Genomic DNA, 112,014 nt, shown 5'->3' with positions numbered 1-112,014 from the left:
GTAGAAGAAGATCTGGGGCAGGCACCAGAACGCAAAGGCTACGGCCAGCGCCTTCTGCTGCGGCGAGTATCCCTGCGTGGTGAGTTCGATGACCCAGGGCGCGGCCAGCGTCACCAGGGCAGTCAGCCCCAGCAGGAGCAGGACAGCCAGCGTCAGCAGCCGGCTGATGTAGTCCGCTCCCCTGTCCGGAGCCTTGCTCGCCTTGATGATCTGCGGCACCAGCACCGCGTTGAACACGCCGCCAGCTACCAGGAGGAAGATCAGGTTGGGCAGGTTGTTGGCGTTGATGAACGTGTCGTTGACCGTGGATCCGAGACCCAGGGCCGTGCCGAGCATCCAGGTTTTGCCGAAGCCGAGGAAGCGCGATACCAGCGTCCCGGCGGCCATGATGGCGCTGGAGCGGGTTTCGCTCGCGCCGGTGGCAACACTTGGTTCGGTGGGGACGCCGGGTTCGCCGGGAGCACCTGGTTCGGGGGCAGTTGGCGGCCCGGCGTGGGTTGGCTCATCAGCCGGAGCCGCGGGCCCGGCGGCAGGCCCGGTGGAACCGGCGCGGCCTGGGCTGTTGGAGGGGGGATTGGAAGCTGACATCGAGTTCATCGTCTCACCCGGGCGCTGTTTGTTCGGCACCGGCCCGGTCCGCTCGAAGGCCTGGGCCGGCACTGGCCTGCAGCAACAGGCTCAGAGGTGGTCCGGCAGGACGTCCCGCGCAAGGTCCGCGATGCGGCGTTCATTGGGAAAGGAGAGCTTTCGTGCGAGTTCCCGGATGGGCACCCAGGCCACGTCCACGGCTTCATGGTCGGGATCGTTTTCAATGGTGAGCTCCCCGCCTGTGGCACGCAGCAGGTAATGGTGAACTGTCTTGTGGACCCGGTGCCCGCTGACGGTGAACCAGTAGTCGATGCTGCCCAGCGGGGCGAGGATGTCGCCTTCGATGCCGGTTTCCTCGGCAATTTCGCGGACCGCAGCCTGCTCGTTGTTTTCCTCACCCTCAGGATGGCCCTTCGGCAGGCACCACTCCAGCCGTCCGCCCCTGTTAAGGCGCGCGATGATCGCAACCCTGAGTTCGGCGTCGGACGTGTCCACCACCACGCCGCCGGCCGAGATTTCCTCCACTGTGGGAAGCGAGGCCGGTGCCGAGTGCAGGGCAGGAGCGACGTGGGCACCGATTGCCGACGGCAACGGTGCGCTTGTCCTCCTGCCGGGAGCGCTCGGTACGGGATGGGCCATGCAGTCCACTCTAACGACTCTTGCCCGTTCTTGATGACCGGAACATGACATCAAGATGGACTGCACATGACTCGCTTTGAGTGCCCCTGAGGGAATAGGCGTGATCTTGACCAGATTTTGGCCTGCTAAGCCGCTGGTTTCTGACAAGCTTAAGTAACTATGGCGCACCCACATCAAAAGACTGATTCCCACACCGTCGATTTCCAAGTGGACCCGGTGGTCCTGGAGCTCGGGCAGCGCTTTGTTGATGCCGGCCACGAACTGTCCCTTGTGGGCGGTCCGGTGCGGGACCTGTTCCTGGGGCGCGCCTCGCTGGACCTGGACTTCACCACGGACGCCACCCCGGACCAGACCGTTGCGCTGATCAAGAAGTGGGCGGACAACTTCTGGGAAATTGGCCGGGCTTTCGGGACCATCGGCATGCGCAAGGCCGGCTTCCAGATCGAGATCACCACGTACCGGGCTGAGGCTTACGATCCTGAGTCACGCAAGCCGGTAGTGGCTTTTGGCACTTCGCTCACTGACGACCTGCTGCGCCGCGATTTCACCATCAACGCGATGGCCCTGCGCCTGCCGTCCCTTGAACTCGTTGACCCGTTCGGCGGTGTCCGGGATCTCCACGCCTCGGTGCTCACCACCCCGGGCTCCCCCGAGGACTCCTTCTCCGACGACCCCCTGCGCATGATGCGCGCCGCCCGGTTCGCCTCCCAGCTGGGCATCTCGGTGCACCCCGACGTCCGCCTGGCCATGAGCGGCATGGCGGAGCGCATCACCATCATTTCCTCCGAACGCGTCCGCGACGAGCTGGTCAAACTCATCTGCGGGGCGCGCCCGAGGACCGGCGTGGACCTGCTGGTGGACACCGGGCTGGCCGAGTTCGTGCTGCCAGAGGTTTCCGCGCTGCGCCTCGAATCGGATGAGCACCACCGCCACAAGGACGTCTACCAGCACTCGCTGCAGGTGCTGGAGCAGGCGGCAGCCCTGGAAACAGACGCCGACGGCGCGGTGCCGGGCCCGGACTTCGTGCTGCGGTTCGCAGCGTTAATGCACGACGTCGGCAAGCCGGCTACGCGCCGTTTCGAACCGGGCGGCGCGGTCAGCTTCCGCCACCACGACATGGTGGGATCCAAACTCACATCGAAGCGGATGAAAACCCTGCGCTTCGACAACGACACCATCAAGGCCGTTGCCCGGCTGGTGGAACTGCACATGCGCTTCTACGGATACGGCGATGCCGGCTGGAGCGATTCTGCTGTCCGGCGCTACGTCACCGACGCCGGGCCTCTCCTGGAACGGCTGCACCGGCTGACCCGATCGGACGTCACTACCCGCAACCAGCGCAAGGCTGAACGGCTCGCCTTTGCGTACGACGACCTGGAAGACAGAATCGCCACCCTGCGCGAGCAGGAGTCCCTGGACGCGGTCCGCCCCGATCTGGACGGCGCACGGATCATGGCCCTCCTTGAGCTCAAACCTGGTCCCGTGGTGGGCCGTGCCTATAAGTTCCTCCTAGAGGAGCGGATGGAGCATGGCCCGCTGCAGCAGGAGGACGCCGAAGCCAGGCTGCTTGCCTGGTGGGCGCAGCAGCCCGAAGCGGCACCCTCCGTTCCGGACTCACCAGAGCCAGCCGCCGCCGTCGAACTTTCCACGAATGAGGAGTCCAAATGACAGTCCCGAACACTGCTCCCCGCCCCCAGCTCTGGATCCTGCGCCACGGCGAGACCGAATGGTCCAAGAGTGGGCAATACACCGGCCTCACGGACCTGCCCCTGACCGTCGAAGGCGAGCAGCAGGCCGTGGAAGCCCGGAAGATCCTGGACCAGGTGGACTTTGACCTCGTCCTGACCTCACCGCTGCGCCGTGCCCGGCGGACTGCGGAACTTGCCGGCTTCCCTGACGCGCAGCACGAACCGCTGGCCGTGGAATGGAACTATGGCGATTACGAGGGCATCAGCTCGGACCTGATCCGGAAGGACAACCCCGACTACCTGATCTGGACCCACGGCGTGCCCAACGGCGAATCCCTGGATGAAGTGGCGGCCCGCGCGGACAAGATCGTGGCCCGCGTGCTGGAATCCGGACTCGATAACGTGCTGATCGTGGCCCATGGACACTTCTCCCGGATCCTGACCGCCCGCTGGCTTGAATTGGCTCCCACCGAAGGCCGCCACTTCGTTCTGGGCACGGCAAAAGTCTGCACCCTTGGATGGGACAAAAAGACGCCCGCTATTGTGCGCTGGGGACTGTAATAGCTGGTTTATAGAATTTCTTTAGAATCTTTTCGAATTAAGTGGCGGACCGTTGCGTTTGTAGGGTATTTTTATTCCTAACCCCAGAGCGACTCCGCCGGGGTCACGGCGCGCGTTGCCAGGCCAGTCTGCTGGTGCAACGGCTAACAGAAAAGGAGGTTGGGAGAAATGATTACTTTGACTAGCGGATGGAAGATGACCATCACCGCCACCCCGGCCTTCGCTGCTTCTGCGCGCCATTTTCGTGGAGTGTTTGCCTCCTAGCCCCGCCTGATTCCGCCACTACAGCGGTATCTTCGGAGCAGGGCACAACTTTCACGCACCTCTTGGCCAGCGTTCGCGCAGCCTTACTGCCGGTCCACGCGATGACACAGTAGCCCCCTGACTCGGAACACGTTCCTGCCTGGGCCTGCACCGCCGCCGGGTCTGCATCATTGCCATTTGGACCGTATTCGCATTTGCGAACCACTCATAAAGTCCGGGCATTCCTATGCCTAATTACCGCCGATAGTTTTCCGACATTAATTGGCGCTATTTGCCATGCCTATTTTACTTGGAAAGGAGGTGACTGCCTTGATAAAGAAGATCAAGAAGGCACTGTTCCTGCTGCGCTTGCCCGTCCATGCGGGACGACGCGAATTCAACGGTGAACTGTTGGACCAGCGCCGGGAAGAGGCTTTTGTCCTGATACACCAGCAGATGACCGGACTGCGCTGAAGCCCGGGGGCCAGAGCAAAATCGCAGGGCCTGCCCGGGCACCGTCCCGGTAAGCTCAGGGACATGCAGGAGACGAAGCCGCCGGTGCGCCCACAGCGTGCCCGCCTGGTAGTTCCCAGCCGCAGTGACCTGCTGCTGAAGAACTTCACGGAACTGATTGGCGGGCCGATGGGTGCCCGGTCGGCGCCCGGCATCGTCTCCCCCGGCATGTTTACCGTGGAACGGGTCCTGATCGCCCTGACCGTCCTGGCCGCGCTGGGTGCACTGGCGGTCAAGGGCTACTGCCGTGCAAACGGCTGGCAGGCCCCGGACCAGTTCTATTCCACGTGCTATTCGGATTTCCCCGACTTCCTGCGAAACCGTGGCCTGGGAGAGGACCCATTCGCCTTCCTCAGCCAGGGCAACCTTTTTGAATACCCGGTCCTGATGGGTTTCATTGCCGGTGCCACGGCCTGGCTCACCCCCGGCAACGGTGTCACGGATGGCCGCATCCTGGGGTACTTCGACGTCAACGCCACATTGATAGCCGCCGTCTGGATTGTTACTGTCCTCGCCACTGCGCGGATGGCACAACGGCGACCCTGGGACGCGGCCATGGTTGCCCTCGCACCTGGCATTGTCCTGGCAGGGACCATCAACTGGGACCTCTGGGCGGTGGGACTGCTTGCCCTGGGAATGTTGTTTTTCGCGCGGGAGCGGTTGGCGCTTGCCGGCGTCATGATCGGCCTCGCCGCCGCAGCCAAGCCCTATGCCGCCTTGGTTCTTGTTGCCGTCCTCCTCCTCGCCCTCCGCACTGGGCGGCTCCGGGCATTCGTTGTCACCGCGGGAGCGGCCGCGGCGGCCTGGGCGACCGTCAACGCTCCCGTGGTAGTAGCCAATCCCGCTGGCTGGGGGCACTCCCTCGGATCCGCCCAGTCCCGCGAGGCCGGGTACGGATCCGCGTGGTTTGCCTATAACCTCGTTGCCCGGCGCCTTCGCTGGCCCGTCCTGGATCCGACGGTCATCAACGTGCTGGCCCTTGCCTTCTTCCTGCTGGCATGCGCGGCCGTGGCCTATATTGCCCTGACGGCCCACACGCGGCCGCGCCTGGCGCAGCTGGCGTTCCTGCTCGTTGCCGCCTTCATCCTGACCAACAAGGTCTACTCCCCGCAGTTTGTGCTCTGGCTGATTCCGCTGGTGGCGCTGGCCAGGCCGCGGTGGCGCGATTTCCTGGTGTGGCAGGGTGTTGAAGGCCTCTACTGGGCTGCAGTCTGGATGTACCTGGCCCAGGTGACCAGTCAGGGCCCTACGCAGCACAATATTGATATGCCCTACTACGTTCTGGCGGTGGCAGCACATATGCTCGTGACGGCATATTTAATGATTCGGGTGATTTGGGACATTTATGATCCCAATTACGACCCCGTTCGCAGGCACCATCTTGATGACCCGCACGGGGGGCCTTTCAACGGATTGCCCGACTGGCTGCGCTTCAGTACCCCCAACCGTTCACAGGCGGTCCTCCCTTGGCGGGCGAAGCACCATGCCTGATGTCGCCGTCGTAGGATCCGGGCCCAACGGACTCGCCGCAGCTGCGGTGATGGCCCGGGCCGGGCTGTCCGTGGAAGTCCACGAGGCCGCCGGGACCATCGGCGGGGGCACGCGCACCGCAGAACTGATGCAGCCGGGGCACCTGCATGACATTTGCTCGGCCGTGCATCCCATGGCCCTGGCCTCGCCCTTCTTTCGCGACTTCGAACTGGCGCGCAGGGTTGACCTGGTGGTTCCGGAGCTCGGGTTTGGTTCACCGCTCGACGGCGGACGGGCTGCACTCGGTTATCACTCGCTGGAGCGCACAGTCGAGGCACTCGGCCGGGATGGTGCGGCTTACGGCAGACTCCTTGGCCCTCTTGTCAGCCGCATTGACGGGGTCATGGACCTCACCCAGCACCAGTTATTGCGGATCCCCCGGGCGCCAGTCGCGGCCGCACTCTTTGGACTGCGGACATTCGAGCAGGGAACTCCGCTGTGGAACACGCGGTTCCGTGAGGAACTGGCGCCTGCCCTGCTCAGCGGCGTGGCAGCGCACGCTGTTTCGTACTTGCCCTCACTCGCGGCAGCCGGAGCCGGCCTGATGCTGACAGCCCTGGCCCATGCGCAAGGATGGCCGATCCCCCAAGGTGGTTCGGTGGCCATCGCAGAGGCCCTGGCAGATGACATTCGGGCCCACGGCGGTGTCATCCGCACGGGGGAGCCGATCGATAGCCTCCAGCAACTCGGCGGAGCGCGTGCAACGCTGCTGGACGTCGCTCCGCGCGGACTGCTGGACATCGCAGGCGATCAGGTGCCCGCAAAGTACCGCCGGTCCCTTGAGACATACCGCTATGGGAATGGTTCCTGCAAAGTGGATTTCATCCTGTCCGGCCCTGTTCCGTGGGCAGCACCTGAACTGGCGGACGCCGGAACCGTGCATGTGGGCGGCACTCGGAGGGAGCTGGCCCGGGCCGAAAACGAGGTCTCCGCAGGGAAGCATCCTGACCGCCCCTATGTGCTGGTGGCGCAGCCCTCGCGGTTCGACAGTGGCAGGGCGCCGGCAGGGCGCCACATCCTGTGGGCCTATTGCCATGTCCCCGCCGGATCAACGCGGGACATGGGTGAGGCCGTGACAGCGCAGCTCGAACGTTTCGCACCAGGGTTCCGGGATGTGGTGGTGCAGACCCACGTGACCACCGCAGCGGAACTGGCCAGCTACAACCGAAACTACATCGGTGGCGACTTCAGCGCGGGCATCATGGACGTTCGCGGACTCCTCCAGCGGCCCGTTGTTTCCCCCATTCCGTGGCGGACGCCAGTTCGCGGCGTATACCTGTGCTCGTCCTCCACACCGCCAGGTCCCGGCGTGACAGGCATGCCCGGTTTCTTCGCCGCCAAGCAGGCTTTGAAGGACATGTTCGGCCTGCGGGTCCCAGCGCTGGGATTGTGAGTCCGCGTGACGCAGCCGGGTGGTTGGCCGGGCCGCAGCACTTGCCCCACTGGGGGATAATAACGCCGTGGGGAACTCAAAGAAACTTTCACTTGCCGTAGCTGGTCTCATTCTCGGTGCCTCCTTGGTGGCCTGCGACGACGGCAGGGGGGGAGCCGAGAGCGCGGCCAAGCAGTTTGCCGCCGCGGTGTCCGCCCTCGACGTCGGCCCTGTTGCCTTTGACGGCAAGGACTCCGCCGTGGCCAAGCAGCAGGTCCAGGACGTGTTCAAGGCCCTCGACCCGGACAAGCCCACTGTGGAGGCCGGGGACCTGACACTGGATGGCAAAACTGCCACCGTTCCCCTCAACTACACCTGGAAAATCGGCTCCGGTGAATGGAAGTACACCACGTACGCCGAGTTCACGAAGTCCGGGGACAAATGGCTCACCGCGTGGAACCCGTCGTCGCTCGTCCCGGACCTCGCAGAAGGCGAGATCCTCACCAAGGGCACCCAGTCGCCCCCGCGGGCAGACATCCTTGGCGCCGGCGACGCGAAGCTGGTCACGTACCGCCCCGTGGTGAAAGTCGGCATCGACAAGCCGCTCCTCGGCTCAGCTGACGCGGCCGCGTCAGCCACCAAGCTGGCAGAACTGGTGGGCGTGGATGCCGCGGCCTACGCGCAGCAAGTCTCGGCGTCGGGTGCCCAGGCATTTGTCGCTGCCATCACCCTGCGTGAAGAAGGCCGCACCATTACCGACGAACAAATCTCGGCGATTCCCGGCGGCCGTGCCATCAAGGAAAGCCAGCCCCTGGCTCCCAGCCGAACCTTCGCCCGGGCCGTCCTTGGTTCCGTCGGCGAGGCCAGTGCAGAACAGATCGAAGCCTCGGCCGGGGCGCTGAGCGCCGGCGACGTGACGGGCGTCGGCGGGCTGCAGCAGCAGTATGACGCCCAGCTCCGCGGAACCGACGCCGTGGTGATCCGTGCGCACCGGGCAGACCTCACCCGCGAACAGATCAGCGCCGCCGGGACTGATCCGCGCCGCGTGGTCTTCGAGACCGCACCCACACCTGGCACGCCACTAAAGACCACCCTCGACCCGAACCTCCAGTCCCTGGCAGAGAGCACTCTGGCCGGCGTGGGGCCCGCCTCGGCCATCGTGGCGCTCCGGCCCTCCACCGGCGCAGTACTCGCAGCCGCTTCGGGGCCGGGCAGCAATGGCTACAACACCGCGATGCTGGGCCAGTACGCACCCGGATCCATCTTCAAGATGATCGACTCACTGGCGATGTTCCGCAATGGCCTGACCCCCGATTCGAAGGTGGAGTGCACTCCCACCCTTGAGGTGGACGGCCGGACCTTCAAGAACTCGGAGGGCTACCCGGAAACTTCCCTCGGGTCGGTGTCCCTCCGCGACGCATTCGCCCACTCGTGCAACACAGCGTTCATCGCGGCCCGGGACAAAGTCACCCAAGCCCAGCTTGAGGCCGCCGCGGTGGCCATGGGTGTGGCCGTCGAAGCCCCGTCGCTGGGTGCCGTGGCCTTCCTCGGTTCCGTCCCCGGTGAGGCTGCCGGCACGGAACACGCGGCGTCGATGATCGGCCAGGGCAAGGTGCTGATGTCCCCGCTGGCGGCGGCAATGATGGCAGGGTCCGTGGCCAAGGGCTCCCCCGTCTCACCGCAGCTGGTCCTTAACCCCGACGGCGGCGCCTCGGGAGGCACCCCCGGTGAGCCGACGGCGGAAGCTGCACCGCCGTCGTCGACCGTTACGCCCGAAGCACCTTCCCAGGCATCCAAGAAGCCGATCACGGCCGAGGAAGCCGCGGCACTGTCCGACATGATGCGCGCTGTGGTCACGTCCGGCCACGCGGGTTTCCTGGCCAGCGTGCCCGGAGCACCCGTGGGCGCTAAGACGGGAACGGCCGAGTTCGGCAAGGAGGACCCCCCAAAGACGCACGCGTGGATTGTGGCGGTCCACGGTGATTTGGCTGTTGCCGTGTTCGTCGAGGACGGCGGGCTAGGTGCCACCACGTCGGGGCCGCTGCTCAAACAGTTCCTGACCGCCGCCGGCTGACCCCGAGAATGTCAGCTCAGATTTGTTCGCGGCGTGCCATCAGATGACGATGCGGTAGATGTGGTGTGTGAATTCGAAGGCGAAGTCGTCCGTAAACGAACTTCCGGACACTTCTAGAGTCCTGCCTTCATTCATCACCTCTATGCTGGTCCCTTTAATGGATCCCGGGAGAGTGAACGTCCGCTTGCCTGGCTCGGTACTCAACGCGACTTCTGCGAAGACGTAGGCTGATCCGTCCTTGACTTTGAGCATGGTGTCCAAGCCAGGGCCAAAATTCCAGGCATAGGACTGGGTGTTGATCACCGGCGCCAGAGACTTGATGCGAGAAGTAGTCTCCCGGATCTGCTTTTTTCTTTCTTCGCTGCAGTCCACCAGCGAGTAGGCGCCGTTTACGCCGTCGTTATTGTGCTGGAAGAACATGATGCCGCGTGCTTCATGGATGATGGCCGACCAGCAAGCCCCTTCGATCTCCTCGGGATTGATGCTCCGGGCGCCGGCGTCCGAGAGGTACGGCATGGCCGTTTCCACAAACATCCAGTTCGGTTTGCCGCCCGGCGGCGCCTGGAACGAGCGCATCCTTTCCACCAGCCATCCGTACGTGGCGGAGCGCATCGTAGCCGTGCCCGCAGGCCAGTGGGAAGACTGCTGGATTGCAGATCCGGAATTCGGAGAGGTGTAAGCGTAATTGTCCGCGCTGGCCACATCCACAACAGACATAAAATCGCCCATAGTCCCCTTGGCCCAAAACGTATCCAGAACACCTTTGGAATAGTTGGCGTTGATGAACCTTCCGTCCTTCCTCGCGCGGAGGGCTGAGACCTGTTGCTGCATGTTGGCGAGGTTTTCTTTCGTGTCAGCCCCTCCGCACCCCAGACCAATGTCGCATTCATCAAAGGCGAAGAGACCCACCACGTTGGGATCGTCGCCAATCTCGGCCGCGGAAAACTCATCCTGGACGACGCAGAACATTCCCTTGGAGGTTGCCACGCTGAGTTGATCGTTATGCTCAACGGCCTGGAAAGTATTGATGCCGATGGACTTCAGCTGCTCCGCATGCGCGGGGCGGCCGAAAAATACTGCTAACGGAAAGAATGTCGGGTCGGTCCAGCCGGCGGCCGCGGCCTTGGGGAACGAGCGCCAGTATTCAGGACCGCCTTCCCACCCGATGCGGGGCAGATCCTGCAGACTTACTTGGGCCAGCGGCCCGGGCGAAGGGCCAGAAGCGGACCCGTCAGGTTGGTCGGGGGCCGAAGTAAGCGCTCCCGCAGTTCCCGCCGCAACTGCGGCAGCACCGATGCCGATGAAGAAGTTCCTCCTGCCAACGGCACTATCGGGCATGTCGAGGGGTTCCATATTCATTCCTTCCTCTCCGCGGTCCGTTAATGATGGCTGGAGGCAAGTAACCGGTCTATAGGGGTTTCCACAAACTTGCAGGCGTGGCCAACTCAGAGTCCGTGGCCGAAGTCGGGAGATTCGTGACGAGTCCCTTTCCGCCCAAAACTCGAGCCGGGCGGGCGTGGGAAGATTGATCGTGTGGCTCATATTGACGTTTCCGGCATCGACTACTTCCTTTCCGACGGCACCCAACTCCTCAACGGCGTGACTTTCAAGGTCCCGGACGGCACCAAAACTGCTCTGATCGGACCTAACGGCACGGGCAAAACCACGCTGTTCCGGATCATCTCCGGCGACCTGATTCCGGACGAAGGGGTCATTGGACGCTCCGGAAACATGGGCATCATGCGCCAGTTCGTCGGCCAGGTCCGGGACGACTCCACGGTCCGGGACCTGCTGGTATCCGCCGCGCCGCCTGCCCTGGCCGCCGCTGCCCGTGAGGTGGACGAGGCCGAGCTCGCCATGCTGGAGCACGACGACGAGCCCTCCCAGATGCGCTACGCCCAGGCCATCGTGGACTGGGGAGATGCCGGCGGCTACGACGCGGAGACCGTCTGGGACGAAGTCTGCATGGCCGCGCTGGGACTGCCCTTTGACCGCGCCCAGCACCGCCCGGCGTCGAGACTTTCCGGCGGTGAGCAGAAACGCCTGGTCCTCGAGGCACTGTTCGCCGGCCCCGACGAACTCCTGCTGCTGGACGAGCCGGACAACTACCTCGATGTGCCGGGCAAGCGCTGGCTTGAAGACAAGCTGAACGAGTCCAAAAAGACAGTCTTCTTCATCAGCCACGACCGCGAGTTGCTCAACAATGCCGCCGGACGGATCGTGACCCTCGAACCGGGGATCAACGGCGCAGGCGCGTGGGTTCACGGCGGCGGCTTTGGCTCCTACGTTGACGCCCGCGCCGACCGGAATGCCCGCTTCGAGGAGTTGCGCAAACGCTGGGACGAGGAGCACGTGAAGCTCAAGGAACTCGTCAACATGTACAAGAACAAGGCTGCTTTCCGCTCCGACATGGCCAACCGGTACCACGCAGCGCAGACCCGGCTCGCCAAATTTTTGGAGGTGGGTCCGCCCGAGGCGCTGCCCATCGAGCAGAACGTGAAGATGCGGCTCAAGGGCGGCCGGACCGCCAAGCGCGCCATCGTGGCGGAGAAGCTTGAACTCACGGGCCTGATGAAGCCGTTTTCCACTGAGGTCTGGTTCGGCGACCGCGTGGGCGTGCTGGGCTCCAACGGGTCAGGCAAGAGCCACTTCCTGCGGCTGCTTGCCACCGGCGGGACGGACCCGGAGCGGGAGCACCTGCCCGTGTCCGACGTTGAAATCGCCGAAGTCCCGCACGAGGGAACGGTAAAACTCGGCGCCCGCATCCGGCCCGGTTTCTTCGCCCAGACCCACGTCAGGCCGGATCTGCTGGGCAAGACCCTGTTGGAAATCCTGCACCGCGGCGACGAACACCGCTCCGGGCTGGGCCGAGAGGCTGCCGCCGGAGCGCTGGACGGTTACGGCCTGGCCGGACAGTCAGAGCAGAAGTACGAGTCGCTCTCCGGTGGTCAGCAGGCGCGGTTCCAGATCCTGCTGCTGCAGCTCTCCGGTGCCACGCTCCTGCTGCTGGACGAACCCACCGACAACCTGGACCTGCACTCTGCCGAGGCGCTGGAGAAGGCCATCGACCACTTCGAGGGCACCGTCCTCGCCGTGACCCACGACCGCTGGTTCGCCCGCACCTTCGACCGCTTCCTGGTCTTCGGCTCAGACGGCAAAGTCTACGAATCCGCCGAGCCTGTCTGGGACGAAAAGCGCGTGGCGCGCGCCCGCTAACCCCCGACGCTCTCTCACTTGACGCGGGTTTTCCCCGGACGCTATCTCACTTTCGTAAAGAAAGTGAGAGAGCGTCGGTCCGTTGAGCACATTAAGTGAGAGAGCGTTGGGTGGGGGTGGTGCGTTGGGGTCGCCGTCGGTTGCTAGCATTCGAGCATGAAGACTGACATCTCAAGAACCGCGGCCGGACCCACCCTCAAGGCAGCGGCTGCCGCGACTTTTGTGGTCTTCGGCGTCAACGGCTTTGTTTTTGCCAGCTGGGCAGCCCGGATTCCGGCAGTCACGGAAACGCTGCACCTCACCTCCGGCCAGATGGGCACGCTCCTCCTGTGCACGGCCATCGGTTCTTTGCTGGCGCTTCCGACGGCGGGGCTTGTGGTGGGAAGGATCGGCACGGCTAACGCCGTGCGCGCCGCCGGGGTGGTGGCCGCGCTGGCCGGCGTCGGGATTGCACTCTCCCTGTCGGCCGAATCGGTGGTGGGTACAGCCATTTCCCTGTTCTTCTTCGGCATCGGCATCGGACTGTGGGACGTATCCCAGAACATTGAGGGGGCCGACGTTGAGCACAAACTCCGGCGGACCATCATGCCCCAGTTCCATGCCGCCTTCAGCGGCGGGGCCTTCATTGGCGCGCTGATCGGCGCAGGGCTCTCGACCATCGGCGTCGGGCTGCCTGAGCACCTGTTAGTGATCGCAGCGGTTGTGGTGGTGGTGGCACTGGTAACGCCCCGCTATTTCCTCCCCCACGAGGCGGAGGCGGCTCCCCTCGATGGTGAGCCCAGGGCTGAGAAGGGCCCATCCGCCTGGCGGGACAGCCGGACCCTGCTGGTAGGCGTGGTGGTCCTCGGGGCGACCCTCACCGAAGGCGCAGGAAACGACTGGATCGCCAAGGCCACGGTGGACGGCCTGGGTACGTCAGAATCCACCGGTGCCCTGATGTTTGCCCTGTTTGTCTTGGCCATGACGGCCATGCGGTTTTTCGGCGGCCGGGTGATTGACGCCTATGGCCGCGTCGCAGTGCTCCGTGCCAGCATGGGCGCCGCAGCTGCCGGCCTTGGCCTCTTTGTGCTCGCCGGAAACGTGTGGCTGGCCGGCATTGGTGCGGCCTTGTGGGGCGTCGGCGCGGCGCTGGCCTTCCCGATGGGAATGTCTGCCGCCGCCGACGATCCGAAGCATGCCGCCGCGAGGGTGTCAGTTGTCTCCACTTTGGGTTATGTCTCATTCCTGGCCGGGCCGCCCCTGCTGGGGTACCTGGGCGACCTCACGGGAATCCACCTTGCCCTCCTCGCCATCCTCGCGCCGATCGTGGTGGCCTTGGTCCTCGCCGGAGCGGCAAAGCCGCTGGCTGGGGGGCAGGGGCTGGATGCCGGGCATGCGCAGGCTTCCAGTAAGCCGCTGGATTCGAACTAAGCCCACCCAGAGAGAGGGGCTGGGTCCCCACATTCAGTCCGCCCCAGGATTAGGGTAGGGAGATGCACACCAAGTGGCGCCCGGGACCGGGGTGGATCAGCCGCCTTGACCGGCATCTGGTCCGGAGGGTTTCGTCGTTCCCCGGGGGGACACATGATACGTTCTTCCGCCGCCTCTCTGCTTCCGCCGATAATGGCAAGCTCTGGATTGGAGCCGCCGCGATTATGGCGCTGTTTCCGGGGAAAACGCGCCGCGCGGCCGTACACGGGCTGATCGCCCAGGCCGTGGCATCGGCGATGACCAACGCTGTCTTCAAGACCCTGTTGCCCCGCACCCGGCCCATGCCGGAGCACCTGCCGGTGTTCCGCTTTGTCCATCCGCAGCCCACCAGCTCCTCCATGCCGTCGGGGCACTCTGCCTCCGCCATTGCCTTCGCTGTTGGCACCGGGCTGGTACGGCCCGCCCTTGGCGCAGCACTGGCCCCGGCGGCGCTGGGCGTTGCCTATTCACGGGTCCACACAGGGGCGCACTGGCCCTCGGATGTGTTTTTCGGTTCGGCCATCGGTGCGGGTGCCGCGCTGGTCACCCGCAAGTGGTGGCCGGTCCGTCCGCCGTTTCCCGAGGTAACGCGCGCCGCAACGGATGCTCCGGGACTGCCGGGGGGCACCGGCCTCAGCATCGTGGTGAATACCCTGGGCGGCTCCTACAAGGAGGAAACCGCTGCGGCCCTGCAAGATGTATTCCCGCACGCGTATATAAAGTCGGTTGATCCCGATGAAAGCTTGGATGCTGCCATTCAGGCCACCGCCAGGCGCCCGGGCACCCTGGCCCTCGGTGTCTGGGGTGGCGACGGAACCGTCGGCACAGCAGCCGCGGCCGCCGTCGAACACTCCCTTCCCCTGCTGGTACTCCCCGGCGGCACACTGAACCACTTCGCCCGCGATACGGGGACCGGCAGCCTGAAAGAGGCAGTCGCGGCGGCGACGAACGGTGAGGCCGCGCAGGCGGACGTGGGGATCGTGACAGTCGAACGCGGGCTGGCGGGGAACCCGGAGACGGCCGAACTCATCATGGTCAACACCGCCAGCGTGGGGCTTTACCCCAACCTGGTGCGGCGCCGGGAACAGTTGCAGCCTGCGCTTGGGAAACCATTGGCCGGCGTGGTGGCCATGTTCCGGACCTTCGCGGTGGGAACGCCTACTACCCTGATGGTGGACGGGGTGCGGCACAAGGTGTGGATCGCGTACGTGGGGCGCGGCCGCTACTATCCCCGGGACCACGCGCCGCTCTTCCGGCCTGTCCTGGACGACGGCGTCCTGGACGTCCGCATGATCACCGCGGACGAATCCTTCGCCCGGCTGCGGCTCTTGTGGTCGGTGCTGACGGGCACAGTGGCAACCTCCCGGATCACCCACCTGAGGGAAGCCACAGAGGTCCTCATCGAATCGGCGGGTCCGCCCATGGCGCTGGCAGTTGATGGTGAGGCGCTGGCAGGTGTTCGCAGGGCCCGGTTCCGGGTTGAGCCGCGGGCCCTGACGTACTACTCGCCCCGGCCGTGAGCCCGCCACCTTCGAACGTGTACAGCCCCTGGTCATCCGTCCGGATTACCCTGATTCGACCCTGAATCATCCCTGAGACAGGCGAATTGCGGGATTCCCGTCGGTAGCGTGGACAGTGCACACCAAACTTCCCGCAGCCGGTAGGCTGCCGTTCTAAGGAACACGTCCATGATTGAGGCACAAGGCCTGACAAAGGTGTACGGCGAGAAGACCGCCGTCGCCGGAGTCAACTTCACCGTAGAGGCCGGCCGGGTCACCGGATTCCTCGGTCCCAACGGCGCCGGCAAATCCACCACCATGCGCATGATCATGGGCCTGGACCGGCCGACGTCGGGCACCGTCACCGTTAACGGTGCACCGTTCGACCGGCACGCCGCCCCGCTGCGGGACGTCGGCGCCCTGCTGGATGCCAAGGCCGTCCACACCAGCCGCTCCGCCTACAACCACCTCCGGGCCATGGCGGCCACGCACAGCATTCCGAAGAAGCGCGTCCACGAAGTCATCGAAATGACGGGCCTGGGCGAAGTGGCCAAAAAAAAGGTGGGCGGCTTTTCGCTTGGCATGGGACAGCGGCTGGGCATTGCCGCCGCGCTGCTCGGCAACCCGCAGACCATCATCCTGGACGAGCCGGTCAACGGCCTGGACCCCGAGGGAGTTGTCTGGGTCCGTAACCTGGTCAAATACCTGGCGTCCGAGGGACGCACGGTGTTCCTCTCCAGCCACCTCATGAGCGAGATGGCACTCACCGCGGACCACCTGATTGTGATCGGCCGCGGCAGGATCATCGCCGATGCTCCCATCAAGGACATCATTAACGGTAAGGGCAGCGCGCGAACCCGGGTCCGCACCGACCAGCCGGATCAGCTGATGCGGCTGCTGGCCGGGGACGGCGTCTCCGTGGAGCTGCAGGATAACGAGCTGCTCGAGGTCAGCGGCCTTGATCCGCGCCAGATCGCCCGCGCCGCCCTCGAGAGCCACACCATGATCTACGAACTCACCCCGCTGCAGGCGAGCCTCGAAGAGGCCTACATGGAGCTGACTAAGGACGAGGTCGAATACCACTCGCTGATCACCGCAGGCGCCGCCGAGGCTCCCGCCCAGTCCGGAGGCAACTAAGCCATGAGCTCAACCACCCTCGAACCCAACCCGTCCCGCCGCGGCGCGCACGCTGCCCCCGCCGGGCCCCTCTCCGGTGATGCCACCAGCACCGGCCCAGGACCGTCGTTCCCCCGTGTGCTCAACTCGGAGTTCATCAAGTTCCGCACGCTCCTTTCCACCCTGATCCTCCTTGCCTGCACGGTGTTGGTGGTGGTGGGCTTCGGCGCGCTGTCCGCCTGGGGCACGGGTTCCTTCGCTGAGCAGGCGCTCAAGGACCCCGAGGCGGCCGCTGCGTTTGCCGCGCAGGGCGGCAACCTTGCCATTGGTGTGCCCACGTCCGGCATTGCCTTCGCGCAGCTCATCCTGGGCTCCCTCGGCGTGCTGCTGATGAGCTCGGAGTTCACCACTGGAATGGCCCGCTCCACGTTCGCAGCAGTACCCAGGCGCACGCCGGCTTTCGTGGCCAAGCTGCTGGTGGTGATGGTGACGGCGTTTGTTGTTACTGCCGTCTCTGTGTTCATCGCGGGCCTCGTGTCGGTGCCGATCCTGGACAACTACAACCTGGATCTGGACCTGGCCAGCTCGCAGTCGGTGAAGATGCTGCTGGTCAACAGCATCTATGTGGCGGCCGTCGCCGCCATTGGCATGGCGCTGGGCTCCCTGCTCAGGAATTCGGCGGGTGGCATCATGGGCCTGGTGGGCCTGTTCTTCGTGGCTCCCATCGCCTTTCAGCTGATCCCGGGCGATTTCTTCGTCCAGACCCGCAAATACCTGCCGGGTAACACTGTGGAGCCGATGACGGCTGTGAACCACTTGCCGGACACCCTTGAGGTCTGGCAGGCCGCACTGGTTCTCGGTGCCTGGGTGGTTATCCCGGTGGTGCTCGCCGCCGTCGTCCTCAAGAAACGCGACGTCTGAGCTGAGGCTAGGCTCAAGGCATGAATGAAGCGGCACTGGTGAAGGACGCGTCGGCCGGACTGGCCCACGCGTCCTTCGCCGAAATCACGGCCAAGCGCCGCGGCCGGCTCAGGCGGTATCTTTACCAGCGTCCCCGCCTCATGGACGCGGTGGTAGTTGCGAGTTTCACGGTGTTGGTTGCCCCCACCATGGTGGATGCCATCCTGCAGGGCGCCTGGTTGGCGGCGGTGCTCCTGGCCGCCGTGGCAGGTGCGCTGTTCCTTCGACGCTCCTATCCCGTGGCGCTGGCCGCGTTCGTCGCGGTGATGGAAGTGGCCGTCACCCTCCTCCACCCGTGGGGCTCGAACGTCTCGGCCGGGCTGTGGTTCTCGCTGTACGCCGTGGCGGTTGCGCACACGCGCCGGTTCGCCCTGACGGCGATGGCCGCGGCCACTGCACCGCTGGCCCTGCTGTATCTTCTGGCCGCCGTGAGTCCCATGGAGAGCTCCTTCGTCCACGCTGAAGCGGGCAATTCCGGGGACTTCCACCTCCTGACCAGCATCACCACCGGTGCCACCATCGCCCTGTCCAACGTCATCGCCACCGGGATCGGCATCTCGGTGCGGCAGCGCCGTGAACACGAGCAGGAGATTGCGGCGTGGGCGTCGCGGGCGGCCAGCCTGGCTTCCGTCAACGAGCGGAACCGGATCGCCCGCGAGATGCACGACGTCGTGGCGCACTCCCTGACGGTCATGGTCAGTCTTTCGGACGGCGCCGCCGTCGTGGTCCGGAAAAGTCCCGACCGCGCCGCCGAGGTGCTTGGCGAACTGTCGCGGACCGGCCGGACCGCGCTGGCGGACATGCGGCGCGTCCTGGGAGTCCTGCGGGACGACGCCGGCACGGCGCCGCGGCAGCCGCTTGCCTCGGGCGACAGCCTGGCCAAACTCCTGGAAGGTTTCCGCACCGCGGGCCTGCCGGTGCACTACTCGCACACCGGCCCGGCGCTGCCCAGCGACGCCGCGTTCCAGCTGACCGTGTACCGGATTGTGCAGGAATCACTGACGAATGTGCTCCGGTACGGGCGGTCGTTGGGTCGGGTGGATGTCAGCATTGTCCGGGCCGGTTCCACGGTCATCATCGAAGTGCTAGACGACGGCGCGGGAGTGGCGGGCCACGACGCGCCCGATTTCGGCGGGCCGGGTTCCGGAGGTGCCGGCACCGGCCAGGGACTGGCGGGAATGGCGGAGCGCGCACGCATTTACGCCGGGTCAGTGGAGGCCGGGCGAAGCGGCCGGGGCTGGCTGGTCCGGGCAGTCCTAAGCTGGCCCGGCGATGACCTTCCCGATCCTGACCACGTCCCACAACTGCAAGGCAGAGCATGACTCAGACACAACCAATCACCGTCCTGTTGGTGGATGACCAGCCGCTCTTGAGAATGGGGTTCCGCCTGATCCTGGAGGGCGAGGAAGACCTCCGCATTGTGGGCGAAGCCTCCGACGGCGCCGAAGCGGTGCGGCAGGTCAGGGAACTGAAGCCCGACGTCGTGCTGATGGACGTCCGGATGCCCGTGCTGGACGGCATCGAGGCCACCCGTGCCGTCACCGCCGCCGGTGCCACGGCGCGGGTCATCATCCTGACCACCTTCGACGTGGACGAATACGCGTTCGCCGGCCTCCAGGCGGGGGCGTCCGCGTTCCTGCTCAAGGACGTGGCGCCGTCGGAACTCATCCACGCCGTTCGGGTGGTGGCCAGCGGCGACGCCGTGGTGGCCCCGCGCGTCACCCAGCGGCTGCTCGAAACATACGTCCGCGGCGCCGCCCGCCCGGCCTCCTCGACCCAGCGCGACCCGCTGCTTGAGGACCTGACGCCGCGCGAAACCGAGATGCTCGAAGCCATGGCTGAGGGACTATCGAACGCCGAGATCGCGCACCGGTACTTCCTGTCCGAAGCCACCGTGAAGACCCACGTCCGCCGCATCCTCACCAAACTTCACCTGCGCGACCGCGTCCAAGCCGTGGTCTATGCGTACGAAACCGGCCTGGTGGTTCCCAGCAACCCTGATTACTGACGCTGGCGCGGTGGCTAACCGATGCACAGCTTCAGCACAGGAACGCCCTAGCCGAGCGATAGGGGCGGCGGGTTGGATGGAGCCATGAGCAATCACGTTCCCCATCCGGACCACGACCGCGGCCTCGAGTTCGATCTCTCCACCCTCATGAGCCGCCGTTCACTTGGCATCTTCCTCGGCGCGGGCGGCGCGGCAGCGGCCCTGGCCGCGTGCACCCCTGGTGGATCGGGAAGCGGCGGGTCGGGCAGCACAGCCAGCACGTCGACGTCGGCCGCCACTGAAAGTGCCGCTTCATCCGGTGCAGCCAGCACGACGGCGTCGCCCTCCGCCAGCCCGACGCTCACCCGGGCGATCGCCGAGTGCGGGCTGACGATCCCGGAGGAAACGGCGGGTCCGTTCCCCGGCGACGGTTCGAACGGCCCCAACGTCCTGGCAGCCTCGGGCGTGGTGCGGCAGGACATCACCTCGAGTTTCGGGACCGGCAGCGCGAAGGCAGGCGGTGTGCCGCTGACCTTCATCCTCACCCTGCTGGACAACGCCAACGGCTGCGTTCCCCTGGCGGGCGCAGCCGTTTACGCCTGGCACTGCGACCGGGAGGGCAGGTATTCGCTCTACGATTCCGGCCTGGCCAACGAGAACTACCTCCGCGGCGTCCAGGAAGCAGACGCGAACGGCCAGGTCACGTTCAACTCGATTTTCCCCGGCGCTTACTCCGGACGCTGGCCGCACATCCACTTCGAGGTGTTCGAATCCATGAGCAACGCCACGGCTGCCGGACAGGTGCTGGCGATCTCCCAGATCGCACTGACCAAGGCGGCCTGCGAAGACGTCTACACCACGGCCGGCTACGAGGACAGTGTGGCGAACATGAATCGGACCACCCTGCAGAACGACAACGTCTTCCGGGACGACGGCGGCATCTACCAGCTGGCCACCATGACAGGCTCCGCCGCCACGGGTTACACCGCGGGCCTGAACGGCACCTTGTAGCGTGCGGGGCGCAGGGTTCGCCCGCGGGCGCGGCGTTAGACTCGGAACCATGCCTTCACCTTCTGCCGCCGCAGACCACATCCAGGACCTCGGCGCTTATCTCAGCGCATCGCCGTCGAGCTTCCACGCCGTCCACGAGGCCGCACGCCGCCTGGACGAGGCAGGGTTCACCGGCCTGGACGAGCGGGAGCCCTGGTCCGGCGGAGCGGGCTCGTTTTACCTGATCCGCGACGGTGCCCTGATCGCTTGGGTTGTGCCCGGCGGCACGGGACCCACCACCGGGTTCAACATCCTGGGCGCGCATACGGATTCGCCGTCCTTCAAACTGAAACCGAAGCCCACCACCGGCGCGTTCGGGTGGCTGCAGGCAGGCGTGGAAGTCTATGGCGGGCCGCTTCTGAATTCCTGGCTGGACCGTGAGCTCCAGCTGGCAGGCAGGCTGGTCATGGTGGACGGTACCCAGCACCTCACAGCCACCGGCCCGCTGCTACGCTTCCCGCAGCTCGCCATTCACCTGGACCGCGCGGTGAACGACGGCCTGACGTTGGACAAGCAGCGGCACATGAATCCCGTCTGGGGGCTGGGGAATCCCGCAGATTTCGATCTGCTGGCTGTCCTGGCGTCCCATGTTCCCGGCTCCTCTGTTGATGCGGCCGGAATCGGCGGGTACGACGTCGTCATAGCGGACACGCAGGCTCCTGCGGTTTTCGGGGCCAATAGTGAGTTCTTCGCGTCAGGGCGGCTGGACAATCTTTCGGCGACGCATGCCGGGCTGGCGGCGCTGATCGCGCACGCTGCTTCTTCCTCGGACGGTGGCGGGACCGGCGCGGGTGCGCCGATCGCGGTGCTGGCTGCCTTCGACCACGAGGAAATAGGTTCCAATTCCCGTTCCGGGGCCTGCGGGCCCATCCTTGAGGACGTCCTGGTGCGGATCTCCGACGGACTCGGCGCCACGGTGAGCCAACGGCGGCAGGCGCTGGCGGCGTCGTTCTGTGTCTCAGCGGATGCCGGCCACGCCGTGCACCCCAACTATCCCGAACGGCACGATCCGGCCAACCATCCGGTGCTGAACGGCGGCCCACTGCTGAAGATCAACGCCAACCAGCGCTACGCCACGGACGCCAGCGGGGCGGCTTTCTGGGCCCGGCTTTGCATCGCGGCCCAGGTGCCGTACCAGGAATTTGTGTCCAACAACGTGATGCCCTGCGGCTCCACCATCGGGCCGCTGACCGCCACGCGCCTGGGTATCCGGACCGTCGACGTCGGTGTGCCGTTGCTTTCGATGCACTCCGCGCGCGAGCTCTGCGGCGTGGAGGACCCGCACCGGCTGGCCGTTGTCACGGAGCTGTTCTTCCGGACGGCGGCTTAGCTTCGGGCTGATTCGTCGCACCACAAAGGTGCTGCGGATACCCACATAGAGGCCTCATTCGCCTATTAGCGTGGTTGGTCCACGCCTACGGTTGAGAAAACGGAAGCCCTCCGGGTTTGCGGTCCATGGTTCCGGACCGCAGATGGGTGGGACTGTATAGTCCCGCCACCGAAAGGACGGCCGAAACAACAGATTGACGCGACAGGCAGGATGCCAGCTGGTATCCGGGCCGGAGCGGGGAGTGCAGACCCCACAGCCGGCCAGTGCACGGTCGCGCCGTGACCATGGAGCCAAAATGACGTCTGCACCTGGAGCTTTCCCCCGCCGGATCCTTAAACTGGGCCTGCCGGCCTTGGTTACTGATCGCATGGCAGTCAAAACAGGTCACCGGGAGTCCAGTTACTCCTCAAGGCAGGACCTGCCGGAAAGTGGCGCCACCAGGCTCATCACTTCTGTATCGATCGGCGGGGTGCCGGTGGACCTGACCAGTTTTGAGAACGCCACCGCAGCGATCATCGGCAGGGCAGTCAGAGGGGGCCCGGCACCCCTAGGAGTGTTGTCCGCAAATCTGGACCACGTCAAGCACTTCGGGGCGAACGGTCCTTGGGGGCAAACCTTGGAAAACCAGGATTCCATGGAATGGCTTTCCCTGCTCGATGGCGCCCCGCTGGTTACCCAGGCCAACAGAATCACCGGACGCTCGTGGCCGCGGCTTGCCGGTAGTGATCTCATTGAATCAGTCCTGGACCGATCGGAAACAGAGGGCTTACGGATAGGGTTCCTGGGCGGGGCAGGCGAAACCCATTCCCTGGTTCGGGAGAAATTTGCCCAGGAACGGCCAAACCTGCAGGTGGCGGGATGGTGGGCTCCTTCGCGTGAAGCTCTGAAAAACGCCACTACTTGCCTGAGTTTGTGTGAACAAATTGCAAGTGCGAACGTAGACATCCTCGTTGTGTGCCTCGGTAAACCCCGTCAGGAGCTTTGGATCGCAGAGTACGGCGCGCAAACCGGGGCTAATGTCTTGTTGGCCTTTGGAGCTGTGGTGGATTTCTTGGCCGGGCGTGTGCGCAGGGCCCCCACGTACGCGCGTGATGCTGGGCTGGAGTGGGCCTGGCGACTTGCGCTAGAACCCCGGCGCCTTGGTAAGCGGTATTTGCTCGACGGGCCACCAGCGTATCTCTCGGTTCGCAGGCACAGCTCTACCAGCCGGCCTCCGGTGGGGATCTTGAATGGCCCTCCCACCATGAGTAAGTCTGCGCGTGCCGTAGTGACACCGGGCAAGTTCGCGTCCCTGACTGAACACGCCGACGTCGCTGTCCTCATTGTCACGTACAACAACGAACGGGACATTGGAAGACTGCTCCACTCGCTAAGGCAGGAGACGGCTGACCAGTCCATCAAGGTGGTGATCGCCGACAACTCCTCCTCATCACAGACATTGGAGGCCCTGGCCCCGGAAGAGGATGTGCATTCTTTTGCCACTGGCGGAAACAGGGGGTATTCGGGAGGTCTCAACGCGGCGCTTCAACGCGCTGGAACGGCCGACTCGTACCTGATCCTGAATCCGGATCTCTGGCTCGCACGTGGATCCATTGGGGCTCTGAGGGACCGGATGCGCTGCAGCGCAGCAGGCATAGTCGTCCCCAGGTTGCTCAATGAGGACGGGACAAACTATCCCTCGCTTCGGCGGGAGCCTAGCTTGTTCCGGTCGTTGGGGGACGCACTCCTGGGAAGCAGGCTGGCCGCCCGGCCGGGCTGGCTATCCGAGATGGATTTCGACGAGGAGAGCTATGTCCATCCTCATCCGGTGGACTGGGCTACAGGAGCGGCGGTCCTTATTTCGTCGGAAACGGCAGCTTCGGTAGGAAGCTGGGACGAGAGCTTCTTCCTCTATTCGGAGGAGACAGACTTCTTTCGCCGTGCGCGGCTCAAAGGTGTCACCGCCTGGTTCGAACCCAAGGCGCAAATGACACATCGAGGAGGCGGTTCCGGAATTTCCCCTGAGCTCGGTGCGCTAATGGCGGTGAACCGCATCAGATATGCCCGGAAGCACGGAAATGCCACCCATGCGGCACTTGTTCATTGCACGGTAGCGACGGCTGAACTGCTGCGGGTTCCGAAGCGCGGCAGCTGGCTGGCCTTTCGTGCGGTAGTGGGTCTCCGGCGCTGGGAGGATCTGCCCAAGGCTGTAAGCTACCGGCCCCGCAGCGATGCCGCGGGGCTCCATGGCGGCTCCGTGATAATTCCAGCCCACAATGAGGCTGCTGTCATCGGACGGACCTTGGCCTCCCTAAGACCGACCCTGCGCGGCGGCGCAGTGGAAGTCATCGTTGCCTGCAATGCCTGTACGGATGACACCGAGGCCATTGCCGCATCGGTTCCGGGCGTACGAGTGATCACCGTTCCCCAGGCATCCAAGGTGGCTGCCCTTAACGCGGGAGACCGTGTGGCTACGAGGTGGCCTCGGATCTACCTGGATGCCGACATTGCTGTTTCCGGTGAATCGCTGCAGCGAACGTTCGAAGAGCTGGGGCAGGAGTCGGGCCCGCTGGCTGCCCGCCCTGCATTCCAATACGACACTCAGGGGGCACAATGGCTCGTGCGCGCCTACTACCGGGCCCGGAGCAGGATCCCTGGCACTTCTTTGGCCTTATGGGGAGCTGGAGTCTACGGGCTAAGTGAGCGCGGCCATGCCAAACTCCAAGAATTTCCCCCGCTGACGGCCGACGATTACTACATTGACAGGCTGTATAGGCCAGGCGAAAAACGCATCGTTCAGTGCGATCCGGTTCTCATAACGACTCCACGCACCGTGCCGGCCCTCTTGAACACCCTCAAACGGGTTTATCGCGGCAATTCGGAGCAAGACGGAGTACTGGAATCTACGGCCGCGAACACGTTTCATCAACTGTTCCGTTCGGTTCGGGGGCCCTCTTCAGCACTTGACGCTGCCGTCTACGCTGCTTTTGCACTCGGTGGCAGGTGGAGCTTCGACCGGGTGAACGAAGGACGTTGGGAACGGGACGATACGTCCCGAGCGCTGCGTTCTGATGCTCCGGACGTGGGCGTTAAGTGAATAAGCCCCTAGGCGTCCACGCGGTGTCAAACTCCCGCCGGAGAGGGAAGCTATCTTCCGCGGAAATCACAGGCGTGCCAGAAATGACGCGCGGTACGCCCGGGAGGCAAAGCGACGAGGACGCGGTGTTAACGACACCCGGTCGAGTTCCCATTCTGTTGAGACTGACCGCATTAACCACTTTTGCGGTTCCTTCTACCATGGTTCTCGAACCGATGGGGGCTGCCGGAACGGTACCCCTGATGCTGGCCACCGGCTTGTTTGTTCTTTGGGCGGCTTCAATCCTGCTTGGCCTGCACGATCCCATCCCTAAGCGCCATCCGGGCCGGATCGGTCTCGCCTTGCTGCTCTTGGCAACCAGCGTTTCGTATGTTGCGCTCTACTCCGGCTGGACAGGGCCCAGTTCGATTGCTGCCCGAGCCTCGGCAGACCGTTGGGTCATCCTCCTTCTGGGGAGTACGGCGGTAATTTTCGTGGCCACAGAAAAGATAAAAAGCCTCGGCGACGCCATGATTTTGGTACGCGCACTATTGGCAGGTGGAGTATTTTGCTGCCTTGTAGCAGCGGTCCAGTTCTTTCTGCAGATTAACCCCGCAGAATGGCTCAGAAATGTCATGCCAGGATTCACATACAACGGCGGTGACACCGTATTCCAGATTCGTGGTGCACTTCTCCGGGTTGCCGGGACCACGTTCACCCCGATTGAACTTGCAGTAGTTTGCTCTATGCTGCTCCCCCTTTCAATCTGGCGGGGAATCTACGACACAACCGGACGGAAGTGGCAGCACTGGGCAGGGACCCTACTCCTTGTCTTTGCGATCGCAGCGACTATTTCCCGCTCCGGTGTCTTGGGGGTTGCTGTGGCGATGGCTGTCTTTATTCCCTTTATGCCGCTGCGGGCACGAAAGTGGACCTTCGTTTTTCTTCCGGTAATAATTGCAAGCTTGTTCCTAACCATCCCTGGACTGTTGAGCACCATCTTTGATGCCCTGATGCCCGACCAAGGCGATCCGTCAATCACCACACGCACCAACAATTATCCGCGCGTTGCCGCCATGTTCGAAGCAAGGCCCATTCTCGGCGCAGGACCGGGCAATTACACACCCCCGAATGCGCTGCTAATTCTGGACAATCAGTACCTCAACTCCACCGTGACCATGGGGATAGTTGGCCTCGTGGGGACCGTTGCCTATCTAGCAATTCCTGGGATCGCGGCTTTTCTTGCAGCGCGAGCGGCCAAGGCCCCTGCGCTAGGGTGCCTTGCGGCAGCAACCGCCGCCGGTGGACTTGTGGCCGCTGTCTGCTCATTAACGTTCGACTCTCTGTCCTTCCCTGTTTTCGCGCTGACGTATCCGCTCATCGTGGGACTGGGCGGCGCCGTTTGGATCATGACCAAAAATGAAAGTTCAATCGAAGTCAAAGGAGGGTTCTAATGGATCCGCTGACTGTCATCCGTACCATCTGGCACCATAAGACCTATGTCTTTCCAGTAATACTTGTAACGCTTATTGCAGCTGCTTATGTTTTTCAGTTCGGTCCCCGCTACTTCGAGTCGAGCATGAATTACGCGCTGGTGAATCCTAAGTTACCTACCGACAAGGAGTTGCAGGTCAATCCCGAGCTGGCCGGCCTAAACAGGGACAACCCTTTTCTTCGGGCATCCGATCCCGCGCTGATAACCGAGGTCCTCATCGCGCGTCTGAATGGAAGCCAAACTTCCCAATTCCTGAAAGCGTCGGGCTTGAGTACTGACTACACGATTACAGAGGGAATCAACGGCAACGGCTTCGTGGTTTCGATAACCGGCCACGGCGAGTCCGAATCATTTTCGCTTGAGACGACGCGTGCGCTGGGTACCCGGTTAGAAGCTGATCTAAAGGCGATACAGCAGGTGAATGGCGCGGACGAGCGCTTCTTGTTCACCACCCTAATGGTCAATCCGCCCGATAAAGCTACTGAGCAGTTCTCGAGCCGGCTCCGTTCAGTCATCATGGTGATTTTGGGAGGAGCAGTGCTTATGTTCGGGGCCGTGTCCCTTGGTAGGTCCATGGAATCGGTCCGGCTGCGACGCCGATCCAGGGCGGCTGCAGTGGCCGTGGAGGAGGCGGGAGCTGATGATGCAGGCACAGCTTCAGTGACGGCGCCCCCTGAATCCGGGATAACGACGAACGCGTCAAGGATGGCGAATGTACCGCTGCGAAGCTCACCTGTCTCTGCCCATCGTTCACGGCGCGATGCAACACGTGAAACGCCGGAACGGGTAAGCCTTTAGGTACGCCGCGCATATCTGAGCAGGAAGGCTAATTTTGTAGGCCTGATTGTCAAGAGGCATCGGTGAACGGCTCCTGGCTTTGATTTGGGGCCGATTCACCGTGTGACGCCCCCGTGCACGACAGTCACGTCAGTGGTGAACGCTCCTTGTCAGGCCGTGTTCCGTTGTTCTCCTTGCTGGGGCCGGGCGGCCAGGGACCAACACCAGGCGTTCCCGGACCGGCTGGCGATATCGGACTATTCCGGATGGGCCAGACCACGCAACAAGATACCTGGAGCGAAGGGGGACTTCTGCTTGTTCCTGTTCAGCTCTCAGGAGGCCGGAGTCCCGCCAACACCCTGCGCCGCACGGATAATTCCGTGCCCGACTTCGCCGAAATCATGACGGCCAGATCTTCCACGCCAGTGTTCGCCACTAGCTCCTGTAGTTCCTTTTCGCCGAGTGGGAACTCGTCATAGTGATTCAGGCAGCGCATGTCACTTGTGCAGTGGATCTCATGGGTTGCACCGAGTATTTCCTTGGCGTAGACCCCGTAGAGAATCATTTCAGAGAAATGTAGCTCCCGGCCCACCGCGGTGGCCCAGCCGAGTCCTGTTACTGACTCGATCCGGGCCAACATCTCCCGGACAACCGCAGGACTCCAAGCACACGGGCAACATACATAGTCCGGAAGGAGGGTGGCCTCTGCGGCCGGTAGTCCGAGCAGCCGCCTGGCGGCCGTGTGCCACAGTCGGTGGCGGGGTAATGTCTCGTCCACGGCGTCAGGCACCTCGAATAGCTCCAAAACACCCTTGGGTGAGTATGAACCCTCATCGATCGGCCGGATCAGGACAATGTCGGAGTCAACCAGGAGCACTACATCGGTTTCCATAGCGGCTGCAGCCGCGAGCTTCACGATTTGCTGTGCAATCCAACCGCGCACGGGCGGCACTGGGCGGCGGAGGTTCACCCAAGCATTAACCCCTGGGATGCTGACCATGGTGCGGGGCAGGTAATCCCTGACATCCTCGATGAACGTCCGCGGTCCGGCCAGCCGCCGGAAGGCTTCAACGTCGGCCGCCGGCACAATAATGTGGTGTTCCACATCGACGCCTGTATAGCGCATAACGGAATTGTGGAGGTCGGCACACAACTCGAAATCCGGTGCATAGCTCGGGGTAATAAGGGCAATGGACTGTGGCTGGGAAGGGATCATGTCAGCATTTCCTCTGATGTCAGGCGGCCGGTGCTGGGGTTGCGCAAAGTTTGAGAAAATCGCAGGCTCTGGCCTCCCACGTGTGTCGTTTGGAGAACTCCCTGCGGGCGGCGTTTGCACGCTCATCATGACGTTCCGCCAGCACCTGCGTTACGTTGCGAGCAAAGTCGGCGGAGGTAACCCCTACCTTCACATGAGGGGTGTTCAACCAACGTGCTGCGGGCATATCGGATGACACAACGCCTACTCCGGCGGATAAGTACTCAAGGGTTTTCAGGGGAAAGCTCGCGCGATTAAACGCGGTGTCAGTGTACGGAGTCATGCCCACACCGAAGGTGGCAATTCTGTTGGCCACTTCGTCAGGTGGGAGGAGTCCGTGCCACGTCACATTGGGGGAGGAAAGGAACGTGTCCATGCGTACTCGAAATGCGGGATCCCGTTCGGCCCGAGGCCCGATCACAGCAATCTGAGTGCCCGTATTCCGCACAGCCTCAAGGACGTCCAGGTCAAGGCGTTCGTTCAGTTGCCCCACCAGTCCTGCGATGGCTTGCCGAGGGCTTGGTATGCCAGCAACAGGCGTGGGGCCCCCATTGGGGATAACGCTGAACACCGGGCAGGGTAGGCCTTGGGCGGCCACAGCCGATCCGAAGCCCGCCAGGTAACTCAGCCGATTTCCAATTTGCTCCGACACCGTGGCAACGCTGTGGGCTCGACGCAGGTTGGATACGAGCACACTTTGGACTGCCGCCCTGGAGAAGCCCATGAGATCTGAACCGTCAATCCAATCGTCGGTTGCATACAGGATTCTTCGTCCCGGCACGCCGCGAGGAAATCTGGCTAACGGAAAGGCGACGACTACCGCGGTCGGCGCTGTGCCGATGTTTTTCAAGGCCTGTTCAACGGCCCGTTCCAACAAGTGCGCTGTGACGTGTCGGATGCCTGGCCGCGTCACTCCGGGTAACGCGGGAACTCGGACACGGAGCACATTGGCGGACACGCGCTCAGGGAGGCGTCTGCTCGCGGTGACCAACTGCTTCAATGCCCGGAGATCCATTGCAGGAAGGGGCGGATCAACCCACAGAACGTGATGATCCGGGGGCAACGCCTCTACTAGCCGTTTATCTGTGCCAGACACCGAGTCCCAGTTGGTGCCGGCGATCCAGACGATGGTCTTCTCATGCATTCGATGCTCCGAAGGACGAATCTTCCATGGTCCGCTGACCAGTGAGAGGGCGGGCGTTGAAATCATCCGAGGCCTCCCGCCCCGTAAGGCGAGAAATGAGCCGCCGGCTCTCATGGCTCAGGAACCGACCTGTGGCAACGAAGTTGTCAACGAACTCGTTCTGAGGCAGGGGTGCGGTCGCCAATGCGTCGGCGTAAATCGCCAACTGTGCGGCTGCAGCCCCGTGTAAGGAGAATCTGTCACGGACCACGCGGAGGCCGAAGGCGCCGAGCTCCTCCCGTAGCCGCGTTGCTGGCAGCAGTTCCTGGAGAAGCCGGGCAAGTTCCCGAGCGCCGGCGCTCGGATCATTCCCGACGCCATACCAGCCCTGCCAAAGAAAGGTAGACAGCGACGAGGGTGTCAGCAGTGACCAGAAGCCGCACTCACCCTGGACAACCAAAGGTTTGGCGAATGACATTGCCCGAAGAGCTGAGCCGCCCATCCCTAAGCAAACGTCAGCGATGTCATACGCCGGACGCGGATCGCTGAGTTCGCCCGTCAGGATGATGGTCTGGCGACCCGTACGCGCGTTAAGCTCCCCCGCGCGCCTCGAAACTTCATCACGGGCGGGGCCATCCCCGGCGATGAGCAAAGAAATCTTGAAGGTGGACGAAAGACTACCCACGGCCTCCATCGCTGTGAGAATTCCTTCGAGTTTCAGCTGATGGGCGAGACGGGACACTATGGTCACGAGGTAGGTATCCTGCCCAAGACCCCAGCTGCGCCTGAACTCAGACTGCCCGAGCTGCAGGCCAGGCCGGTTTGCTTCGGTGTCCACTGGAGGTTCCAGCACCGAAACGCGCGCGCGTCCAAGAGCTCCCTCTGCCTCGGCAATCAACTGCGTGCCTACGGCGATGGGAAGATGCTTGGGTATAAATGGCGCCACACTCATGGACATCACAGTGGAAACTGCGACAGTCGATTTCAGTCTCCTGGCCGCCAGGTAACACTCCAAGGCCGGGGGCCATTCATAACCGTGAAGGACATCAAGGCCCCGGTGTTCAGCCATGGCGGCCAGGGCGCGAACCGCTGCTGCCGCTGGGCGCCGTCTAAGTTCGGGGGCCGGCACGAATTCCAACCCTAATTCGGTGGCGGTCGCCACGAGCGGGCCAGGCCGTCCGAATATGATCATTTCATGGCCCATGCGCTGCAATTCAGCGGCAACCTCGATGGCGTTTATTTGGCTTCCGCCGATGCCCAAGTCGTGGGGGTAGACCAGAACCTTCATCGCGTACTCACCTTCACACAAGTTCCTTGGATTCCGACGATCTGGCCAGGCCGACCGCTCGCAGGACCTGGACGTCGCCGCGGCGGGCGTACGTCAACAACGCTGTGATGCCGAGGGTGAGAGTGCCGGAGACGGGGAGGCACCAGAACGAGTCCTGCATGCCGTTGGCTATGCCATAGGAAAGCAGGCCCGTGGCGATGGCGGCGACCGCCGGCCACCGGATTGCTGTGAGAATCCTCCGAAGGCTAACGCCGGAACCGGACAGGATCCGGGCGTAGAGCGGGAGGATAACGCACCCGCTCACCACTGTCTGAGCTGCTGCGAGACCGGGCAAACCGTTCCAGGCTGCCCCCGCCGCCAGCGCCGGAATCAACGCCAGTAGGCAGCCGGCCTGGACCATCAGTACTGTGCCGGACTTGCCTTGTACCACCAGGTAGTCATAGGAGAGATCGCAAAAGACCTTGCACATTCCGGCGATGACGAGCCAGGACAAGGCAGCCGCGGCGGGCAGCCAGGCCTGCCCGTAGACCCAGCCCACCAGCGGGACCGCACTTCCGGCCAGCCAGAAGATAGGCGGCAACGCTACAGCGGTGAGCACGGCCACCATGGACACCATGACGTCGTTCATCCCGGCCTTGTCATGCTGCAGCGCTGAGAATGCGGCTGGAGCGACACGTCTTAGTGGCTGTGCCAAAAGACTGACCGGCCAACTTGAAAGATTGAAGGCAAGCACATAAAGCCCCAGCGCGGTGGATCCCAAAATGGTTCCAGCCGTGAGTTGATCGGCGTAACCGATCGCGAAAAAGATGATGCTCGTACCCGCCAGCGGCAATCCGAACCGAAGCAGGGGACCTAACAGGGATCGATCCACTCCAAGCCGGTACGGCAGGGGCGATGCGGCCAGGAACATTGCTCCCGATATGAGGCTGCCTGCGACCCGTCCAACAGCGAGGGCCATTGCCCCCATCCCGGCCAAGGCCAGAATCACGGACAGTGTTGCTCCAACCCAGACGTTGACCTGGTCAATACCTAGCCGCGTCTTCTCCCGGAACTCCCGTTGAAGGAGGGCTGCAGGTGAGGCCACCACTCCATTGATGAAGACACTCAATATGAGCACCCGCACCACGTCGGTCGCCTCAGTGTCACCCATGGCGGCCGTGAAAACGGGAGCGGCGAAGAAGGCGGCGGCGCAGAACACTGCGCTGCCAATAATGGAAATCGTGTTGACCGTCGGTACTATTTTCGCGGGATCCACGGGCCACCTGACGATGGCAAGGGACACTCCCAGTTCATTGAAGCTCAGGACCGCCATCAGCGCCACAAGTGCGATGGCAAAGGTCCCGAACGACTCTGGCCCCAGCACGCGGGCGAGCAGGATACCGATGCCCAATGTTCCAAGCCGTGACATTGCCGTGTTCAGCAGGCTCCAACCAAAGGCATTAGATGCCCCGACGGCGGCCCTTGACTTCGTCATGATTTCTCCAGGGCGTCCCGCAGCGTCCCAACAACCCGTTCCTGCTGCGCCTCCGTGATATGCGGAAACAGGGGAAGGGAAAGGATGCGTCCGGCAGCCGATTCGGCCACTGGGAACGAGCCTTCACGCATTCCCGAGCCGGCGTAGGCGCCGCTGAGGTGTACCGGCACCGGGTAGTGGACCCCGGCTTGTATTCCCGCGGATTGAAGGGCGGCGAGCACGGCATCCCGGTCAGGAACACGTACAACGTACAGGTGCCAGACATCCACATTGCCGGGAGCTTCCTGTGGAACCTGAACGCCCGGCACGTCAGCGAGCAGCTGACTGTACTGTTCAGCTGCCGCCCGCCGCATCAGGTTCCATGCTTGGAGTTTCGCGAGTTTCGCACGAAGCACCACCGCCTGGACGGCGTCCAGGCGTGAGTTAAACCCGACGACGTCGTGCTCGTACTTGCGCAAGCTCCCGTGGGAGCTGAGCGTCCGCACCCGGGCCGCCACGCCGTCGTCGTCCGTCAGCACCGCACCGGCGTCGCCGGCGGCTCCCAAGTTCTTCCCCGGGTAGAAACTCGTACCGGCAGCAACTCCAAGAGTGCCGGCGGCGCGGCCGAACCGTGTGGCCCCCTGCGACTGTGCGGCGTCTTCGACGATCACGGCTCCGCAGGCCGCCGCAATAGGAGTGAGCCGCTCCACGAAGGCCGTCTGGCCGAAAAGATGCACCGGCACAATGGCCCGCGTACGTGGCGTGACGGCGGCGGCTACGGCCTCGGGGTCAATCAGCAAATACTCAGGATCGACGTCAACCGGCACCGGGACCGCTCCAATTCGGCTCGCCGCCTCCGCCGTGGCGATGAAAGTGTTCGCTGGAAGGATGACCTCGTCGCCGGCCGCAACGCCGGACGCCCGCAGCGCCAGCTCCAGCGCATCGGTACCATTGGCCACGCCCACACAGTGGCGGGCGCCCAGGAATTCGGCATATGCCGTCTCAAACTCTGCCACGGCCGGCCCACCGATGAAGGCCGCTTGGCGGAAGACCTCCGCGAGCTCTTCCATTACCTCCGTGTTCACGTCGGCCTGCTGCGCCACCAAGTCCACCAGGGGGATGGCAGTTTCAGCCCGGACCGGCTGTGCCGGGTTCATTGTCCACTCCCGATGCAGAAGGCTTCCCGGTCGATTGCATGGGCCGGGACACCCACCCAGGTCTCGCCGTCGGGCACGTTGCTGAGCACCGCAGCGCCCATCCCCACTGTGGCGTAGGCGCCCACCGACGTCCGTTCCCGGACGCTGGAATTCATCCCGAGGTATGCCGCCCGGCCAATCCGGACGCCGCCGCCCAGGGACGCTCCGGCGGCGAAAGTCGCGAAGTCCGCCACGTCGTCGTCGTGCGTGAACGTCACCGACGGCATGGCCACCACGTGCGAGCCGAGGGTGACAGAGGCTGTCAGCGTGACGTTGCGCAACAGGATGCTGCCCCTGCCGATCCGGCACCCCTCCGGGTACTGCACGGTCGGGTCGATCGCGGTGGCGTACCTCGCCTCGTGCAGCCCCATGACGCTGAGCCTGTCCACCACCATTTCCCGCGACTTTCCGGAGCCCAGGCAGACCAGGATGAAGGCGTGCGTGTACTTGTACGCGTCGTCGATGGTTCCGAGCACGGGCGCCCCGTCGACGGTGACGCCTGCCATTTCCTTGTCGTCATCAAGCAGGCCTACGACGTCGTATTGACCGCTGCTGCGCACCATGGCCAAAACTTCACGGGCCAGGCCACTGGCTGCGATCAGAATCAGTTCACTCACGTTCCCACTCCCTTTGCGGCAGCCTGGATCGTGTTGATGATGCGGTTCATGCTGACGGCGTCCAGCTCGTGGAATACGGGCAGGATGAGGGTCCGGTCCGTCATTCGCTCAGTCTGCCGCAGCCCCGCATTGCCGTTGTCGCGCCCGCGGTACGCGGGTTGGCGGTGGGCGGCCATTATGCCACGTCTGGCCGAAATGCCTGCATCCGCGAGCCGGGACAACAGGCCATCACGGCTGGTTGCAAAAGCGGGCAGCACCTCAACCCAGCAGGACTGGAAATTAGTGGTGCCATAGGGGGGATCAGACACGAACCGCAGGCCCTTGACCCCTGCCAGCCCGGCAACGTACGCGGCCGCTATTTCCCGCCGCCGCTCCACTATCCGTGCAAGCCGGCGCAGCTGTACCATCCCGACAGCAGCCTGCAGGTCGGTCATCCGGTAGTTGAAGCCGATTTCGAGATAGACCTCCGGCGGCGCCAGCAGTGAACCGTGCCGGTCAGTCGCGGAGACACTCATTGAATGTTCCCGAAGTGTCCGGGCACGCGCAGCCCAGTCAGCGCGCTGCGTGGTGAGCATCCCGCCTTCCCCGGTGGTGAGGATTTTGCGGGGATGGAATGACCAGACGGTCACGTCTGCCCCGGTGCCCACCGGCCGGCCCTTATATTGGGACCCCACGGCGCAGGCGGCGTCCTCGATAATCGTAATTTCGTGCCGGTCGCAGAGTTCGCGGATGGGATCCAGGTCTACCGGCACGCCGCCCTGGTCAACGACGATGACGGCGCGTGTGTCCAGCGTCAGGGCCGCGTGGATGGTCTCTGCAGTCACGTTGCCAGTGGCAGGGTCGACATCGCAGAAGACGGGACGGGCCCCCACGTACGTCACGGCGTTGGCAGTGGCAATGAACGACAGCGACGGCACCACCACGTCATCTCCGGGACCGATGCCGGCAACCACCAGGGCGAGATGCAGGGCTGTGGTGCAGCTGGAGGTCGCGACGGCGTGATGGACTTCCTGCGAGGCACCGAAGGCCGCCTCAAATTCCTTGACCTTGGGCCCCTGGGCCACCCAGCCGGAGGCCACCACCTCCGCCAGTGCCTGAGCTTCTTCGTCACCGAGCCACGGCTTCATGACGTTGATCCGGGCAACGGTTGCTTCTGAAGTCATCGGACACCAACTTTCCTGCTCGCGGCAATTTCTTCCCGCAGTGGCTTCCACCAGCTGACGAGTTCGCGAAGTCCTTCTTCGAGTTCCACCTCTGCTTTGAATCCCAGGTCCTGCCGCGCGGCCGTTGTGTCGGCAAGCCTCCGGACCACGCCGTTGACCAGGCGGTCCGGGCCGTGTTCCACTTTCAGGTCCGAGCCCATGACCCGCAGCAGCGCCTGCGCCATTTCCAGCAGGCTGGTCTCGGTTCCGCTGGCGACGTTGTAGACCCCCTGGGTTGCGTCGCTGGCGGCAGCCTGCACGTTGGCCCGGGCCACGTCAGCGGTGAAGACGAAGTCCATGGTCTGCAGGCCGTCCCCGAAGATCAGCGGAGGTTTGCCGTCCATGATCCTTTCCATCCACCGGACCAGGACCTCGGTGTAGAGGCCATGGACATCCATGCGCGGTCCGTAGACGTTGAAATAACGCAGCATCACGTAGTCCAGGCCCGTCATGGCGTGGAAGCTCCGGGCCATACCTTCGTTGAACGACTTGGCGGCGCCATAAAAGGTGTCGTTATTGGCATGGTGGTGACGTTCAGTGGTGGGAAATTCCTCCGCCATGCCATAGACCGAGGCGCTGGAGGCTGCGATGAGCTTCTCCACCTTGTGCTCCGCGGCGGCCTCCAGGATGTTGAATGTCCCGTCCACCATCACTTCGAGGGCGAGTCGAGGTTCCTCGGCGCATTGCGTGATCCGGATGGCTGCCTGATGGAACACCAGGTCCTTACCTTTGGTGAGGTCGTGAACCAGATCGCGGTTGCCGATGTCTCCGTGGATCAGTTCAACCTGGCCGCTTTCCAGCGCCCGCTCAAGGTTGCCAAGCCGGCCGCGGACAAGATTGTCCAGCACGTCAATCCGGTTCACCCCGGCGTCCAGGAGGGCATCCACCAGCGTTGAACCGATAGTTCCTGCCCCCCCGGTCACCAGGACGTTGGCCCCCCGGAGCTCGCTCACAGCGTGCTCCCCAGCTGCACACCGGCGCCGGCCAGCTCGTACCCTGCCACGGGCGCGGACTGTCCGTCCATGCTCAGGCTGTGCGTCACTGCTTCCAGTACGGACAGGACCCGCAGGCCGGACGCACCACCCGTACGGGCCTCCCGCTTGTTCCGGATACAAGAGGCCAGTTCCTCCACCACTTGGCCCAGGGCCTCCCTCTCGGGAAGCGCCGGCGACCAGGTGTCACCGAGGCGGTAGGAGATTGCCGATGCCTTTTTTTCCCCCGCCGATTTAGCCTGCCGGTCAAGGCTGACACCCCGGTCGTAAACGCTGAGTCGCTGCTGCGGGTTCAGGTCGTCCCACACGAGGGTCCGCAACGATCCGCCGATCACCATTTGCCGGATTTTGGTCGGGCTCAGCCAGTTCACGTTGACGTGGGCTGTGGCGTCGTTGGGAAGCTTGAAATTCAGGTGCCCCACGCAATCGCGTCCCGTACCCAGTGGATCCGCGCCAAACGCGGAAACTTCGGCAGGGTTCAGGCCGCCGGGAAGCACAAAGTCCAGTATCGCCAGATCGTGCGGCGCCAGGTCCCAGAACACATCCACATCGGGTTGGACGAGTCCGAGATTGATTCTGATGGAGTCAACGAACAGGATTTCGCCCAAGGAGCCTTCCTGTACCAGTTCCTGCATCTTGAGAACTGCCGGCGTGTAACAGTATGTGTGGTCCGCCATCAGCACCAAGCCATTCGCCTCGGCCTCCGCAACCATCTCCAGCCCGTGGGCACGGCTGTCCGCGAGCGGCTTTTCCACCAGCACATGCTTGCCGGCGCGCAGCGCCGTCATGACGGTCCCGTAATGGGTGCGGGCTGGCGTGGCGATCGCTACGGCGTCCACGTCAAGGGTGTCCAGGAGTTCGTCAAGGGATTCGACGACGGGAATGTCACCCAGCGACGCGGCCAGCTTTGCTGCCCGTGCGATGTCCAGATCGCAGATCGCCACCAGATCCCAATCGGGGCTGGCCTGCAGGTTGCGGGCGAGATTCGGCCCCCAATATCCAGCTCCGACGACGGCGATCTTCAGTTTCGGCGTCGGCTGCCTATGGGTGGGGACGTGGAACGGATTGGAGAAGGTTCGCATGTCACTTCCTTTCCAGGGAGAGGTTTTTAATAGGCGCCGGAGGGCTTGATGACTGCGCGGAAAGTCCGCCACAAGATGAGCAGGTCGCCGGCGATGGACCAGTTCTCGACGTAATAGAGGTCCAGCCGCACTGCCTCTTCCCAAGCAAGATCTGAGCGGCCGTTGATCTGCCAGAGGCCGGTGATGCCCGGCTTAATGAGCAGTCGCCGGTGCGTGTGGTGTTCGTAGCCGCTGACTTCGCGGTCCAGTGGCGGGCGCGGTCCCACCATGCTCATGTTGCCGAGAACAACATTCCAGAGCTGGGGGAGCTCATCGAGCGAGTACTTGCGCATCCAGCGGCCGCAGCGCGTGACCCGGGGGTCATCACGGAGCTTGAACAGCAGGCCGGCGCCTTCATTGCGTTGGTCCAGTGCCGCCAGGCGGGCTTCGGCGTCCACCACCATTGACCGGAACTTGAACATTCCGAACGGATGGCCGTCCTTGCCCACCCTGTCCTGGCGGAAAAGTACCGGCCCGGGGCTGTCCACCCGGACGATTATGGCCAGCACCAGAAGCAGTGGCGACAGCGCCAGGAGGGCACCGAGCGCCATCGCCACATCCACCGCCCGCTTGAGCACATGCTTTGCACCCGAGTACTGCGGAATGTCCACGTGCATCAGGGGCAGGCCTTCCACCGGCCGCCAATGGATGCGGGGACCCGCAACGTTTGTCAGCGTGGCCGCAAGGACCATTTCCGCGCCGCATTCCTCCAGCTTCCAGCCGAGCTCACGGATGAATCTGTTGCCGCCTGGCAGCGGGCCAGCCACGATAACCGAATCCGCGTCCGACAGACGCACTGTCCGGGCGATGTCATCAGTGGAGGAAAGGACAGGAATTTGCCAGCCGTCGACGCGCAGCTTTCCCCCGCGCCGGGCACCGGGAAGGCAGACTCCCAGAATCTTGTAGACCGGACCTGACTTCTTGGCCACCTGTTGCACCACGTAGCGGACGTCCTCCGGTTCACCCACGACGACGGCCCTGGAGAGGTGGCGGCCGCGGGCTTTTTCCTGGGTCAGCCGGCGTCGGAACGCCCAGCGGTTTCCGGTCAGGGCTATCAGCCCAAGCGGCAGGGAGACCGTAAGGAAGGCAGTTCCGCCATGAACGGAAAAGAGGACGGCGGCGATAGCCATCAGCCCGAAGATCCGCAGGCTCGCCGAGGCGACCCGCTTGTACTCGTCAGCCCCGACGCCGAGGACTTTAGAGTCCCGCGTCCGGTAGATCTCCAGCGCCATGAGCCACAGCAACATGACGGTGGCGGCAGTAAGGAAGCCGCCCTTGGCACTTTCAATCCCAGGAACAAATCCCACGCTGGACAGGAGGTCGCCGACCCACACGGCGCCCGCAACCACGAGCGTGTCGGTTGCCCGGAGGAGGTTGATGTGCGTGGAGATCCACGCGGCGCCCGCTTTGCGGCCAGGCGATACCGGGACGGCAATTGGCGGCAGCAGAAGCCGGGTTCCTGCGGTTTCTGCCGCCGCCAACCGCGCTGTTGCATTCCGCTGTGCAGCAGCGGAGGCAACGGGCCAGTCAAAACCTGCTCGCCGGGTCGGGGCGACTGGAATTTCCACCATGATGACCCCTTCCCGAAGTGTGCGTTGTTTGCTCTGACCGTGATGCAAAATTAGCCCGGGACCGGCGGTTGTTCCCGGGAAAAGCGGGGGGTATGTGGGTGCAGGAAGGTAACACTGCGGAAACTGCGGGTACCTGCACAGGGGGCAGAAAAACCTAGACGACGGGCAAGACGTATGGTTCCCGGGAGGCGGCCTCTTTGGCAGCGGCCAGAGCCGTCAGCTGCGCCCGCGACTCCACTCCGAGCTTGCGGTAGATGGCCGTAAGGCGCACCTCCACGGTCCGGATGGAGACGAACAGTGTGGCAGCGATTTCCTTGTTGCGCATGCCGCGGGCCACCATCTGCGCCAGGGCACGTTCGTGGTCGGCGAGCATCAGCAAGGCCGGGTTGCGAGGCGCGCGCGCCGGCTCCGCCCGTTCGTCAAGCAGGAGCGAATCAACGTGCTGCGTCCAGGCGTCGGCCCCGGCTTCGTCGAACATCACCTTTGCGCGCAACAGCCCGTCCCTGGCATCCCGCAGCCGGCCCAGGGCGCCCAGCCGCTCCGCGTAGCACAGCAATGTCCGGGCACGTTCCAGCAGCGAATCGTGGCCATTCCGGCTCTCCAGCGCCTGGTTAAACAGTTGAAGCGACTGCTCGCCGTCCGCGAGCATCGCGCGGCTGCGGGCTACAGCCATCAGCAACCAAGGGGACCTCAGCCCGACAGCGCGGCTCTCAAGCCGGTAGAGGGCCTGGGTGGCTTCGCGGTGCCGCCCCAGCCGGATCAGAACCTCCACGAGATCCGCTTCGCAGCGGAGCAGTGTGGGATTGGCGAACCTCGTGCCAATCTCTGCGGCGCGGGACAGTTGGGCGCAGGACTCAGCCAGGTTGCCGCGCATCAGCGCGAAGTGACCTTGGCAGGCAGCCAGCTGGGCAGTGATGGCAGGGTGGCTGTCCGCCCCGGAGAAATGGTGGGCATCAGCAACATAGAGCTGTGCCAGTGCCTCATCACCCAGCGAGTGTGCCCGCCACACCCGGAAGATGTGCCGCATCCCGCGATGGTATTTGGTCTCGGGCTCGGTGAGTTCAAGGTCCTCGATGAGGCGGATGGCCATTCGAACGTTCCCCGCCCGGATCTCGTTGTCCACAGCGAGGTATGCTGCCGTCTCGCGCCAGTTGATGTTGCTGGCTCCCACAGAACTTCGCACCATAGCGAAAGCTTCCCGGGCAAGTTCGTGGTGCTCGGCATAGGTCAGAGCGCGGCCCTGCACCAACAGGCTGGCCACTGTGCCGCCGCCGTCGTGCGTGCGGCCGTGACGCTCCGTGTTTCCCCTGATTGCCTCGATCAGGAGTTTGGCGCGGTCGGCCACTGCGAGGCAGTCCGTGGAGGCGGCCTCCCGGAACCCTTCGGCGTGGTGGAGCAGACTGACAGCGTCGTCCAGCTCCCACCGCTCGGCGTAATGGAGCGAACTGACGGACAGCAGAGTGGCCGCGTAAGCGGGGTCATGCTGGCCGAACTCCTTGACCAGGCGCAGCACCATGCTCGATCGCACAGCGGCGCCCTGAATGAACTGGATTCCAAAGGCGAGCCCCGTCAGCCGAAGAATAAGGGCCGGGTTGCGGGTCACCCTTCGCGCCCAGTCCAGGTATCGCTTGGCGTAGACGAATTCCCCCCTGTTGAACAGCAGCTCGGCCACGGTGGTGAGCCGCGCCGCCGTCTCGGCTTCCCAGGGATTGATCGTCAGCGCGCGCTCGATGTACTCCACGGCGAAGGCCACTTCACCGGCACGGATCAGGTCGACTGCGAACCGGAGGAGTCCGAAAGGAGTTTGGCGTTCCAGCGCGCTGAAGCTCAGGTGCCACCTGCGGGCGTACGGGTCGCTCTCGCCGGCAGCCTCCGCCAGGGCACGGTGCGCGGCGGTGCGGACCGACGGCGTCATGGCGGCGAAAACATACCCTCGCAGGAGCTGGTCCTGAATGCGCAGGTGCGGACCGGACCTGTGCACCATGCCGTTCGCCAACAGTTCGTCCATGCCGGTCCACAGCTCGCTGTGCACCTTTTCCAGGGTGGCAATGTCGCTTCGGCAGGACAGCGACATCAGGTCAAGGGCTTGCCGGGCAGCCGGAGTGAGTGCCCCCACCGTCGCGGCGAACTCCGATTCAAAGCTTCCTTTGCAGGGCAGGGGAATGGGGAGCGCATACTTCCCTTCGGCGTGGCGTTCCAATAGGCACGTGTAAAGCTCGACGGCGGCCAGCGGGTTTCCCTGGGTTGCCGCGGCTACAGCGTGGACCGCCGTCGTCGCAGTCTGCCGCGCAGGAATCGACTCCAGCATCCGGACAGTGTCGTTGTAGTTCAGGGCCTTCAGATGCAGGGCAGGGAGGCTGCCGAACGGGCTGTCCGGCGCCTCATCCCGGACACTGGCGAAGAGCGCTATGTCTGTTCCGGCCAGGCGCCGGGCGAGGAACCCGATGACAGCCTGGCTGCTGGGGTCCAGCTGGTCGGCATCGTCGATGACGACGATGGTGCGTGCGGAGGAGCGCTGATGAAGCCCATTGAGAAGCATCGTGGCCACGGTGGCGACGTCCATGGCGCCGGCCGAGTGCCGCAGCAGTTCGTCGGCGAACCGGCCTAGGACCGGATCGTCGATTCCGTTTAGCAGCGCAGTGAGGCCGGAGAGGGGCCAATCGGACTCGGATGCGCTCGCCCGCAGGAAAACGGTCCGGTGTTCCGAAAGTCGCGGAATCTCGGCCAGCAGCGCCGACTTACCCGTTCCCCGACGCCCTACAACCGTGAGGGCTGATTCCTTCGGACCCCGGATCACCGCGAGGATCCGGTCCAGCTCCTTGTTTCGGCCAATTAACGACATGAAGTCCCCAATCATTAAGAAGGAGACCTGCAGCTACTCTGCACTTCACTTGCGACAAAGCCCGTCCAGCCAGCTGCTTGACTGTGCGGGCCCAACTTCACGGTTACCCAGCCGATGGATGCAACTTAGCCCGCGAAGACTCGGACGCACCACAGTATTCGTCGGGATAATCGAACTAGGTACTCTACCTAGGCCTACTCATATGGCCTGCAGCCCGCACCCCACGGTGCAGGGTTTTCCACATAGCGGCACTCCGGCTTACGCTCCGGGTTCAGGGGCGCCTAGCCTTGAGTCAAGCCCTTGAGTCAAGTGCGAAATCGCCTATCCGTTCCAAATGCACTAAGATATTGAAGTCTGTGCTGTGCCCTGCCTCCGTTCCGTTGGCCGGGCCCGCACGGCATCGCAAATGAACCTCCTGTTACGGAAATGCCGTAACCGCTTAGCCCAAAGGAGGTGGGTTCACATATGCGTCCTTACGAATTGATGGTAATCATCGACCCCGAGGTCGAAGAGCGTACCGTTGAGCCGTCGCTTCAGAAGTTCCTGAACGTCATCACCAACGATGGTGGAACCATCGAAAAGGTTGACATCTGGGGCCGTCGTCGACTGGCTTACGAAATCAAGAAGAAGTCCGAAGGAATCTACGCCGTGGTGAACTTCACCGCCAAGCCGGAAACCGCCAAGGAACTTGACCGCCAGCTGTCTCTTAACGAGACCATCATGCGCACCAAGATCACCCGCCCCGAAGAGCAGAAGGTCGTTGCTGAGTAATTTCAGCTCCGATTTTCATTCTTCACCCCGCAGGATCGAATTCTTCACCCAGGATCGAACAAGGAGGCAGTAGATGGCAGGCGAAACCACCATTACGGTCATCGGTAATCTCACCAATGACCCGGAATTGCGGTTCACACCGTCAGGTTCGGCAGTAGCGAACTTCACCATCGCTTCCACCCCACGCACCTTTGACCGCCAGTCCAATGAGTGGAAGGACGGGGAAACCCTGTTCCTCCGCGCTGCGGTGTGGCGTGAAGCGGCTGAGAACGTCGCCGAGTCCCTGACCAAGGGCATGCGCGTGATCGTTTCCGGCCGTTTGAAGAGCCGTTCCTACGAAACAAAAGAAGGCGAAAAGCGCACCGTTATTGAGCTCGAAGTCGATGAAATCGGCCCGAGCCTGCGCTACGCCAACGCCAAGGTCAACCGCACCCAGCGCTCCGGCGGTCAGGGTGGTCAGGGTGGCTTCGGCGGCGGCAACAGCGGCGGTGGCTTCGGAGGGGGCAACTCTGGTGGAAACCAGGGCGGCAACTCCGGCGGCTTCGGTGGCGGCAACCAGCAGGCTGCACAGGAGGATCCCTGGGCAACGCCCGGTGTATCCAACGCAGGCGGCGGCTGGGGCAACGGCCCCGATTCCGAACCTCCCTTCTAAACCAATCATTTAGGCCCGACGCCGGGACCGCCGAAAGTGCCACAAGGCACCTGACGCGACTGCCGCCGTCGGACCACCACCATCCCGTGGATCAACATCCACGGGCTCCATAGAATAGGAGCTCCACGATGGCTAAGGCTGAACTCCGTAAGCCCAAACCAAAGTCCAACCCCTTGAAGGCTGCTGACATCACTGTCATCGACTACAAGGACGTAGCATTGCTGCGCAAGTTCATCTCCGACCGCGGAAAGATCCGCGCCCGTCGCGTCACTGGCGTCACGGTGCAGGAACAGCGCAAAATCGCCCAGGCAATCAAGAACGCCCGCGAAGTTGCACTGCTGCCCTACTCCGGCGCTGGCCGCGGCTAAGGAAGGGACTGACTAACATGGCAAAGCTCATTCTGACCCACGAAGTAACCGGTCTCGGTGCCGCTGGCGACGTTGTCGAGGTCAAGGACGGTTACGCACGTAACTACCTGCTGCCCCGCAACTTCGCCCTGACCTGGTCGAAGGGTGGCGAGAAGCAGGTTGAGTCCATCAAGGCTGCCCGCGCGGCCCGCGAGCACGCTTCCTTGGAAGATGCTCAGAAGCAGGCCGCTGCACTCTCCTCCAAGCCGGTCAAGCTCGTCGTCAAGGCTGGCGAGACCGGACGCCTGTTCGGCACCGTCAAGCAGGCCGACGTCGCCGACGCTGTTGAGGCCGCTGGCCTTGGCAAGATCGACAAGCGCAAGGTTGAACTGCCGGCACACATCAAGTCGGTTGGTTCCTACCAGGCCAACGTCCGCCTCCACGCTGACGTTGCCGCTGTGATTGAACTCAACGTAGTAGCAGGCAAGTAGTCATTACGGCTATGCGGTCCTGAACTGCACGAAAACCCCCGTTGCCGTCACTGGCAGCGGGGGTTTTCTGTGTCTTCGACCCCGTGTTGCCTTGTCAGGGACCGGGATGTCAGGGGCTGTGGAGGACTGTGGTCACGTGTCCGTAGCCGGCCCTGATCAGTTCGGCCAGCACCCCCTCGTCCACGTCCTCGAGCTTGTTCACGTAAAGGCAGCCCGCGCCGGTCTTGTGTTTTCCGAGCCGGGCTAGCAGTTCAGCGGCCTCCGGCCCGTAGGTCAGCCCGTAAAGCGAGAGGCTGGACTTCCGGGGCGAGAAGCCCACGGCGGCTGCATCGCCTTCCCTGCCGCTCCCGTATTTGTAGTGGTACTGCCCGAAACCCACGATGGTCGGTCCCCACATTTCGGCCTCTTCGCCGGTGATCTCCTTCATCATTTCGAGCAGCCGCAGGCCGTCCCGGTGCCGGACCGGATGTTCCACTGCTGCAAGGAATTCGTCCACTGACGCGCCGGTTACCTGGGTCTTGTTCTCAGCCATGACGGAAGTCTGGCAGAGCCCGTTCACTTGTCAGGCACGCCGCTCCGGGTGATAGCCTGCGGCGGTGAGCCAGAACCGTTCCCCCGCGCCCCGCCGTCGTCCGTTCACCCAAATGGACGTTTTCACGGACGAACCGTACCGGGGCAATCCGCTCGCGGTGGTTGTTGAGGCCGCGGACCTCTCCACAGAGCAGATGCAGCAGTTCGCCAACTGGACCAATCTCTCAGAGACCGCATTCCTGCTGCCGCCCACACATCCCGAAGCCGACTACCGGGTCCGCATCTTCACCGCCCACGAGGAGTTCCCTTTTGCCGGGCATCCCACCCTGGGATCCGCGCAGGCATGGCTGGACGCCGGCGGCATACCAAAGCAGGACGGCGTGCTGGTCCAGGAATGCGGGGCAGGCCTGGTCCGCGTGAAGCGCGACGCCGGTCGTTTGGCGTTCGCTGCGCCGCCGCTGACGCGCTCCGGCCCGGTGGCCGAGACGGACATGGCACAAATCGCGGAGGGCCTCCGCCTGCCCCGCCGCGAGCTGCTGGACGGCGCCTGGTTGGTCAACGGCCCCGAATGGACTGGTGTGCTCCTGGCGTCCGCCGGGCAGGTGCTGGGAATCAGGCCGGACTTCGCGGCACTGGGTGACCTGAAAGTTGGGGTGATCGGACCCCACGCCGCGGACGCGGAGGCGGACTTCGAAGTGCGCACCTTCATCCCCGGTGACGCTGCAGCCGAGGACCCCGTCACGGGCAGCTTCAACGCCGGCGCCGCGCAATGGCTGATCGGCAGTGGCCGCGCACCGTCGTCGTACGTGGCCGCGCAGGGTACGGCACTGGGCCGGACAGGTCGGATCCATGTGGACGCTGAGGGCGGCGACATCTGGGTGGGCGGGAGTTCCGCCGCGCGCATCAGTGGAACGGTACTGCTCTAGCCAGGGCGGAATAAACGGGGGACCCCTCCAGTTACCTTGATACATGCAAACACATGTAGCGTTGTTTTGTACCGAACCTGAGGAGTCCATGGTGGAAACCCGCCGCATCACTGTACTGTCCGCCGGCCTGGGCGTGCCGTCCTCGAGCCGGCTGCTCGCTGACCAGCTCGCTGCCGCCGCAGAGCACGAGCTAACGGATGCGGGCTACCAGGTGACGGTGGACGTCGTTGAGCTCCGCGACTTCGCGGTGGACATCGCGAACAACTTCGTCACCGGCTACGCGGCTCCCCGCCTTGCCGACGTCATCGCCGGCGTGGAGGCCTCGGATGGCATCATCGCGGTGAGCCCTGTGTTCAGCGCGTCCTACAGCGGCCTGTTCAAATCCTTTATCGACGTCCTGGACCCCAAATCCCTGGAGGGTAAGGCAGTTCTGCCGGGCGCTACCGGCGGCACCGACAGGCACCAGATGGTTCTGGAGTACGCCATGCGGCCACTGTTCAGCTACCTTCGGACCCGAATGACCGCCACGGCAGTATTCGCCGGCCCCCAGGATTGGGGAAACACCGACGACGGCGCCTCGCCCCTCTCCGACCGGGTGCAGCGGGCGGCGTCGGAGTTCGCCGCACTCCTGAAGGGTGCGCAGCCGGGCAGGAAGCCGGCGGTGGCGGAAACCCTGCCGTTTGAGCAGCTGCTGGCGGGCATCTCGGGCGGAAGGTAGCAGCCGCGCCTCCGCGCGATTGGTCTCCGTGGCCGAATTCACGGCAGCCACGAGAAGGAAAGTGGCGGCCTGTCCGGCGTCTAATCGTCCAGGAGGGCGATGAATTCGCGGGCCTGCTTCAGGGAAATGTCGGAGTGCTTGGTGAGCGCCGTTGCCGCGCCCTCGATGTCGCCGCTGCGGGCCAGCGTGCGGATCCGCCCGTAGATTTCATCGTTGAGCATGTTGCTGCTGACCTCCCGTGTGACGTCGCCCTTGCTGGCAATGGCGCGGTAGCGGTACGGGAATCGCTGGGGTGTGTCGTCGTCGGCCTCGAGGTCCGCAGCCTGGGGCTGCGGACCTCGGTAGGGCTGGGGATGCGCGGCCAGGGCCCCTACGGCGTCCCGGGAGGCCCGCAGGCCATCCCCTGTGGACTCGTAGTAGAACTTGATGGCCGCCATCGCCTGCCCCTGTGCAATCAGCGCATACAGCCTCTGGTGCTGCTCTTCGTTAAGCTTGGCGGCGGCCTGCCGGGCCAACTCGGACGCGTCCGGTGCCGGGACGGTACCGGGCTCCCTGGCGGACGCCTGCCTCTTGCCGATTGCGCGGGCTGCCAGTGCAACGCCGGCGGCCACAACCGCAAGGATAATAACGGGGATCACGAGCGATTCCATTTCTAAAGCCGATCTATGTACTTCTTGGCGGTGGCCAGGTCGGTGTGGGTTGCTTGGCGCAGGAGCTTGATGGCCTGGATCTTGTGCCCATCGCGAACCATCGTCTGGAGCTGCATGGCAAGCTGCGGATCGAACAGGCCGCCAGGCAGCGAATGGCCGTGGGCTGCGGCGCCTGCCCCGGAGTGGGACAGCAGTGCGGCGCGGGCGTGATCCTCTTGCTGCGACTGCTGCTGTTCGTTCTGGCTGGGGCGCGTATTCGCTTCGAGCCGGGCGCGCACGGCAGTTGCCAACCGCACTTGCTCGGCGTAGTGGGCAGCCGAACGCCTGGCGAGGTCCTGCTGATACTTCTCGGCATCGGAGGTCCCGGCGTCGCGCGGCCTCAGCGCCGTTGTGAGCGTCCATAGGACTGCCACCAGGATTCCGGCCGGCAGTAACACCATCAGTATGTCGCCCATGCTTAGAGCTTATGCCAGATGGCCGTTATCCACAGCACATTCCTACGGCTGCATACAGCGGATCTACCCTGCGGTCAAAAATTTGGGCGAACTGTAAGTTTCATCACCAAGGCGACATCAATCCCCGCTCGCTGACCCACAGAACCGTCCAATTTTCAACCTCGCCGGGGTCCAAGCTGTGGATGAAGGTTTCGCAAAAGAATATTTAGTCCACATGCGCTGATCAATGTTTGTGCAGGTCAGGGAGGCAATGCGCGATAAAGATTTTTTGTTTCCACAGGCTCATGCACAGGCTGTGCACAAGCTATGCCCCGTAGTGCACAGGTTATCCACAGGCTGCGACGACGGCTGGCTTGGAGGCTGGAGCGGGGGCGGCTACCGTTGCGGGATACCTGTATTTGGGAGCGATGGAAAGCGTCGCCGGCAGGTGGCGCCACTGATCCGGGCTTTCCTTTTCGGGGGCTGAGCACTCTGTGGATAACCTGTGGATTGTGGGGATAACTCCCGCGCGCCCGGCCGCCGAGTCCACCTGGAGCGGGGCGGCCTACGTTGTCAGTGGCCGCTGGTAGACCTGAATGTAAGCCGTCCTGTTGAGCTTCAACAGGACGGCCCACGGCAGGATAAATGGCTTACGTGCCGCTGATCGCGGCACACAACGGAGGACGGCAGCTTTGTCAGTAACGCACCTGGACTCGATCGAGGGTACCCGCGGATCGGAAACGAGCCGCAAGCCTCCCCAGGACATCCCGGCAGAACAGTCCGTGCTTGGCGGCATGATGCTGTCCAAGGATGCCATTGCTGACGTAGTGGAAATCCTCCGCGGCCAGGACTTCTACAGGCCCGCGCACGAGACCATTTATGAAGCGATCATCGATCTTTACGGCCGGGGCGAGCCTGCCGACGCCGTGACTGTCTCGGACGAACTGACCAAGCGCGCAGAGATCAACCGAATCGGCGGACCCGCCTACCTGCACGAGCTCATTCAGACTGTCCCTACGGCCGCCAACGCCGGATACTACGCCGAGATTGTGGCCGAGCGCGCCGTCCTTCGCAGGCTGGTCAATGCGGGCACTAAGATCGTCCAACTGGGCTACGGTTCGGACGGCGAGGTGGAGGACCTGGTCAACCAGGCGCAGGCCGAGGTCTACGCCGTCGCTGAACGCCGCACCGCCGAGGACTACGTTGTCCTCAAGGACGTCATGGAATCCACGGTTGACGAGATCGAGGCCTCCGGACACCGCGGCGAAGGAATGACCGGTGTGCCCACGGGATTCTACGAGCTGGATGAGCTCACCCACGGCCTGCACCCGGGCCAGATGATCGTCATCGCCGCCCGCCCCGCGGTCGGTAAGTCCACGTTCGCCCTGGACTTCGCCCGGTCGGCAGCCATCAAGAACAACCTGGCCACGGTGATGTTCTCGCTCGAAATGGGCCGGAACGAGATCGCCATGCGTCTCCTGTCCGCCGAAGCGACCATCGGCCTCCAAGACCTGCGCAAGGGCACCATCAAGGACGAGCAGTGGTCCAAGATCGCCACCACCATGGGCCGGATGAACGATGCCCCGCTGTTCATTGATGACAGCCCCAACATGTCGCTGATGGAAATCAGGGCAAAATGCCGCCGCCTCAAGCAGCAGCACGACCTCAAACTGGTGATCCTGGACTACCTTCAGCTCATGAGCTCGGGCAAGAAAGTGGAATCACGCCAGCAGGAAGTCTCTGAGTTCTCCCGTGCGCTCAAACTCCTGGCCAAGGAGCTCCAGGTGCCGGTCATTGCCTTGTCACAGCTCAACCGTGGTTCCGAGCAGCGCCAGGACAAGCGGCCCATGGTCTCGGACCTCCGTGAATCAGGCTCCATCGAGCAGGACGCCGACATGGTGATCCTGCTGCACCGCGAAGACGTCTATGACAAGGAGTCACCCCGCGCCGGCGAGGCTGACATCCTGATCGCCAAGCACCGTAACGGTCCCACCAAGGATATTGTGGTTGCCTTCCAGGGCCACTATTCCCGCTTCGCCAACATGGCGGCGGATGCTGGCGGCGGAGGCGGCTTCTAGGCCTGGTTCTGCCCGGAACCGGCGCCTTGGCCCTGCTGCTGCTGCAGCAGGTGGTTGGGCAGCCGGTTTCCCGGCGCCGTCCCGCGGATCTCCAGCAGTTCACGCGCATGGGCGTGCAGGCGTTTGTCCTCGTCCGTCACCGGCACCCACGGTGGAACGGGCACTGAGTTGCCGTCGGCGTCGCGCGCCACCATCACGGTGAGGCAATAGGTGGTGAGGTTGAGTTCGCCGCCCTTGGGATCTCCCGAGCGGACGTGTACGGCGATGTGCATACCTTTCGTCCCCGTGTAGACCAGCCTGGCTTCGACTTCCACCACGTGCCCGATCAGCAGCGGCCGGTAGAAGCGGACGCCGCCGGAGAACACCGCTACCGTGTCCTTCCCGCAATAGCGCGAGGCGCAGACGTAGGCGGCTTCATCGATCCACTTCATCACGATGCCGCCGTGGACCTTGCCTCCCCAGTTCACATCCGTGGGGGCTGCCATGAACCGCAGCGTCACACGTTCCGCGGTTCCGGCGTCGGTGTATTCCTGGGCGTTCATGGCTTCAACGATCTGTTCGCGGATCCTGACCCGCGCCAAGGCGTGGTCGCGCTCTTCAATTTCCGCTGGTGTCACCGGTTCGAACTGCTTGACGGGGATGGGCTTGCCGTCGTCGCCCACCGCCACGAAGATCACCATGCACTGGCTGCGCATTGTGGCTCGGCCACCCTTGGGATCGCCCGATGAAACCACCGTGCGGATGTGCATGGAGGAACGGCCGGTGTACACGATGGTGGCTTCCACCTCCACCATGTCGCCGCTGTTCACTGGGTCCGCAAAATGAATGTTCCCCACGTAGGCCGTGACGCAGTATGACTTGGCCCAACCCACCGCGGCGGCGTAGGCGGCCTTGTCCACCCATTCGAGGACGGTGCCGGCATCAACTGAACCGCTGTGGCCCACGTCAGTGGGGGCTGCCAGGAAGCGCAGGGTGACGGAATTTGCCGCGGTCTCAGTCATGCTGCCCACATTAGAGCGTGCGCCCCCTCCGCCCCACTTGTGACGCATCCATCCCAGCCGGAACGCTCTCTCACTTAATGGGCTTAAATACGACACGCTCTCTCACTTTCCTGAAGAAAGTGAGAGAGCGTGTCGGGAAAACCCACATTAAGTGAGAGAGCGTCGGGGGGTGGGGGGAGTGCGGGAATGGAGATGCTGGTGGGGGAATGCGGGGGGAATGCTTGGGGTGTTTTAGGCGAGGACTGCCAGTTTGTTGTTCATGCGGCCGAACAGTGCGCGGTCCACTGAAATGCGGCCGGCGCCGGTGAGGGCCAGGGCCAAGGCGGCGGCACCCAGGAGCAGTACGAGTTCGTACCCGCCCTTGTCGGCGTAAACGCCTGCGGCGGCGTGCACCAGGATGAGCGCGCCGACCATGTCCAGTGCGAGCAGGGCCGCAACAACGCGGGTGAGTACGCCCAGGATGAGGGCGATGCCACCGGCCAGTTCGAGGCCTGCGACCAAGGGTGCGGTCAGGTTGGCTGCGGGAACGCCCATCTGTGCAAAGGCGGCTTGGGTTCCGGCGATGGTCCACTCGTTGAACTTCTGGAAGCCGTGGGCGGCGAAGAGGAAGCCAAGGGCGACGCGCAGGATGGTCAGGGCGGTGGTGGTCAGGCGTGACTGGTTCATGATTCGAGTGTCCCGTACGATTGGTTGAAGTGTCAACCAATTTGGGGATTTTGTGTTCTTTGTCATGACTCGGGGCGTCACGGAAGCCCAGCGCCAATACCAGGCCCGCCGTTAAGCTGGCAGTGTGCCGAACCAATCCTCCGTTGCTGCCGTGGTGCGCCCCGCCAGCCCCGCCCGGGAGATTCTGCGGCTTGCGGTCCCCGCGTTTGGTGCGCTGATCGCCGAGCCGCTCTTCCTGCTCGCCGATTCGGCCATCGTGGGACATTTGGGTGTTGCCCAGTTGGCTGGAGTGGGGCTTGCCTCCGCGGTGCTGCACACCGCCGTCGGCCTGATGATCTTCCTCGCCTACTCCACTACCCCTGCCGTGGCCCGGGCAATGGGCCACGGCCAGTTGGCCAAGGCCCTGGCAGCGGGGCGCGACGGCGTCTGGCTGGCTTTGCTGCTGGGTATTGTCTTGGCGGTGGCTGGGTTTTGGGCCGCCGAACCGCTGGTAACGCTGATGGGGGCGGACGGCGACGTTCGGACCTTCGCCGTGGACTACCTGCGCTGGTCCATGCCCGGCCTGGTGGCGATGTTGCTGATCTTTGCCGGGACGGGCGTCCTCCGTGGGCTTCAGGACACCAGGACTCCGTTGGTGGTGGCCACGGCCGGGTTTGCCCTGAACATCCTGCTGAATCTGTGGCTGGTCTACGGCCTCGGCTGGTCGGTAGCCGGCTCGGCGATCGGCACCAGTGCGGCGCAGTGGGCCATGGCTGCCGTTTACCTGGTGATGGTCCAGCGGAATGCGGCCAGGCATGGGGTCAGTCTGATGCCCGACTGGCGCGGCATCCGGGCAATGACCCGCGTTGGGTCCTGGCTGATGCTCCGCACGCTGAGCCTGCGCGTCGCCATCCTGGCCACGGTCTTTGTAGTCACGGGCCAGGGTGCCGTCAACCTCGCGGCACACCAGCTGGCCATGACCATTTTCTCCTTCCTCGCTTTTGCCCTCGATGCCCTCGCGATCGCCGCGCAGGCCCTGATCGGCAAGGAACTGGGCGCTTCAAACCCGGCGAACGCGCGCCGGCTGACACACACGATGATTCGCTGGGGCACCGGATTCGGCGTTATAACCGGGGCGCTGCTGGCCGTCGCTGCACCGTGGGCAGGAGCGCTGTTCACCTCTGACGCCGGCGTCCAGTCCGCCCTGATGTACGCCTTGTGGATCCTTGCGGCCGGTCAGCCCATCGCCGGCTACGTTTTTGTCCTGGACGGCGTCCTGATCGGAGCGGGCGACGCCAAGTACCTGGCGCTGGCGGGGGTTGCGAACCTCGCCGTCTATGCCCCGATGCTGGTGGCCGTGGCTGTAGCCGGCGGATCCGCGCAGGCAAGGCTCGCATGGTTGTGGGCGGCTTTTGCCGTCGGCTACATGGCCGCCCGGGCCGTGACGCTGGGCCTTCGCGCGCGGTCGGACCGCTGGATGGTGCTGGGTTCGCCATAGGACCCGCGCCCACTAAACTGGACCGGTGAACCAACCACTGATCCGTGCAGACACAGCCGCAGACACCGCCCAGCAGGCTGACCTGTGGAAGCCGGTACTGCTCCGTGCCCTGGCCGCGCTGGTTTTCGGTGCGCTGACCGTTTTCTGGCCGTCACCCTCGGTCCAGGTCATGGGCTGGGCGGGCGGGCTGTACCTGCTGGCCACCGGCCTGCTGATGCTCTGGGGGATCCCGAAGACGGGCTACACGCGGGACCGGATGCCCGGCAAGGTCCTCTCCGCCGCAGGGGCTGCCCTGACCGGGGCGGGCGCTGCATTGGTACTGCTGCACGGAGACAGGGTCTTCGGCGTGGTCGCGGCCCTGGGGCTCGGCGTGGCCGGAGCTGTCGAGCTCTATTGCGGTATCCGCTACCGCACGCGGCACGTGCTCGCCCGCGACTGGATCGCCTCCGGCATCATCGGTCTCGGCACTGCATCGGCTCTCCCCTTCTTCATCAGCCTGGGCGCCCACGCCCTGCTGGGTGTCGCCGGTGGCGGTGCCATCATCTCGGGCGTGTTGTGGGTCCTGTCCGGACTGACTCTGAGGCACGATGCCCGAGGCGCCTCCCCGAAGCCGTAAACTAGAAGCAGTCCGTTCTACCCGGCGTAGAAATTATGCCGGGCGGGGACACTCAATACATTCGAAACCAGCAGGCCGATCCGGCGTGGCTGTAGGAGGAAATATCGTGGCAGACCAGCAACCAGGCAAACCGCGCAAGCTGCGGACCTCGGTGAAGGGGCCGCTGATGTTTTCCGCGTTCTGGGCCGTCCTCGCCTTCGTGTCGGTGTTGATTTTTGCGTCCGGCGGAAGCGCCAAGTCCCCGCGGTTCGATCTTGCCTTCACCGGCGCGGGCATCGCTTTCATTGTCACGTTGGTGATAGCGGCCATGCTGTCCATGAGCTACAAGGAAAACGCCGAACACCTGGGCAAGGGCTCCGGCGTCAACCTCAGCTCGGCCAAGAAGCCTTCGCACGGGTTCGGCGGCAACAGTCAGGGACAGGCGGGCACCTCTTCGGAAACGCCCGACGCCGATGGGCCGGGTACCAGCCGCTCCTAGCCTCCCAAAACTCCCGCCGCCACACTTAACCCGCCGCGGTGCGGCCCGCTGTCGCCTGCCTTGACCGGTAGGCCGCAACGTGGGCCCGATTGGCGCAGTTCCCCGTGTCGCAGTACCTCTTGGACCGATTGCGACTCAGGTCCAGCACTACGGCATCGCAGTCGTCTGCCGCACAGACCAGCAGGCGGTCCATCTCCTTGCTGCGGATGACGTCCACCAGCGCCATGGCGGCCTCCGTCCCCATCCTGTCGGCCAAGGGGGCCTCTCCGGTAGTTGCGTGCAGATGCCAGTCCCAGCCGTCGTGCTTGATCAGCTGGGGCAGCGCGTTGGCCTCGCGCAGCATCCGGTTGACGCCAGCCACCGCCGTGTCCTCGTCCGCAGTCCACAGCGCAGTCAGCCGACCGCGCAGCTCATGTACGCTCGCCACTTCCGCGCCATTGCGGGTGCGGGAGCCGCTGAACCGCTCCGCGTCAAGGAAGTGGTCAAGGTCGGCCACCGTGGCCAAGGATTCGCGTCCGTTCGCCGCCGTGTTGATCAGGTTGACCACCGTGCGCAGGGCAACTTCGGTGTCAGGGGCAAAGACCATCTTGACTCCTTACTGAATCCGGGCGTAATGTCAGGACCATAACCCCACTTTACTCCTGACAGGAGGCGCCGGTGTCTGCCGCCCTCAACCCCGCAACTGCACGTGGATTTCTTGGCTCCGGCCTCGGGATCGCGTTGTTTTCCTCGGCCGTCTTCGGATTGTCCGGCTCATTTGCCAAAGCCCTGCTGGAGTCCGGCTGGTCACCCGGGGCAGCCGTAACCGCCCGCCTGACGGGCGCCGCGGTGATCCTGGCCATTCCGGCGGTCCTTGCCTTGCGGGGACGGTGGCACCAGCTCAGGAACAACTGGGTCACCATCGCCCTTTTCGGCCTGATCGGAGTGGCCGCCTGCCAACTCTTCTACTTCAACGCCGTGGCACGCCTCTCTGTGGGGGTGGCGCTGCTGCTTGAGTACCTCGCCCCGGTCCTCATTGTGCTGTGGCTCTGGGCAGCCAGCCGCAAGCGGCCGCGGGCCTCCACTATCGGCGGAACCGTGCTGTCCCTCGCAGGCCTGGTGCTGGTGCTTGACCTCACCGGTGCAGTCAAGATCGACGTCGTTGGGGTCCTTTGGGGGCTGGCCGCAGCGGTGTGCCTGGCCATCTACTTCTTCATCACGGCGAAGGAGAACGATTCGCTGCCGCCCATCGTCTTGGCATCCGCCGGACTGTTGGTGGGTGCGGCCGTGATGTGGCTGGCCGCGGCCACGGGTCTGCTTCCCATGGCGTTCAGTACTGCGGATACCAGGCTCGGCCCCTGGATTGCGCCATGGTGGGCTGCCTTGGCCGGGCTGGTCATATTGGCGACTGTTCTTGCCTACGTTTCCGGCATCATGGCTGCCCGCGCGCTGGGCTCCAAGGTGGCGTCCTTCGTCTCGCTGACCGAGGTGCTGTTCGCCGTGGTCTGGGCCTGGCTGCTTCTGGGTGAGCTGCCCGGCACCATTCAGCTTCTGGGCGGCGTGTTTATTGTTGCCGGCGTAGTCCTGGTGCGGCTGGATGAGCTTCGCTCCGGTGCTTCGGTTCCCGTCGGCGTGGCCGCGCCGCTGGAGCACGCTAACGACGTCGAGCCGGTTCCCTGAGTGCCGCGGTATTGACGGAGTGCCTCTTCGTCAACTGTGGTGCGGTGCCGCTAGCGGCCACGCCATTAACGCCCGAGGGCCCGGACAATATGTCCGGGCCCTCGGTCAATCAAGGCTGGCCTAGCGTGAAGCCTGGTCCTGCTCGCTGGCGTTCCGCGTAGCCTTCTGACCGGCATCCTTCAGCGCCTGAATGACCTGGTTCAGGGCACTGGTGTGGGTGCCGGACCATTCGCTGCGGAAGTGCTTCGCGTCCGGGCCCTCCCAGACTGTGCTGTCCAGCAGGCGGGTGAGGTTGCTCCGCTGCTGCTCGATCTCCGAAGCACCGGCCTGCAGCTTCGTGCCAAGAGTCCTGAGCTGCTCTACATCTGCGCCCCAAATAGCCATCAGTTTCTCCTCATAAGTAGTTGGATCCGATCCAGATCGGCATCCCCAGCGGCCCCCGGCTCATCCGGAAGATCCATTGCCCCAAACCTATCCCGGCCCCGGGAACCCGTCGATGGGCACCGCTGCCCATGCACCACTGCCCCTGAGCGTGGACCTTCGGACAATACGGGACAAGGGGTCGATTCCAGGCGCTCCAGAGCCTAGCATGGCCGTATGTGCCGGAACATCCGAACCCTCCACAACTACGAACCGCACGCCACCTCCGAGGAAGTGCACGCCGCCGCCCTGCAGTACGTACGCAAGATCAGCGGGAGCACCAAGCCATCCAAATCCAATGAGGATGCCTTCGAAGCCGCAGTGCACGAGATCGCGCACATCACGCAGCACCTGCTCGATTCGCTGGTGACGCATGCGCCCGCCAAGGACCGCGACGAGGAGGCGGCCAAGGCCCGGGCCCGGGCCGCCGTCCGCTTCGGCACGGCCTAAGCGGACCTTGTTCCGCACGGCCTGAGCGGACCTTGTTCGGCCCGGCGCAGCCTATTTGCCGAAGCTGCGCAACCGGAGCGAGTTGGTCACCACCAGGACCGAACTCGCGGCCATCGCAGCACCCGCTAACATCGGGTTCAGGAGACCCAGGGCTGCCACCGGAATGCCGATGGCGTTGTAGAAGAACGCCCAGAACAGGTTGGTTTTGATGGTGGCCAGAGTCCGCCGGGAGAGTTCGATCGCCTGGGCCACCTGGCCAAGGTCATCGCCCATAACGGTGAGATCCGCTGCTTCAATGGCCACGTCCGTGCCTGAGCCCATGGCGATGCCGAGATCGGCCTGTGCCAGCGCGGCGGCGTCGTTCACACCGTCGCCGGCCATGGCCACGGTGGCACCGCCAGCCTGCAGCTTCTTTACCGCCTCGACTTTTCCGGCCGGCAGCACGCCGGCGTAAACATCTTTGGCGGGAATCCCGACGGCGGCGGCCACCTGTGCGGCCACTGCAGCGTTGTCCCCGGTCAGCAGGATTGGCCGCAGTCCCAGCTTCTTCAGCCGTTCGATGGCTGCCGCCGACCCCGGCTTAATGGTGTCCCGCAGGCTGATGATGCCGGCGGGTATGCTGTCCACCGCAACCCAGATGGCCGTGGCACCGCCCGCTTCCGCGGCGGCCAGCGTTTCCTTCTGAAGTTGGGAGATCGTGACGTTATTCTCCACCAGCCAGCCGGTGCGGCCGGCAAGGATGGCGCGCCCTTCCACGGTTCCGGAGACTCCGCCACCCGGTGCGGAACGGAAGTGTTCGACGGCGGGAAGCCTCCCGCCGTCGTGCTTGGCTTGCTCCTGTTGGGCGGCAGCAGCGATGGCGTTGGCGATGGGGTGTTCCGAGGCGGCCTCGACTGCACCGGCGAGCCGCAGCACGTCACTGCGTTGGTGGCCGTCGAATGCCAGGGCGTGGTCCACGGCGAGTTTTCCGCTGGTGACAGTGCCGGTTTTGTCGAGCAGGATGGTGTCCACTGTTCGCGTGTCCTCGAGGACCTGCGGGCCCTTGATCAGGATGCCCAGCTGGGCTCCGCGTCCGGTTCCGGTAAGCAGGCCCACCGGCGTGGCGAGCCCGAGTGCGCAGGGGCAGGCAATCACCAGGACCGTGACGGCGGCGGTGAACGCGGCCCGAAGCTCGCCAGGTTCAATCGCCGGGCCGCTGAAGAGGAGCCACAGCCCGAAGGTGAGCACTGCGATGACCAGCACCACAGGAACAAAAACGCCGCTGATCCGGTCAGCCAGCCGCGCAATGGGGGCCTTGCCGGTCTGCGCCAGGGACACCAGCCGCGCCATCTGGGCAAGCGTGGTTTCCGAACCCACCCTGCTAGCCCGGACCAGCAGGCGGCCAGAGGTGTTGATGGTGGCGCCGGTGACTCTGCTTTCCGGCCCCACCTCCACGGGGACGGACTCGCCGGTCAGCAGGGAAGCGTCGACGGCGGAGCTTCCTTCGATCACCACACCGTCGGTGGCGATTTTATCGCCGGGACGGACAACCACGATGTCTCCCACGCGGAGCTGATCAGCGGGGAGCTTATGCTCGGAGCCGTTGCGCAGGACGGTGGCGTCCTTGGCGCCGAGGTTCAGCAGTGCCTTGAGCGCGTCGCCTGCCTTCTGTTTGGCGTTGGCTTCGAGGAACCGGCCCAGGAGCAGGAAGGCAGTCACCACCGCGGCGACTTCGAAGTACAGGCCACCGGGCTCCATTCCCTCCATGCCCGGATGTTCGGTCATGCGAGGGTTCAGCGCCAGCTGCCAGACGCTGAAGAGGTACGCGGCTGCAACGCCGATGGAGACGAGGGTGTCCATGGTCGATGCAAGGTGGCGGGCATTGACGGCGGCGGCGCGGTGGAAGGGCCAGGCCGCCCAGCTGACCACCGGCAGGGCAAGCAGGCCGGCCACCCAGCCCCAGTTCGGGAACTGCAGGGCCGGGACCATCGAGATCAGGAACACCGGAACCGTCAGGACAGCAGCGAGGATCAGCCGCGCTCTCAGCTCGTCGGCCGTCCCGCCGTGGGCCAGGTGATTTTCATGGTCGTGCAGGTCTTGAGTGCGGGCGGGAGGTGTGCGGAGGGTGGCCTTGTAGCCTGTGGCGTTTACTGTGTCCACAATTTGCTGGTCCGTGATGCCGGCCGGAACGGTGACGTGGGCGGACTCCAGGGGGAGATTCACGGAGGCTTCCACGCCGTCGAGCTTGCCGAGCTTCCGTTCCACGCGGTTCACGCACGACGCACACGTCATGCCCTCGATGTCCAGTTCAACAACGCGGCTGCCCGCCTGGTTCAGTAAGTGCTCAGTGCTCACGGTTTGGTCCGCCGATCCGGGTGGTTACGCGTCGTTTGCGACAACCAGGTAGCCGGCCTCGGCCACGGCTTCGCCGATCTCGGCCGGTGACAGCTCCTGGCTGGAGGTGATGGTGACGGTGGAGATGCCCCCGGCGTTGAGGTCGACGTCGACCCCTTCAACTCCGGCGAGGGACTCAATTTCTTCACTGACGGAGGAAATGCAGTGACCGCAGGTCATGCCGGACACGCTGACGGTGGTGGAGACGGTGCTCATGGTTGCTCCTTTATAGGGTGGGCGGGTTGGCTATAGGGTCGGCGCGCTGTCCGGGCCCTGGTTGGTTGGCTGGTTAGGGGCGGTGGTGTCAGCGCAGAAGGCGGCCAATGGCTTCCGCCGCTTCTTTGACCTTGACGTCAATCGCTTCCGCCCGCAGGTCAGGGTCTGGCTCGGCGGCAGCTCCCACCACGCAGTGCCCGATGTGTTCTTCCACGAGCCCGAGACTCACGGCGTGGAGCGCCTTGGTGACGGCGGAAACCTGGGTGAGGATGTCGATGCAGTATTTGTCCTCGTCCACCATCCGGGCGATGCCGCGGACCTGGCCCTCTATGCGTTTGAGCCTTCGCAGATACGCGTCTTTGTTGGCGGTGTAGCCATGCAGCGGCGCGGGCTCGGGGTCCGCATGCCCTTGGTCGGGCGCCTGTGGTGATTCCATAAACACAACCTATACCCCAAGGGGGTATCTGCACAAGTACCCCCTGGGGGTATGCGGACACACGCTTTGGACCACAAAAAAGCTCCGGAGTGCGTTATTGGGGGATACGCACTCCGGAGCAGTCTTTTGGGCAGATCTGCCCGGCCCCATGGCCGGATCTCTCTGCTTGTATCAGCTTACTAGCCGGTAGGGCTATCCGCCACCACCTCGAATAACTACTTTCGCTTTATTATTTCGGGCGCCGCAACGGGCACCTTCGGGCGCGTCCAAGGAGCTATTCACGGTCCTCGTGAGCCGGCCTCCGGTAGGGAACCACCAGCACGGGCCTGCTCTGGTGATGGGTCAGCCAGAGGCCCACCGAACCGTTGAGCATCTCGGAGATCCGGTGGGACAGGCCGCGTTCGGATGTGCCTACGATGATCATGGGGACGTTGCTTTCCGCAGCGAGTCGGGCGAGGGCGCGGGCCGGGTCGCCCGCAAGGGTGCGCAAGGTCCAGTCCACGCGGACACCGTTTGTGCCGGCATTGGCCACCGTTCGTTCAATGGCGGCTTTGATGCCTGTGGTCACAGCCTGGATGTCCTCGTCGTCCTGTCCGGGGTGGAGCGACAGACGGTGCGCCGAACGGCCGGGATCCCATTCCACCAAGTAGCTGGCTTCGTCCACGTACGCGCACAGCAAAGGTGCCGACAGCCTTGCCGCAAGCTTTGCTGCCGTTGTCAGCACTTCCGGATGCTGATTTGGCATGACCCCCACCAGGAGCGGGGGCGGGCCACTGAACCGTTCAGGAGTCATACCCCATTTTGGGCCCGGCGGCGGTCCTTGAACAGGCCCCGCCTTGCCTTGCAGGACTGCTCGGCGGGCGCATCAGCATTGCGGCAGCAACGGCTGGATGCCGCCCAGCTTCCGGTACTTTGCCAGCCGTTGCGGCAGCAGCCTGTTGATCCCGGCGTTGGCGAGGGTGGCGAGCTCGTATTCGATGGCCTGTCCCATTCGCGTGCAGAAGGCTTTCGGCTCGAGGGACGCGTCGGGGCGTTCGTCCACGATGTGTTCGACGAGCCCGTGGGCGTGGAGGGAGGCGACGTTGACGCCCTGGGCTTCGGACATGGACGGTGCGTAGTCCGTGTTCCGGTGAACGATGGCGCTGGCGCCCTCGGGGGGCAGCGGTGAAAGCCAGGCATGCTGGGCGGCGATGGTGCGGTCTGCGGGCAGGAGCGCCAATGCCCCTCCGCCGGCCCCCTGGCCCATCAGTACTGACAGGGTTGGCGAGTTCAGCCCGATGAGGTCATGCAGGGAGCGGGCGATTTCGCCCGCGAGCCCTCCTTCCTCGGCCTCCTTGGAGAGGGCCGCGCCGCTGGTGTCGATGACCGTGAGTAGCGGCAGCCCGAGTTCCTCGGCCAGCCTCATGCCACGGCGGGCCTCGCGAAGGGAGGCCGGCCCCATCGCAGTTTGCTGTGATGGCCGGGGCCGGGTGTGGCCGATGACCACGCAGGATTCCTGGCCGAAGCGGGCCAGGGCCAGCTGAAGGCCGGGGTCTTTCTCGCCCTGCCCGGTGCCGTTGAGGGGCAGCACATCCCTGGCGCCGTAGGCGAGCAACTGGCGCAGGTCCGGCCGTTTCGGGTTCCGCGAAAGCCCGATGGATTCCCAGGCGCCGGCGTCGGATGGTTTGACCGAAAGAGTCCTCGGTGGTTCGGGTCGCGGGTGCGGGCCGGTGACCAGGATGCTGAGTGCGCGGTCAACGACGTCGGACAGTTGCGACGGCGGGACCACGGCGTCAATGAGGCCTTTGTCGAAGAGGTTTTCGGCGATCTGGACGTTCCCGGGGAAGGGTGTGCCGTTGATTGCCTCGTAGACGCGGGGGCCGAGAAAACCCAGCAGCGCGCCGGGTTCGGCCACGGTGATGTGGCCGAGGGACCCCCAGGACGCCATGACGCCGCCGGTGGTGGGGTGCCGGAGGTAGACAAGATAGGGCAGCCCGGCCTGTCGGTGGGCGCGGACGGCGGCGCTGATTTTCACCATGGACAGGAAGGCGATGGTTCCTTCCTGCATGCGGGTGCCGCCCGACGCCGGGCCTGCCAATAGCGGCAGACCTTCAGCCGTGGCGCGTTCAACGGCGGTAACGATCCGTTCGGCCGCGGCGAGGCCAATGGACCCGGCGAGGAACCGGAACTCGCTGACGATGACAGCCACCCGGCGGCCGCGGATGTGGCCTTCGCCGGTGAGGACGGATTCGTCCACACCTGTTTTCGCCCGCGCGGCCGCCAACTCCTCCCGGTACTCAGGACCGGGGTCAGGGTCCACAACGGGGGCATCCCAGCTCCGGTACGTGCCCGGATCGATCACTGCGGTGATGAGTTCGCTGGCGTCCAAATGCTTGGCTTTCTGCTCTGTCAGCATGTTCAGCTCCTCCCCTGTCCCGTTCCGGCGGCGACGGTGCCCGCCGCTGGTCCCGGTGCGCCCGCCGGCACGAGCCCGAGCCACTGCCGGATCTGTTCCCCGTCCTGGTTCAGCAGCGGCGGTGCGGTGTGGGTTGTCAGCGTGGTTTCCGCGGTGTCGGCAGCGCTGAAGAACCTCAGCGGCGGGCCGGGCAGGCTCACGGTGCCGAGGATCTTATGGTCAACGTCGATCACGAGCCCCTGTGAGTGGACCTGGTCCCAGGCGTAGACCTCATCCAGGGTGCGGACCTTGCCGGCGGGGATGCCGGCGTCGTTGAGCTTGGCGAGCAGCGGCTCGGCCGCGAACCCGGCGAAGGCCTGCTCCACGACTTCGATGACTTTGGCGCGGTTGCGGACCCGGTCCGCGTTTGTGGCGAATCCCGGCTGTCCGGCGTCGATTCCGAACGTGGACGCGAACGAGCGCCAGAGCTTCTCGCTCCCCACGCTGATCTGCACCTGGCCCTCCCGGCAGCGGAAGAGGCCGTAGGGGGCGATGGAGGGGTGGTGGTTGCCCTGCGCCTGGGGGGTCTCGCCGGCCACCGTTGTCCTGGTCCCCTGGAAGGCATGCACTCCAATGAGCGCCGCGAGCAGTGACGTGCGGACGATTTGTCCCTGCCCGGTGCGTTCGCGCTGCAGCAATGCGGCGAGAGTGCCGAACGCCCCGTACATCCCGGACAGCAGATCGGCGATGGGGACCCCCACCCGCTGGGGGTCGTCCGGTCCGGACCCCGTCAGGGACATTAGTCCGGCTTCACCCTGGAGGATCTGGTCGTAGCCGCTGCGGCTGGATTCCGGGCCGTCGTGCCCGAAGCCGGTGATGGACAGGATGACCAGCGCCGGGTTGAGCGCATGCATTTCCGCCGTGGAGAAGCCGAGCCGGTCCAGGACGCCGGGACGGAAGTTTTCGATGACGACGTCGGCGCGTTCCAGCAGTTCGCGCAGGACTGTCCGGCCGTCGTCGTCCTTCAGGTCCAAGGCGATGGATTCCTTGTTGCGGTTGCAGGACAGGAAGTATGTTGCCTGCGGATCGTCTTCGGGACCGACAAACGGCGGACCCCAGCCCCGGGTATCGTCCCCGGTGCCGGGATTCTCGACCTTAATGACCCGGGCGCCCAGATCGGCCAGCATCATGCCGGCGTGCGGACCGGCGAGAGCCCGGCTCAGGTCAACCACGAGGTACCCCGACAGCGGGCCGTCGGTCTGGGTAGTCGGTTCGGTGCTCATAGCTGTAGTCCTCTGTTAGCGGTGTGGGCCGGGCTGAAGGTGACGGGCTACATCCAGCCCGGAACCACCATGACCAGCCAGGCGATCGCGGGTCCTACGGCGACGACGATGCCGCTGTAGGCCAGGATCTGTTTGTAGAACTTGTCCTTGTCCACGTCCTCGGGCGCGTTGGCGAGTACCAGGGCGCCGTTGGTGGAGAACGGGGACACGTCCACGATCGTGGAGGCGACGGCAAGGGCGGCGATAACTCCGACGGCCCCGATCTCTCCACTGGCCAGGAACGGCACGGCCAGCGGAATGAGGGCGGCCAGGATGGCGGTGGAGGAAGCGAACGCGGAAACCACGGCGCCGATGTAGCAGATCAACAGGGCGGCCAGAAGCGGCATGCCCAGCTGGGTCACGCCTGCCGACACGAACTTGATGGTGCCCGCCTCCTCCAGCACGCCCACGAAGGTGAGCATGCCGCAGATGAGCAGGACGGTGGACCAGCTGATCTTGTTCACGGCGCCCTTTTGGGCTGCGGGGGAGACGAGGGCCAGGACGATGGCGATGGTGATGGAGACGAAGCCAACGTCCACCTTGAAGCCCAGCGAGATGACGGCAAGGGCTATCAGGCCGAGGATGGTGATCAGCTGAGGGATGGACGCGCGGGCGCCGTTGTCAGAAACCCCTGTCCCGGCCGCTGCAGGTGTGCTGCTGCCCGAGGTGCCCTTGGAGGAGACACCAGCGGAGGAGATATCGGAGCCGGAGCCCTGCAAGGTGACCCCTGCGGCGCGGGCGCCAACGCTGACCGCCATGCGTGATTCAGCGACCTGTTCCGCCACCCGGCCTGCTTTGGTGGAGCGGAACCTGTTGCTGCCCAGGACCAGGGACAGGACCACTGCGATGGCGAGGTTGAAGAAGAAGCTGGCCAGGAAGATTGCCATGGGGCTGGCTTCCAGATCAGTTTTGGCAATGATGCCGTTGACCGTTACGCCGTAGACCGCGATGGGTGAAAAGCCGCCGGCCTGCGCTCCGTGGATGACCATCATGCCCATCATGAGCGGATTGATTTTGTGTTTGGCCGCAAAGCTCAGGGCGATGGGGGCGATAATCGCGACGGCGGCGGGAGACAGTGCCCCGACTGCGGTGATGACTGCGGTGATGGCGAACATGACCCAGGGGATGAGCGCCACCTTGTTGCCGACGAGCCGGACAGCGCCCCGCACCAGGAGGTCAATGGTGCCGTTGTTCTGCGCGATGGCGAAGAGGTAGGTAACGCCGACGATGGTCAGGAACAGGCCGCCGGGAAAGTTGGCGAGGATGTCGTTGGTGGACATGCCGAGCACCACCGACCCCAGCAGGAACGCACCCACAAAGGCCAGGGCGCCCATATTCAGCGGCAGCACCGTGGCCAGCAGGAACATCGCCGCCAGGATGATGATGGAAAGGACGGGAGCGGACATCTTTGTGCCTCCGGATCGGAATGGATGTGAAGTGGCTCACTGGCCTAGCCTCCTAGACACTGGGTGTCTTTGTCAATAGTCCCTCCGGTAGTCTGGGTAGGTAAACCCGAAAGGACGCCCATGGCAAAGCAAGCAGCGACGCAACAGATTTCCCGTGTCTCGCGGCCCCGGCTCTATGAGCAGCTCGTGGAGCAGCTCCTGGAATACATCGAGGCTGCCCAGCTTGCACCCGGGGACACATTGCCTGCCGAGCGTGAACTCGCCGAGCGTTTAGGCGTCTCGCGTGCGACGCTCGCCCAGGCTCTGGTGGCGCTGGAAGTACTCGGCGTGATTGACGTCCAGCACGGGACCGGTGCGGTGCTCGTTTACCGTCCAAATGTTCCGTCTGTCATCAGGGGGCTGCGTGAGCACAGCAGCCGCCTTCCCGAGATCGTGGAGGCCCGGAGCACACTTGAGGTGAAGCTGGCCGAGTTGGCCGCGCTCAGGCGCAGCGCCGAGGACATGAAAGCCATCGACAAAGCGCTGGAGACAATGGCTGAAGAGGTTGCCTCGGGGGCACGCGGCGCGCACGGCGACGAGCTGTTTCATCAGGCCGTGACTGCAGCCGCGCACTCCGCCGTCCTGGCGCAGCTGATGTCATTCATCGCCGGAATGGTCCTGGAAACCCGCCTCGAGTCCCTTGGGCAGCCGGGCCGTCCTGAGCAGTCCCTGGCATCCCACCGCAAGATTGCCGATGCCATCAGGGTCCAGGATTCCGCTGCTGCGGCTGCGGCAATGCTGGAGCACATCGACTTGGTCTCCGACGTGGCCCTGCTGAAGAACGGCTGAGTGTTCGCCCGTCAATGAGTGGCTATGCGACTGCGGGTGACGCCGAGACCACCACGTTCTTTCCCCAGGGGTCTTCGGTGTAACAGCTGATGAGCACAACACGGTTGGGCACCATTTCCCAGATGGGGCTGTCTTTGAGGGCGGCCTTGAGATAGGTGGTGACAGTGTCCACGCGGTAGCGGATGGTGCCGGTTGCCGTGACGACGCTGAACTCGTCGCCTTCCTTCGCGCGTGAGCTGAGGTGGTTGAACGGGGCGTCCCGGTCTTCCCAACTGTGCCCGATGATGTAGGTGGTGTTCCCCGAGCCATTGCCCGGAACTCCGAAGGGCGACAGCCAGTACCCGTCCATGGTGGACGGGGGCACCACTGTGCGGCTGGCCGCCGCCGCGGCATCAGGTTCGAGCGGGTGGACCGCGGTATCAATCGCCGCCGCCGGGTAGAGGATGCGAAGCGGCGCCGAGGCTTCCGGGAGGGCTGGTATGGGGGCGGCCGCAGCTGGCGTGGTACCGGAAGCGGGTGCCGCGGTGCCGGCTTGTTTCGTGGACGACGGCGGGGCAACCGATGGTGCCGCAATTTCGGCAGCGCGGACGCCTGCACCCCCGTGGTTGCCGGTGTCCAGATGGCTGAGTATGGGGCCGCCAAAGGTCAGGGACAGGAAACCCAGGACACCGCACAGGAGGATGGCCAGGTCCCCCCGGTTCAATCCGCGGACCCGGTTCCACTTGGAAGTGCGCAAAAGGCGTCCGCGGGCGTTGTGCCGGCCGGGCTGCTTCGGCATGATGGTCCTTCCGTGGAGGGTGGTCACGTGACGGTGGTTAGGCGCGCTTGGTGAGGTGCGCGTGCTCCGATGCAGTCGATTGGGAAAACGGCGAGGGCGTCCCGCCGGGTCTGGCGGGACGCCCTCTGTGCAGTCCTCGGACGCTCGGGCCGCGTCAGCCCGCCGTCGGCGATTCTGTCCGGGACTTTCGCCGGACCGAAACCACGGCGCCCGCACCAAGCAGTACGCCCAGTCCGGCCAGCCACGTGGTGCTGCCCTCAGTTCCACCTACGGCCGTCTGCGCGTTGAAGCCCTGATTGGTGCCGCGGCTGACAGCCGCCGCCGGTACCTCGGCTGCTGTTGCGCTCAGAGGCGCTGCCGCCTGGCCGGCAGGTGCCTGCACAACCGGTGTCTGCGCCGCCGGCGTCTGTACCGCCGGCGTCTCTCCTGAGGGAGTCTGCGTTACCGGCTGTTCCACAGTGGCGGGTGGGTCCGCAGGGGGATTGGCAGGGGGATCGACGGGAGGATCAGCGGGCGGGTCCACGGGCGGATCAACCGGCGGGTCCACAGGTGGATCGACGGGCGGATCAACCGGCGGTATGACCGTTCCGCCGCATTGCGTGTAACCCACGGCAACATCCCAGTGCAGTCCGCCGGGAACTAACTCGCTGGGTTCGATGATGTCGTGGCTGTGACCGAGGTGTCCATTCAGCGCCGCCGCGTTGTAGTTGACGTTGATCATCTTTCCGTCATGACAAATGTCGACTTTGTCGGCAGCGGCTTGGGCCGGAGCCGTAACGCTGAGCAATGCCAGCCCTGCGACCCCCAAAATCGGTAAGGCTCGTCGTTTCATGGTGTTTCTCCCAGGTTGTGTGAAACGGACCATGGCGAGGGGAGTAGCAGACGCTCTGTGCCCCAGCACGGTCAGCTTTGCTTGAGACTTCAGGCTACGGTCGCGGGCGGGTGCGGGTCCTGAGTAGCGGGTACTCGACTTTGTACCCGGTTGACCTGCGGCGATACCTGTTCCTACGCGGAAGTGATAGGGCCCTGCCGGAACGGAGCACTCGTGACGCCCACACCCAGGGCACCCTTGAACGGCGACTTGCCCGCGTCTAACGTTGAGTCATACGAAAGGTGCGTGACGGGGCATGGAAATTTACATGTGGTGGCTGGACGTAGACCTGGACACCAAGGAGTGGCTGCGGGAGAACCTCCGCGCGGAGGAGCTCCCACTGCAGGTAGTGCAGGGCATCGCCGAAGCGGGCGGGCCGCATCCGGAGACTCCACTTGCGGTCCTGGCAGAGGCGGACTGGGATTTCATCGAGACGCAGTCGGAATTTGTCGACTGAGCCGTCGCCGCGGCAGTCCAGGTCACTCCACATAGCCGAAAAAACCGTTGCGGCCTCCCGGCCGGGGTGGTTGCATGGGGTGCATGGCAACCTCAGCGAGTTTTGTTCTGGCGATCGGCACCAAAAAAGGCCTCTGGCTGGCTACGAGCCAGGACCGGCAGCAATGGTCCTTCTCCGGCCCGCACTTCCTGATGAGCGAAATACCCAGCATCGGCATCGACACCAGGGACGGCAGGACCCGGATCATGGTGGGCGTCAGATCCGAGCATTGGGGTCCCACGGTGGCGCACTCCGATGACCTGGGCGCCACGTGGTCTGAGCCCGAAAAGGGCGCCATCACCTTTCCCGAAGACACGGGCGCGGCGGTGGAACGGATCTGGCAGATCTACCCGGACGCAGACTCGCGGCCCGGCGTGGTCTGGGCAGGGGCCGAGCCCATTTCGGTGTGGAAGTCCACGGACGGCGGCGAGCACTTCGAGCTCAACCGCGGGCTTTGGGACCATCCTCACCGCAGCGAATGGGGCGCCGGCTACGGCGGCGCAGCAGCCCACTCCATCGTGGTCAACTCCGCGGGGGACAATGTCCACATCGCCATGAGCACAGGGGGCGTGTACCGTTCGCTCGACGGCGGCACCTCCTGGGAGCCCCGAAACAAGGGGATTTCGGCCTACTTTATGCCCGATCCCAACCCCGAGTTTGGGCAGTGCGTGCACAAGATTGCGGCCGATGCAGGCGTCGAAGGCCGTCTGTACGCCCAGAACCATCACGGCGTTTACCGAACCGACGATAACGGGGAAAACTGGAACTCCATCGCCAAAGGACTTCCGGCCGACTTCGGTTTTGTGATGTTGACGCACCCCCGCCGGGAAGGGACCGCCTGGGTAGTGCCGTTGAAGGCCGACGGCGAGCGGATCCCGCCGGAGGGCAAGCTTGCGGTCCACCGCACGGACGACGCCGGCGCCACCTGGAAACGCCTGGATTCCGGGCTGCCCACCAGCGAATACAACAGCGTGCTGCGCGACGCCGCGGCGGTTGATTCCGCTGAACCGGCCGGCGTCTACTTCGGCACGCGCGGAGGCACGGTCTACGCCAGCGCGGACGAAGGCGAAACGTTCACCGAGGTGGCATCACACCTGCCGGACGTCCTGTGCGTCCGGGCAGCCATCATCTCTGATGCGGCGCTGCCGGTTCCGGAAACGGCAGCGGCCCACGGTGCCTGAGATCAGTGTGGTGCTCCCCAGCGTGCTGCAGTCGCTGGCAGGCGGGCAGTCCATCCTGACTGCGCCCGCCGAAGGGCCGTTGACCGTGGGGAAGCTGCTCGAAACGGTGACTGGGGACTATCCGGTGCTCGCCCGGCGCCTGCGGGACGAAACCGGGGCACTTCGCCGCTACGTGAATATTTACGTGAACGGCGACGAAGTGCGCAGGCTCCAAGGTCTGGAAACCGAGGTGGCCGCTGGTCAGGAGGTTCTGGTCATCCAGTCAGTGGCCGGCGGCTAGCCTCAGGCGACCCGCCACACGCTGCATTCGTCCGCATTGATGGCTTTCCGCAGTCCGGTGTGGTGGTCCATGATCCACACGACGCCGATGCCCGGCGCGGTTTCCTGGACTCTGCCGCGCCGGATGATCACGTCGTCGTAGTTCGGGCCCACCGACAGGCGGGCTTCGATTTCGTCGCCGCGGTGGAGCTGGTCCAGGGCACGGACCCGGGTCACATGGGCTTTGGCTTCCTTCAACATGGTGGCCTCCTGGCTGGAGCTGGTGCCTGCACTTGCCGGCACTTCCAGTGTGGCTGCGCATTGTTGCGGAAGGGTTTCCTGATGGTTATGGCCCTGTTAGTTCTCTGCGCCGGTACGGTTTCGGTGCCGCGGCAGGATGATCGGCCGGATTGCGGCCAATGGGACGGAGCGGGCGCATAGGGTGGTGGCATGGAAATCGCCGGCGGGATCTGGACGGTCATGATGGGCGCGGCGGCAGTGGCCCCGCTGGCCACCTTTGGCGTTGTCCTGGTGGCCTACCTCACCTACCGGCAGAAATCGCGCGCAGACAAGCGCGACCAGTGGTGGAAGCGTGCCCAGTGGGGTATCGACTCGGCCCTGGACGAGGCCAATCCACCTCGACGGCTGGCCGGGATCAAAGTCCTCGTCCAGCTCATTGGCAGCGATCTGGCCACGCCGGAAGACGCTGACCTGATGAGCTCACTTGCCGTGGGCATCCAGGACCAGGAGCTGGCCCGGCACGAGCTTGCGCACTCACTGCCGGAGGGCGTGATTCCAGGGGCGCGCCCCGGGAACCGGGGTACGCGGCACGAGGTGCGGCTTGGGTCCAGGGGCAGGACGGCGGTGGTGGACTCGGCGGCGGCGGCGGCCATACTCCGCGAGTCCGAGCTTCTCCTCGCCGCTGACGTGCGGCGATCTCACTCCTAGGCCTACCGCCGGCGCGGCCGCCGGGCAAGAATGTTGCCTATGAAACTTCCGGTCATGCCTCCTGTCCCGCCCATGCTCGCCAAGGCCGTCAGCGGCGTCCCGGACGGCGAACTGAGCTACGAACCCAAATGGGACGGCTTCCGGTCCATCATTTTCCGTGACGGCGACGACCTGGAAATCGGCAGCCGCAACGAGAAACCCATGACCCGCTACTTTCCCGAACTCGTGGTTGCCCTGAAGGAGAACCTGCCGCCACGGTGCGTGGTGGACGGGGAGATCATCCTCGTGGGGTCCTCCGGTCAACGGCTGGACTTCGACGCTCTGCAACAGCGCATCCATCCCGCCGCCAGCCGGGTGAAAATGCTGTCCGAGCAGACTCCTGCCAAATTCGTGGCCTTCGACCTGCTTGCCCTGGGGGATGAGGACTACACCGGACGGCCCTTCGCGGAGCGTCGGGCCGCACTCGAAAAGGCGCTCGCCGGCACCAAGGCTCCCGTCCACGTCACCCCCGCGACCCAGGACAAGGCCACCGCCGAACACTGGTTCGAGCAGTTCGAGGGCGCAGGCCTGGACGGTATCGTGGCCAAACCCCTGGGGGGCACTTATCAGCCGGACAAGCGGGTGATGTTCAAGATCAAGCACGAACGCACCGCCGACTGTGTGGTGGCCGGTTACCGGGTTCACAAGAGCGGCCCGGACGCCATTGGCTCGCTGCTGCTCGGCCTCTACAGGGACGACGGCGGCCTGGCCAGTGTGGGGGTGATCGGCGCCTTCCCGATGAAGCGCCGGCAGGAACTCTTCGAACAGCTCCAGCCGCTGGTCACGGATTTCGACGACCATCCGTGGGCCTGGGCCAAGCAGGAGGAAGGGGAACGGACGCCCCGCAAGGCTGAAGGGAGCCGCTGGAGCGCGGGCAAGGACCTGTCCTTTGTGCCCCTGAAGCCCGAACTGGTGGTGGAGGTCAGGTACGACCACATGGAAGGTGAGCGCTTCCGGCACACCGCCCAGTTCAACCGCTGGCGGCCGGACCGGGACCCGGAATCCTGCACGTACGCCCAACTGGAGGAACCAGTTAACTTCGACCTCGCCTCGGTGCTGGAGACCGAACGGCCGTAGGCACCCAGGCAGCCACCCGCCGTCGTGCTTTTGCTGCCGGAACAGCCCATTTTCACGAGGAAAAGCCCGCCACTCAGGGAATGGCGGGCTTTCCGGGTGCAAAACTGGGCTGGAGCGGGCAGCCCCTACTTCAGGCCGAGCTGCTTGGTGGGGACCTTGAAGGTTTCCTTGGCCGTCAGGGCGGAGATCGCCGCGATACCGCAGATCACGGCGGTGAAGATGCTGATCTGGACCCAGCCGCCGGGCTTGATGCCGCCCATCGCGGCCACGATGGCCGGAGCAAAGCCTGCCATCAGGAAGCCCAGCTGGGTGCCGATCGCCAGGCCGGAGAAGCGGACCTTGGTGCTGAACATCTCGGCGTAGAAGGACGGCCAGACCGCGTTGGAGGCCGCGTAGCCGAAGGAGAAGAAGCCGATGGCGGCGACAAACATCAGCGGGACGCTGCCGGATTCCAGGCTCAGGAGGAACAGCGGAGTGAGAATGGCGCTGGCCACGGCTCCGTAGACGAACACCGGCTTGCGGCCGATCTTGTCGGCGAGCAGGCCGAAGAGCGGCTGGGTGCCGAGTGCTACCAGGTTGGCTCCGACGACCAGCCACAGGGTGGTGGTGCCGTCAACGCCGGCCACCGTCTTGGCGTAGCTGATGGCAAGGGTGCCGAACACGGTGGAGACTGCTGCGATGAACGCACAGGCGATAACGCGGAGGACGTCGCGCCAGTGTCCCTTGAGGAGATCGGCAACGGGAAGTTTGGAAATCTGGGCCGTCTTCTGGGCTTCCTCGAAGGCGGGCGGTTCGTGCAGGGTGCGCCGGATAAAGAACGCAACCATCACCACGACGGCGCTCAGCCAGAACGGGATGCGCCAGCCGATGCCGTACTTGATCTCGTCCGGGAGGGCCAGCACGGGAATGAAGACGAGCGCTGCGAGGATCTGGCCGCCCTGGGTGCCGGTGAGGGTCCAGGAGGTGAAGAAGGAGCGGCGGTTGTCCGGGGCGTGTTCGAGCGTCATCGAGGAGGCGCCGGCCTGCTCGCCCGCAGCGGAGAGGCCCTGGCAGAGGCGTGCCAGCACCAGCAGGGCCGGAGCCCACCATCCCACGGTGTTGAAGTCGGGGAGGCAGCCGATGACGAACGTGGAGGCGCCCATCAGCAGCAGGGTGAACATGAGGACCTTCCGCCGGCCCACGCGGTCGCCGAAGTGACCGAGGATCACGGCGCCAATTGGACGGGCCACATAGGCAAAGCCGAAGGTGGCGAAGGACATGATGGCCGCGTTGGCCCCGGCGTCCGGGAAAAAGACCGTGGGAAAGATCAGGGCTGCCGCGGAACCGAAGATGAAGAAGTCATAGTATTCGACGGCGCTGCCCAGGAAGCTGGCGAGGGCTGCTTTCTTTGGCGTCCCGGCCGGGGCAACGGTGCCCGGCCCCGCGGACGGAAGTGTCTGGCTCATGGAGTTCCTTTGATGTGACGACATTGTCGCGGATGGATCTGGAGAAGCGCAGCCGCACTGCCTGTGGTGGCGGAGCGCGGTGCGGCTGGTGTCCGTGGAAAGACCCGGACCAGTAGCCACATGGTGGGAGCTACTTGTGCGATATAGCAATGATGGCTGTGAGCACTGTCACTTGTCAAGAAAATAATCACCATCTAGAAATAGCTCTCACAATGTGGCAACATCGAGTTATGAGTGTGAACCAAGCCACAGCCGACGATGACGTCTCCGCCGCACCCGATCTACGCCCGGACCCGGACCCGAAGCCGGATCTACGCCCGGACCTGGACCCGGGGCCCGGCCCGGCCGAAGCAAAGGCGCCCAAGGGTGACCGCACCGACATGGTGGGCAAGGCCCTGGGCCTGCTGGTCCTCCTGGGGGATGAGCCCCGCGGTGCCAGCGCCGCTGAGATCTCGCGCCGCGCCGAGCTCCCTTTCAGTACCACCTACCGCCTGCTCGGTTCCCTGACCCGGGACGGCTTTGTGGACTACGAGCCGGACGGCCGCCGCTACCACCTGGGCCTGCGCATCTTTCAGCTTGGCCAGCGGGTTTCGCAGCACCACGGCTTCGCGGGTGCGGCCATGCCGGTCCTTCGCCGCGTGACCGAGCAGACGGGCGAGGCCACCATCCTCAGCGTCCGCGACGGCCACCATCACCTGACGGTCAACAAGGTGGACGGTCCGCAGATGTTCCGGGTCACCAGCGACCCCGGGCATCTGGGCGCCCTGCACGCCACCGCGGTGGGCAAGGTCCTCGTGGCGTTTGCCGAGGATGCGGAGCGGGAAGCCCTGATCGAGGAACTGGAACTGGAACCGCTCACCGGACGCACCGTCACCGACCGTGCCGCCTTCCGCGCGGAAATGGAGCAGGTCCGCCGGCAGGGATATGCGGTGATGGACGAGGAAAACGAGGACGGGATGCGCGCGGTGGCTGTGCCGCTGCTCAACTCCCAGGGCCACGCCTTCGCATCGCTCGCCACCGCTGTCCCCGTGTTCCGCCTCAGCATGGAAGCCCTCCTGGCGCACGTACCCCTGCTTCGGGATGCCGCCGCCGAACTCGCCGCGCGGCTGCCGCAGCGGTAAAGCAGCACCCGTGTTCGCATGTAGAACAAGCGTGCGATAAGTGAACATCTACTGTACTGTAATCCCTATCACCTGGCCCGCCGCGTCCGCCCTGAGCGCCGCCGCCCGTCACGTGCCGTATCAAAGGAGCTGCCCGGATGAGCAATCGAACTGAGTCCTACCTTGTGGGACTGGTCGGCGACGGCGTCACGCCGTCACTCACTCCACCCATGCACGAACGCGAAGGCGATGTCCAGGGCCTGCGCTACCTGTACCGCCCCATCGACCTGTTGGAACTCGGACTGCCAGGCGAGGCCGTCGGGGAACTGCTCAAGAGCGCCCGCAGCCTCGGTTTCAACGGACTGAACATCACCCATCCCTGCAAGCAGCTGGTCCTCCAGCACCTTGACGAAGTCTCGCCGGATGCCCGCAGGCTCGGCGCCGTCAACACCGTGGTGATCGAAGGGGGCCGTTTCATCGGCCACAACACCGACTTCTCCGGGTTCGCCGCCGCCCTGGCGTCCGGCCTTCCGGGCGCGCAGCTGGACCGCGTGGTCCAGCTCGGCGCAGGAGGCGCCGGCTCGGCCGTCGCCTACGCCCTGCTCACCGCCGGCGTGAAGGCGCTGGATCTGGTGGACACCGACGCCGCCCGCTGCGCGGCACGTGCCGCCGAGCTGTCCGGCTTCTTCCCGGACCGCACCATCACACCGCGTACGACGGCGGAGCTGCCGCAGCTGATGCCGCTGGCCGACGGTCTGGTGCACTGCACGCCTGTTGGCATGGCCGCCCATCCTGGCGTCCCGCTGGACCTGGACCTGCTCGAATCCCGGCACTGGGTAGCGGACATCGTCTACCGGCCCATCGAGACCGAGCTTGTCCTGGGTGCCCGTGCCAAGGGCTGCGAGGTCCTGGACGGCGGGCGGATGGCCGTGGGCCAGGCGGCGGACTCCTTCCGGATCTTCACGGGACTGGAAGCCAACGCGGACCGCATGCGCGGCCACTTCCTCGAGCTCGTGGCCCAGGAAGAGGTGGCCGCCTGATGCGCACCGGAATCGCCACGGTTTGCCTCTCCGGCACGCTGAAGGAAAAGATGCAGGCCTGCGCCATTGCGGGCTTCGACGGCATTGAGATCTTTGAACAGGACCTGGTCACCTCGCCGCTAACGCCCGAGGACGTCCGCAAGATGGCGGCCGATCTTGGCCTTACGCTGGACCTCTACCAGCCGTTCCGTGACTTCGACAGCGTGTCCGAGGACCTGCTCGCCGCCAATCTGCGCCGCGCCGAAGGAAAATTCAAGCTCATGGCGCGGCTGGGCATGGACACCATCCTGGTCTGCTCCAACGTGGCCACCGCCAGCATCGACAGCGACGACCTCCGGGCTGAGCAGCTCGGCCGGCTGGCTGCACTGGCAGGGGATCACGGCGTCAAGGTCGCCTACGAGGCATTGGCCTGGGGCAAGTACGTCAGCGACTACGAGCACGCCCACCGGCTGGTTGAGGCCGTGGACCATCCCAACCTGGGCACTTGCCTGGACTCCTTCCACATCCTGTCCCGCAACTGGGACACGGCCCCCATCGAAGCCTTCAACGCGGAAAAGATTTTCTTCGTCCAGGTAGCGGATGCACCCAAACTGTCCATGGACGTCCTGTCCTGGAGCCGGCACTACCGGGTATTCCCCGGCGAAGGACAGTTTGAGCTGGCCAAGTTCATGGGCCACGTGGTCCGTGCCGGGTACAGCGGGCCGGTGTCATTGGAAATCTTCAACGATGTCTTCCGGCAGTCGGACGTGGAGCGCACCGCCGTGGACGGCATGCGCTCGCTCATCTGGCTGGAGGAACAGAGCGCCAAATGGCTCGACGCCAACGCGCCGGTGCTGGCGGGCGCCGCAGGCACAGTTGCTGGTGGTCCTACGGCCCCGTTCCGCCGTCGTTATCCCATGGAACTTGCCACCCTTCCCCAGGTGGCCGAACCGGCCGGCTACAACTTTGCCGAGGTCAAGGCCGCCGACACCAAGGGCCTGGAAACGGTCCTGGGCCAGCTCGGCTTCGAATTCAATGGCCGGCACCGCACCAAGGACGTGCAGCTGTGGACCATGGGCCACGCCCGGGTCATCGTCAACGAGGCGTCCGGTTCAGCGGACAACACGGCGGACGCATCGCCTGCCATCGCCGCTCTGGGGTTCGACGTCGATTCCCCCGTGATTGCCTCCGCCCGGGCCCAGCAGCTCAAGGCCCCCGCGGTTCCGCGCAAAAGCCAGGCCAACGAGGAAGTGTTCCAGGGCTTTGCGGCGCCGGACTCCACCGAGATCTTCCTATGCCAGGGCAATCCGGACGGCACCGCGGCCTGGACCAGCGAGTTCGGCGAGGGGCTCGAAGTTCCCGCCGCAGGTGCCACCGCGGTGATCGATCACGTCAATCTCGCCCAGCCCTGGCAGCACTTTGACGAGGCCGTCCTGTTCTACACAAGCGCTTTGGCCCTGGAACCGCAACCGTTCGCCGAGGTGCCCAGCCCCACCGGTCTGGTCCGTTCGCAAGTTATGGCCACCGGCGACCGCGCCGTGCGGCTGGTGCTGAACCTGGCACCCCTGATCCAGCAGGACGGCGCCTCCGGACCCGATGCGTCCGGAACGGCCGCCCGGAGAACCTACCAGGAACACATCGCGTTCGCCGTGGGCGACCTGGTGGCCACAGCCAGGGACTGCAAGGCCCGCGGCCTCGAGTTCCTGCAGATCCCGGCCAACTACTACGAGGACCTGGACGCCCGCTTCGTCCTCGATCCCGACTTCCTGGCCACGCTGCAGGAGCTGAACCTCCTGTACGACCGCGACGCCGACGGCGAGTTCCTGCATTTCTACACCGCCACCGTGGGTAGCGTGTTCTTCGAAATGGTGGAACGCCGCGGCACCTATGACGGCTACGGGGCGCCCAACGCCCCCGTCCGCCACGCAGTCCAGTACGACCTCCTGCACAGACTGAATCCCGTACCCACCAAGTAACACCAACACCCTATGAAAGGAGGCTGCTGTGCCTGAAGGAATCAACCTTGAAACCTACAACGCGGATCCGCTCACCGAGGACGTGTCCGATGACGCCACAGAGGCCGCACCGAAGCAGTACGCACCCCTGGATGCCGCCGCAGAGTCGCAGGCGGACCTGAGCGCCGAGATGAAGGCGCTTGGGGATGCCTACGCCCAGGCCCTCAAGAACGGCGGCAAGGCTGAAATCCAGCCCCGGCTGGACTACGCACCGTACCGCAGCAGCGTCCTGCGCCACCCCACCAAGGACCTGCACCACGCGGACCCTGAGACCATCGAGCTGTACTCTCCGGCATTCGGGCACATGGACGTGCACGCGCTGGAAGCGGACCTCACCATCCAGCACAACGGTGAACCGCTGGGCGAACGGATCGTCGTGTCCGGACGCGTCCTCGATGGTGACGGCCGCCCTGTAGCCGGCCAGCTCGTGGAGATCTGGCAGGCGAACTCCGCCGGCCGCTACATCCACAAGCGCGACCAGCACCCGGCACCCCTGGATCCCAACTTCACCGGTGTGGGCCGCTGCATCACCGGGGCCGACGGCTCCTACAGCTTCACGACCATCAAGCCCGGCGCCTACCCGTGGAAGAACCACCTCAACGCCTGGCGCCCGGCCCACATCCACTTCTCCCTGTTCGGGCAGGAGTTCACGCAGCGGATCGTCACCCAGATGTACTTCCCCGGTGATCAGCTCTTCCCGCTGGACCCGATCTACCAGTCCATCGTGGACCAGGACGCCCGGGACCGGCTTGTGGCGACCTACGATCACGAGCAGACCAAACCTGAGTGGGCCCTCGCCTACAACTGGGACATCGTCCTGACGGGGTCGAAGCGGACCTGGACAGAGAACGAGGCCCTCGGCGCAGAAGGAGACGACCATGAGTAACCCCAGCCCCACCAAGCTGACTCCCACCCCCGGCCAGACCGTGGGACCGTTCTACGGTTACGCCCTGCCCTACACCAAGGACCGCGAACTGCTGGCTCCCGGCTCCCCGGGCTCCATCCGGCTCCAGGGCACCGTGTACGACGGCGCCGGGCACCCGATCCCGGACGCGATCCTGGAGATCTGGCAGGCGGATTCCGCGGGCAACGTCCCGCAGCACACCGGATCGCTGGTGCGCGACGGCTACACCTTTACCGGCTTCGGCCGCAGCGCCGTGGGCAACACCGGCGTCTTCACCTTCACCACCGTCAACCCCGGCCCCACCGAGGAGGGCGCTGCCCCGTTCATCTCCGTCGCAGTTTTTGCCCGCGGCCTGATGAACCGGCTCTTCACCCGGATCTACCTGCCGGAAAACGAAGAAGCGCTGGCCAAGGACGCCCTGCTGAGCTCCCTTGATCCGGAACGCCGGAAGACCCTGATTGCCCGCCGCGACGCCGACGGCGGACTCACCTGGGACCTCCGCCTGCAGGGTGAGGGCGAAACAGTCTTCCTGGACTTCCAGTGACTGATGCCGCCCTGGGTTCCGGAAGCACGGCCGACGGCGACGTCGGTCTGCTGAGTCCCGTCTCGGCGTCGCCCCTGGTGGCGGCGCTGACCGGCGACCGTGCGGTGCTCGCGGCGATCCTCGCCGTCGAGTCCGGCTGGGCCGCGGTGCTGGACAAGGCGGGGCTGGCACCTGCCGGGTCCGCCGCCGTCGTGGCTTACGCCGCAGAAGCGGGCCGCTACGACGCAGCAGACATCGCCCGCCGGGCCCAGGGCGGTGGCAACCCCGTCATCCCGTTGCTGGCTGACCTGCGCAAGCAGGTGTCGGCGCTGGATGCGTCCGGCATCGGTGCCGGGAAAGCCGTCCATACCTCGCTAACCAGCCAGGACGTACTCGACACGGCCCTGATGCTGATGGCGCGGAACACTGTGGAGGCGCTGGTTGCCGACCTGAAAAGCACAACGACGGCGCTCGCCGCCCTGGCGGAAAAGCATGCGGACACGCTGGGCGTGGGCAGGAGCCTCACCCAGCATTCGCTCCCGTTTACCTTCGGGCTGCGGGCGGCTCAGTGGTTCCAGGGTGTGGCCGCCGCGGGACGCCAACTGGGCACCGTCCAGTTCCCGGTGCAGTTCGGCGGGGCTGCTGGCACCCTCGCGGCCGGAACCGTGCTGACCGCGGGCACGTCCGCTACCCCCTTCACGCTGGCCGATGCCCTGGCCAAACAGCTGGGCCTTGCCACTGCGCCCGCACCGTGGCACACCAACCGGCTGGCTGTCACGGCCCTCGGCAACGCGCTGGCCGCCGTGCTTGGCGCCGCCGGCAAGATCGCCACGGACGTCCTCTTTATGAGCCGGCCGGAAGTAGCCGAACTCGCCGAACCGCGCGCTGCGGGCCGCGGAGTATCCTCCGCCATGCCGCAGAAACAGAACCCGGTGCTGTCCGTCCTGATCCGCAGCGCCGCCCTCCAGGCACCGCAGCTTCTGGCCCAACTGCACCTGTCCGCCGCCAACTTCAACGACGAACGCCCCGATGCCGCCTGGCACATCGAATGGCCGGCACTACGCCAGCTACTTCGGCTGGCCCTGGGGGCGGCCGGCCACCTCCGCGAACTGGCCGAGGGCCTCCAGGTTTTCCCCGAGGCCCTGCGCCGCAACCTCGAACTCGCCGGACCGCTGCTCCTGGCCGAAGGCGTGGGCGCCGCCGTCGCCCCGCTCCTGCCGGAGAAGGATGGCCGCTCGGGCAAGGAGCAGTTGCAGGACGCAGTGGACCGGACCCTTGCCACCCGCGCCGGGGAGCAGGGAGCCACCTACCGGCGGCTGCTCCGCGGGGCAATCCCCGCCGGCACGCTGACCGATCTGCGCCTCGACGAACTCCTTGACCCCGCGAGCTACCTCGGCCAGGCAGCCGAAATCTCCCGTCGGATCCTGGCCGCGTACCCCGATTTTTCCTCTTCAGTAACCCCCGACCAGAACGGAGCCAACCGTGGCTAAACCGACCCTGAAGGCAGTGCTGCTTTCGCCCCAACGAGCCCTCGGCGAACGCCCGCTCCTGGTAGTTGGCCCCTCCCTGGGCACCTCCTCGGCTGTTCTCTGGGGCGGGACAGCGGCGCAGCTGGCCAACGACTACGACGTCGTGGCCTGGGACCTGCCCGGCCACGGCGTCTCGCCCAAGGCCACCGAGACCTTCGATGTCTCCGACCTGGCGGATTCGGTGGTGGACCTGGTGGACTCGATCGCCCCCGGTGAGTCCTTCCACTACGCCGGTGTTTCGCTGGGCGGGGCCACCGGCCTGCAGCTGGGAATCAAGCACGGCGAACGCCTCAAGAGCCTCTCCGTCCAGTGCTCCGGCGCCAAGATCGGCACGCCCGAAGGCTGGCTGGAGCGCGCCGAACTGGTTCGCGCCCAGGGCACCCCCGTGGTCATCCAGGGCTCGGCGGAACGGTGGTTCGCGCCTGGCTTCATGGACAGCCAACCGGATCTGAGCAGCAAGCTCCTGCACTCCCTCCGCGACGCAGACCGCTTCAGCTACGCCTTCTGCTGCGAAGCCCTCGCGGGGTTCGACGTGCGCGCCGAACTCGGCAGCATCAGGGTCCCCACGCAGGCTGTTGCGGGTGTGGCGGATACTGTTGTGCCGCCGTCGTTCGCGGAAGAAATCGTTGCCGGCATCACCGCCGGTGGAGGCACCGCGAATGCCGTGTCCCTGGAAGGCGTGGCCCACCTGGCTCCCGCCGAGGCACCCGCCCACGTTGCCGAACTGCTGCGGAGCCTTATCACCTGGAGCGAAGCGCGCGGGGGCGCGAAATGAGCGGCGCGGAACGGCACGGCGTGGTCCAGCCGGACGCCAGCAGCCAGGAGATTTACGACGGCGGCATGGTGGTCCGCCGCGAAGTGCTGGGCGCCGCGCACGTGGACCGGGCCAACGCCAACAAGGATGAGTTCACCGAGGACTTCCAGGACATGATCACGCGGATCGCGTGGGGTGGCATCTGGACCCGGCCCGGGATCTCCCGCCAGATGCGCTCCGCCGTGACCATCACCGCGATGGTGGCGCACGGGCACTGGGAAGAGCTGGCCATGCACATCCGCGCGGCCCTCACCAACGGCCTGAGCAGGGACGAAATCAAGGAAATCCTGCTCCAGACAGCCATCTACTGCGGTGTCCCGTCCGCCAACACGGCCTTCAAGACCGCGCAGCAAGTCTTCCGCGAGTTGGACGCCGCGCCCACCAACGAAACCCCCGCCCTGCCCAACTAGGTAGCACTAACTGTCGTTTTGAGCCCTCATAACGACACTTACTGCTACCTAGTTGGGATCCCACAGAATCAAGAGGAGAAGTTTTGAATCAGGCTTTTGTGTACGACGCCGTGCGCACCCCGTTCGGTAAGTTCGGCTCCGGCCTCGCCGCCGTCCGCCCGGATGACCTTGCCGCCCACGTGATCAAAGAATCCGTCAAGCGCGCCCCGGGGCTGGACCCCGAGCGGATCGACGAAGTGGTGTTCGGTAACGCCAACGGCGCCGGCGAGGAGAACCGCAACATCGCCCGCATGGGCACCCTCCTCGCGGGCCTGCCGGTCTCCATCCCCGGCACGTCGGTGAACCGGCTGTGCGGGTCCTCCCTGGACGCGGCGATCATCGCCTCGCGCCAGATCAACGTCGGCGACGCCGAGCTGATGCTGGTCGGCGGGGCCGAGTCGATGTCCCGGGCGCCCTGGGTGCTGCCGAAGACCGATAAGCCCTACCCGGCCGGGGACCTGACCCTGGCCTCCACCACGCTGGGCTGGCGCCTGGTGAACAAGGCCATGCCCAAGGAGTGGACCATTTCCCTGGGCGAGGCCACCGAACGGCTCCGCGAGAAGTACGGCGTGACCCGTGAGCAGCAGGACGAGTTCGCCGCGAACTCGCACAACCTCTCCGCCGCCGCCTGGGATGAGGGCTTCTACGACAACCTGGTCACCCCGGTCCCCGGCACGGACCTGGTCCGCGACGAAGGCATCCGTGCCGGCTCTTCGGCGGAAAAGCTCGCCGGCCTTAAGGCCGTGTTCCGGACCGAGAACGGCACCGTCACCGCCGGAAACGCGTCCCCGTTGTCCGACGGCGCCTCCGCGGCCTGGATCGGGTCCGAGAGCGCCGCCGGGCTGCTCGGGCTCGAGCCGCTGGCCCGCATCGCCGGCCGCGGCGCGCACGGCAACGATCCCCAGTTCTTCGGCTACGCCCCCGTGGAGGCCGCGAACAAGGCCCTCGCGAAGGCCGGCATCGGCTGGGACCAGGTGGGCGCCGTCGAACTTAACGAAGCGTTCGCCGCACAGTCCCTGGCCTGCATCAACGCCTGGGGCATCGACCCCGCCATCGTGAACGCCCATGGCGGCGCGATCGCCATGGGCCACCCCCTCGGCGCGTCCGGCACCCGGATCCTGGGCACCCTCGCCCGGTCCCTGCAGGCCTCCGGTGAGCGCTGGGGCGTCGCCGCGATCTGCATCGGCGTGGGCCAGGGCCTCGCCGTCGTCCTCGAAAACGTCACCGCCGGTACCGGCACAGGAAAGGCCTAACCATGCTGAATTTTGTTGATTCCGTCAACGAGGCCGTGTCCGGCATCAAGGACGGCTCCACCGTGATGATCGGCGGGTTCGGCAACGCCGGGCAGCCGTTCGAACTGATCGACGCGCTGATGGACTGCGGCGCCAAGGACCTGACCGTGGTGAACAACAACGCCGGCCAAGGCGATCAGGGCCTGGCGCTGCTGATCAAGGAAGGCCGGGTGAAGAAGATGATCTGTTCCTTCCCGCGGCAGTCCGATTCCTGGCACTTCGACGCCAAGTTCCACGCCGGCGAGATCGAACTGGAACTCGTCCCGCAGGGCAACCTCGCCGAACGCATCCGCGCCGCCGGCGCCGGCATCGGCGGGTTCTTCACGCCCACCGGCTACGGCACCATGCTCGCCGAGGGCAAGGAAACCCGCATCATCGACGGCCGCGGCCAGGTGTTCGAAACACCCATCCACGCCGACGTCGCACTGATCAAGGCGCTGAAGGCCGACGGCGTGGGGAACCTCGTGTACCGCAAGACCGCCCGGAACTTCGGTCCCATCATGGCGGCCGCCGCCAAGCACACGGTGGTCCAGGTGTCCGAGATCGTCCCCACCGGCGGACTCGACCCGGAAAACGTGGTCACTCCCGGAATCTACGTCAACAGCATCGTGAAGGTGGCCTGAGCATGAGCACCGCAACTTCCCTCCAGACGTCCGACAAGCCCCTGGGCCGCGACGCCCTCGCCGAACTCGTGGCCCGGGACATCAAGCCCGGCTCGTTCGTGAACCTCGGCATCGGCCAGCCAACCCTGGTATCGAACTACCTCAAGCCCGAGCAGAACATCACGCTCCACACGGAGAACGGCATGCTCGGCATGGGCCCTGCGGCCGAGGGCGACCAGATCGACGGCGACCTCATCAACGCCGGCAAGATCCCGGTTACCGAACTGCCCGGCGCGTCCTATTTTCACCACGCCGATTCGTTCGCGATCATGCGCGGCGGCCACCTGGACATCTGTGTCCTCGGCGCGTTCCAGGTCTCGGCCACCGGCGACCTCGCCAACTGGCACACCGGAGCCCCGGACGCGATTCCCGCCGTCGGGGGTGCCATGGATCTGGCCACCGGCGCCAAGGACGTCTTTGTGATGATGACGCTCCTGACCCGCGAGGGAGCGTCGAAGATCGTGGACGCGTGCACCTACCCCCTCACCGGCGTCGGCTGCGTCACCCGCGTCTACACGGACAAAGCAGTGTTCCTCACGGGTCCCGACGGCGTCACCGTCCGCGAAACGTTCGGCTGCACCCTCGAGGAACTCCAGGAACTCGTACCCGTCCCGCTGAAGGCAGCAGCCTAATCCCGTTGCGGGCCCGCTCCACGCTCCCAAGCTTTATTGGGACGTGCAGCGGGCCCGCAGCCGGTGGCTGAGCCCCCACCCCCTCTAGGATTGGTAACCATGACCAACGCACCGGCAGCCGCGCGCACCGCTCCGCAGGCGAGCGATCAGTACGTGCAATCGCTGGCGCGCGGGCTGGCCGTCATCCGGGCCTTCGACAACGACCATCCGCTGATGACCCTTACCGAGGTTGCGGCGCGGACTGACCTGACCCGGGCCACTGCCCGCCGGTTCCTACACACGCTGGTGGAGCTGGACTATGTCCGGACCGACGGCAAGACGTTTGCGCTGACGGCAAAGGTCCTGCAGCTTGGCTACGCGTACCTCTCCGGGCTGTCGCTGCCCCAGCTCGCCCAGCCGCACCTGGAGGAACTCTCCCTCAAACTGGGCGAGTCCACCTCAGCGGCCGTGCTGGACGGCACGGACATCGCCTACATTGCCCGGGTGACCACGCGGCGGATCATGAACGTCGGCATCACGGTAGGCACCCGGTTCCCTGCCTACGCCACCTCCATGGGCAGGGTGCTGCTGGCCGCCCTGCCGCCCGACCGGCTCCAGGCCTACCTTGTCGCCGCGGAGATCAAGCCGCTGACGCCGCGGGCGCTGGGGACCGTTCCGGAGCTGATGGCGGTGCTGGACACGGTCCGGGCCCAGGGCTGGTGCCTGCTGGACCAGGAGCTTGAGCTGGGGCTGATGTCCGTGGCGGCTCCGGTTTATGACGGTCCCACCAAGGTGGTAGCGGCCGTCAATGTATCGCTGCAGGCCCAGTCCGTGGCGGCCCGGCCGGACCCGGAAGCGTACCTGGCCTCGGTGGCGCAGGAAATAGTGGCCACGGCCAAACTCATCTCCGCGGACCTGACCGCCCGTGGCTGACCGCCACGACTTTTTGTCCAGATATTCGCACTTCCGGGTCCCGCAAGTGCGAATATCTGCACAAAAACTCCCCGGCGCGCTTTAGACTCAAGCCAACTACGTCCGTAAGGGAGCTGGCGGTTGAAACTGGGCATACCGCGGGAACGGCATGAGGGTGAGCGCCGTGTTGCCGCCACACCGGAAACGGTCAAGCAACTAACCGGGTTGGGCCTGGACGTCCTGATGGAAGCGGAAGCAGGCGCCGCCGCCGGCCACTCAGACCACGAGTACGCCCAGGCAGGGGCGCGCATCATCCGGGCCCTCGACCCTGCCGACCTGGACATTCTGGTCCATGTGCGCCCCCTGGAACCCGCGACGGCGGCAGCACTGAAAAAGGGTGCGGTCACCGTGGGGCTGGCCTCGCCGTCGTCCGAGCTGGCCACGGTGCAGGCGCTCGCCGAAGCCGGCGTCACCTCCTTCGCCCTGGAGCTCGTGCCCCGCATCTCCCGCGCCCAGTCCATGGACGCCCTCAGTTCGCAGGCGCTGGTGGCCGGCTACCGCTGCGTGCTGGAGGCCGCCATCAGGCTGCCACGGTTCTTCCCGCTGTACATGACCGCCGCCGGCACCGTCCCGCCCGCCCGCGTCCTGGTGCTCGGCGCCGGGGTCGCCGGGCTGCAGGCCATCGGCACCGCCAAACGGTTGGGCGCCCGCGTCTCCGCCAACGACATCCGGCCGGCCTCCGCCGACGAAGTCGCATCGATGGGCGGCACCTTCATCAAACTGGACCTGGAAACAGCTGAGGCCTCCGGCGGTTACGCCCGTGAACTCAGCGCCGACCGCGGGGCCCTCCAGCGCGAACTCCTTGCCCCGCACGTGGCCCAGGCTGATGTCCTGATAACGACGGCGGCCGTACCCGGCAGGCGCGCCCCGCTCCTGGTGAGCCGCCAAATGGTGCAGGGCATGCGCCCCGGTTCGGTCGTCGTCGACCTCGCCGCGGAGTCCGGCGGCAACGTGGAGGGTGTTGTTCCCGGCGAGGACATCCTGGTGCCCACCGCCGACGGCCAGGGCCACGTCACCCTTGTGGGGCTGAAGGACGCGCCGTCCGCCATGGCCTCGGACGCGTCCCGGCTCTACGCGAAGAACGTGGCCAACCTCCTCGCCCTGATGACCCGCGACGGCATTGTGGCGCCTGATTTCGACGACGTCGTGATCGCAGGCGCCTGTCTCACGCACGACGGCGCTGTGCGGCACCTGCCCACGGCCGAGGCTCTGGCGGCGGTCATCCCGGCGCCGCCCAACCACGCGCCGAGCGTCCAGGACGAGGTCCCGGACATCGGCGTCCCGGTGGAAGCCGCACAGTACAACAGCCTGCAGAACGAGGGGAGAATCTGATGGACGGCATGAGTCTGCTGACTGTCACGGTGCTGGCGGTGTTTGTGGGCTTCGAGGTGGTCTCCAAAGTTTCCAGCACCTTGCACACACCCCTGATGTCCGGAGCCAACGCCATCCACGGCATCATCCTGGTGGGCGCCATTATCGTGGCCGGCCAGGCCGCGGATGCCTGGGTGCTGGCCGTGGCACTCCTGGCCGTGGTGCTGGCCACCGCCAACCTGGTGGGCGGCTTTGTGGTCACTGACCGGATGCTGCACATGTTCCACGGCCGCAAGGAGCCCGTCCGTACCGGAGCAGCAGCGGGGGAGGACCGCAAGTGAGCCTCCTTGATCCGGTGTGGACCTCCCTCCTGTACCTCGCCGCCGCGGTGTTTTTCATCCTGGCCCTCCGCGGCCTCAGCTCTCCCCGCACCGCCCGCCGCGGCAACCTGATCGGCGCCTTCGGGGCGCTGCTCGCCGTCGTCACCGTGTTCCTCTCGGCCAGGCTGGAGAACATTCCCTGGATCATCGCCGCCATCGCGGTCGGGACGGCGGTGGCCGCCCCCGTGGCCCGGCGGGTCAGAATGACGCAGATGCCCCAGCTGGTGGCGCTGTTCAACGGCGTGGGCGGCGGCGCGGCAGCGCTCGTCGCGTTGCTGGAGCTCGGCCACAACGAAGACCCCTGGGTGCGTCTGGCCATCGTCTTCACGCTCTTGGTGGGCGCCGTGTCCTTCGCTGGATCGGGCGTCACGTTCGCCAAGCTCCAGGAACTCATGACCACCCGCCCGGTGATGTTCCCCGGCCTACCCGTGGTGATGGCGGCGGTACTGCTCGCCGCTGTGGGGACCGCCGTCGCCGTCGTCCTCACCGGTTCCCTGGCGCTCGCGGTGCTGCTGATGGTGCTGGGACTTGCTGCCGGCGCACTGCTGGTGCTGCCCGTCGGCGGGGCCGACGTGCCGATCGTCATCTCCCTCCTGAACGCCTTCACCGGCCTTGCGGTGGCAGCATCCGGCGTGGTGCTGGGCAATGTCCTCCTGGTGGTGGCGGGCACGCTGGTGGGCGCCTCCGGCACCATCCTTACGCGGGCCATGGCCGCGGCGATGGGCCGCAGCGTGGCCGGCATCCTGTTCGGCGCGTTCAAGGGAGGCTCGACGGCGGGATCCACCGCCGTGAGCGAACGTCCCGTCAGGTCCTCCAGCGCCGAGGACGTGGCGGTACTCCTGGGCTACGCGCAACGGGTCATCATTGTGCCCGGCTACGGCCTGGCCGTGGCGCAGGGCCAGCACACCGCCGCCGAACTGGCGCTGGCCCTCGAAGCCCGCGGCATCGATGTGGACTTTGCCATCCACCCCGTGGCCGGCCGGATGCCGGGCCACATGAATGTTCTTTTGGCCGAGGCCAATGTGCCGTATGAGTCGCTCAAGGAAATGGGTGAGATCAACTCCGAATTTCGGACCGCAGACGTGGCGTTGGTGGTGGGCGCCAACGATGTGGTGAACCCGGCAGCGAAGACATCGTCCGGCTCGCCCATCTACGGGATGCCCATCCTGGAAGTGTCCGACGCCCGCCAGGTGATCTTCCTGAAGCGCTCCATGCGTCCCGGCTTCGCGGGAATTGAGAACGAGCTCCTGTACGAACCGCAGACGTCCCTGCTCTTCGGTGACGCCAAAGATTCACTGGCGAAGGTGCTGGGGGCCGTGAAAGCGCTGTAGCAAGTAGCCTTTCCATAGGCATTATTCAACTTCACCGAAGGACACCATGACTGCCAGCAACTCCACCGACCTCAAACGCCCGGCCATCATCATCAATCCCGCCAAGCCGGTGGAGGTTGACGTGAAGGCACTCGCGGCCAAGCACTGCTCGGAACACGGCTGGGGCGAGCCCATCTGGCTTGAGACCACCAAGGAGGACCCGGGCGTCGGCCAGGCGAAGGAGGCACTCAAGCAGGGGGCCGACGTCGTTATTGCTGCCGGCGGCGACGGCACCGTGCGGTGCGTGGCTGAGGTCCTGGCCGGCGGGGATGTGCCCATGGGGCTGCTGCCGTTCGGCACGGGCAACCTCATGGCCCGCAACCTGGGGATGGACGTCACAGACTTTGACGGCGCCATGGCCGGGGCTCTGGCGGGAACTGAGCGGAAGATCGATGTGGTCCGTGCCCGCCGGAACGACCCCGACAAGGAGCAGGTCTTCCTAGTCATGGCCGGCGTGGGCTACGACGCCACCATCATGGCCGACACCAACGAGGACCTCAAGGACAAGGTGGGCTGGCTGGCATACGTGGACGCCGGTATCCGGAACCTGCCCGGCAAACCGGTGAAGGCCACCATCGTGATCGACGGCAAGGACGTGGTGCACCGCGGCGTCCGCAGCGTGATGGTGGGCAACTGCGGCAAGGTCCAGGGCGGGCTGGAGATCTTCCCCGACGCCAAAATGGACGACGGCCTGCTGGACGTGGCGGTGCTGGCCCCGCAGGGGAAGCTGGGGTGGTTCTCCGTGATCGCCGGCATGATCGGTAAGGGTCGCGGCAAGGACACCTCGGTGGAGTTTTACCAGGGCAAATCCGTGGAGATCACGCTGGAACACAACGACGACTACCAGTTGGACGGCGACCACGAGGGCGAGGGCAAGCACGTCGTGATGACCCTCGACCCCGGGGCGCTCACCATCCGCATGTGACCCGCCCAACTGGGTAGCGCTATCTGTCGTTTTGAGGCCCCAAAACGACAGATAGCGCTACCTACATGGGGTGGGCCGGGGCCGGGCGGTGCGCCAGGATTTCCGCGAGCTCGGCGAGCCGGTGGGCGCGGGCCGACTCCGCGGGCGTGAACGGCTCGCCGGGACGGACGAAGGTGATGGGTCCGTGCCAGGCGGTGGGGATCTTCAGGAGCGTCCCGGCGTCGTGCTTCTCCAGGACCGCCTCCGACGGCGTCAGGATCCGGGCGCGGAGCAGCTCGGCGACGGCGAGGGGCAGTTCGTCAGGGGCGCTCGCGATCCGGGCCGCGAGGCTGAGCGCCTTGGTCTGCCCGTCTGCCATGGCAAGGGCGGTGGTGGGCCAGACGTGGGAGCTGGAGCCGCCGCCGTCGATCAGCGCGTCCATCAACTGGCGTTCACTGACGTTCCCCGGGGCGGAGAGGACAAACTCGTCCAGCACGCCGCCGGCGACCGGATGGACGTGGATGCTGAGAATGTTGGTGTCCAGGCGGGCCAGTGCCCGGGTGATCTTCTGCAGCGCACCCGGCTGGTCCTGCAGCACCGTGCGCGCCCGCCACAGAGCAGGGGCACTGCCCAGCTTCCTGCGGTGCCGAAGCGCCGGGGCGTGCAGCCAGCCACGGAGGATCCGGGCAGCGGACGGTTCGGCCACCCAGATCACCAGCACGGTGGCAGTCAGGGTGAGGACAAGCACCTTGGCCAGATACGGCAGGTGCGTTTCCACCACCAAGGCATGGACCAGCAGTTCAATCGGGAGCATCACGGCCAGGTTGGCCACGGTCAGCCGGGTCTTGGTGGGTTCGGGCATCAGGCCGCAGACTTCACAGCTCAAATCCGAGGCGGCCGGGTTGCTTGCGGTGGGCTTCATGGCTCAAGCGTTGCGTGCTGGTGTTTCGGTGGTGTTGCCTTGCCGTTCCGAACGTGGGAAAGGTCAGGGACATAGGATTGGGGAGGCTGGTTCTGCCGCTCCAAGGCGGTTACTCCGCCAGGGGCTACCGAAGGAAGAGGCACTCGGAACGTGAAGTTTTTCGCTGAAATGTTCAGCATTGCGCCGAGCAACAACGACCACCAACCGGCCCTGCGCTGCGCCGTCGGAATTTTTCTTCCCCTGATCACCCTGCTCTTGTTCGGCAGGCTGGACCTGGCGATTTTCGCCTCCTTCGGTGCGTTCACCGGAATCTACGGGCGCAATGAACCGCATGGCACCCGGTTTGTGCTGCAGCTGCGGGCAGGCCTGCTGATGCTGCTGGTCATGTTCCTGGCTGCCCTCGCGGCGAGGGCGGGGGCCGCCTGGGGGCTGGACCAGGCGGCGACCACGTGGCTCCTGGTTGTGGCCACCACCCTGGTGGCCGGCGGCTGTTCCGTGGCCATCGCGCTGCTGCGCCTGCGCCCGGCGGGCTCGCTCTTCCACATCTTCGCGTTTGCGGCCATCGCCTCCATCCCCAACCAGCCGCCGGTCCTGGAGGCCATGCTGGTGGCGGTGCTGACCACTGCGCTTTCCTTGGTGATTGGCTTCTCTTCTCGCGTGCTCCCCAAATACCGCACGCCTTGGAAGTGGCCGGCTCCGATCCGGCTGGCCGAGGGCGAGAAACGGGCGGCGTGGCTGGAAGGACTGGGCTACCTTGTGGCCGCCGGGGTGGCAGGCTCGCTGGCCACGCTGGCCGGGCATTGGCTCGGGTTCGGCCACAACTATTGGGCCATGGTCGCAGCGGTGGTCCCCTTGGTCGGGCACAGCACCCGGCACCGGGTCCGCCGGGGCATCCAACGAATCATCGGCACCGTGCTGGGCCTGGCATTGCTCGCCGCCATCCTGCTGCTGAATCTGGCCCCCTGGCAGATCGTGCTGGTCATTGCCCTGTGCCAGTTCGGCGCTGAACTCTTCATTGCCCGCCAGTATGTCCTGGCCCAGGTGGTGGTGACACCGCTGGCTCTGATCTCCACCCTGCTGGTGGTGCCGGCGTCACCCACTATCCTGCTGCGCGACCGCATCATCGAGACGGTGATCGGAGCCGCCGTCGGCGTTGCAGTAGTGCTGGCTCCGGCACTGTGGCGGCGCCGTCGGGTGTAATCTGATGCGAACACCATTGAATGGAAGGAGCGGTCATGGCTAACTCCCTTTCCGGCGACTCGGTGGTGGATCGGGTGGTCCGGGTGATCTCCGCCTTCCCCGAAGGGGTCAGCAGCCTCCAGCTGTCCGAGCTCGCGGACCGGGCCGGGCTGCCCCTGACCACCGCGCACCGGCTGGTCCGGCAGCTGGCTGGGCATGGACTGCTGGAAACGGTCGACGGCGGGGCGGTGCGGCTCGGGCTGCGCCTGTGGGAGTTGGTCAACCGTAATTCGCCCACGCTGGCGCTGCGGCAGGCCGCCATGCCGTTTATGGAAGACATCCAGCAGGTCCTGAACCAGAATGTGAACCTTGCGGTGATGGACGGCTGGGAAGCGCTCTTTGTGGAGCGGCTCTCCCGGCGCGGGTCCGTTGCCAACAGGGCAAGGGTGGCCGGCCGGATGCCGATCCATGTTTCGTCGGCCGGGCTCGCGCTCATGGCCCACCAGGACAAGTCAGTGCAGGCCGCATACCTTGGGCAGTTCCCCGATCCTGGCGACAAGGTGACCGAAGACGCCGTGCGTGCCCTGCTGAGCGAAACGGCCCATCACGGGTTCGCCCAGCTCGCCGGCGTGGTGGATCCCGACACCTGGGGCATAGCCGTTCCCGTGCTGGACGGACGGCAGCGCGCCGTGGCGGCGCTCGGCGTCGTGGTTCCCCTGCGGGAGATGCGGCTGCAGGCCTTGGTGCCCGCTTTGCAGACGGCGGCGCGGGGCATCGCCCGAGGGCTCAGCGACGCCGGAATCTGAACATCGATTCCGTTGAACGGAATCAGTGTTACGTCAATCACTTGTCACGCTGCACACTGATAGCCAGACGAACCCGACCAGGCTCTGCAGACAGTCAGAGCCCCCGCAACGAAGCGAGGACCAGCCATGGCACAACGTAAAGTCATCACCACCCAAGTGGCCATCATGGGCGCCGGCCCCGCCGGCCTGATGCTCTCCCACCTCCTGGCCAAGGCCGGCATCGAATCCACCGTCATCGAGGTGCGCAGCCACAAGGAAATCTCCGAAACGGTCCGCGCCGGAATCCTGGAACACGGCACCGTCAACCTGCTGGTGGACAGCGGGGTCTCGGACCGCGTGCTGCGCGACGGCGACCGGCATGACGGCATCGAGCTGCGTTTCAATGGCGAAAGCCACCGCATCGATTTCAAGGACCTCGTGGGCGAATCCGTCTGGCTTTACCCGCAGACGGACGTCTTCCTGGACCTCGCGGCGCGCCGGAAGGCCGACGGCGGCGACGTCCGCTACAGCGTCACGGACACCACCGTCCACGACCTTGAGGGCAAACCGAAGGTCTGGTTCACCGACTCGGACGGAGTCGAACACGAAATCCAGGCGGAGTTCCTGGTGGGGGCGGACGGTTCACGCAGCCACTGCCGCTTCCAGATCCCCGAAGCCCATCGCAAGTGGTACTTCCACGAGTACCCGTTCGCCTGGTTCGGCATCCTGGCGGAGGCCCCCCGGAGCTCCGATGAGCTGATTTATGCCAACTCGGACAACGGTTTTGCCCTGATCAGCCAGCGCACTGAGACGGTGCAGCGGATGTACTTCCAGTGTGATCCCAAGGAGAACGTGGCCGAGTGGGATGACGACCGGATCTGGGCTGAATTCCGCGGCCGGGTCAACGGCAACGGCTTCGAGCTCAAGGAGGGCCCGGTCATCGACAAGATGGTCCTGCCGTTCCGCAGTTTTGTGCACACCCCCATGCGCTACGGAAACCTGTTCCTGGCCGGCGACGCCGCCCACACGGTTCCCCCCACAGGTGCCAAGGGCCTGAACCTGGCCATCCACGACGTCAAGATGCTTTTTGAGGGCCTGGAATCCTTTTACGGCAGCGGTTCCACCGCCCTGCTGGACTCGTTCGGCGACCGGGCCTTGGAGCGGGTATGGAAGGCGCAGCAGTTCTCCTACTGGATGACCACCATGCTCCACACCCCCGCCGATGCAGACGACTTCTCCCGGGCCCGCCAGCTGGGCGAACTCAACTCGGTAGTCTCGTCGAGGCACGGCATGGCCTACCTGGCCGAGGCGTACACCGGCTGGCCCGGGGTCAGCTGAGACCGTTGGGCTGACGCGGGGCTCGGCTAAAGGCCGAGCCGCCCGTTAGGCGCCCAGGCGTCCGCCGGATGCCTCGAGATAGCAGGAACCGCACAGGGATTCGTACCAGACGTCCTGGCCGTCGATGGCAACCTGGTCGCCGTCGAAGACCACGTCGTTGCCTACGCGCCGGGTGTTGAAGATGGCCTTGTGTCCGCAGCGGCAGATCGTCTTCAACTCCTCCAGCGTGTGTGCGACCTCCAGCAGCCGGCGGGATCCGGGGAAGGCGTGCGTCAGGAAATCCGTTCTGATGCCGTAGGCGAGGACCGGCACGTTGTCCAGGATGGCGATGCGGAACAGGTCATCCACCTGGTCAGGGGTGAGGAACTGCGCCTCGTCCACCAGCAGGCATGCCACCGGCTTCTGGTCCACGTGCTCCAGTAGGGCGTCGGGGTCATCGCCCGCTGCGTGGGCGGCGAAGAGTTCCCGGACGGACGTTTCGGGGGCGATCAGGAAGTCCACGGACCGTGTCATGCCCAGCCGGGACACGATATCGGTGTCACCTTTGGTGTCCACGTCGGGCTTGGCCAGCAGGACGCGCTGGCCCCGCTCCTCGTAGTTGAAGGCGGCCTGCAGCAGTCCGGTGGACTTGCCGGAGTTCATGGCGCCGTAGCGGAAGTAAAGCTTGGCCAAGTGGGTCCTTTCATAGGGTCCGGCTATCGATCCTATGCTTTTGTGTCCCGGGGATTCTCGTGGGGACCCCAAACGCGGGCCAGCCGGGTTACGGCCTACCGGCGGGCAGCGGTGCAGCATCGGGCACGGGGGCGGCCTCTGCGACGGTCACCTTGGCCGTCGGACTCCCGCGGCGCTTCCCGGAAGTGCCTGCGCCGCGCCTGCTGGACCGGCCGTAGACCAGGTACATGGTCAGCCCGGTGATGATCATGAGCAGGACTGTGTAAACGAATGTGTTTGCCACGCCCTCCACGCCTTCGGCACCGTCAGTGTTTGCTTTGATGACCAGGCCCAGCGGCTGGACCAGGGGGTGCGCCAGGAAGATCGCCGTGTCGTAGTCATCCAGCATGCTGTTGAAGTTCAACGCGGCGATGGCTGCGGCCGCCGGAAGCACCAGGGGAAGCAGGATCCGCCGGAAGACGTACAGGGTCTTCGCGCCCATGATGGCGGCGGCTTCCTCCAGCGAGGAGTTGACGGACGCGAACGATGCCTTGAGCATGCGGAGCGTGAAGGGGATTTTGACCGTCACGAACGCGATCAGCAGGATCACGGTGGTTCCGGTCAGGACGGCGCCGCCCACCAGGGGGTTGGGGTGGTCGTAGCTGAGGATGAGGCCCAGGGCGAGCAGGGCCGAGGGCAGGATCCAGGGAATGTGGAGGAGGTATTCGAAAAGGGAGCTGACCCAGTTGCGGTACTTCTGCAGCAGGCGGGCCACGAACAGCAAGCCGCCCACGGCAATCACTGCTGCGAGGGCGCTGTAGATGACGCTGATGACGAAGGGGCGGAGGCCGGATTCCTTGGTCAGCACGCGAGTGTAGTTGTCCAGCGTCAGGCTGCCCGGTGTGAGCTGCCCGGTCTGGATGGCTGCCCCGTCAGCGAACGAATACAGCACAATCAGCAGCACCGGCAGGCTGTAGACGGCGAACAGCAGGTAGGCGGTCACATGCACCACAGCATTGGCCGCCGGGTTCGTGATCTGCTGCTTCTGCAGGGCGGAGGACACTTTTGACACGGAGTAGTAGGTGCCGCCCTTCTCGAGCCGGGTCATCACCGCCAGCATCAGAATGGTGGCCACACCCAGGATGACAGCCAGCAGCGCCGCCAGGTCCCGCGACGTGGGGCTGTTGGTGAAGGTCAGGATCATCGGCGTGATGGTCTGGAAGTCGCGGCCGCCCAGGACCTGCGGCGCGCTGAGCGCCCCCAGCCCGGTCAGGAAGGACAGGATGGTGACGGCGAACAGCGTGGGCTTGAGCATGGGCAGCACCACCCTGCGCAGGATGGTCCAGTCAGAAGCCCCAAGGTTTTTGGCGGCCTCGATGGTCTGGTAGTCCACGCTCTTGAGCGCGTTGGCAACAAACAGCATGTGGTTGGTGGTGGTGGCGAACGTCATCACCACCAGCACGGCGAAGAACCCGGAAAACCACGCCGCGTCCATGCCGGGGAACACCTTCAGCAGCAGGGCCGTGACGATGCCCTTGTCCCCGTAAATGAACTTGTACCCGGCCGCCAGGACGATGCCGCCGTAGATGAACGTGGACGCGTAGCCGAGGAAAAGGATCCTGGAGCCGCGGATCTTGAAGTAGTGCGTGACCAGCACAATGAAGATGCCCACCACGTTGACCGTGACGGACAGCGCCACGGCGAGCAGGAAGCTGTTGCCGAGGGACTTCATGGCGCGCTGGGAGGAGAAAAGCTTCTCCGCGGCCCGCCCGGAGAAGCTGCCGTCCGGGAAGAACGTGGCGAGCAGGACGTTGAGGTTGGGCCAGACCAGGAACGCGGCGATGAACCAGGTCAGCACCGTTCCCACGATCAGGACGAACGGGGAGCGGAGCATGCTTTTCGCTGAGGTCGTGCTCATGGCATGACCACAGCCTGGTCCTGCCTCTCCAGGGCCTTGCCGGTGTCCGGGTGGTACTGCAGCACGTGCGCGGGCTGGACGTACACGGTGGTTTCCGCGCCCGCCTCCGGGTGCGCGGCGCCGTCTTCCTTGACCAGCAGCCGGAGGTCCGCGCCATGGCTCCGCACAATGTAGCGGCTGTGGAGCCCGTGATACGTGCGTGAAACCACTTTTCCGGAAAGCCCGACGGCGGCGCCTCCGTTTGCGGGCGGGGTCAGTGACGCCTTTTCCACCCGAAGATAGGACTTGGCTGCGGGGCTGAGCCCCGCACCGGAGAGCCTGTTGAGCTCAGCAATGAACTCCGGGGTCAGCGGCGAACTGTCACCGATGAAGTTGCAGACAAATTCGGTGGCGGCGTCATCGTAGATCGACTGTGGCGTGCCCACCTGTTCCACGACGCCCTTGTTGAAGACGGCCACCCTGTCGCTCATGGCCAGGGCTTCGTCCTGATCGTGGGTGACGTACACGGTGGTGATGCCGAACTCGCTCTGCAGGTCCTTGAGCTGCTGCCGGAGCTGGTGCCGGAGCTTGGCGTCCAGGTTGGACAGCGGCTCGTCCAGCAGAAGGATCTTGGGCCGCAGCACCAGCGCCCGGGCCACGGCCACGCGCTGCTGCTGGCCACCGGACAGCTCGGCGACGTTCTTGTGCAACTGCTCATCGCTGAGCTCCACCCGGCGCGCGATATCGCGCACCAGGTGGTCCGTCTCCGCGGATTTTTCCTTCCGCACCCGCAGCCCGAAGGCGATGTTCTCCCAGACGCTCATGCTGGGGAACAGGGCATAGTTCTGGAACACCATGCCCACCTGCCGCTTGTCGCTCGGTAGCCGGGTGACGTTTTTCCCGTCCACATGGACGGTACCCGCAGAAGGTTCGATGAAACCCGCCAAGGTGCGCAACGCCGTCGTCTTCCCACAGCCGGAGGGGCCCAGCAGGGTGAAGAACTCTCCGGGTTTGACGTGCAGGTCAAGGTTCGGGATGGCTACGAAATCGCCGAAGGTGACTTCGATGTTGTCTAGGCGGATCATGGGTACCTGTCTGAGGGAGAGCCGGCTGGCCCGGCTGCGGTGCGGGACGGTGCGCGCTGTGTGGGCTCCTACTGCATGTATTCGAGCTCGATCTTCTCCACCCAGGAGCCCATGTTCTCCTGGACGAATCCCCAATCGATGTCCTGCTGCTTGACGGTCGAGAAGAACTTCACCACGTCGGGGTTGGCCTGGGCCGCGGCAGTCTTGTTGACGGGCATCGAGTTGAACTGCTTGGCAAAGGCGCCCTGCACGTCCGCGCTGCCGAACCAGTTGATGAACTTCACGGCCTCAGCTTTTTTCTTTGTTCCCTTCACAAGGGCAATCTGCTCAACGGCGAGCGGAACGCCGACGGAGGGAACCACGGTTTCCGCGTTGACTTTGAAGGACTTTTCACGCTCGGCGATGATTGAGGACGGCATCTGGCCCATGTCCACTTCACCGGAGGCTATCCGTGCGAAGAGGTCGGTCTTGGCTACAGCGGGGCTGCCGTTCTGGAAGTACTGCTCAACCTGCTTCCAGCCTTCGGCGGAGATGCCCAGGTCGCCGGAGTCGTCCTTGTAGCGGGAGAGGATGCCGGCGAAAACCAGCTGCGCTGTTGCGGTTCCGAGCCCTGTCACGCGCTCGTAGCGGGACTTGAACGCGTCCTTGGTCCAGAGGTCAGTCCAGTCCTTTGGGGCGGCGTCGGCACTGAACTTGTCCGCGTTGTAGCCGAGGAGGATGGCCTGCTTCACGAGCGGCCAGTAAGCCTTCCCGTCACCGGCGTCCCCCACAGCCGTGTCCACTTCGCCCGCCCAGGCGGGTTCAAAGGGGTCGAGGGCACCGGCTGCCTTAATCTGCGCGAAGTACATGTTGTTCAACCCGAAGGCGACATCGGCGATGGGGTTGTTCTTCTCGGCGATGAGTTTGTTCGTGGCATCTGCGCCGCCGGCTCCCACCACTTCGATCTTGAAGCCAGCCTTGGCGGCCTCCGCGGTCCACCATTCGCCGCGGCCTTCGCCGTTGGAGTTTGTGTAGACCACCAGCGTCTCGCCGGAAGGAACAGTGGACGTGGACGACGGCTCGCCGGACGCGGCGGGGGTTGCCGTTCCGGCGCCACAGCCGGCCAACAGGGTGACGGCGACGGCGGCGGCCATCAAAGTCTGCAGTTTACGCACGATCAGGACTCATTTCTGAACTTGGCTCGGAGCATTGTCCGGCAAGCCTATAGCTGGACTCGACAGATGAGGGCGTTAAAAGCTATCGATTCGATAAACAGCCCGGCTGTCTAGTCTGGTCCTGTTGCCGGAACACTCAGGGCACAGTGCGTAAACGTGCGGTGAACGTCGGGAGGCGGGCGGACCGGAGCGCAAAGGCGAGTCCCGCCGTCGTCAGTCCTGGTTGAGTGTTTCAGTGAGGTGGTGCGTCGGGATCCTGTCCCGGTCATAGGTGATTTCGGTGTAGCCGTGCGGCTCTGGCTGGCCGGCCGGGCTGAGGTTCACAAAGACGATCTGCTCAATGGTGAGGATGCTCTGGCGCGTGATCATGTTGCGGACTTCTGCCCGCATGGTCAGCGAGGTGCGGCCGAATCGGGTGGCCGTCAGGCCCATCTCGATCAGGTCCCCTTGGACGGCAGAGCTGACGAAGTTGATTTCGGAGATGTATTTTGTCACCGCACGCCCGTTGCCGAGCTGGAGGATCGCGTAGATGGCCGCTTCCTCGTCGATCCATTTCAGCAGGCTGCCGCCGAACAGCGTGCCGTTGGCGTTGAGGTCCTCGGGCCGCACCCATTTGCGCGTGCGGAAGGTGATGTCTGCTGATTCCATAGGGCGAGGTTAGCCGACAGGGCTTCCGGTGCGCAGTGTCGGGGCCTGTGTGACGCCCCCGTCCGCCGCCCCCTGCCGCTCCGTGGGCTGCGTCCAGTCTCAGGCCATGGCCGTGTGGGCTGCGCTGTGCGAGTCGATGAGTTTGGCGTAGCAGTACGAGTGCTCCACGCCGGCGTAGGCGCCGAAGTTTGGAACGGGTGCAAACCCGGAGTTCTCGTAGAAGTTCCTGCCGTCGGGCTGAGCGGAGCCGGCTTCGGCCTTGATCCGCGTGATTCCCTGTTTGTGCGCCTCGGCCTCCAGGGCGGCCAGGATGGAACTGGCCACGCCCGAGCCGCGCGTGTAGGGGAGTACGTAGAGGCGCTTGATCTCCGCCGTGGCATCATCCAGGAGCCTAAGACCTCCGCAGCCCACGGGCTGGCCGGACCCTTTGTCGTAGGCCACGAGGAAGACGGCGCAGTCGGCGCCCGACGGCGGGACCCCGGGTTCGTGATCAGGCGTGCCGAAGCGGGCGTCGAGTTCGGCCTGCTGGGCCCGGCGCAGATCGGCGCCCACGGGGTTGGCCCAGGTCACGGCCCTGATGTTGAGACGCGGGTTGGTCTGCATGACTGCCTCGATTCGCCGAAAGGTTATGCCTGACAACGGTATTGGCCGGTGGTTACGCCGGTGTTTCCTCGCCGTAAGCAATGAGAGAACAGCGGAACGGCTACCCATCGGGAGGCGAGATCTCCCCGTTCGATCCGTTGGCGTCTGACTCGGCAAACACTCTCGATGGCCTAGTTATCAGGCGGTCTAAGATGATTCCATGGGCTCCAGAAACGAAGGTTCCGGGTATTGGTATGGGCCGGACGGCCAGTTGGACTACAGCGCCGCGGTGCTGAAGTCCCTCCGCGACTACCGCACCGCCGAGACGACCGTCCGACGCTCCACCCGCGACTCCATGGGCATGGGGGAGACCGACATCCTTGCTCTGCGCTACCTCCTGCGGGTCCAGGCGTCCGGGGGCACCGTGGTGCCGAAGGATCTGAGCCAGTTCCTTGGTATCACCAGCGCCTCCACAACGTCCCTGATCGATCGCCTGGTCGCGAGCGGCCACGTCCGGCGGGAGTCCCATCCGACCGACCGCCGGTCGGTTGTGGTGGTACCGACCGCTGAATCCGACCATGAGGTCCGCGAGACGCTGGGCGAGATGCACCGCCGGATGATGTCCGTGGCCGAGGGTCTTTCAGCGGAAGAGGCCCGTGTGGTGGTTGAGTTCCTGGAGCGTATGACCCGTGCCATCCAGGCGGAACACCGGGACACGTAGGATATATAGCTAGACCGACTTACTAGTTCGACTAGTAATATGTATGCTTATGACTAGTCCGGAAAGTCCAGAGGGAGTCATGAGCGCCATCTACGCACGTTTTGAGGCAGGGCCACCCGGTCGTGCCTCCGCAACCGCCGCAGACCGGGGCGATTGGCCCGTTCACTGCGCCACGGAGATGGAAATAGTGGTTCCGGCCATAGGCGGCACCACCGTCGACTACACGTTTGAGCCGGAGGAGGGGCCTGTCCGGCTGCCTCCCGTTTGGCGCTGCAGCTGCGGCTTCCAACTCGATGTGTGGGCGACCGGCTGGACGGAGCCGGCAGAATCGCTGACTCCGGAGCAGCGCGTTCCGGTCCTCACTGGCACCGTCCCGGCATGACCGCCCTTTTGGTTGCGCCCCTGGCAGTGGTGCGCACGGCCGTGGCGCCCACGCCTGCCACGATCGCCGATGAAATCGTGGTGGGCGGCCGCTTCCACTTGAGGGAGCGTCTGGGTCGTGGATCCATGGCCGAGGTCTTCCGTGCCGTGGACCTGGCGGGTGGCCGCGCCGTCGCCGTGAAGATTGCGGTTGACGGCTCTCCCAAGCACCGCGGGAGGATCGCCAACGAAGCCGCCGTCCTGGCCAGTCTTGACCACCCGTCGGTCATCACCTTCTTTGAGGACGGAACCATGCCGGTTCCAGGCCAACTGCCAGGCCGGGCCTACATTGTGGAGGAACTGGCACTTGGCCCCAGCCTTGCTGAAGTAGCCCACGGCCCGTTGCATTCCCCGCGGCAGGTTGCGGCCTGGGCCGCCGGGCTTTTCGACGGTCTCAGCCACCTTCACGGCCGGGGCCTGGTCCACCGGGACATCAAGCCCGCCAACCTTATGCTCAGCGGGCTGCGGCGAAGCCCGGTCCGGATCGTGGACTTCGGCATCGCGGCTGCCGCCGGTGCGGCGCCCGAGCCGGGCATGTCATCCGGAACTGTGCACTATATGAGTCCGGAGCAGGCCTCAGGTGGTGCCGCCCAGCCGTCCTGGGATGTCTACGCCTTGGGCCTGGTCCTCCTGGAACTCCTGACCGGGGAAAGGGCGTACACCGGCACCGCTGTGGAATCCCTTGTGGCACGGACACTGCGAAGCCCTGTGGTTCCAGCTTCGTTGGGACCCGGGTGGGGTGCGTTGCTGCGTGCAGCCACTGCCATGGACAGTGCTGCACGCCCGTCCGCAGCGGAAGCAGCGGTCATGGCCCGGCGACTGGCCGCTACCGCGCAGCCGGCAAGCCTCCTTCACCGACGCTGAAGGGCGCTTTCCGGCTGTTACGGGCCGGCCACGTCCGTGCCTGTGGGGTCCTCGGCTGTGGGGTCCGCAAGGGCCAGGCCGCCGATGGGGCTGCCGTCCCAGTGAATCAGTTTCCACCCCGAGTCGGGATCCCCTTCCAAGGCCACGATGCCGGTGTTGGCCAGTACATGGCGGGCGGCGAACTCGTGATCGGCTCCAGAGGCGCGCAACCCTGCCCACGTGCGGATAGCGGCGCCATGGCTGACCACGGCGACGACGGCGGAGTCCAGGCCGCGGGAGGCGCGATCGGCAACCCTGGCGATGTCGGCGTCGTACCTTTCAAAAAATTCATGGCCGTCCGGGCCTGCAGGCATCCGCCGGTCAAGGTCACCGGCGGCCCAGGAAAAGACCGTGGTCATGTACCGCTTATGGGCTTCATGGTCGGTGAGCTTCTCCAGGGAACCCGCCTCGATTTCGTGCAGGCCGTCCAGCACTTCCACTTCGATGCGCTGCAGCCTGGACAACGGGGCAGCCGTGATCTGGGTCCGCACCAGCGTGGACGCGTACAGGGCGTCAATTTGTTCGTTGGCCAGGGACCGCGCCATGGCCGCCGCCTGCCGCTCGCCCAGTTCGGTGAGCCCCGGCCCCGGGTGGGCGGTGTCCAGTTGGCCGAGTACGTTGCCGGGGGTTTGTCCGTGGCGGATGAGGAGCAGCTTCATGACTCCAGTTTCGCACCTGCCGGCCGCGGGTTGCCGTAACCGGAAAACAAAGGCGCCGGGCCCTTGGGAGCCCGGCGCCGCATGTGTACTTTTTGTTTGTTGGTGAAACGCGCCCTACTTCAGGTGGTCCACCAGCTGGTCCGCGATGCCTGTGTACTTGCCGGGCGTGAGGGCGAGCAGCCGCGCCTCGGCGTCCTTGGACAGGCCCAGGCTCTGGACGAACTCCTGCATGCGGGCGGCGTCCACGCGCTGTCCGCGGGTGAGGTCCTTGAGCCGTTCGTACGGGTTTTCCATGCCTTCGACGCCGGCAATCGCCTCGGCACGCATCACCATCTGGATCGCTTCGCCCAGGACCTCCCAGTTGGTGTCGAGGTCCGCGGCGAGGACGTCCTCGGCCACATCGAGGCGGTCCAGGCCCTTGGCGACGTTGGAAATCGCGAGCAGGGAGTGGCCGAATGCCACGCCGATGTTGCGCTGGCTGGAGGAGTCGGTGAGGTCGCGCTGCCAGCGGGAGGTCACCAGGGTGGAGCCCAGGACGTCGAGGAGGCCGGAGGAGATCTCCAGGTTGGCCTCGGCGTTTTCGAAGCGGATCGGGTTGACCTTGTGCGGCATGGTGGAGGATCCGGTGGCGCCGGCAACGGGGATCTGGGCGAAGTAGCCGATGGAGATGTAGCTCCAGATGTCGGTGCAGACGTTGTGCAGGATCCGGTTGAACCGTGCGACGTCCGCGTACAGCTCGGCCTGCCAGTCGTGGCTCTCGATCTGGGTGGTCAGCGGGTTCCAGGTCAGGCCGAGGCCCTCCACGAAGGACTTCCCAACCTGCTGCCAGTCGGCGCCCGGGACGGACGCGACGTGCGCGGCGTAGGTGCCGGTGGCGCCGTTGATTTTGCCCAGGTATTCAGTTTTGGCGATCCGGTCCAGCTGGCGGGTCAGGCGGTGCGCGATGACTGCCAGTTCCTTGCCCAGGGTGGTGGGCGTGGCGGGCTGGCCGTGGGTGCGGGACAGCATGGGAACGGCGCGGTTGTCCTCGGCCATCTTGCTGATCTGGGCAACCAGGGCACGGGCGGCGGGCAGCCACACGTCCTCCACAGCACCCTTGACGCCCAGGGCGTAGGAGAGGTTGTTGATGTCCTCGGACGTGCAGCCGAAGTGGACCATCGCGGTCAGGTTCTCGATGCCGATGCCTTGGAGGCGGCGGCCGATGTAGTACTCCACGGCCTTGACGTCGTGGACCGTGACGGCTTCGATTTCAGCCAGTTCGGAGACGGACGCCGCATTGAATTCCGTGACGATGGCGCGGAGCTGGTCCTGCTGGTCCTGGCTCAGTGGGCTTGCTCCGGGGAGGACATTGTTGCTGGTCAGGTGGATAAGCCATTCGACTTCCACCGCCACGCGGTCACGGTTGAGTGCCGCTTCGGACAAGTAGTCAACGAGGGGTGCGACGGCGGACTGGTAGCGGCCGTCCAGCGGGCCCAGGGCGATCGGCTCCGGCGACGCGGCGAGAGCCAGGCGTCCGGAGGGCGTGCGGGTGTCAGCTGTGGCGGCAGTTTCAGGCATGTGCTGATTCTTTCACGAACTCCGGCCGCGGCTTAAGTGGGGGCTCAAGCGGGGCCTCCAGCAGGGCCTCATACGGGAGGTTCCGGGTGACTTGTCCACATAGCCGACGGCGGTGCTTCCGGGGCGCCGGTGGCTTCCGTAGCGTCGGGATCAGGAGCCAGGCATCACGTAATCCGGCAGGGAATACCACGCACCAGCAGAGGGGGACGCATGAACAGCGAGCTACCGGGTCCCGACGCGGGACGCATGGCGCGAGCCGATGAGATCCAGCGGTTGGCGTCCCGGGTTGCCCGGTGCGCAGAAGAGGTGGAAACAGTCTTGGCAAGGATCCGGGACATTCAACTACTCGAATGGCAGTCGCCGGCCGGCCGGGCCTACCGGAATTCGGTGAGCCTCCAGGCGGCCGCGTTGGGAAGGGCGCGCGGACAGCTGACGGCAGCCATGCTCGCCGTGGGCCGCCACGCGCGTGAGGTCGCGGCGTCGGGCGGCTCTGCAGCCGGACGGTACTGATGGCCGACGTGACGCCATCGGGCAGTGGCGGGCCCATCGGGCTGACCGGGCCAGCTGTGGACGGCGGGCTGGAAATCAGGGGCGGCCTTGGGGGCATCACCTTTCAGCTGGAGGAGCTCATGGTGGGGGCCTGCAGGATCGATGACCTTGCGGATGAGTTGGCCGCAGTGGAAGTGGAGGTTCACCGCGTCTGGGGAGAACTGGGGGCCTACCAGAACGATTCGCGCCCCACCGGAACGGAAGCACTGCTGCGTGTCGGTGAGGCGCGGTGGAGTGTCCAGGCCGTGCGTGACGAACTGCAGGACATCAGCAGGCAGGTCCGCGCCAGCAAACAGGACTACGAAGCTGCGGAGGCATGGGCTGGTTTCGCGCGCGGACTCGGTTTTGGGCTGACCGGCATCGAAACGCTGGGCCGGCAGGCGGGAGACCTTAAGTTGGGCTTGGCGCCCAACAGGGAAGTGGCCGAACTCATCGCCGGGCCGCTGGCCATGGCGGCCTTGCTGGCCCTCTCGCGGGAGCGCTTCTTCCTTGCGCTTGCTGTGGACCTGGCGGCAGGTAGGCACATTGCCGCAGCCGTTCCATTACTCACCGGCGTGTTCGGCCGCAGGGTCCCCGCCGTGCAGCCACGGCCAGTGGTGGTTGACCGCCAGGAGTCATTGCCCATCGGGTTCGATGGCTCGCCCGCCGCCCTGCTGGAACGGGCCCGGATCATCGATGAGCGGGGTGATGGCTACGTCGAGGTCATCGAGGTGGATCACGACGGCCAGAAGGCCTACGTAGTGGTCATTCCCGGAACGCAGGCCGGCGGGGAAGCGGGCGGGAACAATCCGTTCGACGAGGCAGGCATCGCAGAGGGGCTGGGCCACCGTTCCGCGGAAGTTAACGCAGCCATCCTGGAAGCATTGCAGACCGCCGGCGCGGAGAAGGGGGCGCCGGTGGTGGCCGTCGGCTACAGCCAGGGTGGTATCCATGCCATGAACCTCGCCACCAACGAGCTGTTCCTCAATCACTACGACATGAAGTATGTGCTGACGGCAGGCTCGCCGGTAGGTGGAATCGTTCCCGCCCCGGACGTCAGTTCGCTGCATTTGGAGCACAGGCAGGACTGGGTCCCCGGGGCTGATGGGACACCGAACCCGGACGCCAGGCAGCGGGTCACCGTGACGCTCAGCAACCCCGTGACCACGCCGGACGGCGTGGACCCAGGCCTTGGGCCGGGTCATCGGCTGAGCAACTACACGGAAGGAGCGCGGCTCGTGGCAGAGAGCGATGATCCATCCCTGATGGCGTCAACTGCCGTCCTTGCCGGCGTGCTGGGGGCCGGCGGCACCGCGACAGCCACACGCTTTGCCCTGACCAGGGCCAAGCTCCCGGACGCGGCGCCTGTACGCGGCCCGTTGCCGACGCCCACACCCCAGGCTGCGCCATCACCGCCATCCTCGCAGCAACCTCCCCCGTCTCCACAGGAGCGGGGTGATGCTGCCACACCGTCACCACAGCCGACGCAGCGCTGAGGCATTGAGGCGCGCGGTCGGTTAAGTCAGGCGGCCGGCCTAAGGGCCGCAGAGCTACCGCCTGCCGCCCGGCACCCGTCCCGCCACGAGTGAGATGAGGGTAATGATGATGGCCGCGAGGACCGCTGTCCAGAAGAACGAGTCGATGGTGAAATGCACCGGCGTGTAGCTGCTGAGCCATGACGTCAGGTACAGCATGGCGGCGTTGATGACGATCGTAAACAGGCCCAGCGTGAGGATGGTGATGGGCAGGGACAGGAAACTGACAAGGGGGCGGACAAAGGCGTTCACCACGCCGAAGATCAGCCCGATGAACAAATAGGCCAGGATGATGCCGATGGTCTCGGTGCCCTGCGTTACGCCCGTGTTCGCCACAGCCTCGGTAGTGGCAGAGGTGGAGATATCAAGGCCAGGCAATATCCAGCTGGCAATCCAGAGGGCCAGCCCGTTGATCAGTACCCGAACAATGAAGGAGCGCATGGGTTCATGCTGTCACACCGCCCTGTGAGCTCCCCGGGCGCCAGCCAGCTCCGCCCCACATCGGGAGAAGTAGGCTAGTTTGCATGACGTCATCAGAGATCCTGCCTGGGGAAATCGGGCCACGCCCCGTGGTGGGCCGGCTTCCCCGCTACGCCGCAGGAAAGCCCCCCGTCGCGGTGGACGGGCTGGCCAGCTACAAACTCTCCTCCAACGAGAACCCCCTGCCACCGCTCCCGGCAGTGCTTGCGGCCATCGCAAACCAGACAGACTTCAACCGCTACCCGGACCCCCTCAGCAGCAAGCTGCGCGGAGCGCTCGCCGAGTTCCTGGACGTGCCGGCGGAGGACATCGTCACCGGCGCCGGAAGCCTCGGTGCCCTCAACCAGCTCCTTTCCACCTTCGCCGGGCAGAACGACGACGGCAAGGCCGACGAAGTGATCTATGCGTGGCGCTCCTTCGAGGCCTACCCCATCAGCGTCGGCCTGGCAGGCGCGGAAAGTGTCCGGGTCCCCCTGCTGGCGGACGGACGCCATGACCTCGCGGCCATGGCTGAGGCCGTCACGGTGCGCACCAGGGTGATCCTGCTCTGCACGCCGAACAATCCGACCGGGCCCATCCTGACTGCCGCCGAAACGGAACGGTTCATCGAGTCCGTCCCGTCGGACGTTGTGGTGGTCATTGATGAGGCCTACCAGGAGTTCGTTCGCGCCGAGGACGCAGTGGACGGCATCGACCTGTACCGCAGATACCCCAATGTGGTGGTCCTCCGGACCTTCTCCAAGGCCCACGGACTCGCCGGCCTAAGAGTGGGGTACAGCGTCTCAAACCCGGGCTTGACCCAGTACCTGCGGGTGGCGGCCACGCCGTTCTCCGTGTCACAGATCGCCGAGCAGGCCGCGATCGTTTCCCTGCAGAATTACCCCCAGGTTGTAGAAAGGGTACAAAGCATTGTGGACGAGCGTGACCGAGTCACCTCAGGGCTGCGTGAGTTGGGCTGGTTTGTTCCTGAGGCGCAGGGCAACTTTGTCTGGCTGGACCTGGGCGAGAACAGCGAGGAATTCGCCGGGCTTGCGGGGGAGCAGGCGCTCTCGGTGCGTGCGTTTGGCTCCGAGGGTGTTCGTGTCAGCATTGGCGAACCGGAAGCGAACAGCCGGTTCCTGGCGCTCTGTGCAAACTATACAAAGCCGCCACGGCGTTCCTAGCGCTTAACGTGCGCTTGGACGGGGACCTACTGAAGATAAAGTAAGGATCAGTAAGCCAATATATATGCCGGACACGGAATGCATTCCGTAAGCGGCATATATCCCAGCGACATTGCAACGCATCCGCATGCGGCAAGCGAGGAGACGGTATGGGCGCCACACATTTGCCCTCCACCGAGTTCGACGGAACAGCGGTAGACGACCAGCTTGAGGCCGAGGCCGAGGCCCGCCTGGGCGGCCCCGCCGAGCCCATGGTGCAGCTGCTTGCGCCTGACGGGACGCTGGGCAGCGACCCCGTGTACTCGGCGTACGCCGACCGGCTGGACGCGGAGCAGCTCCGGGGCTTCTACGCCGACATGGCCAAGATCCGCCGCTTTGATGTCGAGGCAACGGCGCTCCAACGCCAAGGCCAGCTGGCTCTTTGGGTCCCGCTCACGGGCCAGGAAGCCGCGCAGATCGGCTCGGGGCGTGCCAGCCAGCCGCAGGACTACATCTTCCCCACGTACCGCGAACACGGTGTGGCCCTGACGCGCAACGTGGACCTCGCCGAACTCCTCCGCCAGTTCCGCGGGGTCTCCAACGGCGGCTGGAACCCCAAAGACACCAATTTCCACCTCTACACGCTGGTCCTCGCTGCGCAGACGCCGCACGCCGTCGGCTATGCCATGGGAATCCAGCGGGACCAAAAACTGGCCGCCGCGGCGGCCGCGGAGGGGACCGCCCGCCCGGCCGAGCCCAAAGCTGCCGTCATGGTGTATTTCGGCGACGGCGCCAGTTCCGAGGGCGATGTCCATGAATCCATGGTCTTCGCCTCCTCCTACGACGCGCCGGTGGTGTTCTTCTGCCAGAACAACCACTGGGCCATCTCGGTGCCCAGCACCGTGCAGACGCGCATTCCGCTGTCCAACAGGGCCAAGGGTTACGGTTTCCCCGGCATCCGCGTGGACGGCAATGATGTCATCGCCGTCCATGCCGTTACCGAGTGGGCGCTGGAGCAGGCCCGGGAGGGCCACGGCCCGGTGCTGATCGAGGCCTTTACGTACCGGGTCGGGGCGCACACCACGGCCGATGACCCCACGAAGTACCGGGAATCCTCCGAGGAAACCCTCTGGCGGGCCAAAGATCCGCTTGACCGCCTGGAGAAATACCTCCGCGCCCAGGGGCTGGCGGACGACGCGTTCTTCGCGCAGGTCAAAGCCGACGGCGACGAACTTGCCACCTATGTCCGCAAGACCACGCACGACCTCGAGACCCCGGACATCCGCACCGCGTTCGCCAACACCTACGTCGAGGCCCATCCGCTGGTGGCGGAGGAGCTGGCCTGGTTCGAGGAGTACAGCGCCGGGTTCGCCGACGACGCACACGCCGGCCTCGCCGGGTCCGCAGGCACCCAAGACGATGAAGCAGCGACAGGAGTGGCCCGCTGATGACCACCATGACCATAGCGAAGGCCATTAACGAGGGCCTGCGCGCCACTTTGGACAACAACCCCCGTTCGCTGCTCATGGGCGAGGACATCGGGGCGCTGGGCGGCGTATACCGCGTTACTGACGGTCTCCTGGCGGAGTTCGGCGCGGACCGGGTGGTGGATACGCCACTGGCCGAATCCGGCATCATCGGCACTGCAATTGGCCTGGCCCTGCGCGGATACCAGCCCGTGTGTGAAATCCAGTTTGACGGGTTTGTGTTCCCCGGCTTCAACCAGATCACCACCCAGCTGGCCAAGATGCACGCCCGCAGCAACGGAAACCTCACAGTTCCCGTAGTGGTCCGCATCCCCTACGGCGGCGGCATTGGTTCAATTGAGCACCATTCGGAGTCACCGGAGGCGCTCTTCGCCCACACGGCCGGCCTGCGGATCATCACGCCGTCGAATGCCCATGACGCCTACTGGATGATCCGGCAGGCCGTGGAGTGCCAGGACCCGGTCATCTTCTTCGAACCGAAGCGCCGCTACTGGCTCAAGGGCGAGGTTGATACCGACTCTCCCGGTGCGTCGGCCGATCCGTTCAAGGCGCACGTGCTGCGCGAGGGCACCGACGCCACCGTGGTTGCGTACGGACCCCTTGTGCCGGTGGCCCTTGCCGCGGCTGATGCTGCCTCCGAAGACGGTCACAGCATTGAGGTCATCGACCTGCGCTCCATTTCGCCTATCGACTTTGACACCGTCACTGCCTCCGCGAAGAAAACCGGCCGCCTCGTAGTGGCCCACGAGGCCCCGACCTTCGGCGGCATCGGCGGCGAGATCGCAGCCCGGATCAGCGAACGTGCCTTCCTGTCATTGGAGGCTCCCGTGATCCGCGTCGGCGGCTTCCACATGCCGTACCCGGTGGCTAAGGTCGAGGAAGACTACCTGCCCGGCATCGACCGAATCCTCGAGGCGCTGGACCGCGCCTTGGCCTACTAGGCGCCCCGCCCCCGCTTGCGCCCGCCGCAAAACTCGTCGCAAAAGAGGACACCATGACTCTCAACAAGTTCAACCTGCCCGATGTGGGCGAAGGTCTCACTGAGGCGGAAATCGTCGCCTGGAAGGTCAAACCCGGGGACACTGTCGCCGTCAACGACGTCCTGTGCGAGATCGAAACCGCTAAGTCACTCGTTGAACTGCCGTCCCCTTTTGCCGGCACCGTCACCGAACTACTGGTCCCCGAAGGCGTGACCATCGACGTCGGGACGGCCATCATCAGCGTCTCGGATGCCGTCTCCGGTGACCCCACCCCGGCCGACGTGCCCGCTCCGGCCACACCGGTCCAGCCGCTCTACGGCAAGCTTCCAGCGGACGACGGCGACGCTTCCGGTGGTGCCCCGGCCGGCGGTCCGCTGGTGGGATCGGGCCCCAAGGCGGACGCCGTCAGGCGGCGCCCCCGGAGGACGGCGCCCGCCGCTGGCCTGTCGGTCAACGACCCCGAAATCGAGCCTGTACAGCCACACACGCTGGCCGAAGTCTTCGCAGGGCGGCAAGGGACTGCGGCAGGCACTGGTAGCCAGTCACCGGGCCAGACCGGCGTCGTTGATACCCGGCCCACCCTCGGCGGAACCATCACCGGCCTGGTGAACCGGGTCCTGGCCAAGCCGCCGGTGCGCAAGATCGCCCGAGACCTCGGCATCGACCTCGCCGACGTGGTGGCCACCGGCTTCCGCGGCGAAGTGACGCGCGAGGACCTGGTCAGCTACCAGGCCCAGCGTGACGCCGAACATGACAAAGCCGACGGTTTCTGGGGCAAGGCCGGCAAGCCGCAGGACCAGCGGATAGAACGCATTCCCGTCAAGGGCGTCCGCAAGGCAACTGCGAAGGCCATGGTGGAATCGGCTTTCGCGGCTCCGCACGTGAGCATTTTTGTTGACGTCGACGCCAGCCGCACCATGGAATTCGTCAAGCGGCTCAAGGCCTCACGCGACTTCGAGGGCATCAAGGTTTCACCGCTGCTGATCCTGGCCAAGGCCGTCATCTGGGCCGCGGCCCGGAACCCCAGCGTCAACGCCACGTGGGTGGACAACGTGGACGGGACGGATGCCGCTGAAATCCAGGTCAAGCACTACATGAACCTCGGCATCGCCGCGGCCACCCCCCGCGGGCTCATGGTGCCGAACATCAAGGACGCACAGGATCTCTCGCTCAAAGAGCTGGCGCTGGCCCTGAACAACTTGGCAACCACAGCCCGGGCAGGCAAAACCCGGCCCGCCGAGATGCAGGGTGGAACGCTCACCATCACCAACATTGGTGCGCTGGGGATCGACACCGGAACGCCCATCATCAACCCCGGCGAAGTGGCCATCGTGGCGTTCGGAACCATCAAGCAGAAGCCTTGGGTGCTGGACGGCGAGGTCATTCCGCGCTGGATTACCACCTTGGGGGGCTCCTTCGACCACAGGGTGGTGGACGGTGACCTGTCCGCCCGCTTCATGGCTGACGTGGCGGCGATCCTCGAGGAGCCGGCACTCCTACTTGACTAGGAATTCCAGAGCTGCGGGCCCGGCGGTGATCCGTGCCAAAAACCGGGCCGCCAGGTGGCTGACCGAGGCGTTCCAGCCGCCGGTCGTGGTGACGCTGCAATTACTCATCAGCCCCGTGATCGAGCCGGGTTTCCCCGGGACCATGGGTTACGGAGCACTGGCTGCCCTGTTTGTGTGTGTGCTGCCCCTGTTCCTGCTGCTCATCCTCGTGCGGCTGGGCAAGGTCACGGACCACCACGTCAGCGACCGGCGCCAGCGGGCGCCCGTGCTGCTCATGGCGCTGACCTCCGTCATCGCCGGGTTGGTGGTGCTGGCTGCTGTCGGGTCGCCCCGCAGCGTAGTGGTGATGGTGCTCGGGATCGTGGCAGGCATCGTTATGCTGGCCGCCGTCAGCCCGTTCTGGAAGATCAGCGGGCACGCGGCCGCAGTGTCCTCGGCGGCAGCTATCTCCGTGCTTATGCTCGGTCCGGCTTGGCTGCCGCTGCTGGTGCTGATTCCCGCCGTCGGCTGGTCCAGAGTGGTCCTGCGCGCCCACACGCTCGCTCAGGTGGTGGCGGGCTCGCTATTCGGCGGCCTGGTGATGGCTGGCCTGTGGATGCTCCTGCGGGGCTGGGTCCTCTAGCCGCCCGTCACCCACGCCTTCGTCAGTATCCGTACGCGGAGTACGCGGTGAGCATCTCCATCATTTCGGGGCTCCCGGCCCAGGTTTCGGTCAGGGCGGCGGACGTTCCGAAAAGCAGGCCACCCAGGATTAACGCCACGGTTGTGATGCCGGCAAAGAACTTCCAGTCCTCGCGCATGACGCTGCGGATGGTGTCCGGCAGGCGGAGGTTCGGTGCGATGAGGTTGGGTGCGCTGTCCACGGAGCCGTCATCCAGTAGCGCAATGACCCGGCTGTTGCCGCGGTCAACGCGCATTGAGCAGATGTGGTTCCCGTGGCGGGCGAGGAGGATGTCGTGGCCAACAAGCTGGCGGCGCTGAAGAGTAAGCAAGGGGGCCCCTTTTGCTGAAGTGGAGAGTGGTTGTCCGCTCCGTTGAGGGCTCTTCCATTTTATCGCCCGGCGCTGGCAGATTCCGGCCTAAAAGGGGTGAGAACGGACACCATGCATGCGCCCCTCAGGACGGTGCATGGTGTCCGGCCGCCTGTCAGTCGGCGTCGTAGGTGTTGGCGATGTAGACGTCGCAGGTTGCGTTGTGCGCCACGCTGTTGGCGACGCTGCCCAGTACGCGGCCGATGCCGCGCATCCGGCGGTTTCCCACCACGATCATTCGGGCGCCCAGCCGTTCGGCTTCGTTGATCAGAGCCTCTGCCGGCTTGCCGCGGGCGGCAGAGTAGGTCACCTTGACGCTCCCGGCGAGGGAATCGGCCACGGTTTTGGCCACGTGCTCGGCACCGTCGGCGTCAGAAACGATCCACCGATCGCTGCCGGATCCGAACACTTCGGTGCGGTCGCTGTCGAAGGCTGAGATCACGTGCAGCGAGGCTCCGGTGGCGACGGCCAGATCCCGGGCCGATTCGGCAGCCTTTTTGGCAGTTCCGCTGCCGTCAACGCCGACAACAATAATTCCGCTCATGCTTTGCGCTCCTTGCTCGAGATGAAGTTTGCCGTACTCAGTCCGGCCAACGTTACAACGCCGCGAGACTTTCCCGCAGTACCCCGGCCAGCCGCCGCACGCCCTCATCAATGGCTGCCGGAGGGACTGCGCTGAAAGCCAGCCGCAGCTTGTTGGAGGGTTGATCGGACGGAGTGAACGCGGCGCCCGGGATAAAAACGACGCCGGC

The 112,014-nt window shown here is 65.1% G+C and carries 110 protein-coding genes (2 of these 110 cut by a window edge); 65 read left to right on the top strand and 45 right to left on the bottom strand.

What is annotated here, in order from left to right; genetic code table 11:
• A protein-coding gene (murJ, locus tag AC1MCD_RS20020; protein WP_498674625.1) for a murein biosynthesis integral membrane protein MurJ crosses the window boundary here: on the bottom strand, nt 1-588 show its beginning. Its footprint begins 1,620 nt before the window's first position; 588 of the gene's 2,208 nt are visible here — the first part of the coding sequence; its start codon is at nt 586-588; its stop codon lies beyond the left edge, outside the window.
• Nucleotides 589-678: 90 nt separating this feature from the next.
• Nucleotides 679-1,179: an NUDIX hydrolase gene (locus AC1MCD_RS20015; RefSeq protein WP_498678441.1), complete on the bottom strand. Its 501-nt coding sequence runs from the start codon at nt 1,177-1,179 to the stop codon at nt 679-681.
• A gap of 207 nt (nt 1,180-1,386) precedes the next feature.
• Here AC1MCD_RS20015 and AC1MCD_RS20010 point away from each other — a divergent pair, with 207 nt between their 5' ends.
• The 6 genes from AC1MCD_RS20010 (at nt 1,387) to AC1MCD_RS19985 (ending at nt 9,208) form a co-directional block, all read left to right on the top strand.
• Complete coding sequence (locus tag AC1MCD_RS20010; protein ID WP_498674624.1) at nt 1,387-2,895, top strand: CCA tRNA nucleotidyltransferase; 1,509 nt, start codon at nt 1,387-1,389, stop codon at nt 2,893-2,895.
• Nucleotides 2,892-3,476, top strand: a complete 585-nt coding sequence (locus AC1MCD_RS20005; RefSeq protein WP_498674622.1) for a histidine phosphatase family protein — start codon at nt 2,892-2,894, stop codon at nt 3,474-3,476. The genes AC1MCD_RS20010 and AC1MCD_RS20005 overlap by 4 nt, the downstream gene beginning before the upstream one ends.
• Before the next feature lie 564 nt (nt 3,477-4,040).
• Nucleotides 4,041-4,193, top strand: coding sequence for a hypothetical protein (locus AC1MCD_RS20000; protein WP_498674621.1), 153 nt, complete (start codon nt 4,041-4,043; stop codon nt 4,191-4,193).
• A gap of 63 nt (nt 4,194-4,256) precedes the next feature.
• A complete protein-coding gene (locus AC1MCD_RS19995) occupies nt 4,257-5,723 on the top strand; it encodes a glycosyltransferase family 87 protein (RefSeq protein ID WP_498674619.1) in 1,467 nt (488 codons plus the stop codon).
• Nucleotides 5,716-7,155 (top strand): phytoene desaturase family protein, encoded by a 1,440-nt coding sequence (locus AC1MCD_RS19990; RefSeq protein ID WP_498674618.1) that lies wholly within the window; start codon nt 5,716-5,718, stop codon nt 7,153-7,155. The genes AC1MCD_RS19995 and AC1MCD_RS19990 overlap by 8 nt, the downstream gene beginning before the upstream one ends.
• Nucleotides 7,156-7,222: 67 nt before the next feature.
• Complete coding sequence (locus AC1MCD_RS19985) at nt 7,223-9,208, top strand: penicillin-binding transpeptidase domain-containing protein (protein WP_498674615.1); 1,986 nt, start codon at nt 7,223-7,225, stop codon at nt 9,206-9,208.
• Nucleotides 9,209-9,247: 39 nt separating this feature from the next.
• Here AC1MCD_RS19985 and AC1MCD_RS19980 read toward each other — a convergent pair whose 3' ends face one another.
• Nucleotides 9,248-10,567, bottom strand: coding sequence for a hypothetical protein (locus tag AC1MCD_RS19980; protein WP_498674612.1), 1,320 nt, complete (start codon nt 10,565-10,567; stop codon nt 9,248-9,250).
• Nucleotides 10,568-10,741: 174 nt separating this feature from the next.
• Here AC1MCD_RS19980 and AC1MCD_RS19975 point away from each other — a divergent pair, with 174 nt between their 5' ends.
• From AC1MCD_RS19975 to AC1MCD_RS19920, 12 genes are all read left to right on the top strand, one after another.
• Entirely contained in the window at nt 10,742-12,424 is a 1,683-nt protein-coding gene (locus tag AC1MCD_RS19975) for an ABC-F family ATP-binding cassette domain-containing protein (protein WP_498674609.1), read from the top strand.
• A gap of 156 nt (nt 12,425-12,580) precedes the next feature.
• Nucleotides 12,581-13,834, top strand: a complete 1,254-nt coding sequence (locus tag AC1MCD_RS19970) for an MFS transporter (RefSeq protein ID WP_498674608.1) — start codon at nt 12,581-12,583, stop codon at nt 13,832-13,834.
• Nucleotides 13,835-13,896: 62 nt separating this feature from the next.
• The gene (locus tag AC1MCD_RS19965) at nt 13,897-15,393 is read left to right on the top strand and encodes a bifunctional phosphatase PAP2/diacylglycerol kinase family protein (protein ID WP_498674606.1); all 1,497 of its coding nucleotides are present in this window, start codon (nt 13,897-13,899) and stop codon (nt 15,391-15,393) included.
• A 168-nt stretch (nt 15,394-15,561) separates the two neighbouring features.
• Nucleotides 15,562-16,509 carry an ABC transporter ATP-binding protein gene (locus tag AC1MCD_RS19960; RefSeq protein WP_498674605.1) on the top strand — a complete coding sequence of 316 codons (948 nt, stop codon included), beginning with the start codon at nt 15,562-15,564 and terminating at the stop codon, nt 16,507-16,509.
• 3 nt (nt 16,510-16,512) lie between these two features.
• The gene (locus tag AC1MCD_RS19955; protein WP_498674603.1) at nt 16,513-17,409 is read left to right on the top strand and encodes an ABC transporter permease; all 897 of its coding nucleotides are present in this window, start codon (nt 16,513-16,515) and stop codon (nt 17,407-17,409) included.
• 20 nt (nt 17,410-17,429) lie between these two features.
• Complete coding sequence (locus tag AC1MCD_RS19950) at nt 17,430-18,770, top strand: sensor histidine kinase (RefSeq protein WP_498674601.1); 1,341 nt, start codon at nt 17,430-17,432, stop codon at nt 18,768-18,770.
• Nucleotides 18,767-19,456, top strand: a complete 690-nt coding sequence (locus AC1MCD_RS19945) for a response regulator (RefSeq protein WP_498674599.1) — start codon at nt 18,767-18,769, stop codon at nt 19,454-19,456. Before AC1MCD_RS19950 ends, AC1MCD_RS19945 begins: the two co-directional genes overlap by 4 nt.
• Nucleotides 19,457-19,540: 84 nt before the next feature.
• The gene (locus AC1MCD_RS19940; RefSeq protein WP_498674598.1) at nt 19,541-20,446 is read left to right on the top strand and encodes an intradiol ring-cleavage dioxygenase; all 906 of its coding nucleotides are present in this window, start codon (nt 19,541-19,543) and stop codon (nt 20,444-20,446) included.
• Nucleotides 20,447-20,495: 49 nt separating this feature from the next.
• Nucleotides 20,496-21,815 (top strand): M18 family aminopeptidase, encoded by a 1,320-nt coding sequence (locus AC1MCD_RS19935; protein ID WP_498674596.1) that lies wholly within the window; start codon nt 20,496-20,498, stop codon nt 21,813-21,815.
• Nucleotides 21,816-22,110: 295 nt separating this feature from the next.
• Nucleotides 22,111-24,891 (top strand): WecB/TagA/CpsF family glycosyltransferase, encoded by a 2,781-nt coding sequence (locus AC1MCD_RS19930; protein ID WP_498674594.1) that lies wholly within the window; start codon nt 22,111-22,113, stop codon nt 24,889-24,891.
• Between the two features lie 242 nt (nt 24,892-25,133).
• Nucleotides 25,134-26,324: an O-antigen ligase family protein gene (locus AC1MCD_RS19925; protein ID WP_498674591.1), complete on the top strand. Its 1,191-nt coding sequence runs from the start codon at nt 25,134-25,136 to the stop codon at nt 26,322-26,324.
• Nucleotides 26,324-27,163 carry a chain-length determining protein gene (locus tag AC1MCD_RS19920; protein ID WP_498674589.1) on the top strand — a complete coding sequence of 280 codons (840 nt, stop codon included), beginning with the start codon at nt 26,324-26,326 and terminating at the stop codon, nt 27,161-27,163. The genes AC1MCD_RS19925 and AC1MCD_RS19920 overlap by 1 nt, the downstream gene beginning before the upstream one ends.
• 304 nt (nt 27,164-27,467) lie before the next feature.
• On the opposite strand, the gene AC1MCD_RS19915 is transcribed toward AC1MCD_RS19920, so the two are convergent.
• The 11 genes from AC1MCD_RS19915 to AC1MCD_RS19865 form a co-directional block, all read right to left on the bottom strand.
• The gene (locus tag AC1MCD_RS19915) at nt 27,468-28,358 is read right to left on the bottom strand and encodes a DUF6492 family protein (RefSeq protein WP_498674587.1); all 891 of its coding nucleotides are present in this window, start codon (nt 28,356-28,358) and stop codon (nt 27,468-27,470) included.
• 19 nt (nt 28,359-28,377) lie between these two features.
• Complete coding sequence (locus AC1MCD_RS19910; protein WP_498674585.1) at nt 28,378-29,541, bottom strand: glycosyltransferase family protein; 1,164 nt, start codon at nt 29,539-29,541, stop codon at nt 28,378-28,380.
• Nucleotides 29,534-30,808: a glycosyltransferase gene (locus AC1MCD_RS19905; RefSeq protein WP_498674584.1), complete on the bottom strand. Its 1,275-nt coding sequence runs from the start codon at nt 30,806-30,808 to the stop codon at nt 29,534-29,536. The genes AC1MCD_RS19910 and AC1MCD_RS19905 overlap by 8 nt, the downstream gene beginning before the upstream one ends.
• A 13-nt stretch (nt 30,809-30,821) precedes the next feature.
• Nucleotides 30,822-32,282 carry an oligosaccharide flippase family protein gene (locus AC1MCD_RS19900; RefSeq protein WP_498674582.1) on the bottom strand — a complete coding sequence of 487 codons (1,461 nt, stop codon included), beginning with the start codon at nt 32,280-32,282 and terminating at the stop codon, nt 30,822-30,824.
• Entirely contained in the window at nt 32,279-33,418 is a 1,140-nt protein-coding gene (locus AC1MCD_RS19895) for a DegT/DnrJ/EryC1/StrS family aminotransferase (protein ID WP_498674580.1), read from the bottom strand. Before AC1MCD_RS19895 ends, AC1MCD_RS19900 begins: the two co-directional genes overlap by 4 nt.
• Entirely contained in the window at nt 33,415-34,074 is a 660-nt protein-coding gene (locus AC1MCD_RS19890; protein ID WP_498674577.1) for an acetyltransferase, read from the bottom strand. Before AC1MCD_RS19890 ends, AC1MCD_RS19895 begins: the two co-directional genes overlap by 4 nt.
• The gene (locus tag AC1MCD_RS19885; RefSeq protein ID WP_498674575.1) at nt 34,071-35,237 is read right to left on the bottom strand and encodes a DegT/DnrJ/EryC1/StrS family aminotransferase; all 1,167 of its coding nucleotides are present in this window, start codon (nt 35,235-35,237) and stop codon (nt 34,071-34,073) included. The genes AC1MCD_RS19890 and AC1MCD_RS19885 overlap by 4 nt, the downstream gene beginning before the upstream one ends.
• A complete protein-coding gene (locus tag AC1MCD_RS19880) occupies nt 35,234-36,229 on the bottom strand; it encodes an NAD-dependent epimerase/dehydratase family protein (protein ID WP_498674574.1) in 996 nt (331 codons plus the stop codon). Before AC1MCD_RS19880 ends, AC1MCD_RS19885 begins: the two co-directional genes overlap by 4 nt.
• Nucleotides 36,226-37,350 carry a Gfo/Idh/MocA family protein gene (locus AC1MCD_RS19875; RefSeq protein ID WP_498674572.1) on the bottom strand — a complete coding sequence of 375 codons (1,125 nt, stop codon included), beginning with the start codon at nt 37,348-37,350 and terminating at the stop codon, nt 36,226-36,228. Before AC1MCD_RS19875 ends, AC1MCD_RS19880 begins: the two co-directional genes overlap by 4 nt.
• Nucleotides 37,351-37,376: 26 nt before the next feature.
• Nucleotides 37,377-38,960: a sugar transferase gene (locus tag AC1MCD_RS19870; protein ID WP_498674570.1), complete on the bottom strand. Its 1,584-nt coding sequence runs from the start codon at nt 38,958-38,960 to the stop codon at nt 37,377-37,379.
• A gap of 154 nt (nt 38,961-39,114) precedes the next feature.
• Nucleotides 39,115-41,802: a helix-turn-helix transcriptional regulator gene (locus tag AC1MCD_RS19865; protein WP_498674567.1), complete on the bottom strand. Its 2,688-nt coding sequence runs from the start codon at nt 41,800-41,802 to the stop codon at nt 39,115-39,117.
• Nucleotides 41,803-42,267: 465 nt separating this feature from the next.
• On the opposite strand from AC1MCD_RS19865, the gene rpsF reads away from it, so the two are divergent.
• From rpsF to rplI, 4 genes are all read left to right on the top strand, one after another.
• A complete protein-coding gene (gene rpsF, locus AC1MCD_RS19860) occupies nt 42,268-42,573 on the top strand; it encodes a 30S ribosomal protein S6 (protein ID WP_013602900.1) in 306 nt (101 codons plus the stop codon).
• Between the two features lie 73 nt (nt 42,574-42,646).
• Complete coding sequence (locus tag AC1MCD_RS19855) at nt 42,647-43,225, top strand: single-stranded DNA-binding protein (protein WP_498674564.1); 579 nt, start codon at nt 42,647-42,649, stop codon at nt 43,223-43,225.
• A 128-nt stretch (nt 43,226-43,353) separates the two neighbouring features.
• Nucleotides 43,354-43,593, top strand: coding sequence for a 30S ribosomal protein S18 (rpsR, locus tag AC1MCD_RS19850; RefSeq protein WP_003800144.1), 240 nt, complete (start codon nt 43,354-43,356; stop codon nt 43,591-43,593).
• Between the two features lie 17 nt (nt 43,594-43,610).
• Nucleotides 43,611-44,063: a 50S ribosomal protein L9 gene (gene rplI / locus AC1MCD_RS19845; protein ID WP_498674562.1), complete on the top strand. Its 453-nt coding sequence runs from the start codon at nt 43,611-43,613 to the stop codon at nt 44,061-44,063.
• A gap of 109 nt (nt 44,064-44,172) precedes the next feature.
• On the opposite strand, the gene AC1MCD_RS19840 is transcribed toward rplI, so the two are convergent.
• Entirely contained in the window at nt 44,173-44,595 is a 423-nt protein-coding gene (locus tag AC1MCD_RS19840; protein ID WP_498674560.1) for a DUF1801 domain-containing protein, read from the bottom strand.
• 112 nt (nt 44,596-44,707) lie between these two features.
• On the opposite strand from AC1MCD_RS19840, the gene AC1MCD_RS19835 reads away from it, so the two are divergent.
• Together AC1MCD_RS19835 and AC1MCD_RS19830 are read left to right on the top strand one after the other, a co-directional pair.
• A complete protein-coding gene (locus tag AC1MCD_RS19835) occupies nt 44,708-45,520 on the top strand; it encodes a PhzF family phenazine biosynthesis protein (protein ID WP_498678439.1) in 813 nt (270 codons plus the stop codon).
• Nucleotides 45,521-45,611: 91 nt separating this feature from the next.
• Nucleotides 45,612-46,238, top strand: coding sequence for an FMN reductase (locus AC1MCD_RS19830; protein ID WP_498678437.1), 627 nt, complete (start codon nt 45,612-45,614; stop codon nt 46,236-46,238).
• Nucleotides 46,239-46,318: 80 nt separating this feature from the next.
• Here the strand turns inward: AC1MCD_RS19830 and AC1MCD_RS19825 are convergent, their stop codons facing one another.
• A complete protein-coding gene (locus AC1MCD_RS19825; protein WP_498674558.1) occupies nt 46,319-46,888 on the bottom strand; it encodes a hypothetical protein in 570 nt (189 codons plus the stop codon).
• Between the two features lie 2 nt (nt 46,889-46,890).
• Nucleotides 46,891-47,343, bottom strand: a complete 453-nt coding sequence (locus tag AC1MCD_RS19820; protein ID WP_498674556.1) for a hypothetical protein — start codon at nt 47,341-47,343, stop codon at nt 46,891-46,893.
• Between the two features lie 671 nt (nt 47,344-48,014).
• Here AC1MCD_RS19820 and dnaB point away from each other — a divergent pair.
• Nucleotides 48,015-49,400 (top strand): replicative DNA helicase, encoded by a 1,386-nt coding sequence (gene dnaB / locus AC1MCD_RS19815; RefSeq protein WP_498674554.1) that lies wholly within the window; start codon nt 48,015-48,017, stop codon nt 49,398-49,400.
• On the opposite strand, the gene AC1MCD_RS19810 is transcribed toward dnaB, so the two are convergent.
• Both AC1MCD_RS19810 and AC1MCD_RS19805 read right to left on the bottom strand, forming a co-directional pair.
• On the bottom strand, nt 49,397-50,401 hold the full coding sequence (locus tag AC1MCD_RS19810; RefSeq protein WP_498674552.1) for an acyl-CoA thioesterase: 1,005 nt from the start codon (nt 50,399-50,401) through the stop codon (nt 49,397-49,399). The genes dnaB and AC1MCD_RS19810 overlap by 4 nt on opposite strands.
• 231 nt (nt 50,402-50,632) lie before the next feature.
• Complete coding sequence (locus AC1MCD_RS19805; protein WP_498674550.1) at nt 50,633-51,067, bottom strand: DoxX family protein; 435 nt, start codon at nt 51,065-51,067, stop codon at nt 50,633-50,635.
• Between the two features lie 124 nt (nt 51,068-51,191).
• Here AC1MCD_RS19805 and AC1MCD_RS19800 point away from each other — a divergent pair, with 124 nt between their 5' ends.
• The 3 genes from AC1MCD_RS19800 (at nt 51,192) to AC1MCD_RS19790 (ending at nt 53,638) form a co-directional block, all read left to right on the top strand.
• The gene (locus tag AC1MCD_RS19800; RefSeq protein ID WP_498674548.1) at nt 51,192-52,544 is read left to right on the top strand and encodes an MATE family efflux transporter; all 1,353 of its coding nucleotides are present in this window, start codon (nt 51,192-51,194) and stop codon (nt 52,542-52,544) included.
• A 25-nt stretch (nt 52,545-52,569) separates the two neighbouring features.
• Nucleotides 52,570-53,160, top strand: coding sequence for a hypothetical protein (locus AC1MCD_RS19795; protein WP_498674547.1), 591 nt, complete (start codon nt 52,570-52,572; stop codon nt 53,158-53,160).
• A 106-nt stretch (nt 53,161-53,266) separates the two neighbouring features.
• Entirely contained in the window at nt 53,267-53,638 is a 372-nt protein-coding gene (locus AC1MCD_RS19790; protein WP_498674545.1) for a hypothetical protein, read from the top strand.
• A gap of 25 nt (nt 53,639-53,663) precedes the next feature.
• Here AC1MCD_RS19790 and AC1MCD_RS19785 read toward each other — a convergent pair whose 3' ends face one another.
• A complete protein-coding gene (locus AC1MCD_RS19785) occupies nt 53,664-54,224 on the bottom strand; it encodes a CGNR zinc finger domain-containing protein (protein WP_498674544.1) in 561 nt (186 codons plus the stop codon).
• A gap of 71 nt (nt 54,225-54,295) precedes the next feature.
• On the opposite strand from AC1MCD_RS19785, the gene AC1MCD_RS19780 reads away from it, so the two are divergent.
• Nucleotides 54,296-55,297 carry an EamA family transporter gene (locus AC1MCD_RS19780; RefSeq protein WP_498674542.1) on the top strand — a complete coding sequence of 334 codons (1,002 nt, stop codon included), beginning with the start codon at nt 54,296-54,298 and terminating at the stop codon, nt 55,295-55,297.
• A 120-nt stretch (nt 55,298-55,417) separates the two neighbouring features.
• Here the strand turns inward: AC1MCD_RS19780 and AC1MCD_RS19775 are convergent, their stop codons facing one another.
• Nucleotides 55,418-55,681, bottom strand: a complete 264-nt coding sequence (locus AC1MCD_RS19775; protein WP_190991993.1) for a WXG100 family type VII secretion target — start codon at nt 55,679-55,681, stop codon at nt 55,418-55,420.
• Nucleotides 55,682-55,894: 213 nt separating this feature from the next.
• On the opposite strand from AC1MCD_RS19775, the gene AC1MCD_RS19770 reads away from it, so the two are divergent.
• Complete coding sequence (locus AC1MCD_RS19770; protein ID WP_498674539.1) at nt 55,895-56,167, top strand: DUF2277 domain-containing protein; 273 nt, start codon at nt 55,895-55,897, stop codon at nt 56,165-56,167.
• 51 nt (nt 56,168-56,218) lie between these two features.
• Here the strand turns inward: AC1MCD_RS19770 and AC1MCD_RS19765 are convergent, their stop codons facing one another.
• The 7 genes from AC1MCD_RS19765 to AC1MCD_RS19735 all read right to left on the bottom strand — a co-directional run bounded on the left by AC1MCD_RS19765 (nt 56,219) and on the right by AC1MCD_RS19735 (nt 64,294).
• A complete protein-coding gene (locus AC1MCD_RS19765; RefSeq protein WP_498674537.1) occupies nt 56,219-58,501 on the bottom strand; it encodes a heavy metal translocating P-type ATPase in 2,283 nt (760 codons plus the stop codon).
• 24 nt (nt 58,502-58,525) lie between these two features.
• Nucleotides 58,526-58,756, bottom strand: a complete 231-nt coding sequence (locus AC1MCD_RS19760) for a heavy-metal-associated domain-containing protein (protein ID WP_477711842.1) — start codon at nt 58,754-58,756, stop codon at nt 58,526-58,528.
• An 88-nt stretch (nt 58,757-58,844) separates the two neighbouring features.
• A complete protein-coding gene (locus AC1MCD_RS19755; protein WP_498674535.1) occupies nt 58,845-59,192 on the bottom strand; it encodes a metal-sensitive transcriptional regulator in 348 nt (115 codons plus the stop codon).
• Nucleotides 59,193-59,466: 274 nt separating this feature from the next.
• Nucleotides 59,467-59,985 (bottom strand): universal stress protein, encoded by a 519-nt coding sequence (locus tag AC1MCD_RS19750; protein ID WP_498674533.1) that lies wholly within the window; start codon nt 59,983-59,985, stop codon nt 59,467-59,469.
• Nucleotides 59,986-60,057: 72 nt separating this feature from the next.
• The gene (locus tag AC1MCD_RS19745; protein WP_498674531.1) at nt 60,058-61,587 is read right to left on the bottom strand and encodes a carboxyl transferase domain-containing protein; all 1,530 of its coding nucleotides are present in this window, start codon (nt 61,585-61,587) and stop codon (nt 60,058-60,060) included.
• Between the two features lie 2 nt (nt 61,588-61,589).
• Nucleotides 61,590-62,849, bottom strand: a complete 1,260-nt coding sequence (locus AC1MCD_RS19740) for a CaiB/BaiF CoA transferase family protein (RefSeq protein WP_498674529.1) — start codon at nt 62,847-62,849, stop codon at nt 61,590-61,592.
• 47 nt (nt 62,850-62,896) lie between these two features.
• Nucleotides 62,897-64,294 (bottom strand): SLC13 family permease, encoded by a 1,398-nt coding sequence (locus AC1MCD_RS19735; RefSeq protein ID WP_498674528.1) that lies wholly within the window; start codon nt 64,292-64,294, stop codon nt 62,897-62,899.
• A 120-nt stretch (nt 64,295-64,414) separates the two neighbouring features.
• Here AC1MCD_RS19735 and AC1MCD_RS19730 point away from each other — a divergent pair, with 120 nt between their 5' ends.
• The gene (locus AC1MCD_RS19730) at nt 64,415-65,122 is read left to right on the top strand and encodes a FadR/GntR family transcriptional regulator (RefSeq protein ID WP_498674526.1); all 708 of its coding nucleotides are present in this window, start codon (nt 64,415-64,417) and stop codon (nt 65,120-65,122) included.
• A 22-nt stretch (nt 65,123-65,144) separates the two neighbouring features.
• Here the strand turns inward: AC1MCD_RS19730 and AC1MCD_RS19725 are convergent, their stop codons facing one another.
• Together AC1MCD_RS19725 and AC1MCD_RS19720 are read right to left on the bottom strand one after the other, a co-directional pair.
• Complete coding sequence (locus AC1MCD_RS19725; RefSeq protein WP_498674524.1) at nt 65,145-65,900, bottom strand: class F sortase; 756 nt, start codon at nt 65,898-65,900, stop codon at nt 65,145-65,147.
• A 154-nt stretch (nt 65,901-66,054) separates the two neighbouring features.
• Complete coding sequence (locus tag AC1MCD_RS19720; RefSeq protein ID WP_498674522.1) at nt 66,055-66,732, bottom strand: hypothetical protein; 678 nt, start codon at nt 66,730-66,732, stop codon at nt 66,055-66,057.
• 295 nt (nt 66,733-67,027) lie between these two features.
• Here AC1MCD_RS19720 and AC1MCD_RS19715 point away from each other — a divergent pair, with 295 nt between their 5' ends.
• The 3 genes from AC1MCD_RS19715 (at nt 67,028) to AC1MCD_RS19705 (ending at nt 68,728) form a co-directional block, all read left to right on the top strand.
• Entirely contained in the window at nt 67,028-67,228 is a 201-nt protein-coding gene (locus tag AC1MCD_RS19715; protein ID WP_498674520.1) for a hypothetical protein, read from the top strand.
• A gap of 74 nt (nt 67,229-67,302) precedes the next feature.
• Nucleotides 67,303-68,448 carry a WD40/YVTN/BNR-like repeat-containing protein gene (locus AC1MCD_RS19710; RefSeq protein WP_498674518.1) on the top strand — a complete coding sequence of 382 codons (1,146 nt, stop codon included), beginning with the start codon at nt 67,303-67,305 and terminating at the stop codon, nt 68,446-68,448.
• Entirely contained in the window at nt 68,402-68,728 is a 327-nt protein-coding gene (locus AC1MCD_RS19705) for a MoaD/ThiS family protein (protein ID WP_498674516.1), read from the top strand. Before AC1MCD_RS19710 ends, AC1MCD_RS19705 begins: the two co-directional genes overlap by 47 nt.
• Nucleotides 68,729-68,730: 2 nt before the next feature.
• Here the strand turns inward: AC1MCD_RS19705 and AC1MCD_RS19700 are convergent, their stop codons facing one another.
• The gene (locus tag AC1MCD_RS19700; protein WP_498674514.1) at nt 68,731-68,967 is read right to left on the bottom strand and encodes a hypothetical protein; all 237 of its coding nucleotides are present in this window, start codon (nt 68,965-68,967) and stop codon (nt 68,731-68,733) included.
• Nucleotides 68,968-69,156: 189 nt separating this feature from the next.
• Here AC1MCD_RS19700 and AC1MCD_RS19695 point away from each other — a divergent pair, with 189 nt between their 5' ends.
• Both AC1MCD_RS19695 and AC1MCD_RS19690 read left to right on the top strand, forming a co-directional pair.
• Complete coding sequence (locus AC1MCD_RS19695) at nt 69,157-69,654, top strand: hypothetical protein (RefSeq protein WP_498674511.1); 498 nt, start codon at nt 69,157-69,159, stop codon at nt 69,652-69,654.
• A 39-nt stretch (nt 69,655-69,693) separates the two neighbouring features.
• On the top strand, nt 69,694-70,770 hold the full coding sequence (locus tag AC1MCD_RS19690; protein WP_498674510.1) for an ATP-dependent DNA ligase: 1,077 nt from the start codon (nt 69,694-69,696) through the stop codon (nt 70,768-70,770).
• A 125-nt stretch (nt 70,771-70,895) separates the two neighbouring features.
• Here AC1MCD_RS19690 and AC1MCD_RS19685 read toward each other — a convergent pair whose 3' ends face one another.
• Nucleotides 70,896-72,215: an MFS transporter gene (locus AC1MCD_RS19685; RefSeq protein ID WP_498674508.1), complete on the bottom strand. Its 1,320-nt coding sequence runs from the start codon at nt 72,213-72,215 to the stop codon at nt 70,896-70,898.
• A 380-nt stretch (nt 72,216-72,595) separates the two neighbouring features.
• On the opposite strand from AC1MCD_RS19685, the gene AC1MCD_RS19680 reads away from it, so the two are divergent.
• The 16 genes from AC1MCD_RS19680 to AC1MCD_RS19605 all read left to right on the top strand — a co-directional run bounded on the left by AC1MCD_RS19680 (nt 72,596) and on the right by AC1MCD_RS19605 (nt 88,091).
• A complete protein-coding gene (locus AC1MCD_RS19680) occupies nt 72,596-73,336 on the top strand; it encodes an IclR family transcriptional regulator (RefSeq protein WP_498678435.1) in 741 nt (246 codons plus the stop codon).
• Nucleotides 73,337-73,473: 137 nt separating this feature from the next.
• Complete coding sequence (locus AC1MCD_RS19675; RefSeq protein WP_498674507.1) at nt 73,474-74,355, top strand: shikimate dehydrogenase; 882 nt, start codon at nt 73,474-73,476, stop codon at nt 74,353-74,355.
• On the top strand, nt 74,355-76,310 hold the full coding sequence (locus tag AC1MCD_RS19670) for a bifunctional sugar phosphate isomerase/epimerase/4-hydroxyphenylpyruvate dioxygenase family protein (RefSeq protein WP_498674505.1): 1,956 nt from the start codon (nt 74,355-74,357) through the stop codon (nt 76,308-76,310). Before AC1MCD_RS19675 ends, AC1MCD_RS19670 begins: the two co-directional genes overlap by 1 nt.
• An 82-nt stretch (nt 76,311-76,392) precedes the next feature.
• On the top strand, nt 76,393-77,235 hold the full coding sequence (gene pcaH / locus AC1MCD_RS19665) for a protocatechuate 3,4-dioxygenase subunit beta (protein ID WP_498678433.1): 843 nt from the start codon (nt 76,393-76,395) through the stop codon (nt 77,233-77,235).
• Complete coding sequence (pcaG, locus tag AC1MCD_RS19660; protein WP_498674503.1) at nt 77,228-77,797, top strand: protocatechuate 3,4-dioxygenase subunit alpha; 570 nt, start codon at nt 77,228-77,230, stop codon at nt 77,795-77,797. The genes pcaH and pcaG overlap by 8 nt, the downstream gene beginning before the upstream one ends.
• A complete protein-coding gene (locus tag AC1MCD_RS19655; RefSeq protein ID WP_498674501.1) occupies nt 77,794-79,266 on the top strand; it encodes a lyase family protein in 1,473 nt (490 codons plus the stop codon). The genes pcaG and AC1MCD_RS19655 overlap by 4 nt, the downstream gene beginning before the upstream one ends.
• The gene (locus tag AC1MCD_RS19650) at nt 79,259-80,080 is read left to right on the top strand and encodes an alpha/beta fold hydrolase (protein ID WP_498674499.1); all 822 of its coding nucleotides are present in this window, start codon (nt 79,259-79,261) and stop codon (nt 80,078-80,080) included. Before AC1MCD_RS19655 ends, AC1MCD_RS19650 begins: the two co-directional genes overlap by 8 nt.
• Entirely contained in the window at nt 80,077-80,529 is a 453-nt protein-coding gene (gene pcaC, locus AC1MCD_RS19645) for a 4-carboxymuconolactone decarboxylase (protein WP_498674496.1), read from the top strand. Before AC1MCD_RS19650 ends, pcaC begins: the two co-directional genes overlap by 4 nt.
• Before the next feature lie 83 nt (nt 80,530-80,612).
• Nucleotides 80,613-81,821 carry a thiolase family protein gene (locus AC1MCD_RS19640; protein ID WP_498674494.1) on the top strand — a complete coding sequence of 403 codons (1,209 nt, stop codon included), beginning with the start codon at nt 80,613-80,615 and terminating at the stop codon, nt 81,819-81,821.
• A 2-nt stretch (nt 81,822-81,823) separates the two neighbouring features.
• On the top strand, nt 81,824-82,483 hold the full coding sequence (locus AC1MCD_RS19635; RefSeq protein WP_498674492.1) for a 3-oxoacid CoA-transferase subunit A: 660 nt from the start codon (nt 81,824-81,826) through the stop codon (nt 82,481-82,483).
• A 2-nt stretch (nt 82,484-82,485) separates the two neighbouring features.
• Complete coding sequence (locus AC1MCD_RS19630) at nt 82,486-83,154, top strand: 3-oxoacid CoA-transferase subunit B (RefSeq protein ID WP_498674491.1); 669 nt, start codon at nt 82,486-82,488, stop codon at nt 83,152-83,154.
• Between the two features lie 99 nt (nt 83,155-83,253).
• The gene (locus tag AC1MCD_RS19625) at nt 83,254-84,066 is read left to right on the top strand and encodes an IclR family transcriptional regulator domain-containing protein (protein ID WP_498674489.1); all 813 of its coding nucleotides are present in this window, start codon (nt 83,254-83,256) and stop codon (nt 84,064-84,066) included.
• A 120-nt stretch (nt 84,067-84,186) separates the two neighbouring features.
• A complete protein-coding gene (locus tag AC1MCD_RS19620; protein WP_498674488.1) occupies nt 84,187-85,437 on the top strand; it encodes a Re/Si-specific NAD(P)(+) transhydrogenase subunit alpha in 1,251 nt (416 codons plus the stop codon).
• Nucleotides 85,437-85,757 carry an NAD(P) transhydrogenase subunit alpha part 2 gene (locus AC1MCD_RS19615; RefSeq protein WP_498674486.1) on the top strand — a complete coding sequence of 107 codons (321 nt, stop codon included), beginning with the start codon at nt 85,437-85,439 and terminating at the stop codon, nt 85,755-85,757. The genes AC1MCD_RS19620 and AC1MCD_RS19615 overlap by 1 nt, the downstream gene beginning before the upstream one ends.
• Nucleotides 85,754-87,127: an NAD(P)(+) transhydrogenase (Re/Si-specific) subunit beta gene (locus tag AC1MCD_RS19610; protein ID WP_498674484.1), complete on the top strand. Its 1,374-nt coding sequence runs from the start codon at nt 85,754-85,756 to the stop codon at nt 87,125-87,127. The genes AC1MCD_RS19615 and AC1MCD_RS19610 overlap by 4 nt, the downstream gene beginning before the upstream one ends.
• A 46-nt stretch (nt 87,128-87,173) precedes the next feature.
• Nucleotides 87,174-88,091, top strand: a complete 918-nt coding sequence (locus AC1MCD_RS19605; protein ID WP_498674482.1) for a diacylglycerol/lipid kinase family protein — start codon at nt 87,174-87,176, stop codon at nt 88,089-88,091.
• Between the two features lie 61 nt (nt 88,092-88,152).
• On the opposite strand, the gene AC1MCD_RS19600 is transcribed toward AC1MCD_RS19605, so the two are convergent.
• On the bottom strand, nt 88,153-88,992 hold the full coding sequence (locus tag AC1MCD_RS19600; protein ID WP_498674480.1) for an ACT domain-containing protein: 840 nt from the start codon (nt 88,990-88,992) through the stop codon (nt 88,153-88,155).
• Nucleotides 88,993-89,142: 150 nt separating this feature from the next.
• Here AC1MCD_RS19600 and AC1MCD_RS19595 point away from each other — a divergent pair, with 150 nt between their 5' ends.
• From AC1MCD_RS19595 to AC1MCD_RS19585, 3 genes are all read left to right on the top strand, one after another.
• Nucleotides 89,143-90,192: an FUSC family protein gene (locus AC1MCD_RS19595; RefSeq protein WP_498674479.1), complete on the top strand. Its 1,050-nt coding sequence runs from the start codon at nt 89,143-89,145 to the stop codon at nt 90,190-90,192.
• A 35-nt stretch (nt 90,193-90,227) separates the two neighbouring features.
• A complete protein-coding gene (locus AC1MCD_RS19590) occupies nt 90,228-90,977 on the top strand; it encodes an IclR family transcriptional regulator (protein ID WP_498674477.1) in 750 nt (249 codons plus the stop codon).
• Nucleotides 90,978-91,103: 126 nt separating this feature from the next.
• Entirely contained in the window at nt 91,104-92,294 is a 1,191-nt protein-coding gene (locus AC1MCD_RS19585) for a 4-hydroxybenzoate 3-monooxygenase (RefSeq protein ID WP_498674475.1), read from the top strand.
• A gap of 45 nt (nt 92,295-92,339) precedes the next feature.
• Here AC1MCD_RS19585 and AC1MCD_RS19580 read toward each other — a convergent pair whose 3' ends face one another.
• The 6 genes from AC1MCD_RS19580 to AC1MCD_RS19555 all read right to left on the bottom strand — a co-directional run bounded on the left by AC1MCD_RS19580 (nt 92,340) and on the right by AC1MCD_RS19555 (nt 98,332).
• Nucleotides 92,340-92,966: a thymidine kinase gene (locus tag AC1MCD_RS19580; RefSeq protein WP_498674473.1), complete on the bottom strand. Its 627-nt coding sequence runs from the start codon at nt 92,964-92,966 to the stop codon at nt 92,340-92,342.
• 88 nt (nt 92,967-93,054) lie between these two features.
• Nucleotides 93,055-94,863, bottom strand: a complete 1,809-nt coding sequence (locus AC1MCD_RS19575; RefSeq protein WP_498674470.1) for an ABC transporter permease — start codon at nt 94,861-94,863, stop codon at nt 93,055-93,057.
• A complete protein-coding gene (locus AC1MCD_RS19570) occupies nt 94,860-95,927 on the bottom strand; it encodes an ABC transporter ATP-binding protein (protein WP_498674469.1) in 1,068 nt (355 codons plus the stop codon). Before AC1MCD_RS19570 ends, AC1MCD_RS19575 begins: the two co-directional genes overlap by 4 nt.
• A 68-nt stretch (nt 95,928-95,995) precedes the next feature.
• Nucleotides 95,996-97,081, bottom strand: coding sequence for an extracellular solute-binding protein (locus tag AC1MCD_RS19565; RefSeq protein ID WP_498674467.1), 1,086 nt, complete (start codon nt 97,079-97,081; stop codon nt 95,996-95,998).
• A gap of 213 nt (nt 97,082-97,294) precedes the next feature.
• Complete coding sequence (locus AC1MCD_RS19560; protein ID WP_498674466.1) at nt 97,295-97,729, bottom strand: acyl-CoA thioesterase; 435 nt, start codon at nt 97,727-97,729, stop codon at nt 97,295-97,297.
• Nucleotides 97,730-97,828: 99 nt separating this feature from the next.
• Nucleotides 97,829-98,332 (bottom strand): GNAT family N-acetyltransferase, encoded by a 504-nt coding sequence (locus tag AC1MCD_RS19555; protein WP_498674464.1) that lies wholly within the window; start codon nt 98,330-98,332, stop codon nt 97,829-97,831.
• Between the two features lie 199 nt (nt 98,333-98,531).
• On the opposite strand from AC1MCD_RS19555, the gene AC1MCD_RS19550 reads away from it, so the two are divergent.
• The 3 genes from AC1MCD_RS19550 to AC1MCD_RS19540 all read left to right on the top strand — a co-directional run bounded on the left by AC1MCD_RS19550 (nt 98,532) and on the right by AC1MCD_RS19540 (nt 100,316).
• On the top strand, nt 98,532-99,032 hold the full coding sequence (locus AC1MCD_RS19550) for a MarR family winged helix-turn-helix transcriptional regulator (RefSeq protein ID WP_498674462.1): 501 nt from the start codon (nt 98,532-98,534) through the stop codon (nt 99,030-99,032).
• A 79-nt stretch (nt 99,033-99,111) separates the two neighbouring features.
• Entirely contained in the window at nt 99,112-99,414 is a 303-nt protein-coding gene (locus AC1MCD_RS19545; protein ID WP_498674459.1) for a hypothetical protein, read from the top strand.
• Nucleotides 99,411-100,316, top strand: coding sequence for a serine/threonine-protein kinase (locus AC1MCD_RS19540; RefSeq protein WP_498674458.1), 906 nt, complete (start codon nt 99,411-99,413; stop codon nt 100,314-100,316). Before AC1MCD_RS19545 ends, AC1MCD_RS19540 begins: the two co-directional genes overlap by 4 nt.
• Nucleotides 100,317-100,333: 17 nt before the next feature.
• Here the strand turns inward: AC1MCD_RS19540 and AC1MCD_RS19535 are convergent, their stop codons facing one another.
• Complete coding sequence (locus AC1MCD_RS19535; RefSeq protein WP_498674456.1) at nt 100,334-101,014, bottom strand: histidine phosphatase family protein; 681 nt, start codon at nt 101,012-101,014, stop codon at nt 100,334-100,336.
• Nucleotides 101,015-101,128: 114 nt separating this feature from the next.
• Nucleotides 101,129-102,571, bottom strand: a complete 1,443-nt coding sequence (gene purB, locus AC1MCD_RS19530; RefSeq protein WP_498674454.1) for an adenylosuccinate lyase — start codon at nt 102,569-102,571, stop codon at nt 101,129-101,131.
• 210 nt (nt 102,572-102,781) lie between these two features.
• Between purB and AC1MCD_RS19525 the strand changes: the two genes are divergently transcribed.
• Nucleotides 102,782-103,081: a hypothetical protein gene (locus AC1MCD_RS19525; protein ID WP_498674452.1), complete on the top strand. Its 300-nt coding sequence runs from the start codon at nt 102,782-102,784 to the stop codon at nt 103,079-103,081.
• On the top strand, nt 103,081-104,595 hold the full coding sequence (locus AC1MCD_RS19520) for a hypothetical protein (RefSeq protein ID WP_498674450.1): 1,515 nt from the start codon (nt 103,081-103,083) through the stop codon (nt 104,593-104,595). The genes AC1MCD_RS19525 and AC1MCD_RS19520 overlap by 1 nt, the downstream gene beginning before the upstream one ends.
• A 54-nt stretch (nt 104,596-104,649) precedes the next feature.
• Here AC1MCD_RS19520 and AC1MCD_RS19515 read toward each other — a convergent pair whose 3' ends face one another.
• On the bottom strand, nt 104,650-105,075 hold the full coding sequence (locus AC1MCD_RS19515; RefSeq protein WP_498674448.1) for a phage holin family protein: 426 nt from the start codon (nt 105,073-105,075) through the stop codon (nt 104,650-104,652).
• Between the two features lie 83 nt (nt 105,076-105,158).
• Here AC1MCD_RS19515 and AC1MCD_RS19510 point away from each other — a divergent pair, with 83 nt between their 5' ends.
• From AC1MCD_RS19510 to AC1MCD_RS19490, 5 genes are all read left to right on the top strand, one after another.
• Nucleotides 105,159-106,277 carry a histidinol-phosphate transaminase gene (locus tag AC1MCD_RS19510; protein WP_498674447.1) on the top strand — a complete coding sequence of 373 codons (1,119 nt, stop codon included), beginning with the start codon at nt 105,159-105,161 and terminating at the stop codon, nt 106,275-106,277.
• 149 nt (nt 106,278-106,426) lie between these two features.
• The gene (locus AC1MCD_RS19505) at nt 106,427-107,704 is read left to right on the top strand and encodes a thiamine pyrophosphate-dependent dehydrogenase E1 component subunit alpha (RefSeq protein ID WP_498674445.1); all 1,278 of its coding nucleotides are present in this window, start codon (nt 106,427-106,429) and stop codon (nt 107,702-107,704) included.
• The gene (locus tag AC1MCD_RS19500; RefSeq protein ID WP_498674443.1) at nt 107,704-108,684 is read left to right on the top strand and encodes an alpha-ketoacid dehydrogenase subunit beta; all 981 of its coding nucleotides are present in this window, start codon (nt 107,704-107,706) and stop codon (nt 108,682-108,684) included. Before AC1MCD_RS19505 ends, AC1MCD_RS19500 begins: the two co-directional genes overlap by 1 nt.
• 53 nt (nt 108,685-108,737) lie before the next feature.
• A complete protein-coding gene (locus AC1MCD_RS19495; RefSeq protein ID WP_498674441.1) occupies nt 108,738-110,231 on the top strand; it encodes a dihydrolipoamide acetyltransferase family protein in 1,494 nt (497 codons plus the stop codon).
• Nucleotides 110,224-110,853, top strand: coding sequence for a phosphatase PAP2 family protein (locus AC1MCD_RS19490; protein ID WP_498674439.1), 630 nt, complete (start codon nt 110,224-110,226; stop codon nt 110,851-110,853). The genes AC1MCD_RS19495 and AC1MCD_RS19490 overlap by 8 nt, the downstream gene beginning before the upstream one ends.
• Nucleotides 110,854-110,875: 22 nt before the next feature.
• Here AC1MCD_RS19490 and AC1MCD_RS19485 read toward each other — a convergent pair whose 3' ends face one another.
• The 3 genes from AC1MCD_RS19485 to AC1MCD_RS19475 all read right to left on the bottom strand — a co-directional run.
• The gene (locus AC1MCD_RS19485) at nt 110,876-111,223 is read right to left on the bottom strand and encodes a hypothetical protein (RefSeq protein WP_498674436.1); all 348 of its coding nucleotides are present in this window, start codon (nt 111,221-111,223) and stop codon (nt 110,876-110,878) included.
• Nucleotides 111,224-111,377: 154 nt separating this feature from the next.
• Nucleotides 111,378-111,806: a universal stress protein gene (locus tag AC1MCD_RS19480; protein ID WP_498674435.1), complete on the bottom strand. Its 429-nt coding sequence runs from the start codon at nt 111,804-111,806 to the stop codon at nt 111,378-111,380.
• 52 nt (nt 111,807-111,858) lie between these two features.
• Nucleotides 111,859-112,014 carry the 3' portion of an aminotransferase-like domain-containing protein gene (locus tag AC1MCD_RS19475; protein ID WP_498674434.1) on the bottom strand. 1,149 nt of this gene lie beyond the right edge of the window, so only the last 156 of its 1,305 coding nucleotides appear in the window; its start codon lies off the right edge, out of view; the stop codon is at nt 111,859-111,861.

Source organism: Arthrobacter sp. BF1 (assembly GCF_056680215.1).
Note: the sequence above shows the minus strand (reverse complement) of the source record. Positions and strands in the feature narration are given on the sequence as shown.

Excerpts from the sequence above, each read along its gene's own strand:
- AC1MCD_RS19585 (WP_498674475.1), top strand. The coding sequence starts at position 91,104 with ATGGCACAACGTAAAGTCATCACCACCCAAGTGGCCATCATGGGCGCC.
- AC1MCD_RS19480 (WP_498674435.1), bottom strand. The coding sequence starts at position 111,806 with ATGAGCGGAATTATTGTTGTCGGCGTTGACGGCAGCGGAACTGCCAAA.
- AC1MCD_RS19600 (WP_498674480.1), bottom strand. The coding sequence starts at position 88,992 with ATGAAGCCCACCGCAAGCAACCCGGCCGCCTCGGATTTGAGCTGTGAA.
- AC1MCD_RS19525 (WP_498674452.1), top strand. The coding sequence starts at position 102,782 with ATGAACAGCGAGCTACCGGGTCCCGACGCGGGACGCATGGCGCGAGCC.
- AC1MCD_RS19510 (WP_498674447.1), top strand. The coding sequence starts at position 105,159 with ATGACGTCATCAGAGATCCTGCCTGGGGAAATCGGGCCACGCCCCGTG.
- AC1MCD_RS19810 (WP_498674552.1), bottom strand. The coding sequence starts at position 50,401 with ATGACTGAGACCGCGGCAAATTCCGTCACCCTGCGCTTCCTGGCAGCC.
- AC1MCD_RS19955 (WP_498674603.1), top strand. The coding sequence starts at position 16,513 with ATGAGCTCAACCACCCTCGAACCCAACCCGTCCCGCCGCGGCGCGCAC.
- AC1MCD_RS19750 (WP_498674533.1), bottom strand. The coding sequence starts at position 59,985 with ATGACTCCTGAACGGTTCAGTGGCCCGCCCCCGCTCCTGGTGGGGGTC.
- AC1MCD_RS19545 (WP_498674459.1), top strand. The coding sequence starts at position 99,112 with ATGAGCGCCATCTACGCACGTTTTGAGGCAGGGCCACCCGGTCGTGCC.
- AC1MCD_RS19680 (WP_498678435.1), top strand. The coding sequence starts at position 72,596 with ATGGTGGGCAAGGCCCTGGGCCTGCTGGTCCTCCTGGGGGATGAGCCC.
- AC1MCD_RS19575 (WP_498674470.1), bottom strand. The coding sequence starts at position 94,863 with ATGAGCACGACCTCAGCGAAAAGCATGCTCCGCTCCCCGTTCGTCCTG.
- AC1MCD_RS19615 (WP_498674486.1), top strand. The coding sequence starts at position 85,437 with ATGGACGGCATGAGTCTGCTGACTGTCACGGTGCTGGCGGTGTTTGTG.
- AC1MCD_RS19735 (WP_498674528.1), bottom strand. The coding sequence starts at position 64,294 with ATGTCCGCTCCCGTCCTTTCCATCATCATCCTGGCGGCGATGTTCCTG.
- pcaC (WP_498674496.1), top strand. The coding sequence starts at position 80,077 with ATGAGCGGCGCGGAACGGCACGGCGTGGTCCAGCCGGACGCCAGCAGC.
- purB (WP_498674454.1), bottom strand. The coding sequence starts at position 102,571 with ATGCCTGAAACTGCCGCCACAGCTGACACCCGCACGCCCTCCGGACGC.
- AC1MCD_RS19915 (WP_498674587.1), bottom strand. The coding sequence starts at position 28,358 with ATGATCCCTTCCCAGCCACAGTCCATTGCCCTTATTACCCCGAGCTAT.
- AC1MCD_RS19540 (WP_498674458.1), top strand. The coding sequence starts at position 99,411 with ATGACCGCCCTTTTGGTTGCGCCCCTGGCAGTGGTGCGCACGGCCGTG.
- AC1MCD_RS19675 (WP_498674507.1), top strand. The coding sequence starts at position 73,474 with ATGAGCAATCGAACTGAGTCCTACCTTGTGGGACTGGTCGGCGACGGC.
- AC1MCD_RS19720 (WP_498674522.1), bottom strand. The coding sequence starts at position 66,732 with ATGAAACGACGAGCCTTACCGATTTTGGGGGTCGCAGGGCTGGCATTG.
- AC1MCD_RS19865 (WP_498674567.1), bottom strand. The coding sequence starts at position 41,802 with ATGTCGTTAATTGGCCGAAACAAGGAGCTGGACCGGATCCTCGCGGTG.
- AC1MCD_RS19555 (WP_498674464.1), bottom strand. The coding sequence starts at position 98,332 with ATGCAGACCAACCCGCGTCTCAACATCAGGGCCGTGACCTGGGCCAAC.
- AC1MCD_RS19700 (WP_498674514.1), bottom strand. The coding sequence starts at position 68,967 with ATGTTGAAGGAAGCCAAAGCCCATGTGACCCGGGTCCGTGCCCTGGAC.
- AC1MCD_RS19710 (WP_498674518.1), top strand. The coding sequence starts at position 67,303 with ATGGGGTGCATGGCAACCTCAGCGAGTTTTGTTCTGGCGATCGGCACC.
- rpsR (WP_003800144.1), top strand. The coding sequence starts at position 43,354 with ATGGCTAAGGCTGAACTCCGTAAGCCCAAACCAAAGTCCAACCCCTTG.
- AC1MCD_RS19760 (WP_477711842.1), bottom strand. The coding sequence starts at position 58,756 with ATGAGCACCGTCTCCACCACCGTCAGCGTGTCCGGCATGACCTGCGGT.
- AC1MCD_RS19895 (WP_498674580.1), bottom strand. The coding sequence starts at position 33,418 with ATGAACCCGGCACAGCCGGTCCGGGCTGAAACTGCCATCCCCCTGGTG.
- AC1MCD_RS19875 (WP_498674572.1), bottom strand. The coding sequence starts at position 37,350 with ATGCGAACCTTCTCCAATCCGTTCCACGTCCCCACCCATAGGCAGCCG.
- AC1MCD_RS19805 (WP_498674550.1), bottom strand. The coding sequence starts at position 51,067 with ATGAACCAGTCACGCCTGACCACCACCGCCCTGACCATCCTGCGCGTC.
- AC1MCD_RS19785 (WP_498674544.1), bottom strand. The coding sequence starts at position 54,224 with ATGGTCTTTGCCCCTGACACCGAAGTTGCCCTGCGCACGGTGGTCAAC.
- AC1MCD_RS19775 (WP_190991993.1), bottom strand. The coding sequence starts at position 55,681 with ATGGCTATTTGGGGCGCAGATGTAGAGCAGCTCAGGACTCTTGGCACG.
- AC1MCD_RS19625 (WP_498674489.1), top strand. The coding sequence starts at position 83,254 with ATGACCAACGCACCGGCAGCCGCGCGCACCGCTCCGCAGGCGAGCGAT.
- AC1MCD_RS19970 (WP_498674608.1), top strand. The coding sequence starts at position 12,581 with ATGAAGACTGACATCTCAAGAACCGCGGCCGGACCCACCCTCAAGGCA.
- AC1MCD_RS19535 (WP_498674456.1), bottom strand. The coding sequence starts at position 101,014 with ATGAAGCTGCTCCTCATCCGCCACGGACAAACCCCCGGCAACGTACTC.
- AC1MCD_RS19935 (WP_498674596.1), top strand. The coding sequence starts at position 20,496 with ATGCCTTCACCTTCTGCCGCCGCAGACCACATCCAGGACCTCGGCGCT.
- AC1MCD_RS20010 (WP_498674624.1), top strand. The coding sequence starts at position 1,387 with ATGGCGCACCCACATCAAAAGACTGATTCCCACACCGTCGATTTCCAA.
- AC1MCD_RS19550 (WP_498674462.1), top strand. The coding sequence starts at position 98,532 with ATGGGCTCCAGAAACGAAGGTTCCGGGTATTGGTATGGGCCGGACGGC.
- AC1MCD_RS19635 (WP_498674492.1), top strand. The coding sequence starts at position 81,824 with ATGCTGAATTTTGTTGATTCCGTCAACGAGGCCGTGTCCGGCATCAAG.
- AC1MCD_RS19500 (WP_498674443.1), top strand. The coding sequence starts at position 107,704 with ATGACCACCATGACCATAGCGAAGGCCATTAACGAGGGCCTGCGCGCC.
- AC1MCD_RS20005 (WP_498674622.1), top strand. The coding sequence starts at position 2,892 with ATGACAGTCCCGAACACTGCTCCCCGCCCCCAGCTCTGGATCCTGCGC.
- AC1MCD_RS19825 (WP_498674558.1), bottom strand. The coding sequence starts at position 46,888 with ATGGAATCGCTCGTGATCCCCGTTATTATCCTTGCGGTTGTGGCCGCC.
- AC1MCD_RS19840 (WP_498674560.1), bottom strand. The coding sequence starts at position 44,595 with ATGGCTGAGAACAAGACCCAGGTAACCGGCGCGTCAGTGGACGAATTC.
- pcaG (WP_498674503.1), top strand. The coding sequence starts at position 77,228 with ATGAGTAACCCCAGCCCCACCAAGCTGACTCCCACCCCCGGCCAGACC.
- AC1MCD_RS19910 (WP_498674585.1), bottom strand. The coding sequence starts at position 29,541 with ATGCATGAGAAGACCATCGTCTGGATCGCCGGCACCAACTGGGACTCG.
- AC1MCD_RS19770 (WP_498674539.1), top strand. The coding sequence starts at position 55,895 with ATGTGCCGGAACATCCGAACCCTCCACAACTACGAACCGCACGCCACC.
- AC1MCD_RS19995 (WP_498674619.1), top strand. The coding sequence starts at position 4,257 with ATGCAGGAGACGAAGCCGCCGGTGCGCCCACAGCGTGCCCGCCTGGTA.
- rplI (WP_498674562.1), top strand. The coding sequence starts at position 43,611 with ATGGCAAAGCTCATTCTGACCCACGAAGTAACCGGTCTCGGTGCCGCT.
- AC1MCD_RS19820 (WP_498674556.1), bottom strand. The coding sequence starts at position 47,343 with ATGGGCGACATACTGATGGTGTTACTGCCGGCCGGAATCCTGGTGGCA.
- AC1MCD_RS19505 (WP_498674445.1), top strand. The coding sequence starts at position 106,427 with ATGGGCGCCACACATTTGCCCTCCACCGAGTTCGACGGAACAGCGGTA.
- AC1MCD_RS19950 (WP_498674601.1), top strand. The coding sequence starts at position 17,430 with ATGAATGAAGCGGCACTGGTGAAGGACGCGTCGGCCGGACTGGCCCAC.
- AC1MCD_RS19560 (WP_498674466.1), bottom strand. The coding sequence starts at position 97,729 with ATGGAATCAGCAGACATCACCTTCCGCACGCGCAAATGGGTGCGGCCC.
- AC1MCD_RS19495 (WP_498674441.1), top strand. The coding sequence starts at position 108,738 with ATGACTCTCAACAAGTTCAACCTGCCCGATGTGGGCGAAGGTCTCACT.
- AC1MCD_RS19590 (WP_498674477.1), top strand. The coding sequence starts at position 90,228 with ATGGCTAACTCCCTTTCCGGCGACTCGGTGGTGGATCGGGTGGTCCGG.
- AC1MCD_RS19965 (WP_498674606.1), top strand. The coding sequence starts at position 13,897 with ATGCACACCAAGTGGCGCCCGGGACCGGGGTGGATCAGCCGCCTTGAC.
- AC1MCD_RS19685 (WP_498674508.1), bottom strand. The coding sequence starts at position 72,215 with ATGAGCCAGACACTTCCGTCCGCGGGGCCGGGCACCGTTGCCCCGGCC.
- AC1MCD_RS19695 (WP_498674511.1), top strand. The coding sequence starts at position 69,157 with ATGGAAATCGCCGGCGGGATCTGGACGGTCATGATGGGCGCGGCGGCA.
- AC1MCD_RS19605 (WP_498674482.1), top strand. The coding sequence starts at position 87,174 with ATGACTGCCAGCAACTCCACCGACCTCAAACGCCCGGCCATCATCATC.
- AC1MCD_RS19885 (WP_498674575.1), bottom strand. The coding sequence starts at position 35,237 with ATGACTTCAGAAGCAACCGTTGCCCGGATCAACGTCATGAAGCCGTGG.
- AC1MCD_RS19755 (WP_498674535.1), bottom strand. The coding sequence starts at position 59,192 with ATGGAATCACCACAGGCGCCCGACCAAGGGCATGCGGACCCCGAGCCC.
- AC1MCD_RS19520 (WP_498674450.1), top strand. The coding sequence starts at position 103,081 with ATGGCCGACGTGACGCCATCGGGCAGTGGCGGGCCCATCGGGCTGACC.
- AC1MCD_RS19725 (WP_498674524.1), bottom strand. The coding sequence starts at position 65,900 with ATGCCGAAGCAGCCCGGCCGGCACAACGCCCGCGGACGCCTTTTGCGC.
- AC1MCD_RS19670 (WP_498674505.1), top strand. The coding sequence starts at position 74,355 with ATGCGCACCGGAATCGCCACGGTTTGCCTCTCCGGCACGCTGAAGGAA.
- AC1MCD_RS19940 (WP_498674598.1), top strand. The coding sequence starts at position 19,541 with ATGAGCAATCACGTTCCCCATCCGGACCACGACCGCGGCCTCGAGTTC.
- AC1MCD_RS19740 (WP_498674529.1), bottom strand. The coding sequence starts at position 62,849 with ATGAGCACCGAACCGACTACCCAGACCGACGGCCCGCTGTCGGGGTAC.
- AC1MCD_RS19855 (WP_498674564.1), top strand. The coding sequence starts at position 42,647 with ATGGCAGGCGAAACCACCATTACGGTCATCGGTAATCTCACCAATGAC.
- AC1MCD_RS19570 (WP_498674469.1), bottom strand. The coding sequence starts at position 95,927 with ATGATCCGCCTAGACAACATCGAAGTCACCTTCGGCGATTTCGTAGCC.
- AC1MCD_RS19715 (WP_498674520.1), top strand. The coding sequence starts at position 67,028 with ATGGAAATTTACATGTGGTGGCTGGACGTAGACCTGGACACCAAGGAG.
- AC1MCD_RS19900 (WP_498674582.1), bottom strand. The coding sequence starts at position 32,282 with ATGACGAAGTCAAGGGCCGCCGTCGGGGCATCTAATGCCTTTGGTTGG.
- AC1MCD_RS19870 (WP_498674570.1), bottom strand. The coding sequence starts at position 38,960 with ATGGTGGAAATTCCAGTCGCCCCGACCCGGCGAGCAGGTTTTGACTGG.
- AC1MCD_RS19730 (WP_498674526.1), top strand. The coding sequence starts at position 64,415 with ATGGCAAAGCAAGCAGCGACGCAACAGATTTCCCGTGTCTCGCGGCCC.
- AC1MCD_RS19630 (WP_498674491.1), top strand. The coding sequence starts at position 82,486 with ATGAGCACCGCAACTTCCCTCCAGACGTCCGACAAGCCCCTGGGCCGC.
- AC1MCD_RS19690 (WP_498674510.1), top strand. The coding sequence starts at position 69,694 with ATGAAACTTCCGGTCATGCCTCCTGTCCCGCCCATGCTCGCCAAGGCC.
- AC1MCD_RS19835 (WP_498678439.1), top strand. The coding sequence starts at position 44,708 with ATGGACGTTTTCACGGACGAACCGTACCGGGGCAATCCGCTCGCGGTG.
- AC1MCD_RS19980 (WP_498674612.1), bottom strand. The coding sequence starts at position 10,567 with ATGAATATGGAACCCCTCGACATGCCCGATAGTGCCGTTGGCAGGAGG.
- AC1MCD_RS19945 (WP_498674599.1), top strand. The coding sequence starts at position 18,767 with ATGACTCAGACACAACCAATCACCGTCCTGTTGGTGGATGACCAGCCG.
- AC1MCD_RS19515 (WP_498674448.1), bottom strand. The coding sequence starts at position 105,075 with ATGCGCTCCTTCATTGTTCGGGTACTGATCAACGGGCTGGCCCTCTGG.
- rpsF (WP_013602900.1), top strand. The coding sequence starts at position 42,268 with ATGCGTCCTTACGAATTGATGGTAATCATCGACCCCGAGGTCGAAGAG.
- AC1MCD_RS19905 (WP_498674584.1), bottom strand. The coding sequence starts at position 30,808 with ATGAAGGTTCTGGTCTACCCCCACGACTTGGGCATCGGCGGAAGCCAA.
- AC1MCD_RS19745 (WP_498674531.1), bottom strand. The coding sequence starts at position 61,587 with ATGCTGACAGAGCAGAAAGCCAAGCATTTGGACGCCAGCGAACTCATC.
- AC1MCD_RS19920 (WP_498674589.1), top strand. The coding sequence starts at position 26,324 with ATGGATCCGCTGACTGTCATCCGTACCATCTGGCACCATAAGACCTAT.
- AC1MCD_RS19925 (WP_498674591.1), top strand. The coding sequence starts at position 25,134 with ATGCTGGCCACCGGCTTGTTTGTTCTTTGGGCGGCTTCAATCCTGCTT.
- AC1MCD_RS19960 (WP_498674605.1), top strand. The coding sequence starts at position 15,562 with ATGATTGAGGCACAAGGCCTGACAAAGGTGTACGGCGAGAAGACCGCC.
- AC1MCD_RS19990 (WP_498674618.1), top strand. The coding sequence starts at position 5,716 with ATGCCTGATGTCGCCGTCGTAGGATCCGGGCCCAACGGACTCGCCGCA.
- AC1MCD_RS19930 (WP_498674594.1), top strand. The coding sequence starts at position 22,111 with ATGACGTCTGCACCTGGAGCTTTCCCCCGCCGGATCCTTAAACTGGGC.
- AC1MCD_RS19705 (WP_498674516.1), top strand. The coding sequence starts at position 68,402 with ATGCGGCGCTGCCGGTTCCGGAAACGGCAGCGGCCCACGGTGCCTGAG.